A 99,524-nucleotide genomic window follows, 5' to 3' on the forward strand; every position below is an offset into this window, starting at 1 on the left:
TATCCATCATTACAACTATGTTTTGAGCCAATGAATATCTAATCACTACATATTTATCACTACCCAGAAAATTAGGGGATAGCTGCGCTCGCGCGTACTTTATGGTGGCTGGAGGGTGGAAAGTGCGATCCTCTTCGAGGGCTTCGCTAACGAGCGATCTATACAATCTGTTAAAATAGTTGCAGGATAGTCTTAAAAATATAGATAAATGAGAATCAACCATGACCATAACTCCTACCAAACTTAAGCAGAACCTCACTTTTGAGCAATTTGTCAAGCAACTTCCCGACGAAGAAGGCCGCTATGAACTTGTTAATGGAGAGATTGTGAAAATATTACCGATAAGATTGCACGAGGATCTTGCCGATTTCCTTGTCAAACAGTTTGACAAAGAAATCGATCGCGTCCCCCTCAACTATAGGGTGTCTGGCAGATTTATGGTGAGGACTTTAACCTCAAGTGGTAGAGAACAAGGCCGTCATCCTGATGTTAGTGTAATAGATAAAACTCTCTGGGAATCGAAGCCTTTCGCCCACTCAGCCATAACTGAACCGCTGCAATTAGTTGTAGAAGTTGTTTCGACAAATTGGGAAGATGATTATATCGACAAGCTGGATGAATATCAGCGGCTGGGAATTTCGGAATACTGGATTGTCGATTATTTGGCTTTGGGAAGTCGCGATTATTTAGGTAATCCCAAAGTTCCTACAGTTTTTGTTTACCTGCTTGATGAAAATGGCGTTTATCAAATGACGGCTTTTCGAGGAAATGAGCGAATAGTTTCCCGAACTTTCCCAGAATTGGCGCTGACAGCAGAACAAGTTTTAGATGTGTAAAAAAAGCAACCCGGTTTCTCAGGAAAATCTGGTTGGGCGACAAGAAATCTGTGAAGAAACCGGGTTTCTATCCCCGCGCGCGGTTCAGTCCGGCAGGGGTTAAAACCCCCGCCTCATAGCAGAAGTCCTCTAAAGAGGACTGATGAGTTTAACAGTCCTCTTTAGAGGACTTTCGCTATTAGCCAGGGGTTAAAACCCCTGGCGGTTTTTCGGCTCACCAATTGGTATAATTTAAGACCGCATCGCCTGTTTTTGTTCCGCCTTCAAATCGCGGTTGCTAGCAGCCGCCAACTCCGCATCCAACAAAGTTTTGCCCGTAGCAGCCAAATAAACATCATCCAAACTAGGCCGAGATTGAGCAATTCCAAAAGTAGGAAGTCCCGCATCTTTCAATGCTTGCTGAATGCTCACAAGCGCGTCACTTTGGGCACTCACTACCAAATTGAGAGAATTTCCTTGGGCGCTGTTGATAATTACTTCTTGTACAAAAGGCAGAGATTGCATTAAAGCTTGGGCTTTTTGGGCTTCTTCCAGTGGCGAAAACTCCCGAATTCGCAAAGTTACCCGATCGCCCCCAACCCGATTTTTCAACTCCTGCGGCGTTCCCTCTGCAATTACTGTACCCTTGTCAATAATCGCCACGCGATCGGCCAAAGCATCCACTTCTTCGAGATAATGGCTGGTAATCAAAACCGTCGTACCTTCCTCCCGCAAGCGCCGCAGGAAATTCCACACCACCAACCGACTTTCAATATCGAGCCCCACAGTCGGTTCGTCTAACACCAAAACATCCGGCTGGTGAAGCAACCCAGCAGCCAAGTCGAGACGCTTGCGAATCCCGCCGGAATAAGTGCCCGTCTTTTTATTTTCCCACTCCTCCAAACCGAGGAGTTGCACCATTTTGTCAATCCGCCCTTTGATGGTATGGCGGGGTAAATGGTAAAGCGCCGCTTGCAATTGCAGGAGTTCGCGCCCAGTCAACACCTTATCGAGAGCGACTTCTTGGGCGACATAGCCGAGTTTCTGTCTCGCCATTCTCGGCTGGCTGACTGCTGAAATGCCTGAAACTTCAATCCGTCCGCTATCGGGCGCGCTCAATGTACAAAGTACCCGCAGGGTGGTAGTTTTGCCAGCACCGTTGGGGCCGAGCAAACCAAATATTTCCCCCGGTTCTACCTTGAAGGAAACATCTTTAACGGCTTCTACAGTGCCGTAGCGTTTCTGAAGATTTTCAATTAAAACGGCGGGAGCCATATATTTTAAGCATGAACTGGTTGTTAATATTTTGACACTTCTGGGCTGAATTTGCCGGAATGGACGATCGACCATTCCGACTTCCTGTGCTTGTGGCGATCGCACATTCCTCCTGAACCGGAAACTGCTGATAGTTTTAATTTTTGATATCCGTTGAAAAAATATCAACACAGATAGCGGTTCCCAACCCGGTCGCCCTCAGTCTTTCTCAATCTCTAATTTCATATTTCAACTTCCCAAAAATATGAGTTTTGAGTTAATTCTAACTTGGAAGTTAGCAACTCAAAACTCATAATTTTTTAACAAGTACAGATGCACCCGAAACCTGTTATTTTATAATTATCTCTACCTCTAGGCTGATGTCGATCGCGATTTTCATCATTAATACCGCTTTCAAAGATATCAAATTGTCTATCCCAGTATTAAATACTAAAAACTTTCGGAGGTGGCAAGTTCTACTTTTGACTTCCCTAAAGGGAGTTGGCTGCCGCGTCTTTAATCGACAATTTTTACCCAACCGCGACGCACGTTGTACAGCAGTCGGTTGATGATGGCATACTCATCTTCATTCAGGGTTCTTTCTAGGAGTGCGGATCTGAGCTGTCTTCGGTCGTGGCGAGTCACGATACTGGAAAACATGACTTGACCAAATAATTCTTCGAGTGTCATTTGGGAAACTGACATGATAAACCTCCTAGTTGATTGAGACAGATAAAATTTACACAGGCTTGTTATAGATCTATTATGCTCTGTGCGATCGCCGATTTATGCGATCGAAAACATTGACACGGTGTGATTTTTACGCTACAAATTTGTGACCTAGACTTTGATGCCAAGTGATTCGGATCTTGGAAATTTGTGATGCTTGTCACAGAAGGAAGGAAGAAGGAAGAAGGAAGAAGGAAGAGGGAAGAGGGAAGAGGGAAGAAGGAAGAGGGAAGAAGCAAGAGGTGAGAGGGAAGGAGGGAAGGAGGGAAGGAGGGAAGGAGGGAAGGAGGGAAGAAGGGCAGAAGACCGATCGCCCGATCGGCAAATCTCAACTTTCGCGATCGGCCTCAAAAGCTCTCAATCCCGCCCTAACCCCTTCTCAACGTCTGCCAAATTTCCAGCTAATTGAGGCATCGATCAATAGTCGTCACCACCGACTCGGCCAACTCTTTCAGCGCGTAACCGCCCTCCAAACCAAAGGCGATGCGGCGAGTGATTTGTAGACAATATCCGGTGAAAGTACCGAAATCTGACGGCGCCAGATTCATACTCGCCAGCGGATCGGACGCAATAGCGTCGTAACCGGCGCTGACAATCAACAAATCAGGTTTGAAATTTGACAAAAACGGTACGACAAGAGATTCAAAGGCACTGCGGTATTCAGCTATCCCGCCGCCCGGATACAGCGGAATGTTCAGCACGTTGTTGTAGGCGCCGCGCTCGTCTGAGTCTCCCGTTCCCGGATAGCACGGAGATTGGTGCAGGGAACAGTAGGCAATTTGGCGGCAGTTTTCCACCAACGATTGAGTGCCGTTACCGTGGTGCACGTCCCAGTCAAGGACGGCGACGCGGTTGATTCCCGGCTGTTCCAGGGCGTAGTGAGCGGCGATCGCAGCATTGGAAAACAAGCAAAATCCCATCGCGCGCGCACTCTCAGCGTGGTGTCCCGGCGGCCTGGCCAGTACGAAAGCCGGTTCGTTACTTGCTAAAACTCGATCGACTCCATCGAGCCAAGCACTCGCCGCCAGCAGCGCTACATCGTAACTTTCAGCAGAAATTGGCGTGTCACCGTCGAGGTAGCCACCTCCCCGCTTTGCCAAATGTTCGACTTCTTTGATGTATCTTGGCGCGTGAACTTGTTTGATCGCTGACAACAGTTCTGGTTCGCGGACTGCAACAGGGGTGGGCAGTTGCCACTCAAGGCGATCGGCCCAGGGAGCAGCTTTCAGAGCATTGACGATCGCCGTCAAACGTTCTGGTCGCTCTGGGTGAAGCATTCCAGTCTTGTGCAGCAAGAAATCTTCGGAGTAGATGATGGGTAGCATCAGGAGATTTTAGATTTTAGATTTTCAGTTTGCTTTAAGAAGGCATTCGGCTTTATGAAATTTTAATTGCGATCGGGCAACCATTTATTTTTTTTAGATGGCTGTCAAAAAAACTCACCAAAGCATGAAAGCCGATCGCCTAAAAAAACCTTTCTAGCTTTTGTCAATTGATGACTAAATCACCAACTGTCAAATTATCAATTGTCCTGGTTTCGTCCCTTAATTTTTCTGGCAACTTTCCCATAAAATCCAAGGCAAATTGTGATATAATTTTAGGAGTAATTTGCAATATTTGGCAACTCTACTGAATCCAAATCGATTTTATCGCATTTTGGCATTTATAGCGGTCAAATCTAAAGTTTTAACGGAGTTTTTCAACCTATGAGTATCTCTGAGTCGCGGATAATCCCGACGGATCTGGGTGGTGAGATGTCCCGATCGTACTTGGAATACGCCATGAGCGTAATTGTCGGTCGGGCGCTACCAGATGCGAGGGACGGTCTCAAGCCCGTTCACCGACGCATTCTTTACGCCATGAACGAATTGGGCTTGACTCCCGATCGACCATTCCGCAAATGCGCCCGCGTCGTCGGGGAGGTGCTCGGTAAGTATCACCCCCACGGAGATACAGCGGTTTACGATGCGCTGGTGCGGATGGCTCAAGATTTCTCCATGCGGGAACGCCTAATCAACGGCCACGGCAACTTCGGCTCCGTTGACAACGACCCCCCCGCTGCCATGCGGTACACCGAATGTCGCCTCACAGCCCTGACTAGCGACTCCATGCTGCGCGACATCGACTCCGAAACAGTAGATTTCGGCGACAACTTCGACGGTTCCCAACAAGAACCCCTCGTACTCCCTGCACGCATCCCCCAAATTTTGCTCAACGGTTCCTCCGGGATTGCCGTAGGGATGGCCACCAATATTCCGCCGCACAACTTGGGCGAAATAATTGACGGTTTCTTAGCGCTAATCCACAATCCAGGCATTACCGACCTGGAATTGATGGAGTACATTCCCGGCCCGGACTTTCCCACCGGAGGGCAAATTCTCGGCAGAGGCGGCATTCGCGATGCTTACACCACCGGGCGCGGTTCGATTACCATGCGCGGAGTCGCTGGCATTGAAACCATCGAACACGTCGGCCGCCCCGACAAAGAAGCAATTATTATCACCGAATTGCCTTACCAAACAAACAAGGCTGCGCTAATTGAGAAAATTGCCGAACTTGTCAACGACAAAAGATTAGATGGGATTTCCGACATTCGCGACGAAAGCGATAGAGACGGAATGCGCATCGTGATCGAACTCAAGCGCGATGCCTATCCCCGCGTCGTCCTCAACAACCTCTATAAACAAACACCACTCCAATCAAATTTTGGAGCCAATATGTTAGCGCTAGTAAATGGGGAACCCCAACTACTGACGCTCTCACAATTCCTCAATGTCTTCCTCGACTTCCGCATTGAGACAATTACTCGCCGGACTCAATACGAACTCCGCAAAGCAGAAGAACGCGACCATCTCCTGCAAGGCTTATTAATTGCGCTAGATAACTTAGATGCAATTATTCACCTAATTCGTGCCGCTGCCGACTCCGCAGCAGCGAAACAGGAACTGATTGATAATTACGGTCTTTCCGAACAACAATCAGACGCAATTTTGCAAATGCAGCTTCGGCGTTTGACAGCATTAGAAGCGCAAAAAATTCAGCAAGAACACGAAGAACTGCGGACAAAAATCGCCGATTTGGAAGATATTTTAGCGCGCCGGGAACGCATTCTAGAAATCGCCGAATTTGAAGCTGTCGAAATCAAAAATAAAATCGCAACTCCTAGACGCAGCGTCATCGAACACGCCGAAGGAGAAATCGATGAAAGAGATTTAATTGCCAACGAACAAGCAATTATTCTGATCACAGAGCAAGGCTACATCAAGCGGATGCCTGTCAGCACTTTCGAGGCCCAAAGTCGCGCTACTCGCGGCAAAGCAGGCGCGAAAATGAAGGAAGATGATGGAGTCGAACATTTCCTTTCTTGCTGCGATCATGACAGCGTTTTGTTCTTCAGTGACAGGGGCGTAGTTTACTCTGTCAAAGCTTATCAAATCCCCATTTGTTCGCGGACTGCCCGTGGTACTCCCGTGGTGCAACTGCTGCCGATTCCGATAGAAGAAAAAATCACTTCTATGGTGTCAGTGACAGAATTTACCAGTGAAGAATACTTGGTGATGTTGACTCGCGGCGGCTACATCAAGAAAACCGCACTTTCAGCTTTTGCTAACATCCGCACTAATGGCTTAATCGCGATTTCTCTGGAAGAAGGCGACCAATTGCGCTGGGTACGGAGAGCAAAAGTTGGTGATAGCATCATCATCGGCACGCGCCAAGGCATGGCGATTCATTTCCGCACCAATCATGAACAGTTGCGCCCTGTTGGCCGCGCGACGCGGGGTGTGAAATCGATGAAATTGCGATCGGGCGATGAGTTGATCAGCATGGACATTCTGCCGAGTTCCATTGTTGCCGAAATTGCTGATACTGAAGATTCGGAATTGGAAGGAACAGATATTGCTTTGTTAGAAACAGAAGATTCGGAATTGGAAGGGGCAGAAATTGCTGAATTGGAAGCAGAAGATGTGGAATTGGAAGACGAAGAATTAGACACGCAAGCTGAGGAAATTGAAGGCGAAGATGCCGAAGAAATTCCCACAGTTAGCAGCGAAATTCCTTCGGTGTTGGTAATCACAACTAACGGCTACGGTAAGCGGGTTCCAGTTTCTCAATTCCGCCTCCAAAGACGTGCAGGTAAGGGATTGACGGCTACTAAATTCAAGTCTAAAAAAGGCAAGGATCAGGTAGCCGCGCTGCGAATTGTCAACGAAAGCGATGAGTTGATGATTATTACCAACCGAGGGATTATTATCCGTCAGGCTGTGAGTGCAATTTCTACGCAATCGCGCACTGCAACAGGCGTGCGGGTGCAGCGCTTGGATGAGGATGATTCGATCGTAGCTGTGGCTTTGGTGCCGCCTGCGGGTGAAGAATCGGCCGAAGAAGCGGCATCCGAGGAAGTGGCAGAATAGTCATAGGTTAATGGTTTGTAGGGTGCGCTTCGGTGCACCATTGGTGTCAACTTAAGGTCTGATGTAGTACCAGTCTGCTGTCTGACGATTGGTGCCAGATCCCCCCTAGCCCCCCTTAAAAAGGGGGGGACAGAGTATTCTCAAAGTCCCCCTTCTTAAGGGGGATTTAGGGGGATAGAGACTACGCTAAAAGCAAAATTTTCAAGTGTTCTAGGCTTAGGTTGACACCAATGATCAAAGATTGTTCTCGGTGAGGTAATGATGACTCAACTCCAAGCCAAACTACTAACTGATACCTGGGTTACGGCGACTTGGGATGAATATATAGAAATCATTAAACAGCCGGAGTACGATCGCGCAAAATGCTACTACTATAACGGACAGTTGAGGATTGAAATGGCAGCAGTCGGGCCAGATCATGCTGATGACAACGGAATTATCCTCATCTTAATCAATTTATTTGGCATTGCTAAAAGCATCAAAATGAGACTGTTAGTTAACTGTAGCTACGCCAAAACGGGTGTCCGAGGCGCTCAACCTGATGCTTCTTACTACATCGGAGAACGGGTACAAACAGCACCTCGCGGTAGTTCTGTAGTGAATTTGGATAACGCAGTGGCCCCAGATTTGGCGATCGAAATTGCTGACAGTTCTCTGGTTGACGATTTGGGTACAAAAAGAATGATCTATGAAGAATTAGGAGTGTCTGAATATTGGGTAGTAGACGTACAAAAAGCGCAAGTTATTGCTTTTAAAATAATTGCTAACCGGGGAAGCGAACGTCTGACGGAATCTCAAGTTTTGCCGGGGTTAAAAGTTGCTTTGTTAGAAGAAGCTTTGCGCCGCAGTCGCCAGACGGATAATACAGAAGTAGGTAACTGGTTTTTAGAGGAAGTTCGTAGTTTGTAGGGTGTGTACTGTGCACAGGCTGACGCCAGGGGCGAGAAACCCGGTTTCTACGAGTTTTATGTTTAGTAACGAGAAATCACGCAAGAAACCGGGTTTCTGATGTCTGCGTGTATCCGGCGCTGGAATCATTGACAATTGACACGATAATTGCTATAGCATAATATAAGCCTAAATTTAATAGCAAAAGTCTGTAAAAATGCCTTATTTAACAGCAGCAAACGACATCAAAGCACTCATCGCTAAATTTTCCCAAGCTAAAATTCTGTGGGTTGACACAGAAATAGCAGACTATAAATCCAATCCGAGATTATCTCTAATTCAAGTGTTAGCAGACTCCACTGATGCGACAGGAGATGCTACTTTTCTACTAGATGTCTTGGATAAACCGGAATTGGCAAAAGATTTCATCAGCCAAATCATGGTAAATCCAAATATTGAAAAAGTCTTGCACAACGCCAGCTATGACATCAGATTTCTCGGCAATGACGACGCGCAAAATGTCACTTGCACATTGCAAATGGCTAGAAAGATTCCAGCTTACATTCTGCCCTTACCTAATCGACAACTCAAAACTTTAATCGAAACACTTTGCGGCATTGCTTATGTAGATAAAACAGAACAAAGCGGCGATTGGGCAAAGCGTCCTCTGACGGAGAAGCAGCTAGAATATGCCAAGATGGACGCGGTTTATTTAGCCAAAGTGCATCAGCGACTGCTAGAAATCCTTGCCCAATGTTACCCCGAACCGGCAACGGAAAACTTGATATCATTGGGGGAAAAATATCAGGAAATAGAATCTCATTGGAAGCCACTAGATTCAGAAATTGCTGAAGTTAAAGAACGATTTAAAGCGGGGATGATGGCGCAAAAGCTCAAAGATAGTGCTTATTTTCAGCTTGCAAGTTCGATAACGATGAAAGTTGATTTTATGACGCTGGCGAAACTAACGCAAACTGAGGGAATTGAGTTAAATTTTCCGGTGACGCTGACAAAAGAAATTCAAAAACAGTTAGGAGAAGTCATCGCTCATCCATCTTTGCAAGTTGAAGATATTGCTAGTTGGCGGTTGAATTCTACGATCAAGCAGGGTCGAAAATCAACTACTAAGAAAATTGTGCCGGAACCGGAGACTGAGGATTTAACAGGGTTGGGGAAAAGGTATCAAGAAATTTTGCCTGAATGGAAGTTGCTGGATTCGGAAGTTGAGCATCTGAAAGAGCGGATTAAAAAAGCAATGTTGGTGCAAAATAAGGGCAATACTCCTCATTTTAAGTTATCAAGTTCCTCGATTTTGAAGGTAGATTTTGCTAGCTTGGCTAAACTTGCGCTATCTGTGGGAGTTGAGTTGGATTTTATGGTGACGCTGACTCAATACATTCAAAGGCAGTTAGGGGATGCAATTAACAAAATTGACGTGCAAATTGAGTATATTACCAGTTGGCGGATGACTGCTAAGACTGTGGAAGATGAAGATGAGGAAATTCCGTTTTAAGTGGAGGGCGGTTTCAACCGCCGTCCTATCTTAAATCTAATTGTAAGGATTTAGTAGATTGCCTGCCTCCTCTCGAAGCTTCTCAATAGAATCTTTTAAAGTAGGTAAGGAGTTGTCACTTGTTGATTGTGATCCTGAACCAAAAACAGCCTTAATTTGTGTATCACATTCTCGAACTGGAACAATCAAATCTCGAATAGTCTCAAATCCGTAGTCTTCAATATTTTTGAGAACAAGCTGTTCTAAACACCATAATCGATTACTTAGAGATTGTTGAATGATAGGTAAGTTAACCTTGGCTAAGGCTTTGATGAATCTTTTATCTCCAGTAAAAATCTGAGCAGATTTATCGTTTTGAATAAGTTTGATAGCATGAGTTGTGATAATCGCCTCACCTTCATCGATATTTTCAATATTAGATAACTGGATAAAAATTTCTCGATCAATATCAGCTTCAGATATGTTTGCTAAATTTTTAGTAAGGTAAAGAACTTGTTTATACTTAATAACACGATCTTCTGTTTTTCGACTTTTCCCTCCTTCAAATTTTTCCCAATCTTTTTGAAATTTATATTTTGCAGTTTCTAGGATTTTAACTTGCTCATAACTAGCATCAAATAATTTAAGAGTATTATCGAATAGCTGGAATGTAGCAAGCTTTTTGATGATGTCATTATCGATGCAATAGATACAAGCAGACAAAGCTATTCTCCTAAAATCTGGTCTAAGTAATCAGCATTGTCGTCACTTAATTCATCCCAATTTAGGTGCTGCTCTAAAAATTTGTTAATAGTCTTGTGTCCTTCTTTAGCAGGATTGATTAAATTTACACATCCCATAGACAATGCAAAATAATCTTTATTATACCAGCCATAATTTAAAGCTAATGCAGAAGGATCAATAGTTGAGTCACTTTGAATAAGTTGAATGATTTTATTCTTTAGATCTTTTGCATTGTTAAATCTTTTCTTGCCGACGGAGTTGTCAAAACTGTTGACTAGCAGTTTAACTGCAAATCGATTGCTATCTATTTCTTCTCGATCATCAGAGTCTCGCTTAATATCATCATCAATCAAAATACCTTCTTGAATATGACCAAGGGCGAGATGACCTAGTTCATGGGCAAGATCGAATGCTAGACATACGGGTTGTGTCTTACCACTACTCAAGACAATCACGGGATGCTCGGCTTGCCATTGGATCATACCTCTAATTTTGCGGGTATTTTTAGGGTAATTCTTAAAATAGACAACAGCGATACCATGTTCCCAACAGTAATCGAGCAAGCTGTATAAAGTGACTTGAGGATGTTTGGCAACTATCTCTGAACGAACTTGATGAGGGTCGGATGGGATGGGCTGAAATTCGAGCTTTATAGTATCAGCTACGACTTCCGCAACCCGTGAGGCAAGTTGATGGGCAACATCAGGTACGTCTGCTTTATCCTGTTGATGGTACTTGAACTTGGTATGGAGTAAGGGCTTAAACTGAGGCTTCTGATTATCCTCGGCTAAGAGACTCTTGAGGTCTAGATGCAGGCGTTGGGCAATATGACCAGCGCCCTCTAGGACGGCGACCGGTTTGTTGTCTAGTTCTTCATTCCACCAACTGGGCAAACCTTTCTCTCGAACGAAGTTTTTGGGAAAACCGATCGCCGAGAGTTTTTTATAGAGAACAGACATTGATAATGTTTGTGTCATTGGCTTGCCCTCCGTATGAGAATTCGCGTTGTTATATCATTATAACCTAATTGCAGAGAATTTGGCTACTAGATTTTTTAGAGAGCGTTAATCTCTATCCTATGATAGGATAAACTTTCGCAAAAGTAATACCAAAGGAAAGTTACAAACTCGAAAGATTCCCATCATAGAAGATTTGCTATCGCTCCTTTCGTCTTGGCAACCTAAGACTAACCCTAATCTACCTATTTCCTAGTCGCCACCGCTGCACCTTTGCATTTCATTTCAATCAGCCATATTTAATCAAGGTGGGCATTTGCCCACCCTAATTCCTACCTGTCTACTGTGAAATACTCATTTTTAGCATACACGCTAATAATGCAGTCGCCGACTTCAAAAAACATCCCTTCTTGCTCATCTTTAGAAAATTGCAAGTTGCCGTATTTAGAATTGATTTCCTCAGCAGTCGCCGCTTTTGCCTCCATTTCATCCGGGATAAGTCCGGTAGAACCGATGTAGAAAACCAGCGGTGAAACTTTCTCGCTGTACACTTTTTCAGCGTAGGTTTCGAGTTGCTCGTTTGCACTAGCTAAAGCAGCGACAAACTCGTCTCGATTGACATCTTCTTCCTGCCATTTCGCTTGCAGAAGCCGCAGCAAGCTGTCTGCACCAACTTTTGCTAAAGTAGCAGCAACAATTCCGTTATTCTCTAACCCCAGAAACTCATCGAAAATCAGTTTCATTAAATCGTCAACTTTGGTGATTTTGGTGCGGGCTGACAGCGTTTTGTGGGCGAAGACGACTGGCTCGTTTAAGGTGATCTCGAAGGTTGGTTTTGCTAGCTTTTCGCCCGTGTTTTTGTGGTAAACTTCATAAAGGCGATCGAGAAATTTGTTGGCTGAGTGCAATTTGCCGAAGTTGAGGATGTTTTTGCTGCCGATGTCGATTTTGTAGCTGACTCGCGAATCTACTGCGCCGTTGGCGATCGCACTTTTCAATTCCGTATATTCCGTAGTCGTCGGAAAGTTGATGTACAAGCTTTTCGACAGATAGTGCTGTTTCAATTCTTCCAATTGTTGCGCCGTATAAGCCTCGGATGCTTCCTTCAAATGAGCCGAGAGGATGCTGGAGATGATTTTAATGTTGGCGAGCTCCTCAAAAACTCCGTCAAGGCTACCGTAACGCCCGTCAAAAGGCACTAGCGGCAAACTATCTAATTTAATATCGTACTCTGCATGGAAGTCAAATTCTGCCACAGGTGAGCCGTCTTTTTCCAGTACACCGCTTTTGTTGAGCAAATCAAACACTACTTTGCTGCTGATTTTGGTTCGCAGTGACTTGATATTAACTTCGCCGTCGCTGACAATGGTATAATTGTTGAACGTATTGAGATCTGTTACCAGAATTCCCGCCACTTCAGTTATTGAACTTGCATCCTCAACTTTTACCAGCTTAACTTTTCTGGCAATCAGCATATTGATGGTAGCGGTATTTTGATTGATCGCAAATGAACCCATTTGCACATATCCGCCGCCATCTAAAAATTCTGTCTTCAGCCAAGGCTTGACAAGGTTGCCGTTTTCGTCTCGCTTTCCTTCAATTCGCTTCAAACCTTTGCGCTGATAGTTTTCTTGCAAGTGTTTCAAGTTGATGATGATGCTGTTTTTGTTTTCTTCCAATATCTCGATTAACTCCAGCAGGGAAATTTTATCGCTGACTTTTACCCGATCGCCAATTTCATGATTTTGCAACACATCAGGCGCAAACACAGCCCCTTCCAAATCCTCCGTAAACCCCGCTATTTGGGCATTTGTCAAAGCTTTAGCGTGTTTTTCAGTCAAAGTAGCATCGAAGGTGCTCGCCAGCGCATACTTCGCCGTATTCAAATTGCCGTCAGCGAGATTAGCTTTCGCAAAAGCAAACACCGACTCATCAGTTTGAGCAACCGGCACCTCTAGTTTGTCATACTCTTCTTTGGTGACTTGCTGATATTTGTAAAACAGTCCCTGATCGTCTGCTTTCAGCCCGCAGATTTTCAGAGTGCTCGATGAACCGTTTATTTTCTTGCCAGTTTTGGAAACAAAAACTTGATAATCGTATTCCTTAATTAACGGTTCTTCCAGCGGCGGTGCCACGGAACCGCCTAACAGTTTAGTGCTGTCGTAAAGAGCATCATAAACCATTTTGACTTCGCCAGCGCGGATGCAATTTCCCGATAAGGTGTTGGCGATTTTCGAGAGAAGTTTGAAGTCAGCACAGCCATAGGATATGGTGTTGGCAAACACATCCATGTCTTTTAGTTCGTCGCAAATTTCCGTTAGTTTTGCAGATTCGGAATTAGCACTGGGATCATTTGCATAACCGTCTGTGTGCAAATTTATCGCTGTCACTTCTCCTGCTTTTACCAGAGATTTAGCAAGCTGCATCGACTGCGAGATGCAGGTACAGCCAGCGGTGTGAATCTTTTGAATTGCTTTGATGTATTGAGAGTCCATTTTCATCACTTCTTGAATCGGAATTCGCTGGAAGTGACAAATTACGTCTCCATTATCAGCGTAGGAAATCAGGCTGACTATTAGCTGGTAATTGTTGTATTCGTCTAAGGTTAAAAGCTTGATCAGGGTTTCTTTCAGCGGTTTTAAGTCATAATACATTGAGCCGGAGCGATCGATAATGATGATGCTGTGGGCGACTGATTTTTCTGGGATATCGCCTGGTGTTCTTTCGAGATTTGTGCGATCGACTAAATAGAATGCCTTTTCGTTTCCGGCAAAATTGTAGAGGGTAAATTTGGTGCGAGTATTGGAGGCTGCTTGGCTGCTGGAACTTTTGACCTGAGATGATTGTTTTGCTTGCCGTGCCATCGTTTTCACCTGTGTTGATTTATTCCTCAACACAATTTTGACACGCGCTTTTGTCGGTGTCAAGGCCTGAATGGAAAATTATCTGCTAGGCTAAATAAGCATTAATACTTAGCAACGGTTGCCAAAAGTAGTGTGCATCTAGGCCACAGAAACCGGATTTTTTACCGAATCTGCGGGTAACAACGAAATATTTTGGTAAAAACCTGGTTTCTGACCGCCCGCGCCAGTCCTGAAGTATTTAATTAATCATGCTTTATTTAGAAAATCCGCTGCTCAAACTTTATCTAAATCTAGTCGGATGGGTGGCGTTGGGATTCATTCTCGGTCGCCTGCTACCGAGACGCTATTCTACATATTTAGCCAAGTTTCTGTTCTTTTTTGGCACGCCGTTGAGCATTGTTGCTTTCATCCGCCGCGCCAATTTGTCTGGCGCTATTTTGATTGCGCCGCTGACAGCTTGGGTGGCAATTATAGTAGGTGGGGGACTGGCTTGGATTTTGATAAAGTTTGTCAGCGTGGAACATTTTAAGACTCTTAATCGACTCGCCCAAAATACCCCAAAACACAAAACTGCTTGGAGTTTGCCCACTCAAGGCAGTTTCTTATTAGCGGCGATGTTTGGCAATACAGGTTTTTTAGGCATTCCCGTCAGCTTGTCCTTATTGGGGCCAGAACACTTTGCCTGGGCGTTGTTTTACGACTTGCTAGGTACTGGTACGGCAATCAATTTACTCGGAATTGCGATCGCTTCTCACTGCGGTAAAAGTCGGCAGCATCAGGATTGGTTAACTCCCCTGCGGGCAATTTTTCAGAATCCGGCACTGTGGGCTCTCTGTCTGGGATTTGTCTCGCGCAGCTTGCCACTGTCGGCAAAAATCGAAGAATTGTTAACAACAGGTGCTTGGACTGTAATTACTTTATCTTTAATTACGATCGGGATGCAGTTGAGCAATTTGAATTCTTTGCATAATCTCCAACAAGTTTTGAGTTGTCTGGTGATTAAAATGCTGTTGATTCCTTTGGTATTTGGCGCGGGTTTAACGTTTGTTGGTATCGTGGGCGCGCCGCGACTTTCGCTGGTGCTACAGATGGCCATGCCTCCGGCTTTTGGTACTACTTTGTTGGCAGAAGTTTTTAATCTCGATCGCGAATTAGCAGTAACTGCGATCGGCATGGGCTGCCTTAGTTTATTATTCACTCTTCCAATATGGATGAGGCTATTTAATTTTTAAATAAAATTGGATTGGTTTATTTTAAAAAATGCAGTTTCTAGTGATATAAATCACAAATCTTAGCGATTTCAGTCATATTCATTATACTTAACTATCACAGGAGTTGGAAACTATCTTCCCTTCTGTTAAGCTACAAACAGCCCCCCCCCATGAGGCAGATAATAAAAATATGAAAACTCAAAATTTTACATTGATAGGTTATCAAACGCTCGATCGCATTTACTCAGGAACTCGCACCCTAGTTTATCGCGGAACTCGCCAATGCGACAAACAGCCCGTTGCCATCAAAGTCTTGCGGACTGAGTATCCCAACTTCAGCGAGCTCGTGCAATTTCGCAATCAGTACACGATCGCCAAAAACCTCAATTTACCCGGAATCATCGAAACCTACAGCTTGGAAGCCTACCAAAACAGCTATGCGCTGGTAATGGAAGACTTCGGTGGAATCTCTCTCCATGCCTGGACGGAACAAGGGGAAACTCCGCCCGATTTAAGCGATTTTTTGCAAGTGGCGATCGACATCAGCAATACATTAGATATACTCTCCCGCCACCGGATCATTCACAAAGACATTAAACCCGCCAATATTTTAATTAATCCCGAAACAAAACAAGTCAAACTGATTGACTTTAGCATCGCATCTTTGCTGCCGAGGGAAACTCAAACCCTGATGAATCCTAACGTACTCGAAGGCACATTAGGCTATTTGTCTCCCGAACAAACTGGCCGGATGAATCGCGGCATTGACTACCGAACTGATTTTTATTCTTTGGGCGTGACTTTTTACGAATTGCTGGCGGGACAATTGCCGTTTCAATCCCACGATCCGATGGAATTGGTACACTCTCATATTGCCAAGCAACCGCCATCACTGCATGAAATCAATCCGCAAATCCCGCCGGTACTCTCGGAGATTGTCAGCAAATTGATGGCGAAAAATGCTGAAGACCGCTATCAGAGCGCTTTGGGGCTAAAATTTGACTTAGAATTGTGTTTGCGTCAACTAGAAGAAAATGGGAAAATAGAGAGTTTTGAAATAGGTCAGAGAGATTTGTGCGATCGGTTTATCATACCAGAGAAACTCTACGGTCGCGAAACCGAAGTAGAAACCCTACTCGAAGCCTTTGAGCGCGTCAGTAGCGGCACAACTGAAATGATGCTAGTAGCTGGTTTTTCCGGCATTGGAAAAACTGCAATTGTGAATGAAGTTCATAAACCAATTGTGCGGCAAAATGGCTACTTTATCAAAGGCAAGTTTGACCAATTCAATCGCAATATTCCCTTTAGTGCCTTTGTCCAAGCATTTCGCGGTTTAATGGCGCAATTGTTGAGTGAAAGCGATGCACACTTGCAACTCTGGAAAAGTCAGATTCTTGCAGCCGTGGGGGATAGTGGTCAAGTCATCATTGAGGTGATTCCAGAACTCGAACGGGTGATTGGTTCGCAACCTCCGGCTACTGAATTGTCGGGAGCCGCCGCCCAGAATCGATTTAATCTCCTATTCCAAAAGTTTATTCAAGTCTTCACCACCCCAGAGCATCCCTTGGTGATGTTTCTGGATGATTTGCAGTGGGCGGATTCGGCTTCGCTGAAATTGATCCAAGTCTTGATGGCAGAATCGACTATGGGTTATCTGCTGTTGATGGGAGCCTATCGAGATAATGAAGTGTTTGCGGCGCATCCGTTGATGTTGACCCTAGGTACGGTCAGCAAAGCGGGGGCAACGGTGAATACGATCGCCCTGCAACCCCTAAGCCAGATTAGTTTGAATCAGTTGCTCGCCGATACCCTCCACTGTACGGAGCGGTTGGCACAGCCTTTGACTGACCTGCTGATGCAGAAAACTCAGGGCAATCCGTTCTTTGCCACCCAGTTTCTCAAAGCCTTGCATCAAGAAAAGCTGATTGCCTTTGATGCTGATGCGGGGTATTGGCAGTGCGATATTGTCCGAGTTCAAGCTGCGGCTTTGACGGATGATGTGGTCGAATTTATGGCGTTGCAGTTGCAAAAACTGCCGGACACCACGCAAACCATCTTGAAATTAGCAGCTTGTATTGGGGCACAGTTTGATTTACAAACGTTGGCGATCGTCTCGGAGCAGTCCCAAACTGAAGTGGCAACTGCTCTCTGGAAAGCGTTGCAAGAAGGATTAATTCTGCCCCAAAGTGAAATTTACAAGTTCTATTTAGAAAAAATGGAGCTAGATGAGGCTGTAAACCATGAACTATTGAATTATAAATTCCTGCACGATCGTGTTCAACAAGCTGCTTATTCTTTAATTCCCCATGACGAAAAACAGACGGCTCATTACCAAATCGGTCAACTGCTGCTGCAACAGGTTTCCTTAGAAGCCAGAGAAGAACGCATTTTTGAAATCGTCAATCAATTAAACTATGGCACTGCTTTAATTACTCAACAAACAGAACGAGAAGAATTAGCTCAACTCAACCTAATCACCTGTCGCAAAGCCAAAAGTGCCACCGCCTATCAAGCAGGGCGTGAATATGCCAGCATTGGATTATCACTGCTTGGCAAAAATGCTTGGCAGCAACAATATGAAATGACTCTATCATTCCATAATGATGCAGCGGAACTGGCAATGCTCTGCGGTGATTTTGAGGCAATGGAAAAGTTGATTGAGACAGTTATTGCTCAGACTCACTCTTTACTAGAAAAAATTAATGTTTACCGCATTAAAATTCAAGCAAATGTGACCCAAATTAAACTGAGTGAAGCTATTGTCTTCGGACTCCAAATCCTGCAACAGTTGGGCGTAAAAATAACCGAATCACCCACACTAAGCGATATTCAACAGTCAATGCAAGAGATTAGTGATTTGATTGGCGACAGAGAAATTGCAGATTTTGTGAATCTACCAGTGATGAGCGATCCAAACAAACTTGCAATTATCGAGATTGCCACCAGCCTTCTGACTCCAGCTTACATCTCTGGCTCTCTCTTGTTCCCATTATTGAATTGTTTCTCAGTCAAATTATCCTTGCAGTATGGAAACATATCTGTTTCAGCTCATAACTATGGTTCCTATAGCATGGTTCTCTGTAATCTCTTACAAGATGTAGATTCAGCAGTGAAATTTGGTCAGTTGGCCTTGAATGTTGTCTCAAAACATAGTTATAAAACGACTAGACCTTTAGTATTAATGTTGCTGGGATCGTTTATCCTCCACCGCAAGTCTCATATCAAAGAAACATTACCACTCTTGAGAGAAGGCTACACAACTGGACTAGAAGTCGGAATCTTGGAACACGTCGGAAATAGTGGAAATAGTTTCTGTCTGAATGCTTTTTGGTGCGGTCAGCCCCTTGCTAATGTTGAGCAGGATACGCACACCTACTACGATGGTTTGGTGCAAGTTAATGAATTGAGAACAGCCAATTATTGCCGGATCTATTGGCAATCTGTTTTAAATTTACTGGGAGTTGGGTCGCATCCCACCATTTTGTCTGGGTCAGCCCTCCAAGAGACGGAATTTCTGCCCCTGCTGGAGTCTGCCAATGACCTATATGGGTTGTATCACTTCTATTTGTATAAGCTGACTCTTGGCTTTTTGTTTGGAGAAATTGAACTAGCAAACAATAATGCTCTTGAGTGCCGAAATTATTTAATGGGTGCTGGGTCAGCAGTCAGCGAACCAGCCTTTTATTTCTATGATTCTTTGATTACTCTGGCACAGTTAATTCAACCTTCAGGTGAGGTTGCACCAGTATTAGAGCGGGTGGCACAAAACCAAACCCAGTTACGAGATAATTGGGCGCACCATGCTCCCATGAATCACCAGCATAAGGTTGATTTAGTAGAAGCTGAAAAATGCCGGGTTTTAGGACAGAAAGCAGAAGCAATTGAGTTATACGACAAGGCTATTTCCGGAGCCAAAGCCAACGAATACATCCAAGAAGAAGCTCTGGCTAACGAACTAGCAGCTAAATTCTACCGAACTTGGGGCAAAGAAAAAATAGCTCAGGTTTATATGCAGGATGCCTATTACTGCTATGCCCGATGGGGGGCAAAAGCCAAAGTTGCAGACCTAGAAACCCGCTATCCCGACTTGCTGCGCCCCATATTGCAGACCCAACAAAATCGTTATGCACTCAGCGAAACCCGCCTCCAAACTATCAATAAATCCTCAGTCTTATATCAAACCATCCAAACAACTCAATCTAGCAGTAGCAGTATTTCCGAAGCCCTCGATTTCGAGACTATTCTCAAAGCCTCCCAAGCTTTATCAAGTGAAATAGAATTAAAAAAATTGTTGGCGGCACTGATGTCTGTGGCGATCGAAAATGCTGGGGCAACAAAAGCAGCTCTGCTGTTGCTTAAGGATGGGAATCTCGCAATTGAAGCTGTAGCCTCCCTCAAGGAAAATGTCATCTTAATGTCTGTACCGCTGTCAGCCAGCGCAGAGGTTCCTACTGCTGTGGTTAATTATGTTAAGCGCACTTTGAAAACTGTTGTTTTGGATAATGCAGCAGCACAAAACGATTTTATTGCAGATCCGTATTTGATGGAAAAAAAGCCCAAAAGTGTGCTGTGCGCCCCGATTTTGAATCAGGGTAAATTCATCGGGTTACTATATCTAGAAAATAACTTGACAATTGGTGCATTTACTGAAGATCGCACTGAAGTCATCCAACTGTTGTGCGCCCAAGCGGCGATCTCGCTAGAAAATGCCCGCTTGTACCAACAATCCCAAGCTTACGCCCAAGAATTAGAGCGATCGCTCTTGGACTTACAACAAGCCCAGTTACAAATAGTGCAAAGTGAAAAAATGTCGGCTTTGGGCAATCTAGTCGCGGGTGTCGCCCACGAAATCAACAATCCTGTCGGCTTTATTGCGGGTAATTTGACAGAAGCAAATGCTGGCTTTAACGATTTAATTAGCCACTTAAAATTATATCAAGAAAAATTTCCCAATCCCGGCGCAGAAATTGAACGAGATGCTGAGGATATTGATTTGGAGTATGCCTTAGAAGATTTGCCCAAGATGCTGTCGTCGATGAAAGTGGGGTGCGATCGCATTCGCGGCATTAGCACCAGCCTCCGCACCTTCTCCAGAGCCGATAAAGACTACAAAGTTCCCTTTAATATTCATGAAGGGATTGAGAGTACGATCTTAATTTTGAAACATCGGCTGAAAGCTAACGAACATCGTCCTGCGATCGAAGTCGTCACAGACTACGGGAATCTCCCCAAAATCGAATGCTTTCCCGGTCAACTGAACCAAGTATTTATGAATTTGCTGGCAAATGCGATCGATGCCCTAGATGAGTCAAGTCAAGGCCGCAGTTTCGAGGAAATTGAAGCGAATCCCAACTTTATCACGGTGCGGATCGGTTTGGAGGGCGATCGCCACATCAAAATTACAATTGCCGATAACGGTGCGGGGATGAGTGACTCTGTGAAACAGCGGATTTTTGACCATTTATTTACTACAAAAGCTGTGGGTAAAGGTACTGGGTTGGGATTAGCGATCGTCCGCCAGATTGTAGTCGAAACCCACGGCGGTTCAATTCACGTCAATTCAACACCGGGAGCGGGAACAGAATTTATCATCAGCTTACCAACTTAAGTAGAGCGAAACAGTTAATTTTTTTCCTGACTTTCATACTCATTAACAAACCACTCACTAATTTTATGGAAAGAATAGCCATGAATAACTCCCACCAAAATCAGAACCAAAGCACAAACAGTCAAATTTTCAACTATCAAATTATTCAAACAATTTATGACGGGACTCGCACCTTAGTTTATCAAGCCATCCGTACCGATGACCAACTACCGGTTATTATCAAACTACTGAAAAACGAGTATCCCACCTTCAGCGAACTCGTGCAATTTCGCAATCAATATACCATTGCCAAACACCTCAACTTCCCCGGAATTATCCAAACCTACAGCTTGGAAGCCTACCAAAACAGCTATGCGCTAGTAATGGAAGACTTCGGTGGAATCTCTCTAAAACAATGGGTCGAACAAGGGGAAACTCCGCCCGATTTAAGCGATTTTTTGCAAGTGGCGATCGACATCAGCAACATCTTAGATATACTCGGACGCCACCGGATAATTCACAAAGACATTAAACCAGCCAATATTTTAATCAATCCCGAAACCAAACAAGTTAAACTAATCGACTTTAGTATTGCATCACTATTATCAAAAGAAACCCAAACTCTGCTCAATTTCCATGTGTTAGAAGGAACACTTGCTTACATTTCTCCCGAACAAACCGGAAGAATGAACAGAGGAATTGACTACAGGACTGACTTTTATTCTTTAGGTATTACCTTCTACGAATTACTGACAAACGGGTTACCATTTCAATCAAACGATCCGATGGAGTTAGTGCATTGCCATATCGCCAAAGCAGCACCATTAGTAAATGCTATTAACCCACAAATTCCATCTGTACTCTCAGAAATTGTCAGCAAATTGATGGCAAAAAATGCGGAAGACCGCTATCAGAGTGCGTTAGGGCTGAAAACCGATCTAGAAAAATGTTTAGATCGGCTTAAAGAAACTGGGGAAATTCAGAGTTTTGAAATTGCACAAAGGGATCTGTGCGATCGCTTCCTAATTCCCGAAAAACTTTACGGACGAGAAGCTGAAGTATCAACACTGCTGCAAGCATTCGATCGAGTCAGTCTTGGCGCAACAGAAATGATGCTGGTAGCTGGTTTTTCTGGGATTGGTAAAACAGCAGTAGTCAACGAAGTGCATAAACCGATCGTGCGCCAACGCGGTTATTTTATCAAAGGCAAATATGACCAATTTCAGCGTAACATTCCCTTTAGTGCCTTCGTGCAAGCCTTTCGGGATTTAATGGGGCAATTGCTGAGTGAAAGCGATGCCCAAATCAAACAATGGAAAACTAAGATTTTAGAAGCCCTCGGTGACAGCGGACAAGTCATTATTGAAGTCGTTCCCGAAGTAGAAATAATTATCGGTCAACAGCCACCTGCTCCAGAATTAGCAGGAACAGCAGCAAAAAATAGATTTAATTTATTGTTTCAAAAATTCACCCAAGTCTTTACCAGCGTAGAACATCCCTTAGTGATATTTTTAGATGATTTGCAATGGGCAGATTTGGCATCACTGAACTTAATGCAGCTTTTAATGGCTGATACAAGTCATCTTTTATTAATTGGTGCGTACCGTGATAATGAAGTCAACCCAGTACATCCATTAATCTTGGCTTTGAGCGAAATCAAAAAAACACAATCGACTATTAATACGATTGTTTTAGCACCCTTGACTCAAGTAATAGTAAATCAATTAGTTAGTGAAACGCTGAAATGTACAAGAATTTTTGCAGGTACTCTTTCACAATTAATATATCAAAAAACTAAAGGAAATCCGTTTTTTGCAACTCAACTTCTCAAAGCATTACATCAAGAAAATTTCATTAAATTTGATTTTGATGCGGGCTGCTGGCAATGCGACCTTGCTCAAGTGAATCAGCAACTGCTTACAGATGATGTTGTAACTTTTATGGCATTGCAGTTACAAAAATTGCCACCATCGACTCAAAATGTATTAAAGTTAGCTGCTTGTATTGGTAATCAGTTTGATTTAGCTATTTTGGCAATTGTTTCGGAACATTCAGAAATAGAAACTGCTGCTGAGTTGTGGAAAGCATTAGAAGAAGGATTGATTTTACCGAGTAGTGATGTTTATAAATTTTATCAACAAGAGTCATTAGTCAATAGTCATCTTGCCCTGAACGAAGTCGAAGGAGGGTCATCTGTAGACAAACAACAACAAATGACCAATGACGGAGTACAAATGACAGCTACCTACAAATTTTTACATGACCGAGTACAACAAGCGGCTTATTCTTTGATTCCCGACTATCAAAAACAAGCAACTCATCTCAAAATTGGACAGTTACTTAGGCAAAACTTATCAGAAATAGAACAAGAGGAAAAACTGTTTGATATTGTCGAGCATTTGAACAAAGGAATTAAGTTAATTACTGAACCGAGAGAACAAGAAATATTAGCTCAACTAAATTTTAAAGCTGGAGGTAAGGCGATAAATTCTACAGCATACGCAGCAGCAAGGACATATTTCCAAATAGGAATCGAGCTACTACAAACAAACTGTTGGCACAGCCAGTATGAATTGACTTTGAACCTCCATATTGCGGCGGCTGAAGCTAGTTATTTGAATAGTGATTTTGAGGGCATGGAACAGATAACAACAGTCGTGTTGCGATCGGCTAAAACGATTTTAGATAAAATAAAAATTTATCAAATTCAAATTGCAGCGCAAGTTTTACAAAGTAATGTGGTGGAGGCGATCGCTATTGGCAGACAAGCTTTAGAGCAATTGGGGGTTGAACTGCCTACAGAACCCGATCAATCCAAGACTAGCAGAATGCTACAAAGCCTTGCCACCCAACTCGAAGGTAGACAAATTGAAGACTTGAGCGATCTGCCATTAATGACTGATCCTAACGCTCAGGCTGCAATGGAATTGATGGCAATGTTGTTTTCACCAATTATTCAAGGAATGCCCGGTTTATTGCCATTGCTAAGTTCGATGATGGTGAATTTATCTCTTCGATCGGGCAATACCGTGTCATCAATAACTGGGTATGGTATTCACGGCATGGTATTGTGTGCTTTCTTGGAAGATCCTTCCGCAGGCTATGCTTTTGGTAAATTGGCTCTAAGTTTACTGGAAAAATTTAATATACAAAAGATTAAATCCGCTGTGATGTCTCTATTTGGTTGCTTTATTCAACATTACCGAGAGCGGTTAGATGCCACGATTCCGACTCTGAAAGCAGCTTACCAGACTGGCATAGAAACTGGAGATTTTTTACACGCTGGTTTTGCTCTCGGTGGTCACAGTAATGGCAGGTTTTTTAGCGGTGAAGAACTGAATAGTTTTATTCAAGACATGGCTGATTATAGTGTAGCCTTGGCTCAAGTGAAACAAGAATCTGCTCGAGTATATGTAAATTTAGGAAAACAAGCAGCAGAAAACTTGATTGAATTAGTCAGTCAACCATATTGCTTGATCGGCAATGCCTATAATGAAACGTTGATGCTAACTAAGCACCAGCAGGATAACGATTTAACAGCGATCGCGCAAGCCTATATCTACAAACTGCTGCTTGCTTACTATTTTGGTAATTATACAGATGCACGCAACTATATTACCCAAGCCAAGCTGTGTTTAATGGCCGTATCGGGCTCGATTTTTGTTCCTATTTTCCATTTTTATGCCGCGCTAACTCATCTAGCACTCTTCCCTACCCAACCAGAACCGGAGCAAGCCGAACTGCTTGCTGTTGCTGCCACCCATCAAACGATTCTGCACCAGTGGGCGCACCATGCCCCGATGAACCACTTGCATAAATGGTATCTAGTGGAGGCTGAGCGTTATCGAGTTTTGGGTGAAAAAAATGCAGCCAGCGAGTGTTATGACCGAGCCATAAATCTGGCTCAAGAACATCAATTTATCAACGAAGAAGCTCTCGCAAATGAATTGGCCACCAAGTTTTATTTGCAATGGAATAAACCGCGCATCGCCCAAGAATACGCGATTGAAGCTTACTATGGCTATGCTCGCTGGGGTGCTAAAGCCAAAGTCGCCGACTTGGAAAGACGCTATCGGCAATTACTTGCTCCCGTATTACAGCAAACTCGTTCTGCTCTTTGCACTAAGGAAACTATCTTCGCCTTGGGAACTTTGACATCTACCAATTCCGCCAGTTCTAGCAGTGCTTATGTGGCTTTAGATTTAGCTGCGATTCTCAAAGCTTCCCATACTATCTCAGGTGAAATTGAACTCGAAAAACTCCTTTCATCGTTGCTTTCCATTGTCATCGAAAATGCGGGAGCCGATAAATGCGTGTTAATGCTGTTGCGAGACGATCGCCTGTTAATTAAAGGCTTGATTACCCTGGGGACAGAGGCTGTCGTGTTGCAGCGCCTTCCCATTGAAGAGAGTCAAGATATTCCCCTGAAGTTGATTTACAAAGTCTTGCACAACAGGCAGACTGCCGTAATAGTTGATGCGAGTGCCGATCTGACTTTAGCAAATGACCCTTATATCATGCGCCAGCAGCCGAAGAGTATTTTGTGCAGCCCGATTTTGCATCAAGGGAAGTTGATGGGCATTTTATATCTAGAAAATAATTTAGCAAAGGGTGCTTTCACGAGCGATCGCGTGGAACTGCTCAATTTGCTATGCGCTCAAGCTGCTATTTCTCTAGAAAATGCCCAACTTTATGAGCGATCGCAGCATTATGCTCAACAACTAGAGCGATCGCTCGATCGGTTGAGTGCAGAACAATCTCGGTTGCAAGCATCCCAGCAACGACTCCAGCTATTGGTTAAGCAAACTCCAGTAGCCGTCATAGAGTGGGATATCAATTTTCTGGCTACTGACTGGAACCCAGCAGCAGAAAGAATCTTTGGCTATACCAAGCAGGAGGCTTTGGGTCGTCACTTCACATTTATCGTTCCTGAAGTGATTCAAGCACAACTAAAGGGAGTCAGCGTCGATATTATATCGCAGCAGGGTGGTAATTACAGTATTAATGAAAATCTTACAAAGGATGGCAAAACGATTATTTGTGTTTGGTATAACAATGTACTTATGAATGCAGATGGCGAGTTAATAGGAGTTGCTTCGCTGGCAGATGATATTACCGATCGTCAAGAAGCAGAACTTGCCTTAGAGCAGAAATCCCTTGCCTTAGAAAATGCCTTAAACTCATTACAGCAAGCCCAAATTCAAATTGTCCAAAGTGAAAAAATGTCGGCCCTAGGTAACTTGGTCGCCGGAGTTGCCCACGAAATCAACAATCCCGTCGGCTGCATTATTGGCAACGTTGGTGCTGTCCAAGATTCCATCAACGACCTATTTGGGCTGATTGACCTCTACAACGATAAATTCCCTCAACCAGGGACTGAAATTGAAGAGGAATTAGAGACAATTGACCTAGAATATTTACGCTCTGATTTACCCAAGTTAATCAGAGCAATGAAAGATGGAGGCGATCGCATCACCAGCATCAGCAAGAGTCTCCGCACTTTCTCCCGTGCCGATAGCGACCAAAAACAAAAGTTCAACCTCCACGAAGGGATTGATAGCACCATCTTGATTTTACGCCATCGCCTCAAGGCCAATGATACTCGTCCCGCGATTGAAGTTGTCACCAACTACGGGAATATTCCGGCGATCGAATGCTTCCCCGGACAATTAAATCAGGTGTTTATGAATATTATAGCTAATGCTATTGATGCTTTAGAAGAATCAAATATCGGTCTAAGTTTTGCAGAAATCAAAGCGAATCCTAACTGTATAACCATTCAAACATCGGTCGGAAATAAACAGGTAAAAATTGCCATCACTGATAATGCTAAGGGGATGAGTGAGGAGGTAAAATCAAAGATTTTTGACCATTTATTTACTACGAAAACTGTCGGAAAAGGTACGGGATTAGGACTGGCGATCGCGCGGCAAATTGTCGTAGAAAAACATGGCGGTTCCCTGAACGTTAATTCTATACTGGGATCGGGAACAAAATTTATCATCACTTTACCCCTTCAGGAAAAATAAACAGATTAACTTTTCCCTGACATTCAGACTCATTCAACAAACCCATCATTAACTTTCCGCCAATAATAACAATGAATAACTCCTCCACAAACTACAACCTAACGACAACCCATCAAATTCCCCACTATCAAATTGTTGAAACTGTTTATTCAGGAAGTCGAACCGTAGTATACCGAGCCCTTCGTACCAAAGATCGACTACCTGTCGTCATCAAACTGCTGAAAAATGAGTATCCTAGCTTCAGCGAACTGGTGCAGTTTCGCAACCAGTATACCATTTCCAAAAACCTTCATCAACCTGGAATTATCCAGACCTATAGCCTGGAGCCCTATCAAAATGGCTATGCCTTAGTCATGGAAGACTTTGGGGGGATTTCTCTGAAAGAATGGGCAATGAGCGGAAATCTACAATCTTTACACGAGTTTTTAACTTTAGCGATCGCACTGTGCAACACCTTAGATATATTGTACCGGGAGCGGATTATACATAAAGACATCAAACCCGCCAATATTCTTATTAATCCAGAAACCAAACAAGTCAAATTAATTGACTTCAGTATTGCATCTTTACTACCACGAGAAACCCAAACCCTGATTAATCCCAATGTCTTAGAAGGAACCCTAGCTTATATTTCTCCCGAACAAACAGGAAGAATGAATCGGGGAATTGACTACCGCACAGATTTTTATTCCTTGGGTGTAACTTTCTACGAATTACTCACGGGAGAATTACCATTTCAATCAAATGACCCGATGGAATTAGTACATTCTCATATTGCCAAACAATCACCAAATATGAATCAACCTCACCCCAACAGGTTGCCGTTGGCGGGTGAGGTTGATTTTCCTATTCCCCAAGTCCTTTGTGATATCGTCATGAAACTGATGACCAAAAATGCTGAAGATAGATATCAAAGTGCTTTAGGATTAAAATATGATTTAGAAAAATGTTTAACTCAACTTCAAGAAACTGGTGAAATTCAGAGTTTTGAAATAGCTCAGAGGGATCTGTGCGATCGCTTCCTCATCCCCGACAAACTCTATGGAAGAGAAGCCGAAGTATCAACCCTACTCCAAGCGTTTGAACGTGTTAGCCAATGTGCAACAGAAATGATGCTGGTAGCTGGGTTTTCGGGAATTGGTAAAACTGCGGTTGTCAACGAAGTGCATAAACCAATTGTTAGACAACGGGGTTATTTTATCAAAGGCAAATATGACCAATTTAATCGGAATATCCCCTTCTCAGCCTTTGTGCAAGTATTCCGTGATTTAATGGGGCAGTTGCTTAGTGAAAGCGACACCGAACTACATATCTGGAAAACTCAGATTCTTCAGGCTCTAGGGGACAATGGGCAGGTAATTATCGAAGTCATTCCCGAATTAGAACGCATTATTGGTAAGCAAGCACCTGCGACAGAATTATCAGGAACGGCGGCACAAAATAGATTTAATTTACTATTTCAAAAGTTCATTCAAGTCTTCACAACTAAAGAACATCCCTTAGTGATATTTTTGGATGATTTACAGTGGGCTGATTCTGCCTCACTCAATTTGATGCAAATTTTGATGAACGAGTTGGAAAGCCACTATTTATTGATGATCGGGGCTTACCGAGATAATGAAGTTTCACCGGCGCATCCCTTAATGTTGACCTTAGATGCTGTAGCCAAAGCCAACGCCACCATCAATACCATTACTTTGGGTTCCCTCAGTCAGGGTAGCTTAAACCAGCTAGTCGCTGACACGCTCAACTGCCATATTTTGAGCGCGGAAGCCTTAGCAGAACTGATTGCTGTCAAAACAAAAGGTAATCCCTTTTTTGCTACTCAGTTTCTCAAAGCATTGTATGAAGATGGATTGATTCAGTTCGATCGCAACCTGGGACATTGGCAGTGTGATCTAGCAGAGATTCGCTCTGTTGCCATGTCCGATGATGTTGTGGAATTTATGGCATCACAGTTACAAAAACTGCCCTCTGATACGCAATATATTCTGAAATTAGCCGCTTGTATTGGCGCACAGTTCGATTTGAATACTCTGGCGATCGTCTCTGAGCAATCTGAATCTGATGTCGCCGTCGCCCTTTGGAAAGCCTTGCAGGAAGGGTTAATCATCCCCCAAAGTGAAATTTATAAGTTCTACGTGGGCGAACTAGATACAACCCAAAACACACAAACTGAAACGCTCAATTATAAGTTTTTGCACGATCGCGTCCAACAAGCTGCCTATTCCCTCATTCCTGACGATCGGAAACAAATTACCCATCTGCAAATAGGTCAACTTTTGCTGCAAGATGCGTCACCGAGTACAAAGGAAGAGAAACTGTTTGATATTGTCAATCATCTTAATATTGGCAGATATCTGATAATTCAACCGTCGGAACGGACAGAATTAGCACAACTGAATTTGAACGCTGGAGGTAAGGCGAAAAATTCCACAGCCTACGCCGCCGCAATGGATTATCTAAAAATAGGGATTGAGCTATTACAAGCAGACTGCTGGAAAACAGAGTACGAATTAGCATTGAACCTCCATGTGGCAGCAACGGAAGCCAGTTATTTGAATGGTGATTTTGAGGATATGGAACATCTTGCTGTATTAGTATTGCAGCAGGCGCAGACAATTTTCGACAAAGTGAAAATCTACGAAATTCAAATTGCGGCGCAAACAGCCCAAAGCCAGATGTTAGCAGCGATCGCAGTGGGAAGAAACGCCCTAGCCCAATTGGGAGTAGAACTCGGCACGGAAGTAGACGAAGCCAAGATTGGTAAAGTCTTACAATATCTTGACAACCAACTTCAGGGAAGAGAAATTAGCGAGTTGATTGATTTGCCTGTGATGAGCGATCCCGTTACTCTTGCTGCGATGCAACTGTTAGGCACCTTGTTTGCCCCCGTACTCCAAAGAATGCCTGGATTATTGCCTCTGTTGAGTGCGACGATGGTGAGGTTGTCCATCCAGTTTGGTAATGCACCCACTTCGACAGTTGGTTACGCGATTCATGGCATGGTACTGTGTGCTTTTTTGGGCGAAGTTCAAACAGGCTATAAGTTTGGCTCCTTAGCGCTCTCATTGCTGGAGCGATTTAATGTTCAGGCAATGAAGTCCATCACCCTCAGTCTGTTTGGGATTTTCATCCAACATCACCAGCAAGCACTCAGGGCAACGATACCGATGCTAAAAGAAAGCTACAGCACAGGCATGGAGACAGGTGATTTTCTCTTTGCTGGTTATGGGATCGCGTGTTATGGCAATATTGCGCTTTACTCAGGTGTAGACCTAGACACATTGGGCTATGAATTGATTGCTTACAGTGCTAACTTCGCCCAGGTGAAACAGAATTCAGCACAGATTTATTTAGACATTACACGTCAAGCGATACAGCATTTGAGAGAAACGGTGAACCAACCCGATCGCTTAATTGGGACTAGCTACGATGAAACAGTGATGCTGCCAAAGCACCACCAGAATAACAATTTCTCGATAATCGCCATGACCTACCTCTACAAACTGATAGTTGCCTACTACTTTGGCAATTATCCGGCTGCCCTCGACTACATCGCCCAAATCAAGCCCTGTTTGATGGCACTATCGGGAGCGGCTCACGTTCCCATTTTCCATTTTCATGCCGCCCTAACTCACTTGGCACTCTGCCCCACCCAGCCAGAACCCCAGCAAGCCGAAATACTTGAGCAAGCAGCAAGCCATGAAATAATTCTGCGCCGAGCGATGCAGAATGCTCCGATGAATTATCAGCATAAGGTGGATTTGGTAGAAGCAGAAAAATGTCGAGTGTTAGGAAAGAACTATGAAGCAGGGGATTGTTACGATCGCGCCATTTTTGGAGCAAAAGCCAACGAATATATTAACGAAGAAGCTTTAGCAAACGAACTAGCAGCCAAATTCTATCTCAATTGGGGTAAAGAGAAAGTTGCCGCAGGTTATATGCAAGAAGCCTATTACTGCTATTCCCGTTGGGGAGCTAAGGGCAAAACTGATGATTTGGAAAACCGCTATCCCGAATTGCTCCGCCCAATTTTACAGCAGCCAGACTCCTCGGTGACAATGTTAAGCACACTATCAACGATCGCATCTCCCGGCTATTCCCTTCACTCCAACACCCGCAAAAGTTCTAGCAGTTCTAGCATCAATACAACCCTTGATTTTGCTGCCATTCTCAAAGCCTCCCAAGCACTTGCGAGGACGATTCAGTTAGAGGATCTGCTCTACCAACTCACCCAAATTATTCTGCAAAATTCCGGTGGCGATCGCTGTGCGTTAATCTTACCTTCGGAGAATCAAGTTTGGGAAGTACGGGCGATCGCCACACCCACCGCCACCGAACTGTACACCGAACCCCTGGAAAATAACCCCAATCTCCCCGTTAAACTGATTCAATATGTCAAAAACACTCACAAAGTCGTGGTGATTGACGATCTAGAAACCGATTTACCCGTAATTGATAATTATTTGACACTACAGCAGCCGAAAAGTGTCCTGTGTTTACCCGTTCTCAATCAAGGAAATTTGGTTGGTATTTTGTATCTCAACAATCGCTTAACCAGTGGTGTGTTTACCAGCGATCGCATCATTATTCTCGACTTCCTCTGCACCCAAGTGGCTATTTCTCTAGAAAATGCGCGGCTTTACAATCAAGTCCAGCAGACTCTCACCGACTTGCAAAATGCTCAATTACAAATAGTCCAAAGTGAAAAAATGTCGGCGCTAGGTAACTTAGTTGCCGGTGTCGCTCACGAAATCAACAATCCCGTCGGCTGTATTATTGGCAACGTTGGTGCTGTCCAAGATTCCATCAATGACCTATTTGGACTGATTGACCTCTACAACGATAAATTCCCCCAACCTGGGACGGAAATTGAAGAAGAATTAGAGACAATCGACCTGGAATATTTACGAGATGATTTACCCAAGTTAATCAGAGCGATGAAAGATGGGGGCGATCGCATCACCAGCATCAGCAAGAGTCTCCGCACTTTCTCCCGTGCTGATAGCGACCAAAAACAAAAGTTCAACCTCCACGAAGGGATTGATAGTACCATCTTGATTTTACGCCATCGCCTCAAAGCTAATGAGACTCGTCCGGCGATTGAAGTTGTCACAAACTACGGGAAAATTCCGGCGATCAATTGCTTTCCCGGTCAATTAAATCAGGTGTTTATGAATATTCTTGCCAATGCGATAGATGCGTTGGATGAATCAAATATAGGTCGGACTTTTGCCGATATTCAGGCGAATTTTAACTGCATTTCCATTACAACCTCCGTCGAAAATAATCTGGTTAAAATCACTATTACTGATAATGGAAAGGGGATGAATTCAGAGGTAAAACAAAAAATATTTGACCATTTATTTACTACAAAAGCCGTTGGCAAAGGAACAGGATTGGGATTGGCGATCGCAAAGTCTATTGTGGTCGAAAAACATGGCGGTTCCCTGAACGTTAATTCTATACTGGGATCGGGAACAGAATTTATCATCACCTTACCCCTTCAGGGAAAATAAACAGATTAACTTTTCCCTGACATTCAGACTCATTCAACAAACCCATCATTAACTTTCCGCCAATAATAACAATGAATAACTCCTCCACAAACCACAACCTAACGACAACCTATCAAATTCCCAACTATCAAATTGTCGAAACCGTTTATTCAGGGAGTCGAACCGTAGTATATCGGGCCATCCGTACAAAAGATCGACTACCTGTCGTCATTAAACTCCTGAAAAATGAGTATCCAACTTTCAGCGAACTGGTGCAGTTTCGCAACCAGTATACCATTTCCAAAAACCTTCATCAACCTGGAATTATCCAGACCTATAGCCTGGAGCCCTATCAAAATGGCTATGCCTTAGTCATGGAAGACTTTGGGGGGATTTCTCTGAAAGAATGGGCAATGAGCGGTAATCTACAATCTTTACACGAGTTTTTAACTTTAGCGATCGCACTGTGCAACACCTTAGATCTATTGTACCGGGAGCGGATTATACATAAAGACATCAAACCCGCCAATATTCTTATTAATCCAGAAACCAAACAAGTCAAATTAATTGACTTTAGTATAGCATCTTTACTCCCACGAGAAACACAGACACTTGTCAATCCTAATGTTTTAGAAGGGACACTAGCTTATATTTCTCCAGAACAAACAGGGAGAATGAACCGGGGAATCGACTACCGCACAGATTTCTATTCTTTGGGTGTAACTTTCTACGAGTTACTCACTGGAGTTTTACCATTTCCATCAAATGAACCGATGGAATTGGTGCATTGTCATCTTGCCAAAGCAGCGCCTTTAGTACATGAAATTAACCCAGAAATCCCGCCTGTATTCTCAGAAATAGTCAGCAAATTGATGGCAAAAAATGCCGAAGATAGATATCAGAGTGCATTGGGACTAAAGTTTGATTTAGAAAATTGTTTAACTCAAATTCAAGAAACTGGTTCGATTGATAGCTTTGATGTTGGGACGAGGGATCTGTGCGATCGCTTCCTCATCCCCGACAAACTCTATGGAAGAGAAGCCGAAGTATCAACCATACTGCAAGCATTTGAGCGTGTTAGCGAAGGTGCAACAGAAATGATGCTGGTAGCTGGGTTTTCCGGTATTGGAAAAACCGCAGTTATCAACGAAGTTCATAAACCCATTGTCCGGCAACGCGGTTATTTTATCAAAGGCAAATTTGACCAATTCAACCGCAATATTCCCTTCTCTGCCTTTGTGCAAGTATTCCGCGATTTAATGTGGCAGTTGCTTAGTGAAAGCGATCGCGAATTACACATCTGGAAAACTCAGATTCTTCAGGCGCTAGGGGACAATGGGCAGGTAATGATTGAGGTGATTCCCGAATTAGAACGCATCATCGGTAAGCAAGCACCCGCTACAGAACTATCAGGAACTGCGGCACAAAATAGATTTAATTTACTGTTCCAAAAGTTCATTCAAGTCTTCACAACTAAAGAACATCCATTGGTGATGTTTTTGGATGATTTACAGTGGGCTGATTCTGCCTCACTCAATTTGATACAACTTTTGATGAATGAGTCGGAAAGTCGCTATTTATTAACGATCGGGGCTTACCGAGATAATGAAGTTTCACCAGCGCATCCCTTAATGTTGACCTTAGATGCGATCGCTAAAGCCAACGCCACCATCAATACTATTACTTTGGGTTCTCTCAGCCAGGGTAGCTTAAACCAGCTAGTCGCTGACACCCTCAACTGCCATATTTTGAGCGCGCAAGCCTTGACAGAACTGATTGCCCTCAAAACAAAAGGCAATCCCTTTTTTGCCACCCAGTTTCTCAAAGCATTGTATCAAGATGGATTGATTCAGTTCACCCCCCCAACCCCCCCTTACCAAGGGGGGGCTACGGGGGGGTGGCAGTGCGATCTGGCAGAGATTCGCACTGTTGCCATATCCGATGATGTCGTGGAATTTATGGCATCACAGTTACAAAAACTGCCCTCTGACACCCAAGATATTCTCAAATTAGCCGCTTGTATTGGCGCACAGTTCGATTTGAATACTCTGGCGATCGTCTCCCAACAATCGGAATCTGATGCCGCCGTCGCCCTTTGGAAAGCCTTACAGGAAGGGCTGATTATTCCCCAAAGTGAAATTTATAAGTTCTATATGGGCGAATTGGATACAACCCAAAACACACAAACTGAAACGCTCAATTATAAGTTCCTCCACGATCGCGTTCAACAAGCTGCTTATTCCCTGATTCCCGATGACCAAAAACAAATTACTCATCTGCAAATCGGGCAACTTTTGCTACAAGATGCGTCACCGAGTACAAAGGAAGAGAGACTGTTTGATATTGTCAATCATCTGAATGTTGGCAAATATCTGATGATTCAACCGTCGGAACGGACAGAATTAGCACAGATGAATTTGAACGCTGGAGGTAAGGCGAAAAATTCCACAGCCTATGCCGCCGCAAGGGGTTATTTCAAAACAGGGATTGAGCTATTACAACCAGACTGCTGGAAAACAGAGTACGAATTAGCCTTCAACCTCCATGTGGCAGCAACGGAAGCCAGCTATTTGAATGGTGATTTTGACGGCATGGAACATCTTGCTGCATTAGTATTGCAGCAGGCGCAGACAATTTTTGACAAAGTGAAAATTTACGAAATTCAAATCGCTGCACAAACATCCCAAAACCAAATATTAGAAGCGATCGCAGTCGGAAGAAACGCCCTAGCCCAATTAGGAGTAGAACTCGCCACGGAAGTAGACGAAGCCAAGATTGGTAAAGCCTTACAATATCTTAGCAACCAACTCCAGGGTAGAGAAATTGGCGAGTTGATTGATTTACCTGTGATGAGCGATCCCGTTGCTCTTGCTGCGATGCAACTGTTAGGTACCTTATTTCCCCCTATAATCCAAGGAATGCCCGGATTATTGCCTCTGTTGAGTGCGGCGATGGTGAGGTTGTCTATCCAGTTTGGTAATGCACCCACTTCGACAGTTGGTTATGTGCTTCATGGACTGGTACTGTGCGCTTTTTTGGGCGAAATTGAAACAGGCTATGAGTTTGGCTCCTTAGCGCTCTCATTGGTAGAGCAATTTAATGTTCAGGCAACAAAGTCCATCACCCTCAATCTGTTTGCGTCTTTCATCCAACATCACCAGCAAGCGCTCAGGGCAACGATACCGATGCTAAAAGAAAGCTACAGCACAGGTATGGAGACAGGTAGTTTTCTCTATGCTGGTTATGGGATCTCCTGCTATGCCTTTACTGCATTTTACTCAGGTGTAGACCTAGAGACGTTGGGCTATGAATTAATTGCTTACAGTGCTAACCTCGCCCAAGTGAAACAGAATTCATCGCAGATTTTTGTAGACTTGGTGCGGCAAACGGTGGAGCATTTGAGGGAAACGGTGAACCAACCCGATCGCTTAATTGGGACTAGCTACGATGAAGCGGTGATGCTGCCGAAGCACCACCAGAATAATGATTTTATGGGCATCGCCCTTGCCTACAGCTACAAACTGCTGCTTGCCTACTACTTTGGCAATTATCAGGCTGCCCTGGAGTACATCGCCGCAATCAAGCCCTGTTTGATAGCAATATCGGGATTGGCTCACGTTCCTATTTTCCATTTTTATGCCGCCCTAACGTACGTAGCACTCTGCCCCACCCAGCCAGAACCCCAGCAAGCCGAAATACTTGAGCGAGCAGCAAGCCATGAAACAATCCTACATCGCTGGGCGCAGAATGCCCCGATGAATTACCAACATAAGGTTGATTTGGTAGCAGCCGAAAAATGTCGGGTGTTAGGCAAAAATTATGAAGCAGGGGATTGCTACGATCGCGCCATTTTTGGAGCAAAAGCCAACGAATATATTAACGAAGAAGCTTTAGCAAACGAACTAGCAGCCAAATTCTATCTCAACTGGGGTAAAGAGAAAGTTGCCGCAGGTTATATGCAGGAAGCCTATTACTGCTATGTTCGCTGGGGAGCTAAGGGCAAAACTAATGACCTGGAAACTCGGTATCCAGACTTGCTCCGCCCAATTTTACAGCAGCCAGACTCCTCGGTGACAATGTTAAGCACACTATCAACGATCGCATCTCCCGGCTATTCCCTTCACTCCAACACCCGCAAAAGTTCTAGCAGTTCTAGCATCAATACAACCCTTGATTTTGCTGCCATTCTCAAAGCCTCCCAAGCACTTGCGAGGACGATTCAGTTAGAGGATCTGCTCTACCAACTCACCCAAATTATTCTGCAAAATTCCGGTGGCGATCGCTGTGCGTTAATCTTACCTTCGGAGAATCAAGTTTGGGAAGTACGGGCGATCGCCACACCCACCGAAACTCTACTCTACTCCGAACCCCTGGAAAACAACCCCAATCTCCCCGTCAAACTGATTCAATATGTCAAAAACACTCACAAAGTCGTGGTGATTGACGATCTAGAAACCGATTTACCCGTAATTGATAATTATTTGACACTACAGCAGCCTAAAAGTGTGCTGTGTTTACCCGTTCTCAATCAAGGAAATTTGGTCGGTATTTTGTATCTCAACAATCGCTTAACCAGTGGTGTGTTTACCAGCGATCGCATCATTATTCTCGACTTTCTCTGCTCCCAAGTGGCTATTTCTCTAGAAAATGCCCGGCTTTACAATCAAGTCAAGCAGACCCTCACCGACCTGCAAAATGCTCAATTACAAATAGTCCAAAGTGAAAAAATGTCAGCCTTGGGGAACTTAGTTGCCGGTGTCGCTCACGAAATCAACAATCCCGTCGGCTGTATTATTGGCAACGTTGGTGCTGTCCAAGATTCCATCAATGATCTATTTGGGCTGATTGACCTCTATCAAGAGGAACTCCCGCAACCTAGCCCCACCATTGAAGAAGAATTAGAGACAATTGACCTAGAATATTTACGCTCTGATTTACCCAAGTTAATCAGAGCGATGAAAGATGGGGGCGATCGCATCACCAGCATCAGCAAGAGTCTCCGCACTTTCTCCCGTGCCGATAGCGACCAAAAACAAAAGTTCAACATCCATGAAGGGATTGATAGCACCATCTTGATTTTACGCCATCGCCTCAAGGCCAATGATACTCGTCCCGCGATTGAAGTTGTCACCAACTACGGGAATATTCCGGCTATCGAATGCTTCCCCGGACAATTAAATCAGGTGTTTATGAATATTATAGCTAATGCGATCGATGCGTTAGATGAATCAAATATAGGTCGGACTTTTGCCGAAATCCAGGCTAATCATAACTGCATTTTTATTACAAGCTTCGTAGAAAATAATCTCGTTAAAATCACTATTGTTGACAATGGAAAAGGAATGAATGAAGAGGTAAAACAAAAAATTTTCGAGCATTTGTTTACGACTAAAGCTGTTGGTAAAGGAACAGGATTAGGATTGGCGATCGCGCGTCAAATTGTGCTGGATAAACACGGCGGTTCAATTCGCGTCAATTCAACACCGGGAGCGGGAACAGAATTTATCATCACTTTACCAACTTAAGTAGAGCGAAACAGTTAATTTTTTTCCTCACCTTCAGACTTATTAACAAACCACTCACTAATTTTACGGAAAGAATAGCCATGAATAACTCCCACCCAAACCACAACCAAAGCACAAACAGTCAAATTTTCAACTATCAAATTATCCAAACAATTTATGACGGAACTCGCACCTTAGTTTATCAAGCCATCCGTACCGATGACCAACTACCTGTGGTTATTAAACTACTGAAAAACGAGTATCCCACTTTTAGCGAACTGGTGCAGTTTCGCAATCAATACACTATTGCTAAAAACCTTAACTCACCCGGAATTATCCAAACCTGTAGCCTAGAACCATATCAAAATGGCTATGCCTTAGTGATGGAAGATTTTGGCGGAATTTCTCTATCTGCTTATCTCCAAGTAGCAACCGATCAAAACCAACTTGCTAAATCTTTATCTTTAGCAGAATTTCTCAACCTGGGTATACAACTGACAGATATTCTAAACTATCTCTCTCAAAATCGAGTCATTCACAAAGATATTAAACCCGCTAATATTCTGATTAATCCCGACACCAAACAAATTAAACTAATTGACTTTAGTATTTCTTCCCTGCTGCCACGAGAAACCCAAGAAATCCAGAATCTTAATGTCTTAGAAGGAACATTAGCCTATCTCTCTCCAGAACAAACCGGACGGATGAATCGAGGTATTGACTATCGTAGCGACTTTTATGCCCTTGGTGTCACCTTTTATCAATTATTAACAGGACAGTTACCATTTATCTCTGACGATGCAATGGAATTGGTGCATTGTCATCTAGCAAAACAGTCAATACCCATCCATAAAATTAATAGCAAAATTCCCATAATTTTGTCACAAATGATAAGTAAATTGATGGCAAAAAATGCGGAACACCGCTATCAGAGTGCATTAGGATTAAAACATGATTTAGAGATTTGTCTAGCTCAACTAGAAAAAACTGGTAACATTGACACCTTTAAATTAGGACTGGGAGATATTACAGACCGATTCCTCATACCAGAAAAACTCTACGGTAGAAAAATTGAAGTTGATAATCTATTAGCTGCGTTTGAACGAGTCGCTAACCCCCCTGAGTCGCCCCTTAATAAGGGGGGACATAGGGGGGTAGAAATGATGCTAGTGGCAGGGTTTTCTGGGATTGGTAAAACGGCGGTAGTAAATGAAGTTCACAAGCCAATTGTCAGACAACGGGGCTATTTCATCAAAGGCAAATATGACCAATTTCAGCGTAATATTCCCTTTTCAGCCTTTCTGCAAGCCTTCCGCGATTTGATGGGGCAATTGTTATCAGAATCAGATACTCAGTTACAAATATGGAAAAGCAAGATTTTGACAGCAGTTGGCGATAACGGACAAGTCTTGATTGATGTAATTCCTGAGTTAGAACGCATCATTGGTAAACAGCAAATAGCACCAGAACTATCGGGAAATGCAGCCCAAAATCGCTTCAATATGCTGATGCAAAAATTTGTGCAAGTATTTACACAAGCCGAACATCCTTTAGTAATGTTTTTAGATGATTTGCAGTGGGTTGATTCGGCCTCATTGAAATTGTTGCAACTGTTGATGGAAGATACGGGACATTTATTGGTGTTAGGTGCTTATCGGGATAACGAAGTTTCTCCTACTCATCCATTTATTTTGACGGTGGATGATATTCAAAAAACGGGGGCAACAGTGAATATAATTACCTTAGCTCCCTTGCAAAAAGATGACATTAATCAATTAATTTCAGATACTCTTAGTTGCGAACCAGAGATTTCCAAACCTCTGAAAAAACTGATATATCAAAAAACTCAAGGTAATCCATTTTTTGCTACGCAATTCCTCAAGGCGTTACATGACGATGGGCTGATTACTTTTGACCCCCCTCAGTCCCCCACCCCCTCCGGCTTCCCCTTGTCAAGGGGGAGGATCAAAGAGGGAAGACAAGGGGGGTGGCAGTGTGATATTGCACAAATCAAAGCCTTAGCACTCACCGATGATGTAGTAGAGTTTATGGCGTTGCAATTGCAGAAATTGCCGATAGAAACTCAGGATATTCTTAAATTAGCCGCTTGTATTGGAGCGCAGTTTGATTTAGCTACTTTGGCAATTGTCAGTGAAAAGTCGCCAGAAGTTGCTGCTACTGCTTTATGGAAATCTTTGCAAGAGGGCTTGATTATTCCGACTACAGAAGCTTATAAGTTTTTTACTCAATCTGATAATGAGTTGGTTTATGGTGCAGCGGCTAATCCGACTTATCGGTTTTTGCATGATCGCGTCCAACAAGCTGCTTATTCGCTAATTCCTGAAGATCAAAAACAAGCAACTCATCTCAAAATCGGACAATTACTCCTACAAAATTCCTCAGAGATAGATCCAGAGGGAAAACTGTTTGATATTGTCGGGCATTTGAATTTAGGAATTGAGTCGATCGAGAAACCGAGTGAACGAGAAGCATTAGCTCAACTAAACTTAAAAGCTGGACGTAAAGCCAGAAGTTCTACCGCATACACAGCAGCAAGGATATATCTGCAAATAGGGATTGATTTACTCACAATCAATTGCTGGGTTGATCAGTATGAATTAACTCTAAATCTCTATGTTGCATCTGCCGAAGCTGCCTATTTGAATGCTGACTTTGATGGCATGGAAAAGATGGCAGAACAGGTGTTACAAAAAGCTCAGACGATTTTAGATAAAGTTAAAATTTACGAAATTTCACTCGGCGCCCAGACAGCCCAAAGCCAGATGTTAGAAGCGATCGCAATAGGAAGAGATGCACTGGAGCAATTGGGTGTTAAACTCCCCACCGAAACTGATGAAACCAAAATTGGCAAAGCACTACAAAACCTTGCCAGCCAACTCCAGGGTAGACGGATTGAAGAATTGGTTGACCTACCAATGATGAGTGATGCGACAACTCAGGCAGCAATACAACTATTGGGAACTTTATTTCCCCCCGTTTTTCTGGGAATGCCGGGATTGCTACCCGTGCTTAGCTCCAGGATGGTGAGTTTATCGATCGAATTTGGGAATGCACCCGCATCGACTGTGGGATACGCAATTCACGGAATGGTATTGTGTGCCTTTTTGGGAGATGTGGAAACGGGCTATAGCTTTGGTAAATTGGCGATGAATGTGCTCAATCGATTCAATGTACGCGAACTAAATGCCACAATTCCCGCTTTTTTTGGGAGCTTTATTCAGCATCACCAAGAACCTATAAGGGCAACGATACCGACGCTGAAAGGTAGCTATACGGCTGCTATAGAAACAGGAAATTTTTTACAATCTGGCTATAGCATACTCAATTACCTAGAATCCAACCTTTTCGGAGGGGTGGAACTGGAGAATTGGGAGACCGAAATAACAACTTATAGTGCTGTTATGGCACAGGCGAAACAATATTCGGCTCAGGCTTATTTTGATATGATGCAGCAGACTGTTAATAACTTGAGGAAAGTCTGTATTCTATCGGATTGCTTAATCGGCCCGACCTACGATGAAACGGTGATGCTTCCTAAGCATCATCAGAATAATGAACTCACGGCGATCGCTAAAGCCTATGTTTATAAACTATTACTTGCCTATTCTTTTGGCAACAATACGTCTGCCTTAGACTACATTGCCAAAACGCAGCCATATTTGATGGCAATATCCGGATTGATTCAAGTTCCAATTTTTCATTTCTATGCAGCCTTGACGCACCTAGCAATTTTCCCCACAAAGCCAGAGCAAGAGCCATCCGAAATACTCGCCCTGGTGGAAACTCATCAAACTACTCTGCACCAGTGGGCGAAAAATGCTCCTATGAATTATTTGCATAAATGGTATTTAGTTGAAGCAGAAAAATATCGGATTTTGGGTAATAAAGCCGATGCAATAGAGTTGTACGATCACGCCATATCCCTAGCTCAAGAAAATCAGTTTCTCAACGAAGAAGGACTGGCCAATGAACTGACCGCTAAGTTTTATCTGAATTGGGGTAAAGAAAAGGTCGCTCAAGCCTACATGATTGAGGCGTATTACTGTTATGCCCGATGGGGAGCTAAAGCCAAAGTTATTTATTTAGAAAAACGTTATCCCCAACTCCTCGATCCTCTCCTTCAGCAATCCCGATTCTCTACCTCTTTCAAGGAAAATATTACGCGAGGAACGATCGCTTCCAGTAACACTTCTAGCAGTGCCTATGAAGTTCTAGATTTGGCAACTATGTTCAAGGCTTCTCAAGTCATTTCTGGGGAGATGGAACTTGATAAACTATTGACTACTCTATTACAAATAGTGGTCACAAATGCTGGAGCAAGTAAGTGCGTCTTACTGCTAAAACAAGATACTGAGTTACAGGTAGCAGCCTTTATGGAAGAGGGACAAGAACCGCAGATCTTACCACCGATGCCGCTAGAATCAAGTCAGGATGTGGCGATCGCTTTGGTGAATACTGTTAAGCGGAGTTTGAAACCTCTGGTACTGGTTGATGCGAGGGTAAATGCTGAGTTTTGTGGCGATCGATATATTGCACAGCACCAGCCTAAAAGTGTCCTTTGCAGTCCAATTCTCAATCAAGGTAAGTTGATTGGAATTTTATACTTGGAAAATAACCTAACGGTTGGGGCATTTACAAGCGATCGCGTGGAACTGCTCAATTTGCTATGCGCTCAAGCTGGTATTTCCCTAGAAAATGCGCGACTCTATGAAAATTCTCAAAAATATACACAACAGTTAGCACAATCTCTAGCAAAATTGCAGGCGAGTGAAATCCGTTTCCAAAATTTGGCAAATAATATTCCTGGTACGGTGTACCAATTACGTCTGGGGGCTGACGGTTCAATTTCAACACCTTATGTCAGCTCTGGCTGTTTCGACTTATATGAGTTAGCACCAGAGTTAGTGATGGCAGGTGTACATAGCCTTAACGCTATGCATCATCCTGATGATGACCTAACTATTACACAAGTAATGATCGCCTCTGGCCAAAATCTAACACCATTTGAGCAAGAATGGCGTATTATTGTGCCTTCAGGAATCGTAAAATGGGTTTGCTGTGCTGCTAGGCCAGCGCGTCAAGCAGATGGTGCAATCTTATGGGATGGAGTGGTAATTGATATTAGCGATCGCAAGCGAGCAGAACTTGCTGTGCAGCAAAAAACGGAAGATTTAGCACAAGCCTTAACCGAGTTACAAAACGCCCAATTACAAATAGTCCAAAGTGAAAAAATGTCTGCACTGGGTAATCTGATGGCTGGGGTAGCTCACGAAATGAATAATCCTTTGGGTTTTATTTCTGCTAGTCTCCACCAAGCTAAACCGACCTTTAATGACATTGTTGAACACTTAGAACTCTACCAAGAAACGCTGACAAATCCACCTGAAAACATTATCGCTCATGCCGAAGAAATTGACTTGAATTATAGCTTGGAAGACTTCCCAAAAGTCATTGATGCCATGTCTATCGCGTGCGACAGGTTAAGTAAGATCAGCACTTCACTCCGAACATTCTCTCGTGCAGATCGCGATCATAAAGTTCTTTTCAACATTCATGAAGGCATTGATAGCACGATTTTGATTCTCAAACATCGTCTGAAAGCCAATGATCAACGTCCCGCTATTGAAGTGATTACCAACTATGGCAATTTACCTCAAATCGAGTGTTTCCCGGGACAACTAAATCAGGTGTTTATGAATATCTTGGCTAATGCCATTGACGCATTAGATGAGTCAAATGTTGGACGAAGTTTTCAGTCAATTAAAGCCAATCTCAACCGAATTACTGTTACCACTTCAACTGCCGACAATTTCGTGAAAATTACCATTTCTGATAATGGTAATGGAATGAGTGAAGAGCTAAAACAAAAGATATTTGACCATTTATTTACCACGAAGGCGGTAGGAAAAGGTACTGGGTTGGGGTTGGCGATCGCCCGCCAGATTGTAGTCGAAACCCACGGCGGCACAATTGAGGTGAATTCCGATCGGGGAAGTGGCACTGAATTTGCGATATTTTTACCTGTTAGCGAACAAAATTAGAAGCCATTCGTCATTTAATAAAATAGGTTCGTAGCGCGGACTTTAGGCCGCTGAAATTGATGCGGACTCGCATTCCGCACTACAAACCTATTGATTGATCGCCCATCAAGACACTCGCACCAATCTCCCCCGCTGCTTCGCGACTATTGCCAAAATCTCAACTATGCTAACGTAGGCAAGCAGTAATGCCCTGCTACCAAGGCTATTAACCTAATTTAAAGAATTCTTTTATTGAGGAGCGGTGTATCCCTATGGCAAATCTGATCGGCACAGACAGCAACGACTTTATTCTAGGAACTCCGCAGGGCGATCGAATTCGCGCTTTAGATGGCGATGACACGCTCCTGGGCGCCAGTGGAGATGACACCCTAGAGGGGGACGCGGGCAACGACCAACTGCTCGGAGGCGACGGAGCAGATTCGCTGTTTGGGGGCGAAGGAAATGACGAACTCATTGGCAACCAAGGCCGCGATTTTGCTTTAGGCGGAAACGGCGACGACTCAATTTTCGGCGGTTTAGGCAACGACATCATCGAAGGCAACGATGGGTTAGACACCTTATTCGGAGATGCCGGCGACGACGTGATTCGCGGCAACGCGGGCTTTGATGTGATTGCCGGCGGTACTGGCAATGACAGCCTGGTGGGGGGTGACGGAGACGATTCGGTGTTTGGGAATGGTGATAACGACTATCTCTACGGAGATATCGGGAACGATTCTCTCAACGGCGGTAGCGGCGGAGATCAACTGTTTGGGGGTGACGGCAACGACTATTTGGCCGGCAGCGACGGCGACGACACTTTGTACGGTAATGCTGACGCCGATTCGCTGTTGGGAGAATCCGGCAACGATCAACTATTCGGCGGCAAGGCTGACGATACACTTTCTGGTGGCAGCGGTTTGGATACCATTCGTGGCGATCAAGGCGACGACTGTCTGATGGGAGATGAAGGTAATGACTTCCTGTTTGGGGGCAAAGGTAATGATGTTCTCGACGGCGGTTTTGCCGATGATTCCTTGGTCGGAGGTCTGGGCGACGATACAATTTTGGGCAGTTTCGGTAATGATAATTTATTTGGGGCTGAGGGTAATGATTCTCTGGTTGGAGGTGAGGGTTCGGATACTCTGACTGGCGGTAGCGGCAGCGATGTCTTTGGATTGGGAGCGGGCCCGGGAAGTTTGGTTTTAATTACTGATTACAATGAGGCTGAGGATTTCTTTGGACTGCCGAGCACTTTATCTTTCAGTCAACTGCAAGTCAGCCAAGGTAACGGCGCTAATCTCAGAGATACGGTAATTACGATCGACGGCAAGCTGTTAGCAATTTTGGTCAACACTCCGTCGGCGCTGATCGATGCTACTGATTTTATCAGTGTGAGTGGGACGTTTGCCCCCAGGCCGACGACAACGACAACTACTACGACAACTATTACGACTACTACGGGAACGGAAACGACTCCGACTCCGACGACTACGACTCCAACTCCGACGACTACGACTCCGACTCCGACGACTACGACTCCAACTCCGACGACTACGACTCCAACTCCGACGACTACGACTCCAACTCCGACGACTACGACTCCAACTCCGACGACTACGACTCCAACTCCGACGACTACGACTCCAACTCCGACGGCTTCGAGGATTCCGACTGCGCCGACTGTTACCGCGCCTGATTCAATGGTGTCAATTAGTTCGATCGCCCAGACGCCTACTCCCGGACTCTTGCCGATGCCCGGCCAGATGCCGGTATTTCCTGCGATGCTGCCGAGTCCGATACCTGTACCTCCTACACCTTTCGGGTTCTAGGTGTGATTCGCTTTTGTTACCAGGTGCCAGTTGCGAGTGATTTAAACTCGCAACTGAAAACTCACGCACTCAGCCACTCACAACTCACAACTCATAACTATTTAAGGTCTTGCTCAGTCCCGGCCGAGTCATGCTCAGACTTGGCCGGATCATCTTCTAGGGGAGATAATTGTTGGGCGTACCCCAAGAGCGATCGAAGTTTCATACGCTGGATGTAAGGCCAGCCGCCATTGGCTTCAATATTCCTGAGCAGTTTGTAAACTGCTTGGCGGTTGTCGGGAAAAGATGCTTGGAACAAACCGTCCCGAATTTCCTGGTGCGAAGCTTCCAGCGCCCGCAGCAGGGTCAAAAGCAGCACACTGTCTCCCTGACAACTTTCGGCTAAAGTCCGAATCGCCTCAGTCAGCGATTGCAGTTGAGACTGCAACTTTTCTGACTCTAAATTTTTGCCGTTGTCCATACCGCTGCTTCCTTTGAAATCTACAAGGCCTTTGTGCCGGGCCGCTGGTGTCAGCTAATCGAGCTAGTGGCGATCGGCATTCGGGGCCAATAAGCAACGTAACTTAAGTGGGTTGACTTAAGCAATATTAATTTGCAGTCCAAGTCAGGAAAAGAGCACAACCCGTCGTACCATGTGTATTGGGCTGCGATCCGAACATTTTGAGAAATCATCAGTTCTTGCTTATTTTCACTGCACTAGCTCAATTTTTTGAGTAAAAGCCGGTGTCGGTGAAGCGAGCGATCTGGATCTAAATGCTGCTATGGCGCTGGCCTAGCCCGCCGGCGGGCAATTATATTTTGCTCGAATTAGGGCTTTTTCTTAATATAATCCGATGTTGGAGATTGATGTTGGCAATGAAATATCGTGCTTTAATTGTTGCACTTTTAGCATTTTGCATGAGTGCACTGGTTGCTTGTTCTTCGGCTCCTGATACAACGGTGGCGACTACCGAGTTACTCACCTACGACCAGATCAGAGGTACTGGATTGGCAAATAACTGCCCTAGTTTGGCAGAAACTTCTCGTGGCTCGATCCCTATTGAAGCGGGCGCAACCTATAAACTGACTGGTATGTGTTTGCAGCCCACAACTTATTTTGTGAAGGAAGAACCAGCAAACAAACGCCAAGAGGCAGAATTTGTGCCTGGTAAAGTGCTGACTCGGTTCACGTCGAGCATTGACCAAGTTCAAGGTAAGCTTGAGGTTGGTAATGATGGGACTCTGACTTTTACAGAAGAGGATGGCTTGGACTTTCAAGCAATTACGATTCTGTTACCGGGCGGAGAGCAAGTACCTTTCTTGTTCACTATTAAAGAGCTGGTAGCCAGTTCCGAGCCTGGAGTGGTTGCTATCAATACTTCCACCGATTTGCGAGGAGAATTTAACGTTCCTTCTTACCGCAGCGCTAGCTTTTTAGACCCTAAAGCTCGCGGGGTAGCCACGGGCTACGACCATGCTGTAGCGCTTCCGGCTACAGACAATTCCAAACTCAAACGCTCTAATGTGAAGCTGGCTGACACCAGCACCAAGGCGGGCAAAATTTCTTTGCAAGTTGCTAAAGTCAACAGCGCCACTGGCGAAATAGGCGGGATTTTTGAAAGCAGACAGACTTCTGATACTGATTTGGGAGCTAGACCTGCTTTGGATGTGAAAATTCGCGGTTTGTTTTACGCTCGCATTGAGCCTTCTGTGTCGTAAAATTGGCTTTCTGGATCGATCCTCTGCGAGGGCTTCGCCAACGAACTTGAGCAGTTTTTTGCCCTAAAGCTACTGCTCGCCCTTCATTAGCCAACAGTCTTTGGCAAGATAACTTAAGACTGTTGACTAATGACTAAATTTATGATTTAAGGCGTTATGAGTTATAAGATTTTTAATTAATAAGAGTATTGCGTTTAAACAGATTTTAGATTATAATGTGGTGTCAAAAAAGAATGTCCGTAAATTTAATGATTTTGCTAAATATTTTTGGATGAATTCGCCAAATCGCTTAGCAGTAAAAAGATTCAACTGCTGTGTCCGCGATCACGGCTATTCAATGCTAGGATTACACCACATCAAGATATATTTTTTTAGACTAGATTGGAAACTAGATATAAAGCAACATCAGTCCTCTGCTCTACCAACCCTTATGCCACCATGTCTACCACAATCCCCAACGAGCTAAAAAGCGAAAATTTGCAATTGTTGCGCGAGTACCAAGATTCTGGCTCGAATGAAGTCCGCAATCAGTTAGTTCAACTGAATATTGGACTGGTGAGAAAAGAAGTTTACCACTGGATGAACCAGTGCGGTGAAAGCTACGACGATTTGCAGCAAGTTGGGTGTATTGGGTTGATTAGGGCGATCGAGCGATTCGAGCTGTCGAGGGGACACGCTTTTAGTTCCTTTGCAATTCCCTACATTCGGGGCGAAATTCAACACTACTTGCGAGACAAAAGCCCTTCGGTGCGAGTTCCGCGCCACTGGCTGGCCCTGGAACGTAAGTCTGTCGCAGCAATCAAGGATTTGCAGGTGCAGTTCAACCGCAAACCTACGGATGCAGAAGTAGCAGCAGTGCTTGAGGTTTCTGTTGAAGAATGGCGAGAAATTAAGTTGGCCCACCTCAACCGATCGCCTTTGAGTTTGGACGCGCCGGTGCAAGATGAAGATGAGGGGGCGACTTGTCTGGGAGAATTGGTGCCCGATAGCAAGTATCGGAGTTTTCAGTTGGCGCAAGAGGATCAAATTCGGGTACAGCAAGCTTTGGCGATGTTGGAAAAACGGACTCGCGAGATATTGGAGTTTGTTTTTCTCTACGATTTGACGCAGAAAGAAACAGCCGAACGCTTGGGTATCAGCGCGGTGACTGTTTCTCGGCGAGTTAAGAAGGGGCTGGATTTGCTGAAGGAAATTATGACGAAACAGCTTTAGTCAGCAGTCATTAGTCATTAGTCATTAGTCAGCAGTCATTAGTCATTAGCGAGTTGCTACCAATGATCAATGCCCAATCCCTCCGCTTCGCTTCGCCCAATCCCTCCGCTTCGCTTCGCCCAATCCCTCCGCTTCGCTTCGCCCAATGACCAATGACTAATGACTAATTTTTAGATGCTGCGGACAAATTTATCGAGCCTTTCTACGGCTTTTTTAATTGTGCCTAAATCGGTGGCGTAAGACAAGCGAATGTGGTCGTCTGCGCCAAAAGCAATGCCGGGAATGACTGCTACTTGCTGCTGTTCTAAGAAAGCATCGGAAAATTCCAGAGAATTCATTCCTGTTTTGCTGATGTTGACAAACATATAGAAAGCGCCGTCTGGTTTGATGCAGCTAATGCCGGGGATAGCATCGAGTAATTCAAATATTACTTCACGCCGATCGGCAAAAGCTAGTCGCATGGTTTCGACAGACTCTTGGCTGCTTTCCAAAGCTGCGATCGCGCCGTACTGTGCAAAAGTACACACGTTTGAGGTACTGTGACCTTGAATGGTGCTGGTGGCTTTAATTATTTCGAGCGGCCCGGCTAAATAGCCAATGCGCCAGCCTGTCATGGAATAACCTTTGGCAAAACCGCTGCTGATCAGGGTGCGATCGAAGATTTCCTTACCCAGGGAACCGATGCTGACGTGTTGCGCGCCGTCATATATGATTTTTTCGTAAATCTCGTCCGAAACGACTAAAATATCTCGATCAACTATCACCTCGGCCAGCGCTTTGATTTCCGCTGGAGTGTAAACCATTCCCGTCGGGTTAGAAGGCGAATTCAGCACAAATAACTTGGTTTTGGGAGTAATCGCTCGATTCAGTTGATCCGGTGTAATTTTATATCCTGTAGAAGCATCTGTCCGTACAATTACGGGCTTACCGCTGGCGAGTTTGACCATTTCTGGGTAGCTCACCCAGTAGGGAGCCGGAATAATTACTTCATCTCCAGGCTCGATCAGAGCCATCATCAGATTGTAAAGCGAATGCTTGCCGCCGTTGGTGACAATGATATTTTCCGGTTGATAGTTAAGATTGTTGTCGTCGCGGAGTTTGCGGGCGATCGCAGCCTTTAACAGCGGTTCCCCAGCCACAGGGCCATACTTAGTCTTCCCCGCATCCAAAGCTTGCTTTGCCGCCGCTTTAATGTGTTCGGGGGTATCAAAGTCGGGTTCTCCCGTACTCAAACTACAGACATCAATCCCTTCTGCCCTCATGGCTTTAGCCTTAGCTGCGATCGCCAAGGTTATGGAAGGAGGAACCTCGCCCACTCGTGCTGCCAACTTGATCATTGGATTTTAGATATTATATTTTTGACTTTAGATCATAGGTTGACAAATGGTGATATTCAACCCTGTTGTTAAGGAATTATGACATTTGTTTACATAGTACGTAAAGCATTAAGCAATTAAAGAATAAAAATTTAAGAAGCTCTTAGTTTGAATTTTAGTTTTAAATTGAAAAATTTGAGGTTATCATTGTACCATTTTTGATGCCTGATTACCCTCAACTCCGATCTGCAAGCTTTATGGATCTCAAATCTCTGATTCGCGACATTCCTGATTTCCCCAAACCGGGAATTATGTTTCGAGACATTACAACCTTGCTCCGCAACCCCCAAGGGCTGAGGTATACCATTGACAGTTTAGCTGAAAAATGCTCTGCAATGTCTGCTGACTATGTGGTGGGCATGGAATCCCGCGGCTTCATCTTTGGCGCGCCTTTGGCTTATAAAATGGGAGTGGGCTTTATTCCTGTCCGCAAGCCGGGGAAACTGCCTGGAGAAGTTTATTCTGCTGAGTACGAGTTGGAGTATGGTGTCGATCGACTGGAGATGCACAAAGATGCGATGACAACCGGCAGCCGGGTGCTGATTGTGGACGATTTAATCGCCACTGGCGGAACAGCGGCGGCGACGGCTCAGTTGTTGCAGCAAGCGGGCTGCGAGCTTGTCGGTTTTGCTTTTGTGATCGAATTGCAGGCTTTGGGCGGCAGGCAGAAATTGCCGGATGTGCCGATCGTCACGCTAGTGGAGTATTAGTTATACCAAATCCGGGTTAAATATCCCCTTGATCACTCGGCGGTTGAAACCGCGTCTATACAAACAAAGTCGGCCTACGCCGACTTAAAGAATAAAGGGGGTATGATACTCGGTTTTGATATTTGTTGACTGTTGACTGTTAACTGTTGACTGCTGAATAAAAACTACTGACAAATAATATCCTTGACCTTTGCATCGGAATTATTCATCTCTCTCTTCTCTTTCTCTGCGATCTCTGCGTTCTCTGTGGTTAAATCATTCCGATGCAATCGGCATTAATATCATGCACAAATCTAAAATCTAAAATCTAAAAGAGTATGACTTCTATTAAATCTAATCGAAATTGGCGAATGTTAAATTCTCTGTTTGGTGGCGAGACATTTACCTATGTTGTCAAGCGACTGTTGCAAGCACTTTTAACCCTATTTTTAGCATCGGCTCTTTGTTTTGCAATTATTGAGTTGGCACCGGGAAATTACTTAGATACCTTGAGCCAAAATCCGAAAATTTCCCCGGAGACACTCAAGCAACTCGAACAGCAGTTCGGCTTAGATAAACCAGCGATTGTGCAGTACGGGCTGTGGTTGCAACAAATTGTGACGCGGGGAAATTTTGGCACGAGTTTTGTGTATCAGCGATCGGTAGCGTCGCTGCTGTGGGAACGGGTGCCGGCGACGTTGTTGATGGCAGGAGCCTCTTTGATTGTAACTTGGGCGATCGCGCTTCCTTTGGGAATTGTCGCGGCCGTTAATCAGAATAAAACTGTCGATCGAGTTTTGCAAGTAGTCAGCTACACCGCACAGGGATTTCCCAGCTTTATCACAGCCTTGCTGCTGCTATTTTTGGCTCAAAATACTTCCCCTCTTTTCCCAGTCGGAGGAATGACCAGCATCGATCATGCAGACTTACCTTGGTGGGGACAAATCCTCGATTACTGCTGGCACTTAATCTTGCCAACAATCGCCCTCAGCGTTACTGGTTTTGCAGGCTTGCAAAGATTGATGCGCGGACAATTATTGGACGTGCTGCGTCAAGATTACATCCGCACCGCCAAGGCCAAAGGTTTACCGGACAATCGAGTAATTTACGTTCACGCTTTGCGGAATGCGATTAATCCGTTGATTACGCTATTGGGTTTTGAGTTTGCTAGTTTGTTAAGCGGTGCGTTTATTGCTGAATTTTTCTTTAATTGGCCTGGTTTGGGAAAGCTGACTTTGGAAGCTGTGACTAATCAAGATTTGTACTTAGTGATGGCAAGTTTGATGATGGGTGCGACGATGTTGATTGTGGGGAATTTGTTGGCGGATTTGCTGCTGAAGGCGATCGATCCTCGGATTAAGCTGGAAGATTTGAAATAGTAGAATTATTCCTGGACGCACGCGGGGTGAAAAACCCTAGCTTATAACTTGTGTTATAATTTGATAGTACCTCGATTGAACATGATAAATTGCTTTGGATTATAATTTTGATTGGAATCCAGCCAAATAAAAGCAAAATATTCGCAAACATCAATTAAATTTTCGTTTGGCATCAACTGTTTTCCGCGATCGTTCTCAATTAACAATCTATGATGAAGAACACAGTCAAGATGAAGATAGATGGATTACCATAGGCTTAGATGAAACAGGAATTTTAAGGGTTGTTGTCCATACCTTTGAACAAACCGATCGCACCTCCTGTATAATTCGGATTATTTCAGCCCGCAAAGCTAATTTCACAGAAACCCAACCTTATCAAGAGAGGAAATTATGAAATCAGAGTATGATTTTTCTTCATCAGAACAAGGCAAGTTTTACCATCCTGATGCTAGGTTTCATTATCCCATTTATCTCGAACCCGATGTCGAGGACTTTGTGACTAAAATTGCCGATCGTAAAAATATTGAGGTTCAAGCTTTGGTCAATGAATGGCTGAGAAATAATATTAAACTAATTCAAAGTGTTGAGTAGGTGAAAAACCTAGTTTTTTTTCTCAAGTGGTTTGGCTGATAGTACCGATCGCGATCGACCGCAAAAGGAGAAATGACATCGATTTGCAAGTAGCAGCAGGCGAAGTCAAAAGTTAACGATATTCTCATGCCCTGTTTGCCCGATGCCCCATTACCCATCTCGGAGTGTTTTGTGTCAGAAAAACAACCAAACGAGCCAATGAGTTTTAGCAGCTTTGCTGACTGGTGCAGGGATATTGACAGCCTTTCAGCAGAGGCAAGGCGCACAGTTAAAGTGTTGTTAAAAAAGGCTGGCACTGATGACCCTGAAGCAGCGGAGCAGATACTTTCAAGCATGACAGAACTGGATCTCCGCAGCAATCGAATTACCGACATCAGCTCTCTCGGTTCGCTCACCAATTTGACAACACTCAATCTGGGCAGAAATAGAATTACCGACATTAGTTCCCTCGGCTCGCTCACCAAAAAACGAGCGAGAAGCCCCTGGCTTTAGACATGGGGAGGAAAGCGGCAGCGACGACCGTCACCTAACATCTGTGTGCTCAATTAATTCCTTCATAGCAGAAGATAGGCTACGACAGATTTGACCCGTGCTGTAGATAGATCTAGAGTACGGGTCAAATCATGAATAAAAACAGAAGTATAATGTTTATTGTTGACAGAATGAAATCCTACTATTCTAGTATACTGTAACAAGGAGGAAAGAGAATATGTATGGATGTCAACAGAATTTAATCAGCCCAACTAAAGACTTAAAAGCAATTCTAGAATTCCTGTGCAACGAGTCATCAAAGTTGACGAACTGCGGAATATATTATGCTCGTCAAATGTACTTTAAAACAGGCAAAATACCGAGTAGGGCCCAGTTGCACAAAGTGCTTGGCACAGAAAATCATAACTTGCATTACAAAGCATTTTATTCCGATACCGCGCAACAGATTTTAACTACCGTCGCTGAGTCTTTTAAATCCTACATTGGACTACTGAAAGGAATTGGTAAAGGCACTGTAACCCAAAGACCTAGATTGCCAAATTATCGACAAGGCGGTCTAGCTTTAGTGACTTATACAGGTCGCTCTGTCCGGCTTAAGGATGGATTACTGAGATTCCCATTGGGCAGCAAAGTTAAAACTTGGTTCGGCTTGGATGCTTTCTATCTCCCTATGCCTACCAACCTAGACTACAAAGCAATCAGAGAATATAGGATTATACCTCGAAACGGTTCCTTCTATTTAGAGTTGATTTACAAATCGAAAGATGTCCAAGTAGAGGTAGATCAATCCAATGCTTTGATGATAGACCACGGGATGAACAATTGGTTGACTTGTATCAGCAATGTGGGGACTAGCTTGATAATTGACGGACTACATCTGAAGTCCATCAATCAAGGATATAACAAGCGTGTTGCGTTTTTGATGAAAGGGAAAGCGAATGGTTACTGGTCAAAGCGATTGGAGTGTTTAACTGAGAATCGCAATCGCACCATGCGAGATGCTGTCAACAAAGCAGCTCGAAAAGTAATAAATCATTGCTTGCTAAATAAAATTGGCACTGTAGTATTCGGCTGGAATGCTGGAATGAAAAATGGTATTAATTTGGGATCTAAAACTAATCAAAATTTTGTTCAGATTCCAACTGGCAGGCTAAAATCTCGTATTTCTCAGTTATGCGAACAGTATGGGATTCGGTTTATCGAAACGGAAGAATCGTATACGTCGAAGGCTTCCTTTGTCGATCTTGATTTGCTACCTAAATTCTGCGAAAAACCAGAAGGGTGGCAACCAAGCGGTCAAAGAGTTAAGCGCGGATTGTATCGCACTCTTGAAGGTTTGTTGATTAATGCAGATTGCAATGGGGCAGGCAATATCGGTAGAAAAGTAGCGGCAACTTTGGGGATTTGTCTCAAAGAAGTCAGTAGAGGCACATTGATAACGCCTTTGAAAGTCCCTTTGTGGTCTTAGTCAAGAATCCCCCTGATTCATCAGTGGGGAGTATCAACAATCTGACAACACTCAATCTCAACGACAATCAAATTACCGATATCAGCGTGTTAGGCGAACTCGCACAGAAACGTCTTACTCTCTCAACTACGCCAATTGATGGTAAAAAGCCACAGAAGCCATCAAATTTGCCTATGCCGCTATTGGCCTAGAAGAACCCGAAGTTATTTTTTGCAACAGTCTCCGCGACGCTTATCTCTAAATCTTCAACTTGCTCAAACGCTACCATAATAGATTGGGGATAAATCTAGACCGGAAATGGATGTTCCCTGTGGGAGAATTTGCAAGTCCGGGCCTGTGGAACTATGAGCTCTATAGCATGACTATCGAGTCCGAAGCAGATACCACACTGAGTTTGCTAATGTACCAATTGGTTGAAAGCTATGTGCGATCGGAACGAACGAGGGGGAATGTTTTTCCCAATAATTTATTATCCCTTAAATCCCCTAAAACCCCCACGACTTTGTGTAAAGAAATCTATTTGACTGAACTTTATATCTCTTCATTAGGCGTCAATATTTCCCAAAAGGCACAAGAAATACATCACTGCCAAAAGCTGCTTTTCGAGCATTGCGGTTGGATATTTCCCTTTGAAAAGATTTGCGCGGTGTGCGATCGCCCCCGCCACCTGCGCTTTGACAGCCAAAACCGCCTGCACGCGGAAGGAGAACCTGCGATCGAGTTTGCGGATGGATGGAATTTTTACTATTATCACGGAGTCAGATTGCCTGAAAATTATGGCAAAGTCCACCCAAATCAATGGCAATCACAATGGATTTTAACAGAAGACAATGCCGAACTGAGGCGAGTGTTAATTCAAGGAATTGGTTACGATCGCATTTGTCAAGAATTGTCAGCAAAACAAATAGATAGTTGGCAGGAATATGAACTATTACAAATAGATAAAGCCGATGTGGAGCCGATTTGTTTGTTAAAAATGACTTGTCCGAGTACGGGATTCATTCACGCTTTGAGAGTGCCGCCTAACCTGAGATCAGCTAGGGAGGCAATTCGCTGGGTAAATTGGGATATTGATGCAGAGGAATTTTCCGTGCAGACTTGATCTAGTTGCGGCGGCAGTATATAATTAAATCAAATTTGATTAGCAGTCGCAATGTATGCTTGCCTAAGTCCTGCGTAAGTCCTGAGCAAGAAGGAAGAAAGAAGAAGCGAAAAAACTGCTTTTTTGCGTTCCCAGGTAAAACTCATTGGTGTCAACTTAATGTGAAACCCCGATTCCGGTATGGGGTTTAAACCCTTGCAGGAAACCTTAACTCCTCTTCAGACGACTGTTCTACTTATTATGCCAATTCCGCATTTATAATCCACTTTATATTGCAATACGGTTTACTTAAGACAGTTCACGGGGAAAAACGATGTGACAAATAGACGCTGCGATTGCTTCGTTCCTCTCTTCGGACAATCTTAAGTGAACCGTATTGCTTTATATTGAGTGATGGTTGTCGCCACTACACACAAAAAGCCCGCCTTCGGAGGCTTTAAGATTAAAGTTGCAAAATAATTTCTGACTGTATATAGCAATCCTTGCAGGAGTCGTAAATTTTTGACCCCACCCCAACCCTCCCCTGATCAAGGGGAGGGAGTAAGAAATTCACAAATGATTTAGGATGGCTATAGATCCAAAATTAGAGATTCAGCGTATATTACTAATGAACGCAGTACAAAATTTCATAGGTTCGCATCGCTAAAAAGTTGAGCTTGCCTGTTTGCAGTTGAGCTGCGATCGCCATTGGCTACACAGCCAACTATAAAATACGGCTAAGTGATCTGTATTTAGGAGTGAGTTTATTTGAATCCGGGGGCGGGTTTATATATCATTTTAGCTGCGTGTAATACTTTTATCGCAACCCACCCCTACAGCCGAAAATAAGAAAAACTATCCTAAAAGTGCGAATTTGTGATATTTTGACTGAGAATACCGTGGCCGTTAGGCAACAGAATTATCAAAATTAGAGGGTGATTAGAGCATGGCAGAAATAAGAGACAACGCACAAGCAAACTTGCTAGCCGGAACTCCAGAAGATGACCTGATTTTTGGTTTAATGGGCAATGACACCATTGCCGGAAACTCTGGTAATGACAGCATTTATGGAGGAAAGCAAAGCGATTTAATTGAGGGAAACTTAGGTCAAGATTCGATTTTTGGAGATTTAGATAACGACACTATTAACGGCGGAGAAGGTAACGATTTTTTAGTTGGCGGAAAAGGCAGCGATTCCATATCCGGTAACTCCGGGAATGATGTTTTGTCGGGCGATCGAGATACTGATGTCCTGATAGGCGGAGACGGGGCAGACGTATTTGTTTTGAGGCGCTACGCTGAGGCTGAACCTTTCCGTACCAGCGGCGGTGTTAATTTGGGAAACGCGGACGCGATCGCCGATTTTGTACCAGGTACAGATTTAATCGGTTTGGGCGAAGGTGTCAGTTTTAGCGACTTGAATATTTTGGAAGCTGGAAACGATACTGTTATTCAAGACCGGGTGACTGGAGAATTTTTCGCGACTCTCAAAGGGGTGAGACAAAGTTTGATCGGTCCGGCCAATTTCACTAATAATATTAACAGCATTGTTCCCAACCCCCCGCCTCCACCGCGGACAACGGCTTATGCTTTAACTCCTGCTAATCGGATTGTCGGTTTTAGTCTTTCCAATCCGGGAAGTGTGATCTCAGATTTTCCTGTGACTGGATTGCAAGCGGGAGAAAGTTTGCTGGGAATTGATTATCGCCCCGCTAACGGTGTGCTTTACGGTGTGGGTTCTAGCAATCGCTTGTATACTGTCAATCCGATGACTGGGGAAGCAAGTCCAGTGGGTAACGGGCAGTTTGCTGTTCCTCTAACTCCGGGGGCTGCGGGTTTTGATTTCAATCCGACAGTCGATCGCATTCGGTTTGTCAATCAAGCCGGTCAAAACGCCCGCCTCAACCCAGATAACGGGGCAGTTGTGGATTTTGACACGCTGGCGGGGGGAGTTCAACTCGACGGGAATTTGGCTTACCGGGCGGGCGATCGCAATTTTGGGTCAAGTCCAGGGGCTGCGGCTGCTGCGTATACTAACAATTTTGCCGGGTCAACTTCGACAACGCTGTTTGCAATTGACAGCGATTTGGATGTTTTGGTGCGACAAGATCCGCCGAATAATGGAGTGTTGAATACGATCGGATCTTTGGGAGTTGATGCTTCTAGCGTTCTCGGCTTTGATATTAGGAGTATTGGCGGCCGCGATGTCGCAGTGGCGGCACTGGAAGTTGGGGGCGTTTCGGGCTTGTACAATATCAATTTAGGTAGCGGTCAAGCTTCCTTTGTCGGTCAAATTGCCGACGGGAGACAGATTAACGGTTTGGCTTTGCCTTTGCCTACAGCTTACGCCTTAACTGTCAGAAATGGCGCCGAAACAATTGTCGGTTTTAATGAGGCGGCACCGCGGGCGATTCTCAGCGACGTGGCAGTTACAGGGTTGCAGCCGGGAGAAAGTTTGCTGGGAATTGATTTTCGCCCCGCTAACGGTTTGCTTTACGGTGTGGGTTCTAGCAATCGCTTGTACGCGATCGATCCCGTGACTGGGGCTGCAAGTCAAGTCGGTAGCGGGCAGTTTGCTGTTCCTCTAACTCCGGGGGCTGCGGGTTTTGATTTCAATCCGACAGTCGATCGCATTCGGTTTGTCAATCAAGCCGGTCAAAACGCCCGCCTCAACCCGGATACGGGGGCAGTTGTCGATTCTGACACGCTGACAGGGGGAATTCAACTTGACGGGAATTTGGCTTACCGGGCGGGCGATCGCAATTTTGGCAATCCCGGCGCGGCGGCTGGGGCGGCGTATGTGAATAACTTTGCAGGCGCAAATTCGACGACACTATTTGCAATTGACACCAATTTAGACGTTTTGGTGCGGCAAGATCCGCCGAATAATGGAGTGTTAAATACGATCGGATCTTTGGGAGTTGATGCTGGCACAGTTCTCGGCTTTGATGTCAGGAGTGTGGGCGGTAACGAGAGGGCTTTGGCTGCGATCGAGGTTGGCGGAGTTTCGAGCCTGTACAATATCAATTTGACGACCGGTCAAGCTTCGATTGTAGGTCAAATTGGCGATGGCAGGGGATTTAAAGGCTTAGCACTGACTTTGATTTAAATAGGGGAAGGAAGAAGGAAGAAGGAAGAAGGAAGAAGGAAGAAGGAAGAGAATTCCCGATTCCCAATTCCCGATTCCCGATTCCCAATTCCCAATTCCCAATTTGAGTTAATCTATTATTTTGACAACAAAGATAAGATGTTATCTCAAGTTTTCTACTTGCTCCGCTCTCGTGCTGACGGCAAATATATCAGCGCTTGTCCCAATCCAGATTCGGCGGTGAGTTACCTGCTGATGTTTCGCGAAGACTATGACGCTTTGAGCTATCTGAATGCCCACGCAGCGGATGTTGCCGATCGATTCGGAGTAGAATCGATTTCTGGTTCTCAGGTCAAAAAGCTACTCGAACGTTGGGGATTTAACGGTGTGGGGGTTGTTCAAGACCCGCTGCTGCCGAATATTGAGTTTTTATTGACAAAGAATTGACAATTAACAACATTTGTGTTTAACCCGGTTTCTGGAAGGAATCGGGTTTTTTGGTGAAGTTTTTGGGCGATCGCGCGATCGAGCTTGTCAACTTCCGTGCCCCATATCTAGTGCAAATTGTCAAATATATTAACCTTTTACCCTAAATCTGAATCCTGTTGTATATTCGTAGTTTGATATATTCCGACACGTCAGTACACAACCTATGGTTCGAGAATTAGAGCGATCGAGTGCCCGCGAGAAACGCAACCTGTCCGATTTCCCCGAAACAGCACCCGCAGCCAATCCAGTATTTTTTAGGACGTACAGCCGCCGTACCGAGACAGGGCGGGAGACTTGGGCCGAAGTGTGCGATCGAACAGTCAAGGGGCTCCAAAAGCTCGGAAACCTCACCCCCGAAGAAACACAACTGCTGCACCGGATGCAAAACGAGCTCAAAACCCTCGCTTCAGGCCGCTGGCTGTGGGTAGGTGGCAGCAAATGGATCGAACAGCCAGAGAACTTTTCCGGCGCATATAACTGTTCGTCAACAAATATTATCGACTGGCGGGCCTTTGGTTTATTGATGGATTTGGCAATGATGGGCTGCGGCACAGGTGCAGTCTTGGAACCACAATACATCAACCAACTGCCACCGATCCGCAACCGCTTAACCGTGACAGTCCAAGGTGCGATCGGCTCTACACCCGCTCAATCCCGCCGCCAAGAAACCGAAGTAAAAATAGACGAAAAAACTGCCACAATTTATGTCGGAGATTCCCGCCAAGGTTGGGTAAAATCCTATCAAGCTTTGCTGGAATTATCCACAGATGAAAGATTTGCTGGATCAGTTCAAATCTTCATCGATTTGAGCGACGTTCGCCCGGTGGGAGAACCTTTAAAAGGCTTTGGCGGAGTAGCAAATCCCGTGAAATTGCCCGACCTTTATCAGCGGTGCGCCGCAATTTTGAATAAGGCTCAAGGGCGGCAGTTAAATTCAGTAGAATGCTGCGTATTGATTGACGAAGCTGCGGTCACAATCGTCGCTGGCAATATTAGAAGGAGCGCGGGAATTCGTCAGTTTGATTCTAGTGATCAACTGGGGGCAAATGCTAAAAACAATCTGTGGCAACAAGATGCAAACGGCAACTGGAAAATTGACCCAGATCGAGATGCTTTGAGAATGGCAAATCACTCTCGTGTTTTTCATCATAAACCAACGCGGGAAGAATGTATTGATGCCGTTCGCCAACAGTATTATAGCGGAGAAGGTGCGATTCAGTGGGCGGGCGAAGCTGTAGCTAGAGCTAACGTTGACTTACTTTCAACGCCGAGTCTTAAACTTGAGTTTTTGAAAGCTTACGACGAAGGAAAATCTAAACAGTGGTTGCAAGAACGTCATCCTAATATGACGGATAAAGAACTAGATCATCGGTCAGTTCGTTTGGGTTTAAACCCGTGTGGTAAGTAATTTTGCCTCACGTTAAAAACCTCGCAAAATCGGAGAAGACTGAGATGTTAACTCCGAGGTAAGTAGGGGAATTAAAAATCCTTTACCACCGTAGAGCGTACCAGGTGAACCTTCTTTATTGAAGAACATAATCCTGGCAAGAGTGCGGGGCATCTACAACTAAAGTAGATGAAAAAGTACGCCGAGCTACAGGGAACATGGAATCTGTAGAACTAGAGGATAAAAAGCCTTTAGGGTAACATAACTGGAAATCATCGGCTCTAACTTCCACTGTAATCTTTCTGAGGTTCACCTCAATCAAATTGACCCTTACAATTTCAAAGAACAAGAGGAAGCTTTCACCGCCGCAGCTATATCTGTCGCGGTACTTCTCAATCACAAATTTCTTGAACCGCGCTATCAATACAGCCGCGAATTAGACCCGATCGTCGGTGTATCTTTTACTGGATTGTTCGATTTCTTCGTTCATGCTTTCGGCGTTGAGTGGCTGCGCTGGTGGGTGGAAGGCCGCCCGCAAACTCCGCAAGGAATCGCGTTTAAACAGCGGGAAGAAGAGTATTTGACTGGTTGGCGGGAGATTGTGAATCGGGTAGTTTGGGATTATTGCGATCGCCATTCCTTAAAACGCCCCAATCGCTGCACAACCGTACAACCATCGGGTACTAAATCTCTGCTGACAGGCGCTTCTCCGGGGTGGCATCCGCCCAAAGCCCAGCGTTTTATTCGCCGAATCACTTTCGGCAAAAACGACCCTGTAGCCCTCGCCTGCATTGACTACGGATACAACGTGATTCCGTCTCAATCTGACAAAGATGAAAACGGCAATTTGCTGAACAATCCCTTCGATGAACGCTGCACGGAATGGCTGGTAGAAATACCTGTTGCGGTAAGTTGGGCTGATTTACCCGGTGCTGATGAAATTGACATTAACAAGTTCTCGGCTGCCGCACAAATGGACTTTTATATGCAGGTACAAAAGTTCTATGTCAGACACAACACTTCGGCCACCATTGAGCTGCGGGAAAATGAAGTTGAAAGTTTGGGTACTCGGATTTACGAAGCGATTCGCGATGATGAAGGCTACATTTCGGCAGCACTTTTGGCTCGGTTTGATGCTCTGGAAACTTTCCCGCGTTTGCCCTTTGAACCGATTGAAAAGGAGACTTACGAGACAATGTTGAAAGACGTTTTAGTGCGTCGTCAAATTGATATTTTCCAGGTGGCACTGAGTCGTTATGACTTGGGTGAAATGATGGATTCGGGGCCTGCGGGCTGCGATTCTGATAAGTGTTTGATGCCTGAGACTAAGTAGATTTAGCTTTGGCTTAAATATGAGAAATCCCCTGGTTTTGGGGATTTCTTTTTTTGAGAATTACCGATCTGATGTTATGTAGCAAGTGTCAGGTTGCTGGGACTCTAGAAGGTCGGGGTTAAATATCACCACGAATTTCGCACCAGGAACCAAGCGACGGAGAATCTCCAGATGACCGTCCGCATCCGATCGAGTGCGAAACTGACCAACTGTCACACGCTGCATTTTGGGCAGCAAACGAACCATAATCCAAGGATAAAGTCGTTCTTTGTAAGGCATAATTAACTTGTCGACCTACGTATGGGAGCCAGAGCCAGTGCTGATAGGTTGGTAGCCGGGATGCACTGGCTTTCTGACGAACGCGATGTTCTCCTCTCATACTACGGACAAATTTGGGTTAAGTCAAGTTAACCATAGAAATTCTGAAATCGGTACAGTGAATGAGTAGTGTGGGTGAAAAACTCAAACAGCGACGGCAATCGCTGTCTTTGACACAGCAGCAAGTTGCCGATCGATTGGGCGTGACTGTAACCACTGTAAAAAATTGGGAAGCGGGCAGACATATTCCAAAGCTGTATCTAGAACAGACGAAAGCATTGTGCGACCTTCTGAAGCTTTCCTTAGATGAACTGGTAGATTAAGTATTTGTAGGGTGCGTCGCTGCGAAATTTTCAAGCCTATCGACAGATTATCGACAGCGACGCACCCTACGGTATTTGTTGCGTGCAATAGCGGTATTGTATAATTGGATTAGCCTTTTTTTAGAGTTTGTAACTAATATCAACATGATCAGAGGTGCAATTCCAGATGATATTCCCACCAATTTACAAGAACAAATACTGCTGCAAGACGCTAAGGCTCAACCTGCCATCATGATTCAAGGTGGCTCCAGGAGACCACTAGGAGATGCTCCCAGATTGGTTGCCCACTATGGCGGTCAGCCTGAAGATTGGTATAAAATGGCTAGTAACCAAACCGCTATTATCGAGGGATATGTCGTTGAAATTCATTGGTATAGAAATACCTCCACACTGCAAAATGTGGAGTACAAAATTAAACGTACATACCCTAAAATAGCACCTAAAAACCAGTGAGGTTAATATATGAAAATTCGCTGCATTGCCAACAAAGGAGCAGACCTGCCGGAAAATTACCTAAATCCACCGCTAGATATCACCAAAGAAACTGAATTTAAATTGATAGTCGGTAAAGAGTATACTGTCTATGGTATCTCCCAATGGCAAGGAAATTTAGGGTACTATATTTGCGATGAGCGCTATACTTATTATCCTATAGAGAATCCAGCCCCGTTATTTGAGATAATTGATGGCAGATATTCTAGATATTGGCAAGTGCAATTAGCAACTAATGGTTTGTTAGAAATTACTTTTGAGCATTGGTTTTCGATACCTTATTTTTATGAAAAACTAACTGACGGAGAAGCAGAAGCAGTTTTGATTTTTGAGAAAATAAGAGAACTCATGGACGCTGAAGCTGCAATTCCTCAACCTGAACCTTTCTCTATTGAAGAATTGCTGGCGTTGTCACCCCGTGAAATAATTGCCTTGACGGGGTGACAACCCTGTGAAGGAAACGCCTGTATCGACTCTAACGGTTTGTTTCCTCAACTATTTCGTAAGGTGCGTCGCTGTAAGATTGTCGATTTTTATGCAAGGGATTGTCGATGGCGACGCACCCTACAATTACTTCCCAGTATTATCTCTTCAACCGTTCACATAATAATCCCGCGTTCCCTTCGCATTCATCGCTTCTCCCAGTCGATTTAACCCGTACACATAAGCAGCAGTTCTCATGGAAACTGACAATTCCTGAGATTTTTTCCAAATTGCCTCAGTTTCTTCGACCATTTTATGCTTCAACCGCTGGTTGACTTCCTCCAGCGTCCAATAAAGTCCGCTGCGATTTTGCACCCACTCAAAATAACTAACCGTTACGCCACCAGCATTGACTAAAATATCAGGAATTACCTGAATTCCTCTCGCTTCCAAAATCAAATCAGCAGCAGAATCGATCGGCCCGTTAGCTACTTCAAAAATAAACTTAGCCTTAACATCATTAACATTTGTTTCCGTTATTTGATTTTCCAAAGCTGCTGGAACCAGCACGTCTACATCTAAGGCCAAAAGTTGCTCGTTTGTCAATATTTCGTGTTCGACAATATTGCAAACAGAACCTTCGCAGTAAATAGCTTTGATACCTTTGTTCGACTCTTTAAAGCGGCGGAGGCTGGGGATATCCAGCCCTTGTTTGGCATAAATTCCCCCTTGGGAATCGCTGACTGCGACAACTTTGTAACCTGCTTTCCACAGCAATTCTGCTATTTCTGCACCGGCATTACCAAAACCTTGTACTGCTACGGTTGTATCTTGAGGATTTAGCTCAAATTTGGGTAGAATGGTTTCTATTACAAAAAAAGCGCCCATTGCTGTTGCGGTATCTCTGCCCAAACTGCCGCCAATTGTTACCGGTTTACCTGTCACTACCGCTGGACAAAGCTGCCGCTTAATTATATTGTACTGATCCATCATCCAACCCATAATCATGGGATTGGTGTAGACATCTGGTGCGGGAATGTCGATATCTGGGCCGATGAAATCTGCGATCGCATCAACGTAACCCCGGCTCAACCTTTCCAATTCAAATTTGGACAATTCTTTGGGATTGACAGTAATTCCGCCCTTGGCTCCTCCAAAGGGCAAGTTGAGAACTGCACATTTAAATGTCATCCAAAATGCCAAGGATTGCACTTCATCGAGGGATACATTTGGATGGTAGCGTACTCCTCCTTTAGACGGGCCTCTGGTATTGTCGTAGCGTACTCGATAACCTTGGAAAATTCGCAGGGAACCGTCGTCCATCCGCACGGGAATTGATACTATTAAGCTGGATTTGGGATATTTGAGCCGCTCGATCGTATCCTCGGAAAGGGATACATATTTTAAGGCTCTTTCTAGTCGGCGACTGGCATCAGCAAATAATGATTCAGACATAAGATGAAGGAAGAAGGAAGAAGGAAGAGGGAAGAAGGAAGAGGGAAGGCGGAAGAGGAAAGAGGGAAGGCGGAAGAGGGGAGACAGGAGAAGAATTTGCCGGAAAGCTCTTGGTTAGCTGGCGTCTTAAATTTAATTGTTTTGGCTTAGCTGCTGGTTTTTCGATACTTTATAATTTAATCACAATTTCAGTCTAATTCTGCATAAGTGCCTTCTACATAAGCGCTGTCTACTTTGTGTCGATCGACAATCTGGGACTCCCAAGCAGCTATTAAGCAAATACACTTACAATAGAGGGTGATATTTAAGCTCAACTAGCAATTTGAGTTCGATCGCTCAAATCACAGCCAGTCACCAGGGGAATTAAATTCTGAAATAGATCGAGGCTGTAGCAAACGTTATGAACTGAATTATTCTTATGGTTGGACTCCTAGCCGCGCTCTCTGCGTCTGCGGCGGGGGGTATGAGAATTGCCCTGCCCCTGCTGTTAATTGGTTTGTTGCGAATTGACAAACTTTGGTCGGAAATACCTTTATTGTCTGGGCTTCACCCCCAAGTGGTGATATCCATCTTGGTGAGTTGGTCGCTATTAGAGTTATTTGCTTCTAAAACTTTTGTGGGACAGCGGGTGCTGCAAGTTGTGCAAATTATTTTCAGTCCCATTGTAGGAGCAATTATGGGAGTTGCGATCGCTCAGGTAAGTGCGATCGACGAAATTACTGCTCATCCTTGGATGCTGTGGATTATTGGTATTGTCGGAGGTTTGTTGGCTTTGGTTCTGCAACTGGTACAAGCAGGATGGCTTTACCGACTACAAATTTTACCGATTTGGGTGATTTTTCTGCAAGATGTTCTGTGTATTTCCTTGGTTTTGTTTGCTTTTGATGCTCCGAGAGAGGGTGCATTAATTGCTATGCTGCTGCTGTGGCTGGCAATTCGCAGTTCTAAAGAGTGGTACCACTGGTACAGAAGTCAGGGAATACCGGGCGATGGGGGAAATCCCCGCCGCCGCAAGCGCGATCCAGATTAATTTAGTCTCTATACAAAAACCGCCCTCTTGCGGTTTTTAGACGCGCGGGGCGGGTTTTGTATGGAGATTGTTTGTCTGCTGTTGATGTCAAGAATCGCCTGTAACCTTTTGTATTTCTCGTTTGTTGCCTCTTGCCATATCCCCCTAAATTCCCCTTAAGAAGGGAGACTTTGAGAATGCTCCTGTCCCCACCGACCTAAGGGGGGCTAGGGGGGATCTAGACTTAGATACAAACCAGAGATATCAAGGATTTCAGACTCAAGTTAACACCACTGATTGCGGACTGAAACCGGCTCTAAAGATCGATCGCACAACCGATTATTATTTAAAGCAAGCCGATCGAGTGTAACGGGCCTTGACCCGAAATTAACTCGATTACTAATGCGATAAAACCAATCATTGCTACACGACCGTTCCAGACTTCCGCCCCCGTCGTCAAACCCCACTCCCACTGCTCTTGAGGGTACATTTTGACTGTCTTGGAAGGGCGTATCACATCAGAGAATTTAACGCTGGGAGATTCTATAGATTCGATGACTAAATCGGCCAAGGCCTCAATAAACACCGGATGAGTATTTAGGGCTGGGACTCGGTAGAAATTTTCAATCCCCGATTCTTCAGCCAATTCTCGATACTCCATGTCAATTTCTTGCAGAGTCTCGATGTGTTCGGAAACAAAACTAATCGGAACTACCAACAAATCTTGGACTCCACTTTCTGCCAATTCGGTAATGGCGTCTTCGGTGTAAGGCTTGAGCCATTCCACCGGGCCAACCCGACTTTGGTAAGCGAGAGTGTGTTCGTTAGGTCGATTCAAATGTTCCATAATCAGACGAGTGCAATCTTGAATCTCTCGCTGATAGGGGTCTCCAGCCTCTTCTACATAGCTGAGGGGGACGCCGTGGGCGCTGAAAAAGATGTGAACTCGATCGGGATTTGGATTGTGGTCCAATTGTTGGGCGATCAATTCCGACATTGCCTGAATGTAGCCAGGCCGTTGATACCAAGAAGGAATAGCGGTATATTCAATCTCGTTGAGGGCTGGATCTTTGCCCCACATTTCTTCGAGCTGTCGGAAGCTAGAACCGCTGGTGCTGATCGAAAATTGAGGATACAGCGGTAAGATTGTCAAGTGTTCGATGCGATCGCGCTTAATTTTGGCGATCGCCTCTTCGGTAAAAGGATGCCAGTAGCGCATCCCCACATACACTCTGGCATCCTGTCCCTTGGACTGCAAAAGTTCTTGCAGGGAAGCGGCTTGTTCTTCGGTAATTCTGCGCAAAGGAGACCCGCCCCCGATTTGGCGGTAATTTTCCTGGGATTTCTGAAACCGCAGGGTCGAAATCAACCACGCGAGGGGTTTTTGCATCCACGGAAACGGAATGCGAATGATTTCCGGGTCAGCAAACAAGTTGAACAGGAAAGGACGGACATCCTCGATTTGATCTGGCCCGCCCAAGTTTAATAGCAATACTCCCACACGACCCATAGCGGTTACAGTTCTCCCATTGTCTTAGTTCTGTTAATTCTCTTTATCATATATCTTAATAATATCTTAAGTCGATAGCAAGGTATACATAATTTTGACTATGGCAACAATTTTTAGAGATTTAAGTTATCGGTATCAGTGGCTCTACGATGCGATCGCGCGTTTGGCTGCTTTAAGCGTAGGTGGCGAGGCTCGTTTTCGCCAGCTAGCCTTGGAAAATTTGACCCTGGGCGCGGAAACTAAAATTTTAGACCTTTGTTGCGGTAGCGGTCAAACTACGCAGTTTCTGGTGCAATATTCCCAGGATGTCACAGGACTTGACGCTTCGCCATTATCGCTACAACGGGCCAGGAAAAATGTGCCATCAGCCAATTATGTAGAAGCTTTTGCCGAATCGATGCCTTTTGGCGACAATCATTTTGATTTGGTACACAGCAGCGTCGCCATGCACGAAATGCAGCCTGTACAGTTGAGGCAAATTTTTCAAGAAGTATACCGCGTACTCAAGCCGGGTGGTGTATTCACTTTGGTAGATTTTCATCGGCCCACAAATCTGCTATTTTGGCCAGGGTTAGCTGTGTTTTTGTGGTTGTTTGAGACTGAAACTGCTTGGGAGTTGATCGAAACTGACTTGGGGAGTTTGTTGGCCCAAGTGGGATTTCAGCCTGACAATTCCGAAGCAAGTCAACAACCAAAACTTTATGCTGGCGGCAGTATTCAAGTAATTCAAGTTCAAAAGTCAGTTGACAGTGGACAGTTGACAGTGGACAGTTGTCAGTTGTTAGTTGATCGTTGATAGTTGTCAGTTGATATTAGTGAGTGCGTGGGGAAGAAACCGGGTTTCTACGAATTTTGGTTTTAGTAACGATAAATATCGGCAGAAACCCGGTTTTTGAACTCGGCGCGGGTGAGTAAGAAACCGGGTTTCTACGAATTTTTGAGTTTAGTAACGAGAAATATCGCAAGAAACCCGGTTTCTCAGGTCGTGAGTGCACCTTATTCTACTTGTCAACTGTCAACTGTCAACTGTCAACTGTCAACTGTCAACTGTCAACTGTCAACTGTCAACTGTCAACTGTCAACTGTCAACTGTCAACTGTCAACTATCAACTGTCAACTGACTAAATAAACTTTTTCGCTTCAGCCAAAGCCGCCTCAAACTTAAGCAATACATCCTTTTCTGTATGAATAACTTTCTCCTGTTCCAGCAGCGGGCGGCCAAAGCGAAAAATGCCATCCTGTTCTACGTGGTCTACATAAGGTAGCGTTTCTGGATGGGGCAAAAATTTGCGGCCGATGGTGTAAGGTGTGTGGAAAGAAAAGCTAAAATCGGGAAACTTGTCGCTCTTGATTTCGAGATAGTAAAGCGAGTAATAATCTTTGGTTTCGGAGTACACGCATTCGCGGCATCTATTTACCTGTTTGCGGTTTTGATTGAAAAACTCCCACTTGTCCCAATAGTAGTCATCTTTCATCATATCCTGGTGGTCTTCGCACAGTTCCAGATATAATTTGTCAGCACCGGGAGGACGATAGAAGTAAAGCATCGCATAGGGCATTTCAATCAGTGACTTGACTGCTTGATTTTTGCGCTCGTACCATTCTTGCTGGCGAGTTTCGTCGTAGATTTCGTTAGATTTAATTGCTTTAAAGCTGTTTAGCTGATGTTCTTTTGCCCACCGCGATGCCCAAACAGTCCAGTAAGCTAACTGGAAAGTTGCTGAAATTTCCGCCGAACCTTGTTCTTTCCAGTCGGCAATAATTTTTTCCCATGCTGCACTAAAAGCTAATCGCGATTGTTCGTTTTGGGCGGAATTTTCTGTATTGATTGGGTCGGCTTTTGGGAGATTATTTTGAATCAGCCCTTTGGGTTCTTTGCGCCAGTTATCAATGTCGGTTGGTGTGAGATTTAAGATGATTCTTCTGTCGTGAACGGGATATTCTAAATGAATTCCAGATTTGCGGAAAGAGCGGTATTCTAAGATCGGGAGTTTGCCTTGTTCGATCCACTGCTGGCGTTCTGCTGCCGAACACTTGAGCATTGCTTCTAATTCTACCGGATCGACGGCTAATTCACTTTTGAAGGTCTCCCAAAATCTTTCTTGTTCGGCTGCATTTGCTTCCAGCACTGATACAATTGTGCTGACGATGCGATCTGTTTGGTCTTGGCAATTGTCGGGAAGTCCTAAGAAGTCGAGGAGTTGGGCTTTGAGTATTCGTCTGGCAGAGATTAGCTCGGCTAACATGAGAAGCTCCAGTAGAGTCATGACTTGCGCCCTTGAATTGGCAAGATTTACGCAAGTCTTATCTATCTTAATGGATTCTCTTGAGTTGTCGGCAAGGGAAATGCCGATCGCCCGCCAGATACCCCATTTCTAAGCAAAAATACTCAAATCCAGGTTGCAAGGTCGATTCCCTAGGGGATAGCTACGCTTCACGACGGGGTGGCGAAACCGGCTAAAATCGATAATTGCGATCGCGCACCCACAAACTCACAGGCACAGCATGGCCTGTTTTGTCAACCTTCACTTCTACGACAAAAGACTGCCGCTGGTTCCTTTGAGCTTCGCTAATCTCCTGATTGACTTTTTCCCTTTCGCTCTCTGGCATATAATAAGTTTCTAAGCCGTATTCCATCTGCCAACTGTTATATTTGCCCTTAATTGCGATTTGGTTGGCGGGCAAATTGGTGGGATTTTCTAGACTGACGCGGACGGGTTTCCAAGCTTGGGGGCGGCCGGGATTAGTCGCCGCTTTTGGGGCTTCTAAGATTACATAAAAACTGATTTGTGGCTTGACATTGTGCGTTTTTTCTGCACAAACAACTCCGGGCGGACAATGTACTTTTTCCGCAGGTAAATCTTTCCAGCCGGGGAGTTTTTCGAGATTTGTGCGATCGGAAATATCATAGCTTAAAACTTGGTAATATCCGCGCAAAAAGTCGTAAGGGTCTACTGGTACAGTTTGTAGGACAACTGTTTTGCCAGTAACAAAAGTGTAAACTGCGGTCGCTGGTACGGCGGCAATTAGTCCAATTTGCAGGAGCAAAGGAACCCACAGCCGCCACGCGGGAAGGCGTTTTGCTTCCGGGGGAAGCTGAAACACATTTGGTGTATCTGGATTTTCAACTAATAAGTCAATGTTGTTTATGTTCATGTTACTAATTGGGCATAGGGCATGGGGCATGGGGCATGGGTCATTTATTTCTTCAATCCGTTAGATCCGTTAAATAATCCGTTGCCGAACTTCTCTTTCTATTCATCTTTGATTGTGGCAAAGTGGCGCTCGAACCACAAACCAGCGGCAATTACGCCAATTCCACACAAAACAAATACAAAAGATTTGAGCAACAATTCTGTGTTATATTCAAAGACTCGGCTGATAATTTGCAGGGTGATTAATACCATGCCTCCCCAAAAAGTCTGGCGGTTTCCTAATGCTAAACCTTCTCGGATTAAGCCAACTGCGAGCAGAAATGATAAGACATTAAACAGAAAAGTTGCTAATTGAGGAATCGGAGTAAAACTGAGGTGAAAAAGCGGTATTAAGGCGCTGGCGAGGATTAAAATGCCGATCGCACCTGCCGTAAAATCCCCTCCTTTTTGTTTCGGACGGCGGAACTCAGAACGTCCCAAATGCAGCCACTCAAACACCGCTAAAGCACCCAAAACAGCCACATTTGCTAACAAAACCCAATCAGGCCCGGTTTGCCTAGGAGTCGGCGAATCTTGCCAAAGCCCGTAGAAAGAAAGAAGATAAAACAAACCGGCGAGAAACAGCAGTGCTAAACTGCGCGCGGTAGGTTGAAACAGTCTGCTGTGTACCTTCGGCCACATCGCATCGTCATATCCCCACAGCAAAGCGGGCGGTAGGGCGCAAAAAATCGCTGCACCCCAGCCGCCATCTGCTCCTTGGGCAATTGAAACTTGTAATGAGAAAATTATCGCGATCGCACTTATGGCAAAAATAACACGCGATCGACACCAATAAGCCAGCGGCACAAACATTATACTGGCTGCGATCGGCATTTGCCGCACCAAAATTTCGAGCCAAGAAAACTCGACTTTTGCAGACGAATCTAAGACAGCCAACCAATAGCCTAAACCGACTAAAAGTGCTGACAAAACACCCAAGGAAGTCAAGCGCAAACTGTAAGCCATTCCGAGCACGCCGATTCCCCAAGCAAGTAAAAGTCCGTAGGAAGAACCGCCTATGTGGAACATTTGCGCCATCAAAGCCATATTTGCTCCTAAAATCAGAGCTCCTAACAGCAACAATCCTTCACCTAGGAATTTGTTTCGCCCTTTTGTTGCGGGCAAAATATTTTGATTTGAGCTTTGGCTTCGGGATGGGGGAATTCGCCACAGATAGAAACCTGCTGCATTGACTGCTACGAAAAGACTTAGCAGCAGCGCAACTCTCACTTCGCGTGACCAAACTTGCCAGTTTGCGGCTACAAAGGTGATGACTCCTATACCGAGGAGAATGCCGCCGAGACTGATCAGAATGCTGAGGAAACGGTTGCGGGAGGCGGTTTCGAGTGTGTTGAATTGGTAGCGTTCGGAAAGTTGTTGGTAGAATGAAGTTTCGATGAGTCCTTCTGCTTGCCAGAGTTTGGCTTGTTCTCGCAACTCGCGCCGAAATTTATCTGAAATCATTGTTTATATTCCAGAGGATTTGAACTCAATACGGTTCAGTTAAGCCCGATCCCCCCTAGCCCCCCTTAAGAAGGGGGGGACAAGAACTTACTCAAAGTCCCCCTTCTTAAGGGGGATTTAGGGGGATCTCCGAGGAATAAACAGTTTTAACTGAACCGTATTGGATTTGAACTGTGATAGTTTTCACTATGTCACTTGTGGGGCGATTGTCGATGGAGGCTGGGACACCTGCTGAACTTGCACAGCAGATTTGATTGAGATCGTTTGGCAGTTGAAACCGTTTCTATATAAACAAACTTCCAGCAGAAAGGGACAAATAAATTAAGGAATGTAACTTTATGGTACAAGCTCAATCTAAAAAATTAACTTTTGATGAGTACCTTAATTACTCAAATGAGACGGATCAACGCTATGAGTTAATTGATGGGGAGTTAATCGCTTTGCCGCCAGAATCTGAACCTAATAATTTCATTGCTAATTATCTATTTTTCTATCTGGCTAGCAGCGGGCTAGTGCCACTTAGACTGATTAAAACGCATAATTGCGAGGTTCAAGTTGCCGTTTTGCGATCGGGAGATGCGGCCAACCGCTACCCCGATTTGATAATTCTGGAACCTGAACACATTCCGCTGACAGCAACCGGGCTAACTATCACTTTCGATATGTTGCCTCCTCGGTTTGTTGTGGAGGTAGTCAGTCGGGGTAGACTGGGCAGGGATCGGGATTACGAGCGCAAACGATCTCAGTACGCAGCGCGGGGCATTGCAGAGTATTGGGTTATCGATCCAATTGAACAAGTCGTGACGGTTTTGCGGCTTCAGGATGGGCAATATGTTGAGGTTGGGGTGTTTCGGGATGGGGAGGCGATCGTATCTCCGATGTTTCCACAGCTAAGTTTGACGGTTCAACAGATTTTCAGTGGAGAGGTTTAAGGGCGGATCGATAGCTAATTGGTTAGCATTCATCTAACCACCTACGGATTAGTGAAAATCTCCACCCTCAACCTGATTGAGGCCATGTTTCAATCCCTGATAGGGATTTAGGTTGATTGCAACCTGTAAGTTTCGCTAACAGTCACACCCTTTTTAGATAGTGACGTGAGAATATCACCAACCTTACTTTGCTAAATAAATCTAGGCGGGGAAAATTCTATTTCCCAGCCTACCTAAAGGCTGCAACCCTTACACATCAGAAAACGCCCATATCCTGAGCCAACATTTGGAGAAGGGGCAGATCTCGCTCGATTGCAGATTCAATTTTATTACGTTATAATCTAAGAGTCAGCCAACCACTTGTAAAAATATAGCTTTTGCTGTTTTCTACAAAGTAAGAACGGCTGTATCAAACCAGCAATTATACTCTCTCAAAATACAAGAATAAGCTTAGCCGGCGTTCCTCAAGGAGCGCCTTTTTTTTTGGCTTGTTTCCAAACGAAAGGAGAGTGTGTTGCACAATCAAACTAGAAGAATTAAACCATGAACAAAAGTCTGTACTTAATCTCTACTATTACTCTAACTGCTGCGTTGAACTTCTTGCCCGCTTCTTCAAGCAGTATTCAGCTAGAAAAGGCAGCACTGAGTATAACTCTAGTTGAATATGTGAAAAAACTCCTAGATAAAGAGGATTAATCGTAGATAGGCGAGGGATTCCCATCTACAGCTTACAATGTTGTAACTTCATTAGGATTCGCTCATTTCCTGATTTAGAGCCTCAAATAAAGATAGGCGGGGATAGTCAATTTTCCCCGCCTAGGACGTGGAAGCACTGCCGTTACGTCAAGATATGTCTTTTTGTGTGACGTAGGAAAGGGTAAAGATTGCAGAGGCGACCCCATGTATTTGCTCGTATCTGCAATCTCTAAACATTCTACCTAGCGGTCTAATCTTCGTAATGGGCAGTTGCTCGATCCCTGTCACTCCACCAAAGAATTGCAACAGTCTACTGCATCACTATTTTAAGAGACGTTTTTTGGCAGCGGGTAGAATCAAGTGGCGATTGCACTTGCATCAGTCTCTACCATTACATCATGAACAAATTTGCGTTTTAACACGTAGCGAATACACTCAAGACCAGATTCGTCGTAGATTTCGAGTTTTACTAAATAGTCATAACCAAAATCTATGTACACTGGGCATTGAGCATCCAGCCATGTTTTACGAGGACGCACCCAATCGTATTGGTGATGACCTTCATAGGATTGATCGACTTGATCCTGGATCTCGCGAATACTATGGACCCAACCAGATCGAACTTCAGCCTTGGTTATAGTGGGGTTCTCTTTTTGCGCTTCCGATAGCCGAAAGAAGTACCCACGATTAGCATCATCCTTGAATGGAGGATAATTACGGCGCTTGGAGGAGTGTTCTCTTTTGTCCCAAATCAAATCTTTGGCAATTTCGGAGTTGGGGGTTGGCAATTTGTGGTAAATGCCGAAGTTCTCGTGGAAGCCAGAGCCGTCAACTACCCATACGAGGTTCTGATAAAATTGTTCACGCGAAGTCCTTTCAGCATCAGTTATTGATGAATGCTGTACTTCAATCACAATTCCAGTCGGTGTTTTTATATCCGCTCTGTGTATTTCCCCATCAGGGGCAATGTGAGAAACTTCGCGACATTCTATCGGGAAAAGATTTTTCCAGTCTCGGTGCCAGGGAGTTTCATTTTCCCACCAAGGATCACAGTTCCTTGGTCGATAATGTGCCCAATGATGCAGGATTCTTGGACCACACTTCGCAATCATTTCAGAACCGCAAATTGGACATAACCCCCGAGTACCGGGGGAAGCTTCAACACGATCATTGTTAACAAGAGCCAGTTGCATAAAGCTGATACTGTATTTCTTTTACCCTAACATAGGCGTAATCCTTTTGAATTCTAGGCGCGGACTTCATATTTCCCAGCCTAAGACGTGAAAGCAGCGCCACTAAATCAGGATAGAGTAATTTTCTAATTTAGAGCTTCAAACGTCTACTACTGGATATCTGTGCAAACTTATCGCAACTACGATACAACTATATGTAAATAGAATTTATGAGTTGACAGACAATCTTATGTTCAAAAATCTTGTGATTGGTCTAATATTCAGTGCTGGAGTTTTTATACCTTCTTTTTCTGATGAAAGCATCGCTACCCCATTGCTCCAAGTTCAAAACCCCTTGCCATATCCGGCGGCTGACAAAAATGGAGACTACCAAATTGTTAACGGAAATAGTGGAGTAATGCCTTTTGTTTGGGAAGTCGTAGATCCTGAAGGTTTGAATGTTCGGTGTCAAAATAGGACTAATCAAACTAACCTAATAGATATGATAGATTTACCTGTTGATAGCATTATGCCAACTGGTGAAAGATTTGAAGCTGTAGGAATTTTTCTTGACAGACGGGGAAAACCTTGGATATGGATAGGTAGTCATTCTATGAGTAGCACTCGCTGCTGGGTCAGAGCTAATAAAAGTTATGTCACACCATTCCAAAGAATTAATCGTAATATCCAATAGCCTTTATCGCTAATAAAACATTAGACAAAATCCGCTGCATTATAATTGTGGTGGGTTTAATTTTAATTAACAAGTATGTTCTTATGTATGTTAAAAGTATTGAAATTAAGCATAAATAAACCCACTAATTGCCAGCTTGCCAGTGCCAGCCGTGCAACCGTGCCAGCCGTGAGAGTCGATCGCCCCGTTGCCTCGGAGTCATCAGATCGCCCTGTTGAATCTGGCAATTTGAAGGGGTAACGACAGACTAAAAAAATTACCCCCTCAAAAAAACACCTATCCCTAGGCGCAAATTTTATCCATCAACCCGATTCAAATTCCAGTCATAAGGCAAAAAAACGATCGCCCATCCATCACCCACAGCCGCCTCCGGCCCCAAATAACCGCCCACATACTCAGCCACCGAACCCGCCGCCTTTACAAAATCCTCCTCGTACCACTTAAAAATCTTGCTCAAATAAAGCGTCTTTTTCTCGGCATCATATCGCACCTTATTAGGATTGTGAATAAAACGGCTCGCATCCGCTTCTAGTTGAGTCCGTACCGACTCCGGGAAATAAGCCCCCCGGCGCAGCAGCGGGCACCCGACTGAAGCGCAAACTAATGCAAAATGGATGCGCGGTTCCGCAAATTCCGGCCGCAAAATTGCGTGTTCGATTTGATTGAGACTGTACTTTTTGCCGCCAATAATCGAATTTGAACGAGTGAAAAAATCCAAAAAACTCAGCCAGTTGGGAATTCCCAAAACTTTGGGACGGATCGACGCGATCGGATATACTTCCAGAACTTGAGAAATTGCGATCGCATTGTACGCATTCAGCCACAACGCCAGTCGCGCATCCGCATCTGTACAATCCGCCAAATCCACATCAGCCAAACTTTCCAGCCACGCCCTCAAAACCTCCGCCCCCTCAGCTTTCCAGCCTTTGTAATTGACGCGACCAAAATCGTCAACGTAGCGTTGTAGCAACTCGTCCCAAGTCGAAAAGTCGATCGAATTTATCATTCATTAAGAAGAAGGAATAAGGAATAAGGAATAAGGAGGTAAAAGACATACACAGCAAGCTTTTTAGCTATCCGTATTTCACGTTTAATTAGATGGATTTACTTACTGTCCACATTTTCAAGCCAATATTGCTTTAGCTTCTGCTTCTATTTATTCTACACTGATTTTATTTTAACTCTTGTGGGGTGGGCTTCTAGCCCGCCCAAAAGTTAAATTTAAATACAGTACAGCTTATTTAATACTACCGTCAATCCAAGTAGCCCCTTTCACTTGAGCATTATCCAAATTCGCCCCCGTCAAATCTGCCCCGATTAAATTAGCTTCAGTCAAATCAGCGCCTGCTAAATTAGCTTGCCGCAAAGAAGCCCCGCCGAGGGCAGCCCTGCTCAAATTTGCCCCGGATAAATTAGCTTCGCGAAGATTTGCACCTCTCAAATCTGCCCCTTGCAAATTGGCATTTGCTAAACTCGCTTGCAGCAGGGGAATGCTTCTCAAATCGCATCCCGGACATTGGTTAGTTTGCAACAACTGGTTGATTTGCTGGGGGTTCGCTGCAATCACCACTGTAGCCAACCCGAATATCAGTCCAAATGAAACTGCTCCTAAAGTTACAGATTTCATGGTCTTTACCTTCTACAATTAGAAAAGATTCTTAATTGAAACTTCAACGGGGATCGGGTTTTTCCGGCACAACACCAATCCCACTTTCAGATGCAAATTTGTAATTTTCGTTACCTACCAAACCAACTATGAGCGATCGCACCAACTTTTTTGATAAACTGTTAGCGGCTGTTGAAGGTAATCAAAGTCTGCTTTATTTAGCCCTCGACCCCGACCCAGAAACCTTGCCCCCGCTGGTTTCGATGACGGCTGAGGAAACTCAAAGTTTTGTCACTGATTTGTTGAAAAGGCTCAAAAGTGCGATCGACCAAACAGCCGATTTAATTTGTGCCTGCAAAATCACCCTCGGTTTTTATCAATCTCTCGGCATTCCCGGCCTGGAATTGCTGCAACAAATTTTAACAATTATTCCTCCTCACATTCCAGTAATTTTAGATGCCAAACACTGCGATTTAAACACCAGTACAGTATTTGCCCAAACCGTATTTGAAGATTGGCAAGTTGACGCTGTGACTTTAAGTCCCTATGCCGGATTCGATCAAGTAGCGCCATTTTTATTATATCCCGGCAAAACAGTTTTTGTCCTGTGCGCCACTGCCAATCCCTCCGCCGCCATTTTCCAAGAATACCCAACACCAGAAAACCCTTTCTACTTGCAATTAGTCCGCATTTCTAAAACTTGGGGAACTCCTGAAAAAGTTGGTTTAGAAGTAGGAGTAATGCCGGATATGTTGGCCCGCATCCGCAAAACTGCTCCAGAACGGTTAATTTTAGTCGAAGGAGACATCGCCGAAGAAAATGATATCACAGAAGAAAACGACCTCACACAACTGCTGGCGGCCGGTTTAAGCAAGAATGGTGAAGGTTTATTGCTGCCAGTCCCCCCAAGTTTATTGGCGGGGAAAGATGCGCGCCAAGAAATTGAGAAATTACGGGATAATATCAATAAAGAGAGGCTGCGCGCGATCGCAGGAAGTCCCACTTGCGAATTGTGGTTGCCCGATGTTTGCTTTTTGCAACCGGAACCTAACCGCGATTTAATCTTGCAACTTTATGACATCGGCTGCGTAGTTTTTGGCGACCACGTACAAGCATCGGGCGCCGTATTTCCATATTACATCGACTTACGCAAAATCATTTCTATTCCGCAAATTTTCCATCAGATTGTCAGCGCTTATGCAGACATTCTCAAGGATTTAAAATTCGATCGCATTGCGGGAATTCCCTACGGTTCTTTACCCACAGCAACCGGTTTAGCATTGCGGATGGAACGCCCGATGATTTTCCCGCGCAAGGAAGTGAAAAATTACGGCGCGGGTAAGTTAATTGAGGGGCATTTTCAAGCTGGAGAAACTATTGTCGTAGTCGATGATATTTTGATTAGCGGTAAGAGTGTGATGGAAGGTGCGGGCAAGTTAAAATCTGCGGGATTGAATGTGGAAGATATTGTGGTTTTGATTGACCATGAACAGGGTGTCAAAGATAAATTACAAGCTAATGGTTATCGTGCACATTCTGTGCTAGCACTTTCGGAAATAGCTCAAATTTTGTATCAAGCAAATCGCATTGATAGCGAGCAATTTAATATGTTGACAGCGGAAGGTTAAACCCCAATTCCTGTAGGGGCGGGTTCATCGATATCTATGAAACCCACAAACAATCTCATAAACCCGCCCTTCTTCGCTGATTTACATCAACATTTTATCCAATTAATTAATGGTACATTTTTATTTTTGATGGGTGGGGGCGGGTTTACGAAATGATGGATTTTCGGCATATATGGTTGGTGAACCCGCCCCTACGAGCCAATTAGATCAACTTTGCAAAACTTCAATTAAAGCATCGCCCATCGCTCGACAACCGACCATTTTCATGCCTTCCGACATAATATCGCCAGTGCGATAACCTAGATCCAAAACTTCGATAACTGCTTGCTCAATTTTATCAGCAGCTTCTGGCTGATTTAAGCCGTAGCGCAGCATCATGGCGGCGCTTAAAACTTGGGCGATGGGATTAGCTTTATCTTGTCCGGCGATATCCGGTGCCGAACCGTGCACGGGCTCGAAAACTCCTGGCCCATTTGCTCCCAAACTAGCAGAAGGCAGCATTCCAATACTACCAGTTAGCATCGCCGCCGCATCGGAAAGAATGTCGCCGAATAAATTGCCGGTGACAATCGTATCGAACTGTTTCGGCCAGCGAATTAACTGCATGGCTGCGTTGTCAACGTAGAGGTGAGAAAGTTCAACATCAGGGTATTCTGAAGAAAGGGCAATTATGCGATCGCGCCACAGTTGCGAAACGTCCAAAACATTCGCCTTATCCACGGAACACAGCCTTTTCCCGCGCTTCCTGGCAGTCTCAAAAGCCACGCGCCCGATGCGGTCAATTTCAGAGTCGGTGTAAGCCATCGTGTTGACACCGCGCTTTTCGCCTGTTTCCGTCTCAAAAATACCTTTGGGTTTGCCGAAATAAATGCCGCCTGTGAGTTCACGGATTACCATAATATCCACGCCTTCGACAACTTCCCGTTTCAAACTAGAAGCATCAACTAATTGGGGTAAAATAGTCGCAGGACGCAAATTTGCGAACAATCCCAATCCGGCGCGCAGTCCTAATAATCCCGTTTCCGGGCGTTGTTCGCGGGGCAAATTGTCCCACTTGTAACCGCCGATGGCTGCTAATAATATGGCATCGCTGTTGCGGCATTTTTCCAGAGTTTCTTCTGGTAGCGGATTGCCTGTGGCATCAATAGCAGCGCCGCCCATTAAAGCTGTTTGAAATTCAAAGCCGATGTCCAATTGTGTGCCGACAAGTTTCAGGACATCTACCGCCACAGCGATAATTTCAGGGCCGATGCCGTCTCCTGGTAAAAGAGTGATGCGATAGTTTTGAGTCATATCGATTTAGAAGTTTTGATTTGAGATCTGAGATTGAGAGTTAATGAGAATTCTTTGGCAATGCAAGACATTCTCACAAGGCTATAATCATATCAGGATAAGCAACCTCAGAATTCATTATGACATTCCCGACTTACCCGCCTGCTCAAGCTGAACCGCCTCTCGACCCGCGGCAGAGTTTGCCAACAATGTATGATTTACCTAGCGAAGACCCAAAGGAGCCCGGTTTGCCTGATACATTTCATTTAGATCAGCCGCAACTCTTGGAATTCACGTTTTTGCCGCCTGGATGGGATGCCGAGCAAGTATTTACAGCCAGTGACTTAAATTTATATTACGATGCAACAGAGCCGCGCTGGCATAAACGCCCGGATTGGTTTGCTGCGGTGGGTGTGCCCAGGCTTTATCAAGGGCGCGATATGCGGTTGAGTTATGTAGTTTGGCAAGAACGGGTAAATCCGTTTGTGGTGGTGGAATTGCTATCGCCGGGAACTGAGGATGAAGATTTGGGGCGAACTGTTCAGCAAGCTGGGGAACCGCCGACTAAGTGGCAAGTTTATGAACAAATTTTGCGGATTCCTTACTATTTTGTGTTCAGTCGCTATACGGATGAATTGCGAGCTTTTCATCTTGTAGGTGGTCACTATGAACCTGCACAATTAATGGATGGACGCTTATTTATTCCTGAGTTGCAGTTGAGTTTAGGTTGGTGGCAAGGTACTTATAAGAGTATGAATCGTTTGTGGTTGCGGTGGTTTACGGCGGAAGGAAGGTTGATTTTGAGTCCGGGTGAAAGGGCGACGGCGGCGGAACGGCAACTGATAGAATATCAACAGCAACTGATAGCATCTCAACAGCAAGTTCTAGCATCTCAACAGCGAGAGGAAAGACTGGCGGCGCGGTTGCGGGAATTAGGTATCGATCCTGAACAGTTGGTTTGATAAGCTCGATCGCACTTTGACCTCAAAAACCCGGTTTATTCCCATATTTCTCGTTAATAAACCCAAAACTCGTAGAAACCGGGTTTCTCACCCCCATAGGTAATTCTTGCTTGAGTATTTCAAAAGCCCGTTAGCGAAGCCCTCGAAGAGGATCGCTAATCTGCGCCACAAGATTGAAATAAGATAACAAAAGTTCGATCGCACGCACGTACAAAAAATCGGCAAGGAGTCTCGGAGTGGCAGAGGGCGAAGGCACACCAACATCAGCACAGATTGACCATCGGGACTACTCATGGCCCTTTTGGCCGATCGTCCCAATCTATCCATACAGCAGGCGGCGCACCATCCGCAAGGAAATAGTCAAGGACACAATCTGGACTTTTGACCAACTACAAGGCATTTTCTACGTAATTGTGCCAATTCGGATGACAGTAATTAAACTAGAATCCCAAGGCCTTCTCGTCTACGCCCCCGTGGCACCGACTCCTGAGTGCATCCGCTTAGTAAACGAGTTAGTTGCAGAGCACGGCGAAGTTAAGTATATCTTGCTGACAACGGTTTCCGGCATCGAGCACAAGGTATTTGTCGGCCCCTTTGCGAGGTGTTTTCCCCAAGCCCAGGTGTTTGTCACTCCCAAGCAGTGGAGTTTTCCGCTGAATTTGCCGCTGAGTTGGCTGGGTTTACCGGCCAAACGCACGTCTGTACTGCCTTCTGACAGCAGCAACACAGCTCTTGCAGATCAATTTGACTGGGCAATCCTGGGCCCGATCGACCTCGGTTTAGGTTTCTTTGCGGAAGTTGCGTTATTTCACAGGCGATCGCGCACACTGATGTTAACAGATTGCGTCGTTTCCATTCCCGAAAACCCGCCCGCGATCGTCCAATTCGACTCGTACCCGCTGCTATTTCACGCCAAAGACTGCGCCTCCGACGTGGTGGCAGATACCCACGAAAATCGGTGCAAAGGATGGCAGAGAATCGCCTTATTTGCCATGTATTTTCGCCCCAGCGTGCTGGAAGTGCCGCCGTGGTCGGGGGTGTTGGCCAGCGCACTCAAAGCGCCAGAACGCTCTCGTAAAGCTTATTTCGGGTTGTATCCGTTCCAGTGGAAAACAGATTGGGTGCGATCGTTCGAGGCTTTGCGGGGTGGAGGGCGGTTGTTGGTAGCGCCGGTGTTGCAGACTTTGATTCTCAACCGCGCGCCACGGGAAACTCTCGATTGGGTGGATCAAGTCGCGAGTTGGGACTTTGACAGGATTGTACCTTGTCACTTCGATAGTGCGATCGACTGCAAGCCGCGCGAATTTCGGCAAGCATTCTCGTTTCTGGAAAAACACTCGCCTGTTAATGCTTTACCAGAAGACGATTTTAAATTGCTGAGGGAGATTGATGCTGGTTTGAATAAAACTGGTTTGGTTCCGCCTGCAAAAGAGCAGGTTTAATCTGAATTTTTGGATGATTCGGAATAAACTGTTATAACGCAGGCTTTCTTGCCTGTGCAACTAAAAAATCAGGTATTGTGGAATCAACCGGACAGCCCGTTCCGGCTAGAAGCCCACCGCAAAAATTAAACCCTTAACCATGACTTGAGGTTTCTTCAATTATTTCGTCGTCCATCGCAGCCAGGATTTACCATAAAGAATTGGTTTAAAGCCGGAACCCTGATCGGGGAGAAATTAAAATCAGACTATTCATTACTCCAATCCTCTTCCTTCTAGGTAGAGGTCGCCCTCAAGCTGTCAACTGTCAACTGTCAACTGTCAACTGTCAACTGTCAAACGATATCAAAGTGCGACACGCAGCGGACTTACAAAAATGCCTCCAGCAGCTAGAAACTGCCGCTAAAATCGAATCTTTCCCCCTAGCCGATCAAGATATTTCCGATAAGTTTCAAATTCCCCAAAAACTCTACGGGAGCGAAGCAGAAGTTGCGATCGCAGTTATGCCCCAGTTAGAAATGATTATTGATCGGCAACCGGACGTTCCCGAATTTGGTACTACCGAGGCGCAAAGCGGTCATAAGTATTTTCCTCATACAGGTTGTTAGTATCACAAGAAATCGAGCTGTTTGTGGCATTTGCCATTACCGCTTCTAACCTAAGAGAGAGCGGATTTTTACCTCTACACTGCCATCATAGTTAGAAAGCAAAACCTAAAACTACCATGCCGCAATACTTCGGAAAACTCCAAACCACAGAACAGCCTTGGTCAACGATCGACTCCGTACAATCGATCAATAAAATTGATGATCGCACAATTCACTTCAACTGCGGCGAAACTTCCCTAAATATCAGCATCCTCGCACCGAATTTAGTCCGAGTGCGAATGTCCCCGATGGGTGAATTCAAAAGCCGATCGCACTCAATAACTCTCCCTGACGAAGAGTGGGAAATTGTACCGTTTGAAGTGCGAGAAACCGACGAAAAAATCGAAATAGAAACAGCACAAATATTAATTTCTGTCAAGCTATCTCGCCCCTCAGTTGAATGCTTTGACAAATCGGGAAAACCCTTTGCTAGCGACTGCGATCGCGCGATGGGATGGCGCGCCGGTGCAACCGCAGGCTGGAAGCGCATCGAAGCAGACGAGCACTTCTACGGTTTCGGCCAACGCACCGGCTTTCTCGACAAACTCTCCGAAGTCAAGACAAACTGGACAACCGACGCCCTCGACTACAATTCGCAGACAGATGAAATGTACCAGGCGATCGCATTTTACATCGCCCTAAATCCCGATCGCGCTTACGGCCTGTTTTTCAACACCACATTCTGGAGTCAATTCGACATCGGCGCCGAACAACTGGGCGTTTTGCGGATGGAAACCAGAGGCCCGGAACTCGACTACTACATCATCTACGGCCCGGAACCCGCCCAAATTTTAGCCACCTACACGCAGTTAACCGGGCGGATGCCAATGCCGCCAAAATGGGCGTTAGGATACCACCAATGCCGCTGGAGCTACGAATCAGAGGACATTGTGCGGGAGTTAGCCAGGGAATTTCGCGATCGGGCGATTCCCTGCGATGTGATCCACCTCGACATCGACTATATGCGCGGCTACCGCGTTTTTACCTGGAGCCCTGAACGTTTTCCCGATCCCGCGAAACTGATCGCAGACTTGAAAGCAGCCGGTTTCAAGGTGGTGACGATTATCGATCCCGGTGTCAAGTACGAACCGGAAGCAAATTATGAAATATTCGATCGCGGTGTGGAAAACGACTATTTCGTCCGCACCGCCGAGGGAAAGCTTTTCCACGGTTACGTTTGGCCGGACAAATCGGTGTTTCCCGACTTCATGAAACCGGAGGTGCGCGAATGGTGGGGCGAGTTGCACCAAACCCTGACAGAGATTGGAGTTGCGGGGATTTGGAACGACATGAACGAACCTGCGATCGCCGAAAGGCCTTTTGGCGACGGCGGCGAACACATCTTTTTTCCCCTGGATGCGCCGCAGGGCCCGGAGTGCGATCGCGCGACTCACGCCGAAACGCATAATTTGTACGGTTTGATGATGGCGAAAGCTTGTGCGGATGGGTTGCGAAAAGTCCGATCCGGTGATCGATCTTTTGTGCTAACGCGATCGGGATTTGCGGGCGTACAGCGTTACTCTTCCGTGTGGATGGGCGACAATCAATCGCAGTGGGAGCACTTAGAAATGTCCTTACCGATGCTTTGCAATATGGGGCTTTCCGGCGTGGCGTTTGTGGGCTGCGACATCGGCGGTTTTGCGGGGAATGCAACCGCCGAAATGTTCGCGCGGTGGATGCAGGTGGGGATGCTGTATCCCTTTATGCGCGGTCATTCTGCCATGAGTACGGCGCAGCATGAACCGTGGGTTTTTGGCGATCGCACTGAGAAAATTTGTCGCGAATACATCAATTTACGCTATCAGTTGTTGCCCTACATTTACACCTTGTTTTGGGAAGCTGCGACTGCGGGTACGCCGATTTTACGACCGTTACTTTATCACTTTCCGCGCGATCGGGCAACTTATCACCTTTACGATCAAGTATTACTCGGCCCGTCGTTGATGGCTGCACCCGTTTACCGGCCTGGAGTTGAGCATCGCGCCGTATATTTGCCGGAGGGGACTTGGTTTGATTGGTGGACTGGCGAATGCTATCACGGCCCGACGCACATTTTGGCTGATGCACCTTTGGAGAGAATGCCGCTTTATGTGCGGGGCGGGGGGATAATTGCGTTAGCGCCCCTGCGTCAATTTGTGAGCGAAGAGGCGATCGATTCATTAAAAATGCGAATTTGGCCCGGAACTGGTGAATGGACGCTTTATGAGGACGACGGACACAGTTTTGAGCATGAACAAGGTGTCTGGGCTACGACTAATTATCAAGTGTATTTGGAAGGGGATAAAACCATTGTTGAAATTGCCGCGCGGGAGGGAGAATTTGCGATTTTAGAGCGCGAAGTTACGGTAGAAGTTGTTGGGATTGGGGAACAGCAATTTACCGATGATGGTAGGGTGCGGCGCTTGACATTTGGATAGTTTTCGCTCGCATGGTTTATGCTACAGTGGGATTTATTCAGGGCGATCGCTCGTTTTGGTAGGATTTGAGATGGAAAGGGCGATCGCATCATTAAAAATAGGCAAAATTGCGAGCGTGGAAATTCGATCGATATGATTATCTCCCATATAGCTCTGAAAAATTGGCGCAATTTTCAGTCAGTAAATGTTGATTTGCGCGATCGCGTTTTTCTGGTAGGCCCGAATGCTTGCGGTAAGTCAAACTTTCTCGATTCATTCCGCTTTTTGCGGGATCTCGCCAAAGCAGGAGGCGGATTGCAAAAAGCTGCGATCGATCGAGGTGGCGTTTCAAAAATTCGCAGTCTTTACGCACGTCGGTATCCAGATGTAGAAATAGCAATTCAGCTTTCAGAATCTAATTCCCAACACCCATTATGGAGGTATGAACTGGGAATTAAACAGAGAAAAGGTGGTAAAAATGAGCCGATTGTTGCCTACGAACGAGTTTGGAAAGGCGATAGACAAATTATCGATCGCCCTACTTCTGAAGATGACAGCGATGAGCTACGTCTCACCCAAACTTATTTAGAGCAAATTAATGCCAATGCAGAATTTAGAGAAATTGCTAAATTTTTAGATTCAATTTTATATTTACATTTAATTCCTCAGTTAGTGCGCCATCCCGAAGCTTATGCTATTCCCGGACTTGCGGAAGATCCTTTTGGGAGAACTTTTTTAGAGCGCGTTGTGAAAACTCCCGAAAAAACGCGAAGATCGCGATTAAAAAAAATTGAAAATGCTTTAAAATTGGCTGTCCCACAATTAAAAAATCTCACTGATACCAAAGATGAAATGGGAGTGCCTCATTTAGAAGCTGTTTACGAACATTGGCGGCCCGGAGCGGGAAAACAACGAGAAGATCAATTTTCAGACGGAACTTTACGATTAATTGGTTTGCTATGGTCGCTATTAGAAAGCGATTCATTATTGTTATTAGAAGAACCAGAACTTTCCTTGAATTCTGCAATTGTTAGCAATCTACCGTCTTTAATTTATCGCCTTCAGCGTCCGAGAAAGCGACAGGTTATTCTGAGTACCCATAGTGCAGATTTGCTCTCAGACAAAGGTATTGGAGGCGAAGAAGTGCTACTGATGACACCGACTTCTGAAGGAACTCAGGTAAAACTTGCTTCAAGTAACGAACAAATAAAACTGCTACTAGAAGGAGGTTTAAGCATAGCTGATGCTGCACTTCCTCTCACAGCACCACCCGCGATCGAACAACTCAGTTTATTCAAATAATGGAGATTCCAGATATTCCTATCAATCTAGTGTTTGAGGATGCACTCAGCGAAGCAGTTATTAAACAAATGCTCAAACAGTCTCAACGTCCATTTTCTGTGGGAAATTGCTTTAACCAGAGAGGATATGGCAAAATAAAAAAGAACCTTCCTGGATTAAATCATGCAGCCAAAGGAATGCCATACTTAGTATTAACAGATTTGGATAATGCAGAATGTCCGCTAGTAATTCTTTCCGAGTGGCTAACTCAACCAAAACATCCTAATCTGCTGTTTCGGATTGCGGTTAAAGAAGTGGAAGTATGGTTGCTGGCACATCGAGCAGCATTTGCCGAATTTCTGGGTATTTCAGTAGACTTGATTCCTGTTGACGCGGATCGAATTCCCGATCCCAAGCAACTTTTAATCAATCTGGCTAAAAAGTCAAAGAAGCGAAATCTGCGGGATGCCATCGTCCCCGATCGTAATAGTACCGCAAAAATTGGTAAAGACTACAACGGTCAACTCATCCAGTTTGTCAATCAAAATTGGCAAGCTGCATCAGCACAGACTAATTCTCCCAGTTTAAAACGAGCGATGAATGCGATCGTAAATTTTCAACCAACCTGGGAAACTTAAGCAGAAATAAATAGAACTTATGTCATCACAAACTACTATCGAACTATGCAACTTATCCAAATTACCACATTCCAAGCTTTGCGGCGCAGCCTGGGCCTGATAGTCAAAGCCGCACCAATTGAACTCCGCAACTTAATAATACTCAATATCATCCGCGGTGCTGCTCCATCTGGTGTCCTATTTTTAAATAAATTAATCATTGATGAAGTCTCTCGGTTGCTGTCGCAACCCAAAACAGCACAGCCCTTAACTTTGATGCTTGATCATCCAATATTGCTGTGGAGTGTTGCCGGAGTCTTAAGTCTCAAATTAATCGGCGATTCCATCGAAACCATGAGTTCCTTTACTATAACATCTTTGCGCGATCGCCTTCAAGGTGCAGTTGAAGGAAAAGTTCTCGAAAAAGTCGCCAATTTCGACGATATCGCCCTGTTTGAAAACCCGGAATTATTAAATATTGTAGAACTCGCAAAAACCGGAGTATCCCGAATACAGCAACTAGCATTCAGCATCAGCATGACAATCACGGGAATTTTTATTTTTATTCCATCTGTCAGCCTTGCTGCTGCTATAGCTTGGTGGGTGCCAGTGTTGATGTTAGTTTCATCACTTCCCTCAATTTACATCGAAAGAAAATATACCAGAATTATTTGGAGAGTTCAAAAAAAGCAAGCTAAAATTAGTCGCGAAATGAATTTGTCAGCTAGAGTATTAACTGGGGAAGAATACGCTAAAGAATTGCGTTTGTTTGGGTTGCAGGAACTTTGGCTAAAACGCTGGCAAAGTCAGTTCGTGCAGTTTTTTAGTGAAATGCAGGCAATCCGAAAAAAAGCATCAATTATTGTACTATTGTGGTCGATTTTTAGTAGAGTTGGAGTAGCTTTACCCTTTGTTTATGTAGTAATGGGAGCTTTGGGCGGGCGCTATACTTTGGGAGATTTAGCCCTATATTCGGGTTTGATTGTCCAAGTAGAAAACAGTTTAGAATTATTGATTAATAGTTACACTAACTTGTACGATATTAGCCTCGGTGTCAGTCCGATTTTTCAACTGTTGGATCTGAAGCCAGAATTGCAGTCTCCGCTGGTAAATGTAGCATCTCGCTTGCCAAATTTGCCGGATAGCAGCCAAGATGTTGAGGTGAGAAAAGATAAAATTGGCATCGAAATTAAGGATTTATCTTTTGGCTATCCTGGTAGCACTAAAAACACAGTTACAGATATCAACTTAACGATTAATCCTGGTGAAATGCTCGTGCTTGTGGGGGAAAATGGCGCGGGTAAAACGACTCTCGGCAAACTCCTCGGCCGCCTGTACGACCCGACAAGTGGTACGATCGCCTGGAACGGTCAAGATTTGCGATCGTACTCTCTAGCATACGTGCGATCGCGCATAGCCGTCGTTATGCAAGATTACGCCCGCTTCCCCTCGACAGTACGAGAAAACGTCGGTTTCGGCGACTTGCTTTCCCTGTCGGATGACATCGCAATTAATCAAGCAATTTCCGAATCAGGAATCGCAGCCAAAGTCAACAGTTTAGAGAAAGGTTTAGAAACACCGTTAGGGAAACAATTAGAAGACGGTATCGACTTATCGGGGGGACAGTGGCAAAGAATTGCGATCGCCCGCGCCCTCATGCGGCTTTCTACCGCCGAAGTCCTAATTTTTGACGAACCAACCGCCGCCCTCGATCCCAAGACAGAACACGAAATTTACAGCATATTCCGCCAAATCGCCGTCGGAAAAACCACGATTGTGATCAGCCACAGGTTGGGATTGGCCAAAATTGCCGATCGCATCGCGGTGATGGAAAATGGTAAAATAGCCGAAATCGGAACCCACAACGAATTGATCGCATCCAACGGAATTTACTGCTCCATGTTCACCCGTCAAGCTAGCAGCTATATTTAGTCATTTGACTAATGACTAATGACTGTTGACTAATGGCCAATTATCTCCCAGTCAGCGTATCCGCATAAGGATCAGGCAAAGCTTGCTGCACCTCCAACACCGACAGAGAATCTCCACTTACAGGTTGGCTAATTAACTTTTTTTTTAGCGCATCTCCCCGCATATCACGCTCTTGCAACTTCACCAATTCCTCCTGATACACAGCAACAATTCGCCCCAAACTCACCACCAAATCATCCCAATTTTCATCTCCCACCAACTTCTCAGAAATTCCCTCAAATAACTCTCCCGCCTGCCTTTTTTGAACATAAGCCTTCAAAAGCTTTCCCGACTTTTGCAAAACCGCCTGATAAATGTCCCCATCCGACCACCACAGCCCCTGTTGACTCAGCAGCCAAGTTAAAATATACTCGCGAGCGTGTTGCTCCTTCACCCAGGCCGCAAGATACTGTAAATCTTCCATAATTACAACAGTCTCCTAAATTTTCCTCAAAATGTCCGTGTTTGTATCTATCGTTACTGCGATCGGCATAATACCTGCCTTATCATCACCTGTCCTTGTCATTAATATCTCTTAAATCTTAAAAAAACCCTACTGATTTAGCAAACATCAATTTTTTGAATATAAAAGTACACTTAAACCGACATCTTGCATCAAGCTCGGTTAACAAGCTTTCGGGCCTGTTCCACAAAGAGTAAATTCTTTCTCAGGTTGACAAGGCTCTGAGTTTCCCACTTACCCAGTATTTTTATGACAAAGCAAAATTTTGGTTTAATCGGTCTAGCCGTAATGGGCGAAAACCTAGCCCTCAACGTCGAAAGCAGAGGCTTCTCCGTGGCTGTGTACAACCGCACAACAGCTAAAACCGACGAATTCATGGCCAAACGCGCCCCCGGCAAAAACATTGTCGCCGCCAAGACTCTGACAGAATTTGTCGATATCCTAGAAACCCCGCGCCGCATCTTAGTCATGGTGCAAGCTGGCAAACCCGTAGATGCAGTCATCGACCAGCTCAAACCCATGCTGTCACCGGGCGACATGATTATTGACGGCGGCAACTCGCTCTACGACGACACCGAACGCCGCACCAAAGATTTAGAATCGATGGGACTGGGATTTGTTGGCATGGGCATCAGCGGCGGCGAAGAAGGCGCGCTCAACGGTGCTAGCCTCATGCCCGGTGGCACCCACGCTGCTTATGGCATCCTAGAGCCAATTCTCGTCAAAATTGCGGCTCAAGTAGATGACGGCCCCTGCGTCACTTTCATCGGCCCTGGTGGCGCGGGTCACTACGTGAAGATGGTTCACAACGGCATTGAGTACGGGGATATGCAATTAATTGCTGAAGCCTACGATTTGCTGAAAAACGTGGCGGGACTCAGCGGCCAGGAGTTGCAGGAAGTTTTTGCCGAATGGAATACCACCGACGAACTCAACTCGTTTTTGATTGAAATTACCGCTAACATTTTCAAGTACATTGACCCGGAAACTAAGCAACCCTTAGTTGAGGTAATTATGGACGCAGCGGGTCAAAAAGGCACCGGCCGCTGGACTGTAATGAGTGCTTTGGAATTGGGCGTGAGCATTCCCACAATTATCGCTGCGGTGAATGCCAGAATCATGTCTTCTTACAAAGCAGAGCGCGTCAATGCTTCCCACCAACTGACAGGGCCTAGCACCAAGTACGAAGGCGATCCTAAAGAGTTTGTCAACAAAGTTCGCGATGCACTTTACTGCTCGAAGATTTGCTCCTACGCACAAGGCATGGCGCTGTTGAGCGCGGCTTCTAAGTCGTACAATTATGACTTGAGTTTGAGCGAAATTTCCCGAATTTGGAAAGGCGGCTGTATCATTCGCGCTCGGTTTTTGGACAAGATTAAAACAGCTTTCAAGGACGATCCCGCCCTGCCGAATTTGCTGTTAGCGCCGGAGTTCAAACAGAGCATTCTCGATCGCCAAACAGCTTGGCGCGAGGTTTTGTCTACGGCTAGCCTGCTGGGGATTGCTGTACCGGCCTTCAGCGCGTCGCTGGACTACTTCGACAGCTATCGGCGCGAAAGATTGCCGCAAAACCTGACGCAAGCTCAGCGCGATTATTTCGGGGCTCACACTTACGAGCGCACCGACAAGCCGCGCGGCGAATTTTTCCACTCTGAGTGGACGCAGGCTGCTCAAGAGTCGCTGCAAACCGGTAATACCGACTAATTGGATGTAGGGTGCGTTTCGGCGCACCTTACTAATTAATTTGGGGTTGCAAATTGTTTTGACGTTTGTTTTCGAGATAGCTTTTAATATATTCGTCGTTAAAGAGCGATCTGGCGATCGTCAGTGCTTCTTGTCTTTCTTCGTCTGTCATGTAATCATCGCCTTTTATACCTGATGGCGGGTGTCGAGGATCGCCGCCTGCATCGAGGAATCGCTGACGTGCGATCGCCATTAATTCTCCTAATCTCCGGTCTTGTTCTCTTCTGATATCATGCGGTTTCGTCATAGTCTTCAACCTCGTCTATACGAACAATCTCGCCATTTTGTAGTATAGCAGCTCTTGGTAAAACTCGACTAGGGGTTTCGATGTACCAAAAGCCCTTTTCTTCATCATATATTCTCCATCTCAACAAGTCGAGAGTTTCTAGGGCATTGATAATTAAGTATTGAACTCCTGATGATGGCATAGGTCGATGTGTAGTTGAGCCTGTTGCCTATTGTATCACCCATTGCTGACAGAATTTTCAGTTATCATGGATTGTATCCCTCCACCTATTACCTATTTTCATAAATTCATGGTTTGCGTACATTATAGCCTTTCTCGTTTTAGTGAGGTACAAATCTTACCTAAAAAGCTTGACTATGTAAGGGTTGCAGCATACCTCGGCATACCTCATCTTTCTGAGAAACGCTATATCAGTAATTAAAATCACAATGCGCTTGTGATATTTGTAGACAACTATACTGAGGATATCTGGTACTATAATAAATAGTCCTTTAAAAAAAAGTAATTTTATGTGGCCTTTTATAGTAGGAGCCGCTGCCGTTGTCGGTGCTATTGCGAAATCGGTATTTGATACATTGAAAGAAGAAGAGGAAAATAAACGTCGAGAAGAAGAGGAAAACAAACGTTTATTAGACAGTGGTATTCTGGAAGTGGATGAAATGACAGGAAAAGAGTTTGAAAAATTTCTAGATGTCCATTTTAGAAACTTTGGTTATGGTGTTACTTTAACTCAAGATAGTCAAGATTATGGGGCTGATTTAATTTTATACAAAGATGGATCAAAAACTGTGGTTCAAGCGAAAAGAAGCAAAAATCCAGTTGGTATTAAAGCTGTTCAAGAAGTAGCAGGAGCCGTCAGACATTACAAAGGAAATAAAGGCAGAGTCATCACCAACAACAGATTTACAGAAAACGCTTACAACCTGGCTGAATCTAACGACATAGAGTTATGGGATAGAAAAAAACTAATCGAATTCATCCTGACATCTAAACATTGTAACTAATTTATATACCAGGATATGCAATGGCTACATCGGTTGTTTGTATGCCAGCTCATAGGGTGCGTCAGGCGAAACGATCGGTAAAGTGAGAAAACATTCAGCCCGCTGGGCACCCTACAATAACTAAAAGTTAGTCAACTGTGAAAAACAGATACTGCGATTGCTTCGTTCCTCGCAATGACACAAAAAAGCGCTAACCGAAGCATATTGACATATAGAAGTTCTGCATCGCGAACTAATTGCCTGAAATCCCAACAATTCAACTAGCACTCGCTCCCCACGTATCAACTGTTTGCTGTAAACCTTCTTGGTAGCTAACATAGCGCGGACTCCACCCAAACTGCTGGCGGAATGAATCGCTATTGACAGTAGTAGTAAGCTTTAACAAATCGACTTGTTGAGGGGTGACAACTAACACCAGTGCTAGCGGTGTCAGCCACATGGGAATGTGCGCGGGGCGTTTTCTACCCAGCGTGAAGGCGAATCGATCGATAAAATCAGCAAAAGACACCGGCACACCATCGACAACATTAAAAATTGCACCCTTCGGTTCCTGTTCAACTACCAATACCAACGCCGCCGCCGCATCCTCAAAGTGCAGCCAGTTTCCCAAATTGCTCTCTGGCCCGGCAAAATAGGGACGACCCAGTTTAAAGGATTTAATATACAGTTTTAGGTCTTCCGATTCAGGCCCGTACAGGTATCCCAGCCGCAATACACAATTGGGAACCTGACTGTTTGTTACCTGGTTTTCGGTGGCGATCGCCATTTTGAAAATTGCGTCATCACCAGGTACACTCAGCGGTGTGCTTTCCGTCGCATCTCTCGTGTTGCCGTACAGAAAAGTGTAGCTAGTGTGAATTAGCAACTTAATATTTGTGTCTTTTACCGCTGTCAGCAGTGCACCAGTTGTTGTAGAAAGCGTTTTATCAAATCCTTTCCAATCTTGTCCGTCGCTGAGCAGGGTATTTGCCTTTTGCGGGGTGAGGTTAACAACCACATCTGCATTTGCCGCCAGAATCGCATCCCTAAGTTCCACAGCATTGGAATGGTCAGTTTCTACCGCGATTCCACCGTGGGAATGCACCGCTGCTGCGCCATCTTTTTCCTCTGTCAATCCCGTTACTTTGTGTCCCTGCGCTACAAACCGCCGGACGGTTACTTGTCCGAGTTCAGAATCGGCGCTGGTAATGACTATGCTCAGCTTTGTGTCTGCCATCTGTTTTGATAACCTGTCTTCTCTGCTTCTCCATACTTACTGGTTTGCCCCCTCAGCAGCGACTATCTATTGGTAGAAAAAGTAGTTATTCTAGAGATCAGTTACCAAAATTTTCTCTACAGCTTGCTCGATCGCCCGCCCAATCATGCTAGAAATTTCCAACACAGTCTTTATTCCCGATCGCGAAATCGAGATTAGCGCCATTCGCTCCCAAGGTGCGGGCGGGCAAAATGTCAATAAGGTAGCAACGGCTATTCACCTGCGCTTTGACATCGGCGCTTCCTCATTGCCCGATCGCTACAAACAGCGTTTATTGCAAATCAGTGACCAACGCATCACCTCCGAAGGCGTGATTGTGATTAAGTCTCAGGAGCACCGCAGCCAGGAACAAAACCGGGAGGAGGCTTTGAGACGGCTGCAAGAGTTGATTAAAAATGCGATCGTCATCCCGAAAAGGCGCAAACCGAGCAAAGCGACTCGTAGTTCCCAGCGCAAGCGTCTCGACAGCAAAACCAAGCGGGGGCAGATTAAGGCTCTGAGAGGGAAAATTACAGATTGAGCGTTGAAAGGTCGATCGACCTTTTGGACTTTTTAGTTATCACTCAGGATTTGGTGGCCCTAAATCGTTGGGTAAATCGTTAAGCGTTTTTCCGAGAGCTTTGCAAAGGGCTTTCATTTGAGCAATTGTCAGTTCGGGTTCGTCTAATCCTCGCTCCCAGTTACTGATTGCTTGTTGACTTAGGGTTTTTGCGCCCGTTTTGTCGGGAATTTGTTTTGCTAAGGCCGATTGCGATAAACCAACAGCCTCCCGCAAGATTTGCAGTGCTGGTATATCTTTGGACTCTTGAGTTTGTTTATTTCTGGGCATATCACGGAAAATTTACAAGCAAACTTGTTGACAGACCAGAAAGTTACAAGTATGATTGTGTAAGTAGAGACAACAGAAAGGCGGCTCATTTAGCCGGACGGTGGAAACGCTTTGGTTTATAGCGAGCTGCCTTATTTGTAGTTTCTATTAATTGTGCACCTGCATACCCTTAGTATTTTCGGGGCTTGAGTGCATACCTCAAGCTCCTTTCCCTCAACGCGCCCGGAGGTGATGCGATGTAAAAGGTCGATCGACCTACAGCACAACCCAACTCAAAATTGTATCAAAGAACCCGACCAAAAATTCCACTTTGCGATCGCCCAACTTCCGTGCTATCGTTCCCTTTCTCCACCCATTCCCGATCGTGACCACATCTACCGAAAATTTCTACCTAGGCGATATCGCCTCCAACTTTCACTTTGCAGGCCCGCTGCTAGACTTTGAAGAAGAAATCCAGAATCAATCTCCCTTTCACGATTTAGACTACCTCACAGGCGAAATAAAAAGGGGATTCCTCGACTACGTGCGGCAAGGAATCATGCTGGACGCGATCCGAAAACTGCGATTGTATAAAGACAAGTTCAAAACTTTCAAAAGTTACTGCGAACAAGCATTAGGCAGACAGTATTTTTACTGCACCCAAATTATCAAATCTGCTGCCATTTGCCTGCGCTTAATTAAAGCCGGATTTGAGATTTTGCCAAGCTGCGTTGCTCAAGTTGTCCCCTTGTTCAAACACGCAGTAACCGACCAATACGGCGACTGCGCTTTACAGGAAAAGTGGCAAGAAGTTGTGGATGTCATACCAAAAGAAAGGATTACCGCAGTAACTATAGCCGAAACTGTTGACAATAATCCCAACCTCCGGCTTAAACAAATTCGGATCAAAACCGACACCTACGCCCTTTTAACAAAAAAAGCAGCGGCTGCGGGAATGTCAATTTCGGAATTTCTGGGGAGGCTGGTTGACGAATACAACCCCAAAAATTTGGAGCAGCCGGCGGAACATACTCCCGAACAAGAGGAGATTTTAGACCAACTGGACGCGGAGTTTAAGAAGCCCGCAGCGGAACAGTCTTCAATTTCTGCTCAAGGTAAAGTTAAATCTAAAGGTTTTGGAGTGAAAATTGAGCCTAAAGGTGGTACAAGGGAAGTGAAGGCGAAAAGTTCGGAAGGTAAAGTAAAAGCGAAAAGCTCAGAAAGTGAAATTAAGCTGAAAAATAAGCAAACTGAAATCCCAGCCGAGAAACTATCCAATTTATTTAAGGAAAAAAATCATGAAGTCATCTGCCCAAAATCCAATCATGCGTCAACTGAAACTCATGGAGGCTCAATTGAGCGAGATTCATTGCCAACTGATTAAAGCCACTGTTTTGAATTGGTGGCAAATCGTTTTGCCGGATGGACAGAAGATTGCGATCGAGCACGCGGGCAGCGGACACTGGATTTTTCGGGCTAATGGGCTTGAGAAAGCTCATCCTGAAGTGCGGCTAGCGGTGTTAAGGGCGATCGCTGAAGGCTGTCGCCGATAGGTTACGATTAAGGACACGGCGTGGTGTCGTGTCCCTACTGGGCGATCGGATTTGGTATTTGGGGATGTTGGGGCGATACCTTCGGTCTGCTTCGCTTACGACATTAGCTAAGCAGACGGGAATCCCCACACTATAATCGCTTCGACAAGCGTGTGGGATGAAAGACGCGGTGAGACTCCTGATTCCACCCGTCAACCAATTCAAAACTATGTTTTGAGCGGTGGGCGGGTGGATGACGAGACGAACAAATTATTTTAGACGAACAAATTATTTTATTCGACTTTTTTCAATACACCTTTTTAACCATTTCTGTAGCCAGTTGAGATTGGGTAATAAAAGTTAATACTTAATAATAGAAGTCTCTCTGAGTGTGCAAATAAAATATTTATTTACGTACTTGACATAAAGTAACGCATTCAACTATATTAATACTAATTGATAAGTCGCGACTGAAATTACACATTCACCGCTTAATGAAAACTTCTTACCAGTATCGATTACGTCCAACAAAGTTGCAAGCCACTGAGATTGACAGATGGTTGTCAATGTTATGTGCACAGTACAATTATTTGTTGGCAGATCGATTTAACTGGTACGAAGAAAACCGTTCGCCTGTTAATGCGTGTCCGCTAATTTGCTATTTACCTGAACTGCGAGATAATCCCGATTATTATAGTCAAAAAAAGACGTTACCTCAACTCAAAAAAACTCATCCTTGGTATGCCGATATTTATTCTCAAGTCCTTCAAGATGTAGTCAAGCGAGTTAAGGTAACGTTCGATCGTTTTTTAAAAGGTGATACAAATGGAAAGCGTAGTGGTAGACCAAGATTTAAACAACGCAGTCGTTACCGCACGTTCACCTATCCTCAAATTAAAGACGGCTGCTTACAAAATAACTTAATTAACTTGCGGATGTTCGGAAAAGTTAAGGTTATTTTGCACCGTTCAATACCTGATGGATTCAAAATCAAAACCGTCTCTATTACCAAAAAAGCTGACGGTTACTATGTCACTCTCAGTTTAGAAGATTCAACAGTCCCGGATATTAAACCAGACTTCAATCCTCAAAAGATTGTGGGAATTGATGTTGGGCTGAAGGATTTTTTAACAACATCAGAAAACGAGACTGTGGCAATTCCTCAACATTACCGCAAAGCTCAAAAGCGCCTGCGAATTATTCAAAAGCGAGTCTCTCGACGTAAAAAAGGCAGTAACCGCAGGCAAAAAGCGGTGAAACAACTGGGAAAATGTCACAAAAAAGTAGCGGACAAGCGTAAAGACTTTCATTTTAAAACTGCTAACAATCTCTTGAAAAAATATGACGTTGTTGCAGTTGAAGACTTGAATGTTAAAGGACTTGCTCGTACAAAATTAGCTAAATCTGTGTTGGACGCTGGGTGGTCAAGCTTTCTGTCGATTCTAACAAACAAAGCCGTAAATGCTGGTCTGTTGGTAATCCCAGTAAGTGCCTATAATACTTCACAAGATTGTTCTGGTTGTGGTGAAAAAGTACCGAAAAAGCTGCATGAAAGATGGCATAACTGCCTACATTGTGGATGTAGTCTTGACCGCGATCACAATGCTGCGATAAATATAAAAAATAGGGCGGTGGGTCATCCCGCTCTTAAAGCTCAGTCAATGTCCGAAGCAATAGCTGGAGTCGCCCAGAAGCCTACACCATACTGTACTCAGTTGGTGTAGGAGTATGTCACTATCAGGATTGGTTAAAAGTGCGATCGGAATGTCCCAAGTGTGGGGCGAAGTTTAAGATTCCGGCGTTTTAGAAAGATAATTCGTTATTACTGCTTATAGAGCCCGTTTGACATCTTTTACGTGGTTGTGATAACCGCAAAAGCATTATCCAGCAGCAGCCATGCCTTATTGTAACAGTCTAACGGATTCAGAATGGGAAATAATTGAACCCATACTACATGACATATTGCCCAGGAAGAAGTTAACTAGACCTTGTAACTGGACAAAAAGAGAAATCTTAGATGGAATTTTCTATCAACTAAAGAATGGCTGCAATTGGCAAGACCTACCCAAAGATTTGCCCCCCCTATTCCACTGTATATTGGCATTACAAGCAGTGGCGAACACAGGGAGTGATAGAAGAGCTGATGAGGCTATTACATAGTCAAGTACGTGAGCAGGTAAAAAACAAGCCAAATGGACTACATTAATGATTATAGACTCACAAGCCGTAAAAAATACCTGTAACGCTAGTATTGAGTCGAAAGGGTTTTGTTTCTACAAATCTACAAATCGTATTAAAAGACACCTAGCCGTTGATACGCTTGGATTTATTTTTTACTCACTGCACAAAAGCTAGTGTATCAGATGATGTCGGCTTGATTGAAATGTTGAGTCTAAATATCGATTATTTTAAGTCTAAACCTCTAAATATTCCCCAAATTACGATACTACTAGACAAGCGATCGGCATATTAGGCTTGTAAAAAAGAACTTAATCAGCACGCTTATTCTTGGCGCGTGTGTGCAGTTTTCCGCGAACAATGATGCGTCCATTTGTGATGGAAAATTCCTCTCGGACTTGCGTTTCGATATCCCATCCCGCACCTTCTAAGGCAGGAGTAATGTATTTAGTGCAAATGTCGCGTTCAGAGAGTTGCTTTTTATCCATGCTTCAGTATTCTTTCAGCCCCTCTATCTTCAATCTCTGTAGTTTAGACTAACTAAAGATGAGAACGGTGGCAAAAGAAGAACTAGAGCCACCGCGCCGGGAGAGAATGAGGGTGAAAAATAAAACCTATCCACTCCCTAAATGAACAGTGAACGATTAAGGA

At 44.7% G+C, this 99,524-nt stretch carries 73 protein-coding genes and 1 pseudogene; 50 read left to right on the forward strand and 24 right to left on the reverse strand.

The features are described from left to right. Positions 1-221 precede the first annotated feature (221 nt). Complete coding sequence (locus K4039_RS17500; RefSeq protein ID WP_265236949.1) at positions 222-836, forward strand: Uma2 family endonuclease; 615 nt, start codon at positions 222-224, stop codon at positions 834-836. Between the two features lie 231 nt (positions 837-1,067). Here K4039_RS17500 and K4039_RS17505 read toward each other — a convergent pair whose 3' ends face one another. Together K4039_RS17505 and K4039_RS17510 are read right to left on the reverse strand one after the other, a co-directional pair. Next, the gene (locus K4039_RS17505; protein ID WP_265237062.1) at positions 1,068-2,090 is read right to left on the reverse strand and encodes an ABC transporter ATP-binding protein; all 1,023 of its coding nucleotides are present in this window, start codon (positions 2,088-2,090) and stop codon (positions 1,068-1,070) included. 495 nt (positions 2,091-2,585) lie between these two features. Then, positions 2,586-2,774 (reverse strand): hypothetical protein, encoded by a 189-nt coding sequence (locus tag K4039_RS17510; RefSeq protein ID WP_265236950.1) that lies wholly within the window; start codon positions 2,772-2,774, stop codon positions 2,586-2,588. 181 nt (positions 2,775-2,955) lie between these two features. Between K4039_RS17510 and K4039_RS17515 the strand changes: the two genes are divergently transcribed. Then, positions 2,956-3,207, forward strand: a complete 252-nt coding sequence (locus K4039_RS17515; protein ID WP_265236951.1) for a hypothetical protein — start codon at positions 2,956-2,958, stop codon at positions 3,205-3,207. On the opposite strand, the gene K4039_RS17520 is transcribed toward K4039_RS17515, so the two are convergent. Next, the gene (locus tag K4039_RS17520) at positions 3,200-4,123 is read right to left on the reverse strand and encodes a histone deacetylase (protein WP_265236952.1); all 924 of its coding nucleotides are present in this window, start codon (positions 4,121-4,123) and stop codon (positions 3,200-3,202) included. The genes K4039_RS17515 and K4039_RS17520 overlap by 8 nt on opposite strands. A gap of 381 nt (positions 4,124-4,504) precedes the next feature. Between K4039_RS17520 and gyrA the strand changes: the two genes are divergently transcribed. The 3 genes from gyrA (at position 4,505) to K4039_RS17535 (ending at position 9,611) form a co-directional block, all read left to right on the forward strand. After that, positions 4,505-7,210, forward strand: a complete 2,706-nt coding sequence (gene gyrA, locus K4039_RS17525; RefSeq protein ID WP_265236954.1) for a DNA gyrase subunit A — start codon at positions 4,505-4,507, stop codon at positions 7,208-7,210. Positions 7,211-7,468: 258 nt separating this feature from the next. Then, positions 7,469-8,119 carry a Uma2 family endonuclease gene (locus K4039_RS17530; protein ID WP_321161624.1) on the forward strand — a complete coding sequence of 217 codons (651 nt, stop codon included), beginning with the start codon at positions 7,469-7,471 and terminating at the stop codon, positions 8,117-8,119. Positions 8,120-8,315: 196 nt separating this feature from the next. Further along, on the forward strand, positions 8,316-9,611 hold the full coding sequence (locus tag K4039_RS17535) for a ribonuclease D (protein ID WP_265236956.1): 1,296 nt from the start codon (positions 8,316-8,318) through the stop codon (positions 9,609-9,611). A 36-nt stretch (positions 9,612-9,647) separates the two neighbouring features. Here K4039_RS17535 and K4039_RS17540 read toward each other — a convergent pair whose 3' ends face one another. The 3 genes from K4039_RS17540 to K4039_RS17550 form a co-directional block, all read right to left on the reverse strand. Next, positions 9,648-10,313 carry a hypothetical protein gene (locus K4039_RS17540; protein ID WP_265236958.1) on the reverse strand — a complete coding sequence of 222 codons (666 nt, stop codon included), beginning with the start codon at positions 10,311-10,313 and terminating at the stop codon, positions 9,648-9,650. A gap of 2 nt (positions 10,314-10,315) precedes the next feature. Then, positions 10,316-11,311, reverse strand: coding sequence for an ImmA/IrrE family metallo-endopeptidase (locus K4039_RS17545; RefSeq protein WP_265236960.1), 996 nt, complete (start codon positions 11,309-11,311; stop codon positions 10,316-10,318). Positions 11,312-11,622: 311 nt separating this feature from the next. Then, complete coding sequence (locus tag K4039_RS17550; protein WP_265236963.1) at positions 11,623-14,154, reverse strand: VWA domain-containing protein; 2,532 nt, start codon at positions 14,152-14,154, stop codon at positions 11,623-11,625. A 248-nt stretch (positions 14,155-14,402) separates the two neighbouring features. On the opposite strand from K4039_RS17550, the gene K4039_RS17555 reads away from it, so the two are divergent. The 7 genes from K4039_RS17555 (at position 14,403) to K4039_RS17585 (ending at position 45,859) form a co-directional block, all read left to right on the forward strand. Continuing rightward, a complete protein-coding gene (locus K4039_RS17555) occupies positions 14,403-15,386 on the forward strand; it encodes an AEC family transporter (RefSeq protein WP_265236965.1) in 984 nt (327 codons plus the stop codon). 169 nt (positions 15,387-15,555) lie between these two features. Next, complete coding sequence (locus K4039_RS17560; RefSeq protein WP_265236967.1) at positions 15,556-20,973, forward strand: ATP-binding sensor histidine kinase; 5,418 nt, start codon at positions 15,556-15,558, stop codon at positions 20,971-20,973. 80 nt (positions 20,974-21,053) lie between these two features. Continuing rightward, complete coding sequence (locus K4039_RS17565; RefSeq protein WP_265236968.1) at positions 21,054-26,981, forward strand: AAA family ATPase; 5,928 nt, start codon at positions 21,054-21,056, stop codon at positions 26,979-26,981. A 71-nt stretch (positions 26,982-27,052) separates the two neighbouring features. Beyond that, positions 27,053-32,503: an AAA family ATPase gene (locus tag K4039_RS17570; protein WP_265236970.1), complete on the forward strand. Its 5,451-nt coding sequence runs from the start codon at positions 27,053-27,055 to the stop codon at positions 32,501-32,503. 71 nt (positions 32,504-32,574) lie between these two features. Beyond that, positions 32,575-38,007, forward strand: coding sequence for an ATP-binding sensor histidine kinase (locus tag K4039_RS17575; protein ID WP_265236972.1), 5,433 nt, complete (start codon positions 32,575-32,577; stop codon positions 38,005-38,007). Positions 38,008-38,087: 80 nt separating this feature from the next. Continuing rightward, positions 38,088-44,048, forward strand: coding sequence for a trifunctional serine/threonine-protein kinase/ATP-binding protein/sensor histidine kinase (locus K4039_RS17580; RefSeq protein ID WP_265236974.1), 5,961 nt, complete (start codon positions 38,088-38,090; stop codon positions 44,046-44,048). 251 nt (positions 44,049-44,299) lie between these two features. Continuing rightward, on the forward strand, positions 44,300-45,859 hold the full coding sequence (locus K4039_RS17585) for a calcium-binding protein (RefSeq protein WP_265236976.1): 1,560 nt from the start codon (positions 44,300-44,302) through the stop codon (positions 45,857-45,859). 97 nt (positions 45,860-45,956) lie between these two features. On the opposite strand, the gene K4039_RS17590 is transcribed toward K4039_RS17585, so the two are convergent. Next, positions 45,957-46,319, reverse strand: a complete 363-nt coding sequence (locus K4039_RS17590; protein ID WP_265236978.1) for a hypothetical protein — start codon at positions 46,317-46,319, stop codon at positions 45,957-45,959. A gap of 395 nt (positions 46,320-46,714) precedes the next feature. On the opposite strand from K4039_RS17590, the gene K4039_RS17595 reads away from it, so the two are divergent. Continuing rightward, positions 46,715-47,557 carry a photosystem II manganese-stabilizing polypeptide gene (locus K4039_RS17595; protein ID WP_265236980.1) on the forward strand — a complete coding sequence of 281 codons (843 nt, stop codon included), beginning with the start codon at positions 46,715-46,717 and terminating at the stop codon, positions 47,555-47,557. A 438-nt stretch (positions 47,558-47,995) separates the two neighbouring features. Continuing rightward, positions 47,996-48,769, forward strand: coding sequence for an RNA polymerase sigma factor SigF (locus K4039_RS17600; RefSeq protein WP_265237065.1), 774 nt, complete (start codon positions 47,996-47,998; stop codon positions 48,767-48,769). Positions 48,770-48,939: 170 nt separating this feature from the next. Here the strand turns inward: K4039_RS17600 and K4039_RS17605 are convergent, their stop codons facing one another. Further along, entirely contained in the window at positions 48,940-50,106 is a 1,167-nt protein-coding gene (locus tag K4039_RS17605; RefSeq protein ID WP_321161625.1) for a pyridoxal phosphate-dependent aminotransferase, read from the reverse strand. A gap of 236 nt (positions 50,107-50,342) precedes the next feature. Here K4039_RS17605 and K4039_RS17610 point away from each other — a divergent pair, with 236 nt between their 5' ends. The 12 genes and pseudogenes from K4039_RS17610 (at position 50,343) to nrdJ (K4039_RS17665) (ending at position 62,142) form a co-directional block, all read left to right on the forward strand. Further along, positions 50,343-50,855: an adenine phosphoribosyltransferase gene (locus tag K4039_RS17610; RefSeq protein ID WP_265236982.1), complete on the forward strand. Its 513-nt coding sequence runs from the start codon at positions 50,343-50,345 to the stop codon at positions 50,853-50,855. Between the two features lie 350 nt (positions 50,856-51,205). Then, positions 51,206-52,213 (forward strand): ABC transporter permease, encoded by a 1,008-nt coding sequence (locus tag K4039_RS17615; RefSeq protein ID WP_265236983.1) that lies wholly within the window; start codon positions 51,206-51,208, stop codon positions 52,211-52,213. Between the two features lie 139 nt (positions 52,214-52,352). Then, entirely contained in the window at positions 52,353-52,607 is a 255-nt protein-coding gene (locus K4039_RS17620; protein WP_265237069.1) for a BrnT family toxin, read from the forward strand. Beyond that, positions 52,604-52,804, forward strand: a complete 201-nt coding sequence (locus K4039_RS17625; RefSeq protein ID WP_265236985.1) for a hypothetical protein — start codon at positions 52,604-52,606, stop codon at positions 52,802-52,804. Before K4039_RS17620 ends, K4039_RS17625 begins: the two co-directional genes overlap by 4 nt. 171 nt (positions 52,805-52,975) lie before the next feature. Further along, positions 52,976-53,296, forward strand: coding sequence for a leucine-rich repeat domain-containing protein (locus tag K4039_RS17630; RefSeq protein ID WP_265236987.1), 321 nt, complete (start codon positions 52,976-52,978; stop codon positions 53,294-53,296). A 217-nt stretch (positions 53,297-53,513) separates the two neighbouring features. Further along, positions 53,514-54,764, forward strand: coding sequence for an RNA-guided endonuclease TnpB family protein (locus K4039_RS17635; RefSeq protein ID WP_265236988.1), 1,251 nt, complete (start codon positions 53,514-53,516; stop codon positions 54,762-54,764). Next, on the forward strand, positions 54,755-54,955 hold the full coding sequence (locus K4039_RS17640) for a hypothetical protein (protein WP_265236989.1): 201 nt from the start codon (positions 54,755-54,757) through the stop codon (positions 54,953-54,955). Before K4039_RS17635 ends, K4039_RS17640 begins: the two co-directional genes overlap by 10 nt. Positions 54,956-55,362: 407 nt before the next feature. Continuing rightward, a pseudogene (locus K4039_RS17645) lies at positions 55,363-55,866 on the forward strand (DUF6745 domain-containing protein); the annotation flags it as partial. Positions 55,867-56,791: 925 nt separating this feature from the next. Continuing rightward, positions 56,792-58,954: a DUF4394 domain-containing protein gene (locus K4039_RS17650; RefSeq protein ID WP_265236993.1), complete on the forward strand. Its 2,163-nt coding sequence runs from the start codon at positions 56,792-56,794 to the stop codon at positions 58,952-58,954. Positions 58,955-59,092: 138 nt separating this feature from the next. After that, on the forward strand, positions 59,093-59,380 hold the full coding sequence (locus K4039_RS17655) for a hypothetical protein (protein WP_265236994.1): 288 nt from the start codon (positions 59,093-59,095) through the stop codon (positions 59,378-59,380). A 205-nt stretch (positions 59,381-59,585) separates the two neighbouring features. Next, positions 59,586-60,830 carry a ribonucleoside-triphosphate reductase, adenosylcobalamin-dependent gene (gene nrdJ, locus K4039_RS17660; RefSeq protein ID WP_265236995.1) on the forward strand — a complete coding sequence of 415 codons (1,245 nt, stop codon included), beginning with the start codon at positions 59,586-59,588 and terminating at the stop codon, positions 60,828-60,830. Positions 60,831-61,131: 301 nt separating this feature from the next. After that, positions 61,132-62,142, forward strand: coding sequence for a ribonucleoside-triphosphate reductase, adenosylcobalamin-dependent (gene nrdJ / locus K4039_RS17665; protein ID WP_375339813.1), 1,011 nt, complete (start codon positions 61,132-61,134; stop codon positions 62,140-62,142). A 60-nt stretch (positions 62,143-62,202) separates the two neighbouring features. Here the strand turns inward: nrdJ (K4039_RS17665) and K4039_RS17670 are convergent, their stop codons facing one another. Continuing rightward, on the reverse strand, positions 62,203-62,421 hold the full coding sequence (locus K4039_RS17670) for a hypothetical protein (protein ID WP_265236996.1): 219 nt from the start codon (positions 62,419-62,421) through the stop codon (positions 62,203-62,205). Between the two features lie 161 nt (positions 62,422-62,582). Between K4039_RS17670 and K4039_RS17675 the strand changes: the two genes are divergently transcribed. The 3 genes from K4039_RS17675 (at position 62,583) to K4039_RS17685 (ending at position 63,719) form a co-directional block, all read left to right on the forward strand. Then, positions 62,583-62,783 (forward strand): helix-turn-helix transcriptional regulator, encoded by a 201-nt coding sequence (locus tag K4039_RS17675; RefSeq protein ID WP_265236998.1) that lies wholly within the window; start codon positions 62,583-62,585, stop codon positions 62,781-62,783. Positions 62,784-62,879: 96 nt separating this feature from the next. Continuing rightward, positions 62,880-63,236 (forward strand): hypothetical protein, encoded by a 357-nt coding sequence (locus K4039_RS17680; protein ID WP_265237000.1) that lies wholly within the window; start codon positions 62,880-62,882, stop codon positions 63,234-63,236. Positions 63,237-63,245: 9 nt separating this feature from the next. After that, a complete protein-coding gene (locus tag K4039_RS17685) occupies positions 63,246-63,719 on the forward strand; it encodes a hypothetical protein (RefSeq protein WP_265237002.1) in 474 nt (157 codons plus the stop codon). Between the two features lie 147 nt (positions 63,720-63,866). Here the strand turns inward: K4039_RS17685 and K4039_RS17690 are convergent, their stop codons facing one another. After that, positions 63,867-65,153 carry a Glu/Leu/Phe/Val dehydrogenase gene (locus K4039_RS17690; protein WP_265237004.1) on the reverse strand — a complete coding sequence of 429 codons (1,287 nt, stop codon included), beginning with the start codon at positions 65,151-65,153 and terminating at the stop codon, positions 63,867-63,869. A gap of 3 nt (positions 65,154-65,156) precedes the next feature. Between K4039_RS17690 and K4039_RS17695 the strand changes: the two genes are divergently transcribed. Further along, positions 65,157-65,303: a hypothetical protein gene (locus tag K4039_RS17695; RefSeq protein WP_265237006.1), complete on the forward strand. Its 147-nt coding sequence runs from the start codon at positions 65,157-65,159 to the stop codon at positions 65,301-65,303. A gap of 38 nt (positions 65,304-65,341) precedes the next feature. On the opposite strand, the gene K4039_RS17700 is transcribed toward K4039_RS17695, so the two are convergent. After that, positions 65,342-65,467: a hypothetical protein gene (locus tag K4039_RS17700; RefSeq protein WP_265237008.1), complete on the reverse strand. Its 126-nt coding sequence runs from the start codon at positions 65,465-65,467 to the stop codon at positions 65,342-65,344. Positions 65,468-65,571: 104 nt separating this feature from the next. Here K4039_RS17700 and K4039_RS17705 point away from each other — a divergent pair, with 104 nt between their 5' ends. After that, positions 65,572-66,183, forward strand: a complete 612-nt coding sequence (locus K4039_RS17705; protein WP_265237010.1) for a DUF4126 domain-containing protein — start codon at positions 65,572-65,574, stop codon at positions 66,181-66,183. Between the two features lie 325 nt (positions 66,184-66,508). Here the strand turns inward: K4039_RS17705 and hemH are convergent, their stop codons facing one another. After that, entirely contained in the window at positions 66,509-67,672 is a 1,164-nt protein-coding gene (hemH, locus tag K4039_RS17710) for a ferrochelatase (protein WP_265237011.1), read from the reverse strand. Positions 67,673-67,772: 100 nt separating this feature from the next. On the opposite strand from hemH, the gene K4039_RS17715 reads away from it, so the two are divergent. Then, a complete protein-coding gene (locus tag K4039_RS17715; protein WP_265237012.1) occupies positions 67,773-68,468 on the forward strand; it encodes a class I SAM-dependent methyltransferase in 696 nt (231 codons plus the stop codon). 325 nt (positions 68,469-68,793) lie between these two features. Here K4039_RS17715 and K4039_RS17720 read toward each other — a convergent pair whose 3' ends face one another. The 3 genes from K4039_RS17720 to K4039_RS17730 form a co-directional block, all read right to left on the reverse strand. Beyond that, entirely contained in the window at positions 68,794-69,918 is a 1,125-nt protein-coding gene (locus K4039_RS17720; RefSeq protein ID WP_265237014.1) for a hypothetical protein, read from the reverse strand. A 211-nt stretch (positions 69,919-70,129) separates the two neighbouring features. Further along, on the reverse strand, positions 70,130-70,828 hold the full coding sequence (locus tag K4039_RS17725) for a GDYXXLXY domain-containing protein (RefSeq protein ID WP_265237016.1): 699 nt from the start codon (positions 70,826-70,828) through the stop codon (positions 70,130-70,132). Between the two features lie 98 nt (positions 70,829-70,926). After that, positions 70,927-72,330, reverse strand: a complete 1,404-nt coding sequence (locus K4039_RS17730) for a DUF2157 domain-containing protein (protein ID WP_265237018.1) — start codon at positions 72,328-72,330, stop codon at positions 70,927-70,929. Between the two features lie 338 nt (positions 72,331-72,668). Between K4039_RS17730 and K4039_RS17735 the strand changes: the two genes are divergently transcribed. Further along, on the forward strand, positions 72,669-73,262 hold the full coding sequence (locus K4039_RS17735; RefSeq protein WP_265237020.1) for a Uma2 family endonuclease: 594 nt from the start codon (positions 72,669-72,671) through the stop codon (positions 73,260-73,262). Positions 73,263-73,805: 543 nt separating this feature from the next. Beyond that, complete coding sequence (locus tag K4039_RS17740) at positions 73,806-73,958, forward strand: hypothetical protein (protein ID WP_265237021.1); 153 nt, start codon at positions 73,806-73,808, stop codon at positions 73,956-73,958. A gap of 356 nt (positions 73,959-74,314) precedes the next feature. Here the strand turns inward: K4039_RS17740 and K4039_RS17745 are convergent, their stop codons facing one another. After that, positions 74,315-75,151, reverse strand: a complete 837-nt coding sequence (locus K4039_RS17745) for a competence protein CoiA (protein WP_265237023.1) — start codon at positions 75,149-75,151, stop codon at positions 74,315-74,317. 214 nt (positions 75,152-75,365) lie between these two features. Between K4039_RS17745 and K4039_RS17750 the strand changes: the two genes are divergently transcribed. Beyond that, positions 75,366-75,824: a hypothetical protein gene (locus K4039_RS17750; RefSeq protein WP_265237025.1), complete on the forward strand. Its 459-nt coding sequence runs from the start codon at positions 75,366-75,368 to the stop codon at positions 75,822-75,824. A 295-nt stretch (positions 75,825-76,119) separates the two neighbouring features. On the opposite strand, the gene K4039_RS17755 is transcribed toward K4039_RS17750, so the two are convergent. Next, the gene (locus tag K4039_RS17755) at positions 76,120-76,830 is read right to left on the reverse strand and encodes a DUF547 domain-containing protein (protein WP_265237026.1); all 711 of its coding nucleotides are present in this window, start codon (positions 76,828-76,830) and stop codon (positions 76,120-76,122) included. A 231-nt stretch (positions 76,831-77,061) separates the two neighbouring features. Continuing rightward, entirely contained in the window at positions 77,062-77,451 is a 390-nt protein-coding gene (locus K4039_RS17760) for a pentapeptide repeat-containing protein (RefSeq protein WP_265237028.1), read from the reverse strand. 128 nt (positions 77,452-77,579) lie between these two features. On the opposite strand from K4039_RS17760, the gene K4039_RS17765 reads away from it, so the two are divergent. Continuing rightward, positions 77,580-79,058: a bifunctional orotidine-5'-phosphate decarboxylase/orotate phosphoribosyltransferase gene (locus K4039_RS17765; RefSeq protein ID WP_265237030.1), complete on the forward strand. Its 1,479-nt coding sequence runs from the start codon at positions 77,580-77,582 to the stop codon at positions 79,056-79,058. 207 nt (positions 79,059-79,265) lie between these two features. Here the strand turns inward: K4039_RS17765 and leuB are convergent, their stop codons facing one another. Then, positions 79,266-80,351 carry a 3-isopropylmalate dehydrogenase gene (gene leuB / locus K4039_RS17770; protein WP_265237031.1) on the reverse strand — a complete coding sequence of 362 codons (1,086 nt, stop codon included), beginning with the start codon at positions 80,349-80,351 and terminating at the stop codon, positions 79,266-79,268. 119 nt (positions 80,352-80,470) lie between these two features. Here leuB and K4039_RS17775 point away from each other — a divergent pair, with 119 nt between their 5' ends. The 7 genes from K4039_RS17775 to K4039_RS17805 all read left to right on the forward strand — a co-directional run bounded on the left by K4039_RS17775 (position 80,471) and on the right by K4039_RS17805 (position 89,604). Further along, the gene (locus tag K4039_RS17775) at positions 80,471-81,292 is read left to right on the forward strand and encodes a Uma2 family endonuclease (RefSeq protein ID WP_265237033.1); all 822 of its coding nucleotides are present in this window, start codon (positions 80,471-80,473) and stop codon (positions 81,290-81,292) included. 236 nt (positions 81,293-81,528) lie between these two features. Continuing rightward, positions 81,529-82,734 carry a DUF4336 domain-containing protein gene (locus K4039_RS17780; RefSeq protein ID WP_265237035.1) on the forward strand — a complete coding sequence of 402 codons (1,206 nt, stop codon included), beginning with the start codon at positions 81,529-81,531 and terminating at the stop codon, positions 82,732-82,734. 347 nt (positions 82,735-83,081) lie between these two features. Further along, entirely contained in the window at positions 83,082-83,339 is a 258-nt protein-coding gene (locus K4039_RS17785) for a hypothetical protein (protein ID WP_265237037.1), read from the forward strand. A 116-nt stretch (positions 83,340-83,455) separates the two neighbouring features. Beyond that, entirely contained in the window at positions 83,456-85,795 is a 2,340-nt protein-coding gene (locus K4039_RS17790; RefSeq protein WP_265237039.1) for a glycoside hydrolase family 31 protein, read from the forward strand. A gap of 132 nt (positions 85,796-85,927) precedes the next feature. Next, positions 85,928-87,076 carry an AAA family ATPase gene (locus tag K4039_RS17795; RefSeq protein WP_265237040.1) on the forward strand — a complete coding sequence of 383 codons (1,149 nt, stop codon included), beginning with the start codon at positions 85,928-85,930 and terminating at the stop codon, positions 87,074-87,076. Further along, positions 87,076-87,693 (forward strand): hypothetical protein, encoded by a 618-nt coding sequence (locus K4039_RS17800; RefSeq protein WP_265237042.1) that lies wholly within the window; start codon positions 87,076-87,078, stop codon positions 87,691-87,693. Before K4039_RS17795 ends, K4039_RS17800 begins: the two co-directional genes overlap by 1 nt. Positions 87,694-87,738: 45 nt before the next feature. Then, positions 87,739-89,604, forward strand: coding sequence for an ABC transporter ATP-binding protein (locus K4039_RS17805; RefSeq protein WP_265237044.1), 1,866 nt, complete (start codon positions 87,739-87,741; stop codon positions 89,602-89,604). Between the two features lie 40 nt (positions 89,605-89,644). Here K4039_RS17805 and K4039_RS17810 read toward each other — a convergent pair whose 3' ends face one another. Then, a complete protein-coding gene (locus tag K4039_RS17810) occupies positions 89,645-90,067 on the reverse strand; it encodes a hypothetical protein (RefSeq protein WP_265237046.1) in 423 nt (140 codons plus the stop codon). A 288-nt stretch (positions 90,068-90,355) separates the two neighbouring features. Between K4039_RS17810 and gnd the strand changes: the two genes are divergently transcribed. Beyond that, complete coding sequence (gene gnd / locus K4039_RS17815; protein WP_265237048.1) at positions 90,356-91,810, forward strand: decarboxylating NADP(+)-dependent phosphogluconate dehydrogenase; 1,455 nt, start codon at positions 90,356-90,358, stop codon at positions 91,808-91,810. A 31-nt stretch (positions 91,811-91,841) separates the two neighbouring features. Here gnd and K4039_RS17820 read toward each other — a convergent pair whose 3' ends face one another. Then, on the reverse strand, positions 91,842-92,096 hold the full coding sequence (locus tag K4039_RS17820; RefSeq protein WP_265237050.1) for a hypothetical protein: 255 nt from the start codon (positions 92,094-92,096) through the stop codon (positions 91,842-91,844). A gap of 509 nt (positions 92,097-92,605) precedes the next feature. Between K4039_RS17820 and K4039_RS17825 the strand changes: the two genes are divergently transcribed. Then, positions 92,606-93,100 (forward strand): restriction endonuclease, encoded by a 495-nt coding sequence (locus K4039_RS17825; RefSeq protein ID WP_265237052.1) that lies wholly within the window; start codon positions 92,606-92,608, stop codon positions 93,098-93,100. A 256-nt stretch (positions 93,101-93,356) separates the two neighbouring features. On the opposite strand, the gene K4039_RS17830 is transcribed toward K4039_RS17825, so the two are convergent. Then, positions 93,357-94,316: an NAD(P)-dependent oxidoreductase gene (locus K4039_RS17830; RefSeq protein ID WP_265237054.1), complete on the reverse strand. Its 960-nt coding sequence runs from the start codon at positions 94,314-94,316 to the stop codon at positions 93,357-93,359. A gap of 145 nt (positions 94,317-94,461) precedes the next feature. Between K4039_RS17830 and arfB the strand changes: the two genes are divergently transcribed. Beyond that, a complete protein-coding gene (gene arfB, locus K4039_RS17835; protein ID WP_265237056.1) occupies positions 94,462-94,875 on the forward strand; it encodes an alternative ribosome rescue aminoacyl-tRNA hydrolase ArfB in 414 nt (137 codons plus the stop codon). 39 nt (positions 94,876-94,914) lie between these two features. Here the strand turns inward: arfB and K4039_RS17840 are convergent, their stop codons facing one another. Continuing rightward, on the reverse strand, positions 94,915-95,184 hold the full coding sequence (locus tag K4039_RS17840) for a helix-turn-helix transcriptional regulator (RefSeq protein WP_265237057.1): 270 nt from the start codon (positions 95,182-95,184) through the stop codon (positions 94,915-94,917). 364 nt (positions 95,185-95,548) lie between these two features. Here K4039_RS17840 and K4039_RS17845 point away from each other — a divergent pair, with 364 nt between their 5' ends. The 4 genes from K4039_RS17845 to K4039_RS29965 all read left to right on the forward strand — a co-directional run bounded on the left by K4039_RS17845 (position 95,549) and on the right by K4039_RS29965 (position 98,855). Beyond that, on the forward strand, positions 95,549-96,547 hold the full coding sequence (locus K4039_RS17845) for a hypothetical protein (RefSeq protein WP_265237058.1): 999 nt from the start codon (positions 95,549-95,551) through the stop codon (positions 96,545-96,547). Continuing rightward, positions 96,489-96,716, forward strand: a complete 228-nt coding sequence (locus tag K4039_RS17850; RefSeq protein ID WP_265237059.1) for a hypothetical protein — start codon at positions 96,489-96,491, stop codon at positions 96,714-96,716. The genes K4039_RS17845 and K4039_RS17850 overlap by 59 nt, the downstream gene beginning before the upstream one ends. 473 nt (positions 96,717-97,189) lie before the next feature. Further along, positions 97,190-98,419 (forward strand): transposase, encoded by a 1,230-nt coding sequence (locus K4039_RS17855; protein WP_265237060.1) that lies wholly within the window; start codon positions 97,190-97,192, stop codon positions 98,417-98,419. 172 nt (positions 98,420-98,591) lie between these two features. Further along, the gene (locus tag K4039_RS29965; protein ID WP_375339812.1) at positions 98,592-98,855 is read left to right on the forward strand and encodes a transposase; all 264 of its coding nucleotides are present in this window, start codon (positions 98,592-98,594) and stop codon (positions 98,853-98,855) included. Between the two features lie 329 nt (positions 98,856-99,184). Here K4039_RS29965 and K4039_RS17860 read toward each other — a convergent pair whose 3' ends face one another. After that, positions 99,185-99,361 carry a hypothetical protein gene (locus K4039_RS17860; RefSeq protein WP_265237061.1) on the reverse strand — a complete coding sequence of 59 codons (177 nt, stop codon included), beginning with the start codon at positions 99,359-99,361 and terminating at the stop codon, positions 99,185-99,187. Positions 99,362-99,524 lie beyond the last annotated feature (163 nt).

It is taken from the genome of Lyngbya sp. CCAP 1446/10, assembly GCF_026130175.1.
Taxonomy (GTDB): domain Bacteria; phylum Cyanobacteriota; class Cyanobacteriia; order Cyanobacteriales; family Microcoleaceae; genus Microcoleus.

Excerpts from the sequence above, each read along its gene's own strand:
- K4039_RS17500 (WP_265236949.1), top strand. The coding sequence starts at position 222 with ATGACCATAACTCCTACCAAACTTAAGCAGAACCTCACTTTTGAGCAA.
- K4039_RS17505 (WP_265237062.1), bottom strand. The coding sequence starts at position 2,090 with ATGGCTCCCGCCGTTTTAATTGAAAATCTTCAGAAACGCTACGGCACT.
- K4039_RS17510 (WP_265236950.1), bottom strand. The coding sequence starts at position 2,774 with ATGTCAGTTTCCCAAATGACACTCGAAGAATTATTTGGTCAAGTCATG.
- K4039_RS17520 (WP_265236952.1), bottom strand. The coding sequence starts at position 4,123 with ATGCTACCCATCATCTACTCCGAAGATTTCTTGCTGCACAAGACTGGA.
- gyrA (WP_265236954.1), top strand. The coding sequence starts at position 4,505 with ATGAGTATCTCTGAGTCGCGGATAATCCCGACGGATCTGGGTGGTGAG.
- K4039_RS17530 (WP_321161624.1), top strand. The coding sequence starts at position 7,469 with ATGATGACTCAACTCCAAGCCAAACTACTAACTGATACCTGGGTTACG.
- K4039_RS17535 (WP_265236956.1), top strand. The coding sequence starts at position 8,316 with ATGCCTTATTTAACAGCAGCAAACGACATCAAAGCACTCATCGCTAAA.
- K4039_RS17545 (WP_265236960.1), bottom strand. The coding sequence starts at position 11,311 with ATGACACAAACATTATCAATGTCTGTTCTCTATAAAAAACTCTCGGCG.
- K4039_RS17550 (WP_265236963.1), bottom strand. The coding sequence starts at position 14,154 with ATGGCACGGCAAGCAAAACAATCATCTCAGGTCAAAAGTTCCAGCAGC.
- K4039_RS17555 (WP_265236965.1), top strand. The coding sequence starts at position 14,403 with ATGCTTTATTTAGAAAATCCGCTGCTCAAACTTTATCTAAATCTAGTC.
- K4039_RS17560 (WP_265236967.1), top strand. The coding sequence starts at position 15,556 with ATGAAAACTCAAAATTTTACATTGATAGGTTATCAAACGCTCGATCGC.
- K4039_RS17565 (WP_265236968.1), top strand. The coding sequence starts at position 21,054 with ATGAATAACTCCCACCAAAATCAGAACCAAAGCACAAACAGTCAAATT.
- K4039_RS17570 (WP_265236970.1), top strand. The coding sequence starts at position 27,053 with ATGAATAACTCCTCCACAAACTACAACCTAACGACAACCCATCAAATT.
- K4039_RS17575 (WP_265236972.1), top strand. The coding sequence starts at position 32,575 with ATGAATAACTCCTCCACAAACCACAACCTAACGACAACCTATCAAATT.
- K4039_RS17580 (WP_265236974.1), top strand. The coding sequence starts at position 38,088 with ATGAATAACTCCCACCCAAACCACAACCAAAGCACAAACAGTCAAATT.
- K4039_RS17585 (WP_265236976.1), top strand. The coding sequence starts at position 44,300 with ATGGCAAATCTGATCGGCACAGACAGCAACGACTTTATTCTAGGAACT.
- K4039_RS17590 (WP_265236978.1), bottom strand. The coding sequence starts at position 46,319 with ATGGACAACGGCAAAAATTTAGAGTCAGAAAAGTTGCAGTCTCAACTG.
- K4039_RS17595 (WP_265236980.1), top strand. The coding sequence starts at position 46,715 with ATGAAATATCGTGCTTTAATTGTTGCACTTTTAGCATTTTGCATGAGT.
- K4039_RS17600 (WP_265237065.1), top strand. The coding sequence starts at position 47,996 with ATGTCTACCACAATCCCCAACGAGCTAAAAAGCGAAAATTTGCAATTG.
- K4039_RS17605 (WP_321161625.1), bottom strand. The coding sequence starts at position 50,106 with ATGATCAAGTTGGCAGCACGAGTGGGCGAGGTTCCTCCTTCCATAACC.
- K4039_RS17610 (WP_265236982.1), top strand. The coding sequence starts at position 50,343 with ATGGATCTCAAATCTCTGATTCGCGACATTCCTGATTTCCCCAAACCG.
- K4039_RS17615 (WP_265236983.1), top strand. The coding sequence starts at position 51,206 with ATGTTAAATTCTCTGTTTGGTGGCGAGACATTTACCTATGTTGTCAAG.
- K4039_RS17625 (WP_265236985.1), top strand. The coding sequence starts at position 52,604 with ATGAAATCAGAGTATGATTTTTCTTCATCAGAACAAGGCAAGTTTTAC.
- K4039_RS17635 (WP_265236988.1), top strand. The coding sequence starts at position 53,514 with ATGTATGGATGTCAACAGAATTTAATCAGCCCAACTAAAGACTTAAAA.
- K4039_RS17650 (WP_265236993.1), top strand. The coding sequence starts at position 56,792 with ATGGCAGAAATAAGAGACAACGCACAAGCAAACTTGCTAGCCGGAACT.
- K4039_RS17655 (WP_265236994.1), top strand. The coding sequence starts at position 59,093 with ATGTTATCTCAAGTTTTCTACTTGCTCCGCTCTCGTGCTGACGGCAAA.
- nrdJ (WP_265236995.1), top strand. The coding sequence starts at position 59,586 with ATGGTTCGAGAATTAGAGCGATCGAGTGCCCGCGAGAAACGCAACCTG.
- K4039_RS17670 (WP_265236996.1), bottom strand. The coding sequence starts at position 62,421 with ATGCCTTACAAAGAACGACTTTATCCTTGGATTATGGTTCGTTTGCTG.
- K4039_RS17675 (WP_265236998.1), top strand. The coding sequence starts at position 62,583 with ATGAGTAGTGTGGGTGAAAAACTCAAACAGCGACGGCAATCGCTGTCT.
- K4039_RS17685 (WP_265237002.1), top strand. The coding sequence starts at position 63,246 with ATGAAAATTCGCTGCATTGCCAACAAAGGAGCAGACCTGCCGGAAAAT.
- K4039_RS17690 (WP_265237004.1), bottom strand. The coding sequence starts at position 65,153 with ATGTCTGAATCATTATTTGCTGATGCCAGTCGCCGACTAGAAAGAGCC.
- K4039_RS17695 (WP_265237006.1), top strand. The coding sequence starts at position 65,157 with ATGAAGGAAGAAGGAAGAAGGAAGAGGGAAGAAGGAAGAGGGAAGGCG.
- K4039_RS17705 (WP_265237010.1), top strand. The coding sequence starts at position 65,572 with ATGGTTGGACTCCTAGCCGCGCTCTCTGCGTCTGCGGCGGGGGGTATG.
- hemH (WP_265237011.1), bottom strand. The coding sequence starts at position 67,672 with ATGGGTCGTGTGGGAGTATTGCTATTAAACTTGGGCGGGCCAGATCAA.
- K4039_RS17715 (WP_265237012.1), top strand. The coding sequence starts at position 67,773 with ATGGCAACAATTTTTAGAGATTTAAGTTATCGGTATCAGTGGCTCTAC.
- K4039_RS17720 (WP_265237014.1), bottom strand. The coding sequence starts at position 69,918 with ATGTTAGCCGAGCTAATCTCTGCCAGACGAATACTCAAAGCCCAACTC.
- K4039_RS17725 (WP_265237016.1), bottom strand. The coding sequence starts at position 70,828 with ATGAACATAAACAACATTGACTTATTAGTTGAAAATCCAGATACACCA.
- K4039_RS17730 (WP_265237018.1), bottom strand. The coding sequence starts at position 72,330 with ATGATTTCAGATAAATTTCGGCGCGAGTTGCGAGAACAAGCCAAACTC.
- K4039_RS17735 (WP_265237020.1), top strand. The coding sequence starts at position 72,669 with ATGGTACAAGCTCAATCTAAAAAATTAACTTTTGATGAGTACCTTAAT.
- K4039_RS17740 (WP_265237021.1), top strand. The coding sequence starts at position 73,806 with ATGAACAAAAGTCTGTACTTAATCTCTACTATTACTCTAACTGCTGCG.
- K4039_RS17745 (WP_265237023.1), bottom strand. The coding sequence starts at position 75,151 with ATGCAACTGGCTCTTGTTAACAATGATCGTGTTGAAGCTTCCCCCGGT.
- K4039_RS17755 (WP_265237026.1), bottom strand. The coding sequence starts at position 76,830 with ATGATAAATTCGATCGACTTTTCGACTTGGGACGAGTTGCTACAACGC.
- K4039_RS17760 (WP_265237028.1), bottom strand. The coding sequence starts at position 77,451 with ATGAAATCTGTAACTTTAGGAGCAGTTTCATTTGGACTGATATTCGGG.
- K4039_RS17765 (WP_265237030.1), top strand. The coding sequence starts at position 77,580 with ATGAGCGATCGCACCAACTTTTTTGATAAACTGTTAGCGGCTGTTGAA.
- leuB (WP_265237031.1), bottom strand. The coding sequence starts at position 80,351 with ATGACTCAAAACTATCGCATCACTCTTTTACCAGGAGACGGCATCGGC.
- K4039_RS17775 (WP_265237033.1), top strand. The coding sequence starts at position 80,471 with ATGACATTCCCGACTTACCCGCCTGCTCAAGCTGAACCGCCTCTCGAC.
- K4039_RS17790 (WP_265237039.1), top strand. The coding sequence starts at position 83,456 with ATGCCGCAATACTTCGGAAAACTCCAAACCACAGAACAGCCTTGGTCA.
- K4039_RS17795 (WP_265237040.1), top strand. The coding sequence starts at position 85,928 with ATGATTATCTCCCATATAGCTCTGAAAAATTGGCGCAATTTTCAGTCA.
- K4039_RS17800 (WP_265237042.1), top strand. The coding sequence starts at position 87,076 with ATGGAGATTCCAGATATTCCTATCAATCTAGTGTTTGAGGATGCACTC.
- K4039_RS17805 (WP_265237044.1), top strand. The coding sequence starts at position 87,739 with ATGCAACTTATCCAAATTACCACATTCCAAGCTTTGCGGCGCAGCCTG.
- K4039_RS17810 (WP_265237046.1), bottom strand. The coding sequence starts at position 90,067 with ATGGAAGATTTACAGTATCTTGCGGCCTGGGTGAAGGAGCAACACGCT.
- gnd (WP_265237048.1), top strand. The coding sequence starts at position 90,356 with ATGACAAAGCAAAATTTTGGTTTAATCGGTCTAGCCGTAATGGGCGAA.
- K4039_RS17820 (WP_265237050.1), bottom strand. The coding sequence starts at position 92,096 with ATGACGAAACCGCATGATATCAGAAGAGAACAAGACCGGAGATTAGGA.
- K4039_RS17825 (WP_265237052.1), top strand. The coding sequence starts at position 92,606 with ATGTGGCCTTTTATAGTAGGAGCCGCTGCCGTTGTCGGTGCTATTGCG.
- K4039_RS17830 (WP_265237054.1), bottom strand. The coding sequence starts at position 94,316 with ATGGCAGACACAAAGCTGAGCATAGTCATTACCAGCGCCGATTCTGAA.
- arfB (WP_265237056.1), top strand. The coding sequence starts at position 94,462 with ATGCTAGAAATTTCCAACACAGTCTTTATTCCCGATCGCGAAATCGAG.
- K4039_RS17840 (WP_265237057.1), bottom strand. The coding sequence starts at position 95,184 with ATGCCCAGAAATAAACAAACTCAAGAGTCCAAAGATATACCAGCACTG.
- K4039_RS17850 (WP_265237059.1), top strand. The coding sequence starts at position 96,489 with ATGCGTCAACTGAAACTCATGGAGGCTCAATTGAGCGAGATTCATTGC.
- K4039_RS17855 (WP_265237060.1), top strand. The coding sequence starts at position 97,190 with ATGAAAACTTCTTACCAGTATCGATTACGTCCAACAAAGTTGCAAGCC.
- K4039_RS29965 (WP_375339812.1), top strand. The coding sequence starts at position 98,592 with ATGCCTTATTGTAACAGTCTAACGGATTCAGAATGGGAAATAATTGAA.
- K4039_RS17860 (WP_265237061.1), bottom strand. The coding sequence starts at position 99,361 with ATGGATAAAAAGCAACTCTCTGAACGCGACATTTGCACTAAATACATT.